At 67.3% G+C, this 112,550-nt stretch carries 109 protein-coding genes, 1 tRNA gene, 2 pseudogenes and 2 riboswitches (2 of these 114 running past the window's edge); of the genes and pseudogenes, 66 read left to right on the top strand and 46 right to left on the bottom strand.

The features are described from left to right. A protein-coding gene (locus tag HWY45_RS15370; protein ID WP_059882187.1) for a hypothetical protein crosses the window boundary here: on the bottom strand, positions 1-858 show its 5' portion. 267 nt of this gene lie to the left of the window's left edge; 858 of the gene's 1,125 nt are visible here — the first part of the coding sequence; it begins with the start codon at positions 856-858; its stop codon lies beyond the left edge, outside the window. Positions 859-1,018: 160 nt separating this feature from the next. Between HWY45_RS15370 and HWY45_RS15365 the strand changes: the two genes are divergently transcribed. From HWY45_RS15365 to HWY45_RS15320, 10 genes are all read left to right on the top strand, one after another. Then, positions 1,019-1,519, top strand: coding sequence for a 2-thiouracil desulfurase family protein (locus HWY45_RS15365; RefSeq protein ID WP_059882189.1), 501 nt, complete (start codon positions 1,019-1,021; stop codon positions 1,517-1,519). A 220-nt stretch (positions 1,520-1,739) separates the two neighbouring features. Continuing rightward, complete coding sequence (gene trpS / locus HWY45_RS15360) at positions 1,740-2,756, top strand: tryptophan--tRNA ligase (protein WP_059882390.1); 1,017 nt, start codon at positions 1,740-1,742, stop codon at positions 2,754-2,756. A gap of 401 nt (positions 2,757-3,157) precedes the next feature. Beyond that, positions 3,158-3,694 carry a PAAR domain-containing protein gene (locus tag HWY45_RS15355; RefSeq protein ID WP_059882191.1) on the top strand — a complete coding sequence of 179 codons (537 nt, stop codon included), beginning with the start codon at positions 3,158-3,160 and terminating at the stop codon, positions 3,692-3,694. Further along, on the top strand, positions 3,691-4,461 hold the full coding sequence (locus HWY45_RS15350; protein WP_059454838.1) for a VRR-NUC domain-containing protein: 771 nt from the start codon (positions 3,691-3,693) through the stop codon (positions 4,459-4,461). The genes HWY45_RS15355 and HWY45_RS15350 overlap by 4 nt, the downstream gene beginning before the upstream one ends. 5 nt (positions 4,462-4,466) lie before the next feature. Beyond that, complete coding sequence (locus tag HWY45_RS15345) at positions 4,467-5,579, top strand: DUF3396 domain-containing protein (RefSeq protein ID WP_059882193.1); 1,113 nt, start codon at positions 4,467-4,469, stop codon at positions 5,577-5,579. Positions 5,580-5,672: 93 nt separating this feature from the next. Next, the gene (locus HWY45_RS15340) at positions 5,673-5,882 is read left to right on the top strand and encodes a ribbon-helix-helix domain-containing protein (RefSeq protein WP_230945868.1); all 210 of its coding nucleotides are present in this window, start codon (positions 5,673-5,675) and stop codon (positions 5,880-5,882) included. Further along, complete coding sequence (locus HWY45_RS15335) at positions 5,882-7,039, top strand: DNA cytosine methyltransferase (protein WP_059882195.1); 1,158 nt, start codon at positions 5,882-5,884, stop codon at positions 7,037-7,039. The genes HWY45_RS15340 and HWY45_RS15335 overlap by 1 nt, the downstream gene beginning before the upstream one ends. Beyond that, positions 7,036-7,893, top strand: coding sequence for a hypothetical protein (locus HWY45_RS15330; protein WP_059454841.1), 858 nt, complete (start codon positions 7,036-7,038; stop codon positions 7,891-7,893). Before HWY45_RS15335 ends, HWY45_RS15330 begins: the two co-directional genes overlap by 4 nt. After that, positions 7,844-8,293: a very short patch repair endonuclease gene (locus HWY45_RS15325; protein WP_081069774.1), complete on the top strand. Its 450-nt coding sequence runs from the start codon at positions 7,844-7,846 to the stop codon at positions 8,291-8,293. The genes HWY45_RS15330 and HWY45_RS15325 overlap by 50 nt, the downstream gene beginning before the upstream one ends. Before the next feature lie 83 nt (positions 8,294-8,376). After that, positions 8,377-9,105 carry a hypothetical protein gene (locus HWY45_RS15320; protein WP_063895642.1) on the top strand — a complete coding sequence of 243 codons (729 nt, stop codon included), beginning with the start codon at positions 8,377-8,379 and terminating at the stop codon, positions 9,103-9,105. Between the two features lie 558 nt (positions 9,106-9,663). Here HWY45_RS15320 and HWY45_RS15315 read toward each other — a convergent pair. Next, complete coding sequence (locus tag HWY45_RS15315) at positions 9,664-10,719, bottom strand: phage portal protein (protein ID WP_059882199.1); 1,056 nt, start codon at positions 10,717-10,719, stop codon at positions 9,664-9,666. Next, a complete protein-coding gene (locus HWY45_RS15310) occupies positions 10,716-12,485 on the bottom strand; it encodes a terminase ATPase subunit family protein (protein ID WP_059882201.1) in 1,770 nt (589 codons plus the stop codon). The genes HWY45_RS15315 and HWY45_RS15310 overlap by 4 nt, the downstream gene beginning before the upstream one ends. A gap of 144 nt (positions 12,486-12,629) precedes the next feature. Here HWY45_RS15310 and HWY45_RS15305 point away from each other — a divergent pair, with 144 nt between their 5' ends. The 12 genes from HWY45_RS15305 to HWY45_RS15255 all read left to right on the top strand — a co-directional run bounded on the left by HWY45_RS15305 (position 12,630) and on the right by HWY45_RS15255 (position 18,812). Next, positions 12,630-13,421, top strand: coding sequence for a GPO family capsid scaffolding protein (locus HWY45_RS15305; RefSeq protein WP_059882203.1), 792 nt, complete (start codon positions 12,630-12,632; stop codon positions 13,419-13,421). Between the two features lie 35 nt (positions 13,422-13,456). Further along, positions 13,457-14,467: a phage major capsid protein, P2 family gene (locus HWY45_RS15300; protein WP_059882205.1), complete on the top strand. Its 1,011-nt coding sequence runs from the start codon at positions 13,457-13,459 to the stop codon at positions 14,465-14,467. Further along, complete coding sequence (locus tag HWY45_RS15295; RefSeq protein ID WP_059882207.1) at positions 14,464-15,153, top strand: phage terminase small subunit; 690 nt, start codon at positions 14,464-14,466, stop codon at positions 15,151-15,153. The genes HWY45_RS15300 and HWY45_RS15295 overlap by 4 nt, the downstream gene beginning before the upstream one ends. A 99-nt stretch (positions 15,154-15,252) precedes the next feature. Beyond that, positions 15,253-15,732 carry a head completion/stabilization protein gene (locus tag HWY45_RS15290; protein ID WP_059882209.1) on the top strand — a complete coding sequence of 160 codons (480 nt, stop codon included), beginning with the start codon at positions 15,253-15,255 and terminating at the stop codon, positions 15,730-15,732. Then, on the top strand, positions 15,732-15,938 hold the full coding sequence (locus HWY45_RS15285) for a tail protein X (protein WP_059882211.1): 207 nt from the start codon (positions 15,732-15,734) through the stop codon (positions 15,936-15,938). Before HWY45_RS15290 ends, HWY45_RS15285 begins: the two co-directional genes overlap by 1 nt. 15 nt (positions 15,939-15,953) lie before the next feature. Next, on the top strand, positions 15,954-16,298 hold the full coding sequence (locus tag HWY45_RS15280; protein ID WP_059882213.1) for a putative holin: 345 nt from the start codon (positions 15,954-15,956) through the stop codon (positions 16,296-16,298). A gap of 1 nt (position 16,299) precedes the next feature. Continuing rightward, complete coding sequence (locus HWY45_RS15275) at positions 16,300-16,572, top strand: phage holin family protein (protein WP_059882215.1); 273 nt, start codon at positions 16,300-16,302, stop codon at positions 16,570-16,572. Next, positions 16,569-17,378 carry an N-acetylmuramidase domain-containing protein gene (locus tag HWY45_RS15270; RefSeq protein WP_059882217.1) on the top strand — a complete coding sequence of 270 codons (810 nt, stop codon included), beginning with the start codon at positions 16,569-16,571 and terminating at the stop codon, positions 17,376-17,378. Before HWY45_RS15275 ends, HWY45_RS15270 begins: the two co-directional genes overlap by 4 nt. Next, positions 17,375-17,815: an Rz-like lysis system protein LysB gene (lysB, locus tag HWY45_RS15265; RefSeq protein ID WP_059882219.1), complete on the top strand. Its 441-nt coding sequence runs from the start codon at positions 17,375-17,377 to the stop codon at positions 17,813-17,815. Before HWY45_RS15270 ends, lysB begins: the two co-directional genes overlap by 4 nt. Further along, on the top strand, positions 17,703-17,936 hold the full coding sequence (gene lysC, locus HWY45_RS36840; protein WP_230946993.1) for an Rz1-like lysis system protein LysC: 234 nt from the start codon (positions 17,703-17,705) through the stop codon (positions 17,934-17,936). The genes lysB and lysC overlap by 113 nt, the downstream gene beginning before the upstream one ends. Beyond that, positions 17,929-18,345: a phage tail protein gene (locus HWY45_RS15260; RefSeq protein ID WP_059882221.1), complete on the top strand. Its 417-nt coding sequence runs from the start codon at positions 17,929-17,931 to the stop codon at positions 18,343-18,345. Before lysC ends, HWY45_RS15260 begins: the two co-directional genes overlap by 8 nt. Beyond that, positions 18,345-18,812: a phage virion morphogenesis protein gene (locus HWY45_RS15255; RefSeq protein ID WP_081069775.1), complete on the top strand. Its 468-nt coding sequence runs from the start codon at positions 18,345-18,347 to the stop codon at positions 18,810-18,812. The genes HWY45_RS15260 and HWY45_RS15255 overlap by 1 nt, the downstream gene beginning before the upstream one ends. On the opposite strand, the gene HWY45_RS15250 is transcribed toward HWY45_RS15255, so the two are convergent. Further along, positions 18,792-19,568 carry a DNA-methyltransferase gene (locus HWY45_RS15250; RefSeq protein WP_059882222.1) on the bottom strand — a complete coding sequence of 259 codons (777 nt, stop codon included), beginning with the start codon at positions 19,566-19,568 and terminating at the stop codon, positions 18,792-18,794. The two genes, HWY45_RS15255 and HWY45_RS15250, sit on opposite strands and share 21 nt — an antisense overlap. 174 nt (positions 19,569-19,742) lie before the next feature. On the opposite strand from HWY45_RS15250, the gene HWY45_RS15245 reads away from it, so the two are divergent. The 13 genes from HWY45_RS15245 (at position 19,743) to HWY45_RS15185 (ending at position 32,653) form a co-directional block, all read left to right on the top strand. Further along, positions 19,743-20,429, top strand: coding sequence for a phage baseplate assembly protein V (locus HWY45_RS15245; RefSeq protein WP_059882394.1), 687 nt, complete (start codon positions 19,743-19,745; stop codon positions 20,427-20,429). Then, entirely contained in the window at positions 20,426-20,788 is a 363-nt protein-coding gene (locus tag HWY45_RS15240; RefSeq protein ID WP_059882224.1) for a GPW/gp25 family protein, read from the top strand. The genes HWY45_RS15245 and HWY45_RS15240 overlap by 4 nt, the downstream gene beginning before the upstream one ends. Continuing rightward, on the top strand, positions 20,785-21,690 hold the full coding sequence (locus HWY45_RS15235) for a baseplate J/gp47 family protein (RefSeq protein WP_059882227.1): 906 nt from the start codon (positions 20,785-20,787) through the stop codon (positions 21,688-21,690). Before HWY45_RS15240 ends, HWY45_RS15235 begins: the two co-directional genes overlap by 4 nt. After that, on the top strand, positions 21,683-22,237 hold the full coding sequence (locus HWY45_RS15230; protein WP_059882228.1) for a phage tail protein I: 555 nt from the start codon (positions 21,683-21,685) through the stop codon (positions 22,235-22,237). Before HWY45_RS15235 ends, HWY45_RS15230 begins: the two co-directional genes overlap by 8 nt. Before the next feature lie 2 nt (positions 22,238-22,239). Next, positions 22,240-24,906: a phage tail fiber protein gene (locus HWY45_RS15225; protein ID WP_059882230.1), complete on the top strand. Its 2,667-nt coding sequence runs from the start codon at positions 22,240-22,242 to the stop codon at positions 24,904-24,906. Positions 24,907-24,923: 17 nt separating this feature from the next. Continuing rightward, entirely contained in the window at positions 24,924-25,547 is a 624-nt protein-coding gene (locus HWY45_RS15220) for a tail fiber assembly protein (RefSeq protein ID WP_059882232.1), read from the top strand. Between the two features lie 52 nt (positions 25,548-25,599). Next, on the top strand, positions 25,600-26,772 hold the full coding sequence (locus HWY45_RS15215) for a phage tail sheath protein (protein ID WP_059882234.1): 1,173 nt from the start codon (positions 25,600-25,602) through the stop codon (positions 26,770-26,772). Positions 26,773-26,787: 15 nt separating this feature from the next. Then, entirely contained in the window at positions 26,788-27,297 is a 510-nt protein-coding gene (locus tag HWY45_RS15210) for a phage major tail tube protein (protein WP_059882236.1), read from the top strand. A 67-nt stretch (positions 27,298-27,364) separates the two neighbouring features. Next, positions 27,365-27,715, top strand: coding sequence for a phage tail assembly protein (locus HWY45_RS15205; RefSeq protein WP_059882238.1), 351 nt, complete (start codon positions 27,365-27,367; stop codon positions 27,713-27,715). A gap of 8 nt (positions 27,716-27,723) precedes the next feature. Next, positions 27,724-27,840 carry a GpE family phage tail protein gene (locus HWY45_RS15200; protein ID WP_081069776.1) on the top strand — a complete coding sequence of 39 codons (117 nt, stop codon included), beginning with the start codon at positions 27,724-27,726 and terminating at the stop codon, positions 27,838-27,840. A 17-nt stretch (positions 27,841-27,857) separates the two neighbouring features. Further along, positions 27,858-31,085, top strand: a complete 3,228-nt coding sequence (locus tag HWY45_RS15195) for a phage tail tape measure protein (protein ID WP_059882239.1) — start codon at positions 27,858-27,860, stop codon at positions 31,083-31,085. 21 nt (positions 31,086-31,106) lie between these two features. Next, positions 31,107-31,565: a phage tail protein gene (locus HWY45_RS15190; protein ID WP_059882241.1), complete on the top strand. Its 459-nt coding sequence runs from the start codon at positions 31,107-31,109 to the stop codon at positions 31,563-31,565. Further along, positions 31,562-32,653, top strand: coding sequence for a phage late control D family protein (locus HWY45_RS15185; protein WP_059882243.1), 1,092 nt, complete (start codon positions 31,562-31,564; stop codon positions 32,651-32,653). The genes HWY45_RS15190 and HWY45_RS15185 overlap by 4 nt, the downstream gene beginning before the upstream one ends. A gap of 46 nt (positions 32,654-32,699) precedes the next feature. On the opposite strand, the gene HWY45_RS15180 is transcribed toward HWY45_RS15185, so the two are convergent. After that, complete coding sequence (locus tag HWY45_RS15180; RefSeq protein ID WP_060080821.1) at positions 32,700-32,996, bottom strand: hypothetical protein; 297 nt, start codon at positions 32,994-32,996, stop codon at positions 32,700-32,702. 171 nt (positions 32,997-33,167) lie between these two features. Further along, positions 33,168-33,698, bottom strand: a complete 531-nt coding sequence (locus tag HWY45_RS15175) for a helix-turn-helix domain-containing protein (RefSeq protein ID WP_081069777.1) — start codon at positions 33,696-33,698, stop codon at positions 33,168-33,170. Positions 33,699-33,747: 49 nt separating this feature from the next. Between HWY45_RS15175 and HWY45_RS15170 the strand changes: the two genes are divergently transcribed. The 12 genes and pseudogenes from HWY45_RS15170 to HWY45_RS15120 all read left to right on the top strand — a co-directional run bounded on the left by HWY45_RS15170 (position 33,748) and on the right by HWY45_RS15120 (position 40,819). Then, positions 33,748-33,957 (top strand): hypothetical protein, encoded by a 210-nt coding sequence (locus HWY45_RS15170; protein ID WP_081069778.1) that lies wholly within the window; start codon positions 33,748-33,750, stop codon positions 33,955-33,957. 14 nt (positions 33,958-33,971) lie between these two features. Beyond that, positions 33,972-34,169: a hypothetical protein gene (locus HWY45_RS15165; RefSeq protein WP_059882247.1), complete on the top strand. Its 198-nt coding sequence runs from the start codon at positions 33,972-33,974 to the stop codon at positions 34,167-34,169. A 39-nt stretch (positions 34,170-34,208) separates the two neighbouring features. Continuing rightward, positions 34,209-34,412: a hypothetical protein gene (locus HWY45_RS15160; RefSeq protein WP_059882249.1), complete on the top strand. Its 204-nt coding sequence runs from the start codon at positions 34,209-34,211 to the stop codon at positions 34,410-34,412. Then, entirely contained in the window at positions 34,400-34,648 is a 249-nt protein-coding gene (locus tag HWY45_RS15155; protein ID WP_059882251.1) for an Ogr/Delta-like zinc finger protein, read from the top strand. Before HWY45_RS15160 ends, HWY45_RS15155 begins: the two co-directional genes overlap by 13 nt. A gap of 86 nt (positions 34,649-34,734) precedes the next feature. After that, complete coding sequence (locus HWY45_RS15150; RefSeq protein ID WP_059882253.1) at positions 34,735-34,947, top strand: hypothetical protein; 213 nt, start codon at positions 34,735-34,737, stop codon at positions 34,945-34,947. A 4-nt stretch (positions 34,948-34,951) separates the two neighbouring features. Continuing rightward, on the top strand, positions 34,952-35,146 hold the full coding sequence (locus HWY45_RS15145; RefSeq protein WP_059882255.1) for a hypothetical protein: 195 nt from the start codon (positions 34,952-34,954) through the stop codon (positions 35,144-35,146). A 43-nt stretch (positions 35,147-35,189) separates the two neighbouring features. After that, entirely contained in the window at positions 35,190-35,384 is a 195-nt protein-coding gene (locus HWY45_RS15140) for a hypothetical protein (RefSeq protein ID WP_059882257.1), read from the top strand. 4 nt (positions 35,385-35,388) lie between these two features. After that, complete coding sequence (locus HWY45_RS15135; protein ID WP_059882258.1) at positions 35,389-35,751, top strand: hypothetical protein; 363 nt, start codon at positions 35,389-35,391, stop codon at positions 35,749-35,751. After that, positions 35,748-36,014, top strand: a complete 267-nt coding sequence (locus HWY45_RS15130) for a hypothetical protein (RefSeq protein ID WP_059882260.1) — start codon at positions 35,748-35,750, stop codon at positions 36,012-36,014. The genes HWY45_RS15135 and HWY45_RS15130 overlap by 4 nt, the downstream gene beginning before the upstream one ends. Positions 36,015-36,016: 2 nt before the next feature. Beyond that, entirely contained in the window at positions 36,017-38,809 is a 2,793-nt protein-coding gene (locus HWY45_RS15125; RefSeq protein ID WP_059882261.1) for a toprim domain-containing protein, read from the top strand. Positions 38,810-39,413: 604 nt separating this feature from the next. Next, positions 39,414-39,632 (top strand): annotated as a pseudogene (locus HWY45_RS36835) (helix-turn-helix domain-containing protein); the annotation flags it as partial. A 65-nt stretch (positions 39,633-39,697) separates the two neighbouring features. Continuing rightward, positions 39,698-40,819 carry a tyrosine-type recombinase/integrase gene (locus HWY45_RS15120; RefSeq protein ID WP_059882263.1) on the top strand — a complete coding sequence of 374 codons (1,122 nt, stop codon included), beginning with the start codon at positions 39,698-39,700 and terminating at the stop codon, positions 40,817-40,819. A gap of 65 nt (positions 40,820-40,884) precedes the next feature. Here HWY45_RS15120 and HWY45_RS15115 read toward each other — a convergent pair. Then, positions 40,885-40,960, bottom strand: a tRNA-Arg gene (locus tag HWY45_RS15115). A gap of 249 nt (positions 40,961-41,209) precedes the next feature. On the opposite strand from HWY45_RS15115, the gene HWY45_RS15110 reads away from it, so the two are divergent. Next, the gene (locus HWY45_RS15110; protein ID WP_059563883.1) at positions 41,210-42,103 is read left to right on the top strand and encodes a c-type cytochrome; all 894 of its coding nucleotides are present in this window, start codon (positions 41,210-41,212) and stop codon (positions 42,101-42,103) included. 84 nt (positions 42,104-42,187) lie between these two features. Here HWY45_RS15110 and HWY45_RS15105 read toward each other — a convergent pair whose 3' ends face one another. Further along, on the bottom strand, positions 42,188-44,278 hold the full coding sequence (locus tag HWY45_RS15105; protein WP_059882274.1) for a UvrD-helicase domain-containing protein: 2,091 nt from the start codon (positions 44,276-44,278) through the stop codon (positions 42,188-42,190). A gap of 388 nt (positions 44,279-44,666) precedes the next feature. Between HWY45_RS15105 and HWY45_RS15100 the strand changes: the two genes are divergently transcribed. The 7 genes from HWY45_RS15100 (at position 44,667) to HWY45_RS15070 (ending at position 54,008) form a co-directional block, all read left to right on the top strand. Beyond that, positions 44,667-45,719, top strand: a complete 1,053-nt coding sequence (locus HWY45_RS15100) for an oxidoreductase (protein WP_059882276.1) — start codon at positions 44,667-44,669, stop codon at positions 45,717-45,719. A gap of 126 nt (positions 45,720-45,845) precedes the next feature. Then, complete coding sequence (locus HWY45_RS15095; protein ID WP_059563880.1) at positions 45,846-46,247, top strand: hypothetical protein; 402 nt, start codon at positions 45,846-45,848, stop codon at positions 46,245-46,247. A 111-nt stretch (positions 46,248-46,358) separates the two neighbouring features. Continuing rightward, a riboswitch (glycine riboswitch) is annotated at positions 46,359-46,460 on the top strand. 32 nt (positions 46,461-46,492) lie between these two features. Then, a riboswitch (glycine riboswitch) is annotated at positions 46,493-46,626 on the top strand. An 85-nt stretch (positions 46,627-46,711) separates the two neighbouring features. Continuing rightward, positions 46,712-47,830, top strand: coding sequence for a glycine cleavage system aminomethyltransferase GcvT (gene gcvT / locus HWY45_RS15090; protein WP_059882278.1), 1,119 nt, complete (start codon positions 46,712-46,714; stop codon positions 47,828-47,830). A 104-nt stretch (positions 47,831-47,934) separates the two neighbouring features. Then, positions 47,935-48,315, top strand: a complete 381-nt coding sequence (gene gcvH / locus HWY45_RS15085; protein ID WP_059563878.1) for a glycine cleavage system protein GcvH — start codon at positions 47,935-47,937, stop codon at positions 48,313-48,315. 61 nt (positions 48,316-48,376) lie between these two features. Further along, positions 48,377-51,304 carry an aminomethyl-transferring glycine dehydrogenase gene (gene gcvP, locus HWY45_RS15080; protein WP_059563877.1) on the top strand — a complete coding sequence of 976 codons (2,928 nt, stop codon included), beginning with the start codon at positions 48,377-48,379 and terminating at the stop codon, positions 51,302-51,304. A 157-nt stretch (positions 51,305-51,461) separates the two neighbouring features. Next, on the top strand, positions 51,462-52,592 hold the full coding sequence (locus HWY45_RS15075; RefSeq protein ID WP_059564017.1) for an alginate lyase family protein: 1,131 nt from the start codon (positions 51,462-51,464) through the stop codon (positions 52,590-52,592). Between the two features lie 27 nt (positions 52,593-52,619). Continuing rightward, the gene (locus HWY45_RS15070; RefSeq protein WP_059563876.1) at positions 52,620-54,008 is read left to right on the top strand and encodes an L-serine ammonia-lyase; all 1,389 of its coding nucleotides are present in this window, start codon (positions 52,620-52,622) and stop codon (positions 54,006-54,008) included. Positions 54,009-54,041: 33 nt separating this feature from the next. Here HWY45_RS15070 and HWY45_RS15065 read toward each other — a convergent pair whose 3' ends face one another. The 3 genes from HWY45_RS15065 to HWY45_RS15055 are packed head-to-tail and all read right to left on the bottom strand — an operon-like array spanning position 54,042 to position 55,036. After that, on the bottom strand, positions 54,042-54,278 hold the full coding sequence (locus HWY45_RS15065) for an AbrB/MazE/SpoVT family DNA-binding domain-containing protein (protein WP_059804188.1): 237 nt from the start codon (positions 54,276-54,278) through the stop codon (positions 54,042-54,044). A gap of 18 nt (positions 54,279-54,296) precedes the next feature. Continuing rightward, positions 54,297-54,581, bottom strand: a complete 285-nt coding sequence (locus tag HWY45_RS15060; RefSeq protein ID WP_059882280.1) for a type II toxin-antitoxin system RelE/ParE family toxin — start codon at positions 54,579-54,581, stop codon at positions 54,297-54,299. Next, positions 54,578-55,036, bottom strand: coding sequence for an antitoxin PaaA2 family protein (locus HWY45_RS15055; protein WP_059882398.1), 459 nt, complete (start codon positions 55,034-55,036; stop codon positions 54,578-54,580). Before HWY45_RS15055 ends, HWY45_RS15060 begins: the two co-directional genes overlap by 4 nt. A 266-nt stretch (positions 55,037-55,302) precedes the next feature. Here HWY45_RS15055 and HWY45_RS15050 point away from each other — a divergent pair, with 266 nt between their 5' ends. Together HWY45_RS15050 and HWY45_RS15045 are read left to right on the top strand one after the other, a co-directional pair. Further along, a complete protein-coding gene (locus tag HWY45_RS15050) occupies positions 55,303-57,006 on the top strand; it encodes a thiamine pyrophosphate-binding protein (protein ID WP_059882282.1) in 1,704 nt (567 codons plus the stop codon). Beyond that, the gene (locus HWY45_RS15045) at positions 57,003-58,091 is read left to right on the top strand and encodes a glycosyltransferase family protein (protein ID WP_059882284.1); all 1,089 of its coding nucleotides are present in this window, start codon (positions 57,003-57,005) and stop codon (positions 58,089-58,091) included. The genes HWY45_RS15050 and HWY45_RS15045 overlap by 4 nt, the downstream gene beginning before the upstream one ends. Positions 58,092-58,115: 24 nt before the next feature. Here the strand turns inward: HWY45_RS15045 and HWY45_RS15040 are convergent, their stop codons facing one another. From HWY45_RS15040 to exaC, 3 genes are all read right to left on the bottom strand, one after another. Then, positions 58,116-59,150 (bottom strand): helix-turn-helix domain-containing protein, encoded by a 1,035-nt coding sequence (locus tag HWY45_RS15040; protein WP_059804173.1) that lies wholly within the window; start codon positions 59,148-59,150, stop codon positions 58,116-58,118. Between the two features lie 199 nt (positions 59,151-59,349). Next, positions 59,350-59,901 carry a hypothetical protein gene (locus HWY45_RS15035; protein ID WP_059882287.1) on the bottom strand — a complete coding sequence of 184 codons (552 nt, stop codon included), beginning with the start codon at positions 59,899-59,901 and terminating at the stop codon, positions 59,350-59,352. 111 nt (positions 59,902-60,012) lie between these two features. Beyond that, positions 60,013-61,539, bottom strand: a complete 1,527-nt coding sequence (exaC, locus tag HWY45_RS15030) for an acetaldehyde dehydrogenase ExaC (RefSeq protein WP_017334821.1) — start codon at positions 61,537-61,539, stop codon at positions 60,013-60,015. A 333-nt stretch (positions 61,540-61,872) separates the two neighbouring features. On the opposite strand from exaC, the gene HWY45_RS15025 reads away from it, so the two are divergent. Continuing rightward, positions 61,873-62,301, top strand: coding sequence for a pyridoxamine 5'-phosphate oxidase family protein (locus HWY45_RS15025; protein ID WP_059882289.1), 429 nt, complete (start codon positions 61,873-61,875; stop codon positions 62,299-62,301). 7 nt (positions 62,302-62,308) lie between these two features. Here HWY45_RS15025 and HWY45_RS15020 read toward each other — a convergent pair whose 3' ends face one another. Continuing rightward, a complete protein-coding gene (locus HWY45_RS15020) occupies positions 62,309-63,862 on the bottom strand; it encodes an MFS transporter (RefSeq protein WP_059882291.1) in 1,554 nt (517 codons plus the stop codon). Between the two features lie 147 nt (positions 63,863-64,009). Here HWY45_RS15020 and HWY45_RS15015 point away from each other — a divergent pair, with 147 nt between their 5' ends. Further along, positions 64,010-64,894, top strand: a complete 885-nt coding sequence (locus HWY45_RS15015) for a LysR family transcriptional regulator (RefSeq protein WP_059564016.1) — start codon at positions 64,010-64,012, stop codon at positions 64,892-64,894. Between the two features lie 16 nt (positions 64,895-64,910). Here HWY45_RS15015 and eutC read toward each other — a convergent pair whose 3' ends face one another. The 4 genes from eutC to HWY45_RS14995 all read right to left on the bottom strand — a co-directional run bounded on the left by eutC (position 64,911) and on the right by HWY45_RS14995 (position 70,247). Beyond that, on the bottom strand, positions 64,911-65,705 hold the full coding sequence (gene eutC / locus HWY45_RS15010; protein WP_059882292.1) for an ethanolamine ammonia-lyase subunit EutC: 795 nt from the start codon (positions 65,703-65,705) through the stop codon (positions 64,911-64,913). Next, positions 65,702-67,099, bottom strand: coding sequence for an ethanolamine ammonia-lyase subunit EutB (locus HWY45_RS15005; protein ID WP_059804159.1), 1,398 nt, complete (start codon positions 67,097-67,099; stop codon positions 65,702-65,704). The genes eutC and HWY45_RS15005 overlap by 4 nt, the downstream gene beginning before the upstream one ends. A 79-nt stretch (positions 67,100-67,178) precedes the next feature. Continuing rightward, on the bottom strand, positions 67,179-68,591 hold the full coding sequence (gene eat, locus HWY45_RS15000; RefSeq protein WP_059804156.1) for an ethanolamine permease: 1,413 nt from the start codon (positions 68,589-68,591) through the stop codon (positions 67,179-67,181). A 189-nt stretch (positions 68,592-68,780) separates the two neighbouring features. Continuing rightward, positions 68,781-70,247: a mechanosensitive ion channel gene (locus HWY45_RS14995; RefSeq protein ID WP_059804153.1), complete on the bottom strand. Its 1,467-nt coding sequence runs from the start codon at positions 70,245-70,247 to the stop codon at positions 68,781-68,783. A 290-nt stretch (positions 70,248-70,537) separates the two neighbouring features. Here HWY45_RS14995 and HWY45_RS14990 point away from each other — a divergent pair, with 290 nt between their 5' ends. After that, positions 70,538-71,407, top strand: a complete 870-nt coding sequence (locus HWY45_RS14990; RefSeq protein ID WP_059882294.1) for an AraC family transcriptional regulator — start codon at positions 70,538-70,540, stop codon at positions 71,405-71,407. A gap of 13 nt (positions 71,408-71,420) precedes the next feature. Here HWY45_RS14990 and HWY45_RS36830 read toward each other — a convergent pair. Next, positions 71,421-71,780, bottom strand: a pseudogene (locus tag HWY45_RS36830) (zinc ribbon domain-containing protein); the annotation flags it as partial. A 211-nt stretch (positions 71,781-71,991) separates the two neighbouring features. Further along, positions 71,992-74,748, bottom strand: coding sequence for a heavy metal translocating P-type ATPase (locus HWY45_RS14980; RefSeq protein WP_059882299.1), 2,757 nt, complete (start codon positions 74,746-74,748; stop codon positions 71,992-71,994). A gap of 81 nt (positions 74,749-74,829) precedes the next feature. Here HWY45_RS14980 and cadR point away from each other — a divergent pair, with 81 nt between their 5' ends. Together cadR and HWY45_RS14970 are read left to right on the top strand one after the other, a co-directional pair. Continuing rightward, a complete protein-coding gene (cadR, locus tag HWY45_RS14975) occupies positions 74,830-75,261 on the top strand; it encodes a Cd(II)/Pb(II)-responsive transcriptional regulator (protein WP_017334808.1) in 432 nt (143 codons plus the stop codon). A 68-nt stretch (positions 75,262-75,329) separates the two neighbouring features. Continuing rightward, a complete protein-coding gene (locus tag HWY45_RS14970) occupies positions 75,330-75,902 on the top strand; it encodes a PadR family transcriptional regulator (RefSeq protein WP_059882302.1) in 573 nt (190 codons plus the stop codon). Between the two features lie 23 nt (positions 75,903-75,925). Here HWY45_RS14970 and HWY45_RS14965 read toward each other — a convergent pair whose 3' ends face one another. From HWY45_RS14965 to HWY45_RS14950, 4 genes are all read right to left on the bottom strand, one after another. Next, positions 75,926-77,335 (bottom strand): FAD-binding oxidoreductase, encoded by a 1,410-nt coding sequence (locus HWY45_RS14965; protein WP_059882400.1) that lies wholly within the window; start codon positions 77,333-77,335, stop codon positions 75,926-75,928. Positions 77,336-77,343: 8 nt separating this feature from the next. Further along, positions 77,344-78,135, bottom strand: a complete 792-nt coding sequence (locus HWY45_RS14960; protein ID WP_059564015.1) for an ABC transporter substrate-binding protein — start codon at positions 78,133-78,135, stop codon at positions 77,344-77,346. A gap of 103 nt (positions 78,136-78,238) precedes the next feature. After that, a complete protein-coding gene (locus HWY45_RS14955; protein ID WP_059882304.1) occupies positions 78,239-79,393 on the bottom strand; it encodes a pyridoxal phosphate-dependent aminotransferase in 1,155 nt (384 codons plus the stop codon). Positions 79,394-79,567: 174 nt separating this feature from the next. Next, positions 79,568-80,284: a TetR/AcrR family transcriptional regulator gene (locus HWY45_RS14950; RefSeq protein WP_059882306.1), complete on the bottom strand. Its 717-nt coding sequence runs from the start codon at positions 80,282-80,284 to the stop codon at positions 79,568-79,570. Between the two features lie 107 nt (positions 80,285-80,391). Here HWY45_RS14950 and HWY45_RS14945 point away from each other — a divergent pair, with 107 nt between their 5' ends. Beyond that, on the top strand, positions 80,392-82,044 hold the full coding sequence (locus HWY45_RS14945) for an acyl-CoA dehydrogenase family protein (protein ID WP_059882308.1): 1,653 nt from the start codon (positions 80,392-80,394) through the stop codon (positions 82,042-82,044). Positions 82,045-82,077: 33 nt separating this feature from the next. Further along, positions 82,078-83,586, top strand: a complete 1,509-nt coding sequence (locus tag HWY45_RS14940; RefSeq protein ID WP_059882311.1) for an AMP-binding protein — start codon at positions 82,078-82,080, stop codon at positions 83,584-83,586. An 85-nt stretch (positions 83,587-83,671) separates the two neighbouring features. On the opposite strand, the gene HWY45_RS14935 is transcribed toward HWY45_RS14940, so the two are convergent. The 4 genes from HWY45_RS14935 to hemE form a co-directional block, all read right to left on the bottom strand. Then, a complete protein-coding gene (locus HWY45_RS14935) occupies positions 83,672-84,811 on the bottom strand; it encodes a branched-chain amino acid ABC transporter substrate-binding protein (protein ID WP_059810939.1) in 1,140 nt (379 codons plus the stop codon). 85 nt (positions 84,812-84,896) lie between these two features. Beyond that, the gene (gene putA, locus HWY45_RS14930; RefSeq protein ID WP_059563853.1) at positions 84,897-88,829 is read right to left on the bottom strand and encodes a trifunctional transcriptional regulator/proline dehydrogenase/L-glutamate gamma-semialdehyde dehydrogenase; all 3,933 of its coding nucleotides are present in this window, start codon (positions 88,827-88,829) and stop codon (positions 84,897-84,899) included. A gap of 348 nt (positions 88,830-89,177) precedes the next feature. Next, positions 89,178-91,466 (bottom strand): primosomal protein N', encoded by a 2,289-nt coding sequence (locus HWY45_RS14925; protein ID WP_059882402.1) that lies wholly within the window; start codon positions 91,464-91,466, stop codon positions 89,178-89,180. Between the two features lie 445 nt (positions 91,467-91,911). Next, complete coding sequence (hemE, locus tag HWY45_RS14920) at positions 91,912-93,006, bottom strand: uroporphyrinogen decarboxylase (protein WP_059810937.1); 1,095 nt, start codon at positions 93,004-93,006, stop codon at positions 91,912-91,914. A 155-nt stretch (positions 93,007-93,161) separates the two neighbouring features. Here hemE and HWY45_RS14915 point away from each other — a divergent pair, with 155 nt between their 5' ends. Further along, positions 93,162-93,959, top strand: a complete 798-nt coding sequence (locus HWY45_RS14915) for a transporter substrate-binding domain-containing protein (protein WP_059882404.1) — start codon at positions 93,162-93,164, stop codon at positions 93,957-93,959. 64 nt (positions 93,960-94,023) lie between these two features. Further along, positions 94,024-94,254: a hypothetical protein gene (locus tag HWY45_RS14910; RefSeq protein WP_059960636.1), complete on the top strand. Its 231-nt coding sequence runs from the start codon at positions 94,024-94,026 to the stop codon at positions 94,252-94,254. Positions 94,255-94,655: 401 nt separating this feature from the next. Here the strand turns inward: HWY45_RS14910 and HWY45_RS14905 are convergent, their stop codons facing one another. The 17 genes from HWY45_RS14905 to HWY45_RS14825 form a co-directional block, all read right to left on the bottom strand. Beyond that, on the bottom strand, positions 94,656-96,383 hold the full coding sequence (locus HWY45_RS14905; protein WP_059882313.1) for an AMP-binding protein: 1,728 nt from the start codon (positions 96,381-96,383) through the stop codon (positions 94,656-94,658). Positions 96,384-96,552: 169 nt separating this feature from the next. Continuing rightward, the gene (locus HWY45_RS14900; RefSeq protein ID WP_017334793.1) at positions 96,553-96,978 is read right to left on the bottom strand and encodes a F0F1 ATP synthase subunit epsilon; all 426 of its coding nucleotides are present in this window, start codon (positions 96,976-96,978) and stop codon (positions 96,553-96,555) included. A gap of 155 nt (positions 96,979-97,133) precedes the next feature. Next, positions 97,134-98,528: a F0F1 ATP synthase subunit beta gene (atpD, locus tag HWY45_RS14895; protein ID WP_031397079.1), complete on the bottom strand. Its 1,395-nt coding sequence runs from the start codon at positions 98,526-98,528 to the stop codon at positions 97,134-97,136. Between the two features lie 71 nt (positions 98,529-98,599). Beyond that, positions 98,600-99,475 carry a F0F1 ATP synthase subunit gamma gene (atpG, locus tag HWY45_RS14890; RefSeq protein WP_059563849.1) on the bottom strand — a complete coding sequence of 292 codons (876 nt, stop codon included), beginning with the start codon at positions 99,473-99,475 and terminating at the stop codon, positions 98,600-98,602. Positions 99,476-99,545: 70 nt separating this feature from the next. Continuing rightward, on the bottom strand, positions 99,546-101,087 hold the full coding sequence (atpA, locus tag HWY45_RS14885) for a F0F1 ATP synthase subunit alpha (protein WP_010093097.1): 1,542 nt from the start codon (positions 101,085-101,087) through the stop codon (positions 99,546-99,548). Between the two features lie 44 nt (positions 101,088-101,131). Further along, positions 101,132-101,671, bottom strand: a complete 540-nt coding sequence (locus HWY45_RS14880; RefSeq protein ID WP_017334789.1) for a F0F1 ATP synthase subunit delta — start codon at positions 101,669-101,671, stop codon at positions 101,132-101,134. A gap of 2 nt (positions 101,672-101,673) precedes the next feature. Further along, entirely contained in the window at positions 101,674-102,144 is a 471-nt protein-coding gene (locus tag HWY45_RS14875; RefSeq protein ID WP_021160443.1) for a F0F1 ATP synthase subunit B, read from the bottom strand. A gap of 129 nt (positions 102,145-102,273) precedes the next feature. After that, a complete protein-coding gene (gene atpE, locus HWY45_RS14870) occupies positions 102,274-102,546 on the bottom strand; it encodes a F0F1 ATP synthase subunit C (RefSeq protein WP_021160442.1) in 273 nt (90 codons plus the stop codon). 75 nt (positions 102,547-102,621) lie between these two features. After that, positions 102,622-103,473 carry a F0F1 ATP synthase subunit A gene (gene atpB, locus HWY45_RS14865; protein WP_059563848.1) on the bottom strand — a complete coding sequence of 284 codons (852 nt, stop codon included), beginning with the start codon at positions 103,471-103,473 and terminating at the stop codon, positions 102,622-102,624. Positions 103,474-103,583: 110 nt separating this feature from the next. After that, a complete protein-coding gene (locus HWY45_RS14860; protein WP_059563847.1) occupies positions 103,584-104,111 on the bottom strand; it encodes an ATP synthase subunit I in 528 nt (175 codons plus the stop codon). A gap of 490 nt (positions 104,112-104,601) precedes the next feature. Beyond that, a complete protein-coding gene (locus HWY45_RS14855; RefSeq protein WP_059882315.1) occupies positions 104,602-105,732 on the bottom strand; it encodes an SLC13 family permease in 1,131 nt (376 codons plus the stop codon). 13 nt (positions 105,733-105,745) lie between these two features. After that, the gene (locus HWY45_RS14850; protein WP_059882406.1) at positions 105,746-106,639 is read right to left on the bottom strand and encodes a ParB/RepB/Spo0J family partition protein; all 894 of its coding nucleotides are present in this window, start codon (positions 106,637-106,639) and stop codon (positions 105,746-105,748) included. A 31-nt stretch (positions 106,640-106,670) separates the two neighbouring features. Further along, positions 106,671-107,447: a ParA family protein gene (locus HWY45_RS14845; protein ID WP_059563845.1), complete on the bottom strand. Its 777-nt coding sequence runs from the start codon at positions 107,445-107,447 to the stop codon at positions 106,671-106,673. A 53-nt stretch (positions 107,448-107,500) separates the two neighbouring features. Continuing rightward, entirely contained in the window at positions 107,501-108,187 is a 687-nt protein-coding gene (gene rsmG / locus HWY45_RS14840; RefSeq protein ID WP_059810934.1) for a 16S rRNA (guanine(527)-N(7))-methyltransferase RsmG, read from the bottom strand. Continuing rightward, on the bottom strand, positions 108,184-110,154 hold the full coding sequence (gene mnmG, locus HWY45_RS14835) for a tRNA uridine-5-carboxymethylaminomethyl(34) synthesis enzyme MnmG (protein ID WP_059882318.1): 1,971 nt from the start codon (positions 110,152-110,154) through the stop codon (positions 108,184-108,186). The genes rsmG and mnmG overlap by 4 nt, the downstream gene beginning before the upstream one ends. A 385-nt stretch (positions 110,155-110,539) precedes the next feature. Next, positions 110,540-111,295 (bottom strand): ABC transporter ATP-binding protein, encoded by a 756-nt coding sequence (locus HWY45_RS14830; RefSeq protein WP_059882408.1) that lies wholly within the window; start codon positions 111,293-111,295, stop codon positions 110,540-110,542. Further along, positions 111,295-112,550, bottom strand: the 3' portion of a protein-coding gene (locus HWY45_RS14825) for a branched-chain amino acid ABC transporter ATP-binding protein/permease (RefSeq protein ID WP_059882320.1). The gene runs 529 nt beyond the window's last position; the window shows 1,256 of its 1,785 coding nt (coding positions 530-1,785); its start codon lies beyond the right edge, outside the window; it ends in the stop codon at positions 111,295-111,297. Before HWY45_RS14825 ends, HWY45_RS14830 begins: the two co-directional genes overlap by 1 nt.

The raw sequence follows: 112,550 nt of genomic DNA, 5'->3' as shown, positions 1-112,550 counted from the left end.
GCCGGCCGGCGAGACGACCGCCACCGACAGCGCCGTCGGCGTGGTCGCGACGTAGTACGCGGCGCCGTCCGCGCTGAACGCCGATGCCTCTACACGCGCGTCGGGCGGCGACACGTAAGTCGACGACTGGTACTTGTGCTGGTCGACGTTGATCCGCGACACCGCGAAGCCCTCGCGGCCGCCCGACGCGCCGCCCGCGTTCGGCATAAACTGTCCGGCGACGCGCAGTTGGTTCGCGGAAAGCGCCGCGGTCGTGCCGGTCCAGAACGCGCCGTTCGGGATCGTCGTCACGCCGGTGCGCACGAGCTGCGTGTCGAAGCGCGTGACGTAATTGCCGAGCTTGCCCTTGCGCTCGAGCGCGTCGCTCGTGCCGCCCGCGACCGTCACAGCGTTGCCGTCGACGTCGAGCAGGTAGGCCCACTCGTCGAACCCGGCGCCGACCGGTTCGCGCTTCAGCAGCTTGCCGTCCGCGCCGAGCTTGTTCAGCACCACCTTGGTCTGGTTGAGGCTTTCCTCGATGTGGGTGCGCTCCTGCGTCAGCACGAAATACGCGCCCTGCCCGGCCGCGCAGCGCACCGCGTCGTTGCCGACGTACGGGCGCTCGAACGGCAGCCGCGTGCGCCATGCGACGCGCTTCGCGCCGGCATCGACCAGCGCGACCCATGCGTCGTGCTTCGTGCCCATCTCGTCCATGACTTCGCCGGTGACGCAGTATTGCCCGTCGGCGACCTTGTCGACCGATGATGCGATGAATCCGTCGGGCATCCCGAGCGGAATGTCCTCGGCGCGCGCAGCGTGCGCGACCGTGCCGAACACGGCGGCCAGCACAACGGAAAGGCTGGCGATCGAATGCTTCATGGCGTCCTTGTCTTCGTCGATCGGTACGCGTCGTGATTGCGGCGCGCCGGATACCGTCTGATGATTCGCGCGAATTGTATCCCGGCGAACGCGGCGCTCCGCCAGTAAGGCTCACGTAAAATTCCCCGTCCGTTCCAAGGTCCCGCACAAGGGGGCGACATTGCAGACGAAGCAGAAGATCCTGGTCAGCGCATGCCTGCTCGGCCAGCCGGTGCGCTACAACGGCGCGGCCAAGACCGCCGCGCATCGCGCGCTCGACGAATGGCGGCAAGACGGGCGCATCGTGCCCGTCTGTCCCGAACTGGCGGCGGGCTTCGGCGTGCCTCGCCCGCCGGCGGAAATCGCGGATGGCGCATCGGGCCAGCAGGTGCTGGCGGGCGGCGCGCGGGTCGTCGAGACAACGGGCAAGGACGTCACCGCGCCTTACATTGCCGGCGCGCAGGTCGCGCTGGGCCTCGCGCGCGCGCATGGCTGCGGTTTCGCGCTGCTGGCCGACGGCAGCCCGTCGTGCGGCAGCCGCTTCATCTACGACGGCAGCTTCGCGGGCCGGAAGCATCCCGGCTCGGGCGTCACGGCCGCGCTGCTGCGGCAGCATGGCATCGAGGTGTTCGCGGAGTCGGAGATCGATGCGCTGCGTGCAAGGCTCGCGCAACTCGATTGAGGCGGCACGCAGCGCCCGGCCCGATGCGGCGGCGGCCGCGCTCCGCTATACTCGCCCGATGGACCTGAAACCGACCTCGTCGAAGCTGCAACGCTGGTGGCGCGCCTGAACCCGGCGGCCCGTTTCTTCCTGTCTTTTCCCAACGCGATGCCGCCAGTCCTGGCGGCATTGTCGTTTCTGCGCTGGCGGCTGGTGGTGTCTGACCATGGAGCCCCAGACCATGACTCAAACGACCCTTCCCGTCGTCCTCACCGGCGACCGCACGACCGGCCCGCTGCACCTCGGCCATTACTTCGGCTCGCTGAGCGCGCGCGTGCGGCTGCAGCACGAGGCGCGGCAATTCCTGCTGCTCGCGGACACGCAGGCGCTGACCGACAACGTCGGCCGGCACCGCAAGGTCACTGACAACGTCGTCGAGGTCGCGCTCGACTATCTCGCGGCGGGCATCGATCCGCAGAAGTCGACGATCCTGATCCAGTCGCAGGTGCCCGAGCTGGCGGAGCTGGCGCAATACCTGCTCAACCTCGTCACCGTCGCGCGGCTCGAACGCAACCCGACCATCAAGGAGGAAATCCGCCTGCGCGGCTTCGAGCGCGACATTCCCGCCGGCTTCCTCACCTACCCCGTCAGCCAGGCGGCCGACATCACCGCGTTCCGCGCGACGCACGTGCCCGTCGGCGACGACCAGTTGCCGATGATCGAGCAGACCAACGAGCTCGTGCGCCGCTTCAACCATACGGTCGACCAGCAGGTGCTGGTCGAATGCGAGGCCGTGCTGTCGTCGGTCACGCGGCTGCCCGGCACGGACGGCAAGGCCAAGATGAGCAAGTCGCTCGGCAACGCGATCGCGCTGGGCGCGTCCCCGGACGAGATCACGAAAGCGGTCAACGACATGTATACCGACCCGAACCACCTGCGCGTGAGCGACCCGGGCCAGGTCGAGGGCAACGTCGTGTTCGCGTTCCTGGATGCGTTCGAACCCGATGTGCAGAAGGTCGATGAACTGAAGGCGCACTATCGCCTCGGCGGGCTCGGCGACAGCGTCGTCAAGCGCATGCTGAACGAGCGACTGCAGGCGCTGCTCGAACCGATTCGCACGCGGCGCCGCGCGTTCGAGAACGAGCGCGGCGAGGTGATGGCCATCCTGCAGCGCGGCACGCTGCGCGCGCGGGAGGTGGCCGCGCAGACGCTCGCGGATGTGAAGCGTGCGATGGGGCTGTGCTACTTCGGGGGCTGATGGTGGTATTGGCCGGAGGCAGGGTGGGCAACCCCTGCCTTCGGAGCTTTACCGGCACACCGGGAGCCTTTAAAAATCAAAGCCTTACACGACTCGCAATCAGCAAAACCAAGGCTAATCAAGGTCAATCAGGGCTGTCCAAGCTCATCCAAACTGTAATTTCACTGTAGTTCGCGCCAGCGCATGCGAAGCGGCTACGATGAAAAATCACCGCGCCAGGTGCCGGAAGAATTCCGCACTGCCCCCCCCGACGAACTGCATGGATCGGAAGCAATCCGCCCCGTTCGCTCGCAGCCCCCTCCTATCACTTGACAATCTCAAAAGCCTGTTAATCCCAACAGGGGAACGGCTCACGCGTCGCGTGCTACAGTCGGCGGCACCGTTTCTTCATAGGGTTCAGCATGGGCTTCGCATTCATTCGGGATGGCGACACGACCTCGCACGGTGGGCGCGTTATTGCCAGTGACATGACCAACACTGTCGACGGGAAGGCGCTCGCTCTGCTCGGCGACATGGTTTCATGTCCGCGCTGCGGCGGCCTCTATCCGATCGTGAAGATCAAGGCCGATTTGAACATGACGTTCCACGGTCGGCCGGTCGTGTCTGAGGGCGACGTAACTGCGTGTGGCGCGAGCCTGATCGCGTCCCAGGGCACCGCAACCGCCTCGCCAACATCGGGCGCAGGCGCGCCGGTCGGCGGCGGCAAGAGCGTAGTGCCGCAGAACGACGGCCCGAATCGCGGCCGCTTCCAGGTCGTCGACGACAACACGCGCCGGCCCATCGCAAACCATCCGTACACCGTGACGTCGACGGACGGCCAGACGATTCACGGCATGACGGATGCGAACGGCCATACGGATTGGCTGAATACACAACAGGCCGCGTCGCTGTCGTTCAGCCAGCCGGGCACGACAGGCACCGCGGACACGAAGGCATGACCGACTATTCGCGCAGTTCGGCCGCCGGCGCGAGCAAGGGCGACGGCAACACGACCCTCGTCGGGCTCGACGGTCGCCTGTCGGGAAAGGATAAGGAAGTGCTCTGCGGCGTGATGTGCCCCTGCGCGCGCATCGGCGTCCAGACAAGAGTGGACAAGCGCGGGAGGTCGCGGACGCTCCGACAAGCATGCGTCGCTCAACGCCTGGACGCCATGAACGAATCGTCGCGAGCGACGTTCGGGGGACCGACCGAGTACCTGCCGGAGGTCAGCTACGACATGAGCCCGACACCGCCAGCGCCTCCGGTCCCGATCATGACCGAAGAGGATCGGCCTCTGCGCCCGGATTCCGTCGTCGACTGGATACGGGATAATTGGCCGGGCGGCATGAAGGGCTACCGCGACGGGAAGAAAACGGGCCTGGATCAAACGCGTCGACCCGACGTCGTGATCGTGCGCGATCCTGCTCTGCCGCCCGAGCAGTCGAATATCAAGACCGTCGTCGAAATGAAGTTCGAGGATTCGTACGGCGATCGTCAACGGGAGGCATACGTGCGAATCGCCGGTAGCGACAAAAAGGTGGCAACGCTGCGCCCCGCCGACTGCGGATGTGGCGATGACAAGCCGGACGAAAAACCGGCACGATCGACGCAAACGCAATCTGACGTCGAGTCGATTTTTGGCGTCAGTCCGGCCGGGCCGAACCGCGCAATGCCTGCCCCGATTCCGCATCTTCCGCCGGGCGTCCCCGGCTTCGCGTTCCCCTGAATACCATGACGAAAGATGAACTGGCTGCGTGGGCTAATGACCCGAAGCGCCGTGATACCCTGCCGTATGGACTGTTCGAGCCGCCCTATCAGAAAGGCATCGTAGGCGCGGCGTTTGTCGTGCGCGGCGTCCTGTACTTCCGCAACGGCTACACGGACGCGACGCGCAAGTCGCTCGTGCGATGTTACGACCGCTATCTCGACGTCATCACGAGGTACGAGACGGCACTGGCAGAGGCTGAAGGTCGCGATCCACCGAAGGCCGGCCCGATGCGATGGTTCTACGCCGAAGGCGAATCGCCCGTCGCGTTCGACAAATCTGCCGGCTTTCCCGACCTAGCGAAGCGCGTTCGGGGCAATGCCGCCCTGGTGTCGACCACGACCAGCGCGGATCACAAGCTCGCGGCCGGCTTCTACGATTTCGCCGTGTTCTGCCTCGAAGACTGGGAAGCGAAGTTTGAGCGCAGCCTCGACGTGATGTCGTTCACGGTGCCGCGCAGCTTTCTGCAGTTCGCGCCTGGCGCGTTCGAGCGGCTGTTCGCAGAGTTCGCGGAATGGTTGCGGCCAGTACACGGTCATGGCGGCTACGCGGTCAACCTGCCGCCGATGGGGCGCGAGCCAAACGAAGCGAGCGAGTATTTTTGGGCGCGGCAGTACGGGGCCGGGGTCGACGTCGGAAGCCCCCGGCGCACGTGCGTGCGTGACCTGACCGACAAGCTCAAGACGGTCGACTGGCTGACCGTGATAGACGCCGATCTCGTCCGCCGCGCCGGCGGAGCAGACGGAATGGTGCTCCCCCCGGACTGGTATCGAAAGGCTGCGTTCGGCGACGGCGGCCTGCTGATTCAGGCAGGGGTGGAACCTCAAACCGGCGTGTCGGTTGGCGCGGGGCACCCGCCCGAGCCTCCGGCCGCATATGTCGTGCTGAACCGGGCCCTGCGCCCCATCGTCGCCGATACGATCGACAGCCTGCAGGATGGCACCGTCAACAGCACCGCTCCCCTTCTCAGTACGACGATCGCGAGCGAAGCGTGGCTCCGGCGCTTCAACGTGCCCGACGACGAGCTCCCCGACTACTGGGTCGAGCTTCACAAGACGGCAAAGCTGCGATCGATTTAATGACGTTTGCCCCGGCCGAGGCATATCACAATTCAGCTGACTTTTACAATATTTCCTTTTGCGGTGCGCCAGAATGGCGCCACAATGGCGCCCATGATGAAAGCCGCCAAAGACTCGTGCGCCCAGACAGAGCGCATCACCGTGCGCCTGCCCGACGACATGCTTGCTGCGATCGACGCCGAGTGTTCCCGGCGCGTTGGCAACGTGTCGCGCAACACCTGGATACTCGAAGCCGTTCAGGAAAAGTTATCACGAGCGAACGGCGGCGCAGACAAACAATCAGATGCCGCGAGGGGAAACTAATGGGTCGCTTCTACGAGTTCTTCGCCGGCGGGGGAATGGCCCGTGCCGGCCTTGGCGAGGGATGGCAATGCCTTTTCGCCAACGATTTCGATCACAAGAAGGGCATCACGTACCGTCAGAACTGGGGAGACGGCGAACTGCTCACCGGCGATGTGCGCCAGGTCAAGCCCGAAAACCTTCCCGACCGCGCGAATCTCATCTGGGGTTCGTTTCCATGCCAGGACCTGTCGCTGGCCGGTGCCGGCGCGGGCCTGAAAGGCGATCGCTCTGGCACGTTCTGGCCGTTCTTCGATGTCGTGAAAGGCTTGATCGCGGACAATCGCGCGCCCGACATCATCGCCTTGGAAAATGTTGTCGGTACGCTGCATTCGCACGAGGGCAAGGACTTTGCTGCGATCTGTACGGCGCTCGACCGCGCCGGCTACCGGTTTGGTGCGATGGTGATCGACGCCGCGCTGTTCGTGCCGCAGTCACGCCCTCGTCTGTTCGTCGTCGGCATCCGCAAGGATTTGCCAATCCCTGATGCGCTCGTGCGACAAGACGCATCGCCGCTGTATCACCCGAAAGCGTTGCTGACGGCGCTGGACAAACTGACGGCCAAGGCGCGGCAGAGCTGGGTGTGGTGGCACCTGCCCACGCCGGATCGTCGCGAAGCGGTCTTCGCCGACTTGATCGAAGAAAGTCCGACGGGGGTCAAGTGGCACACGACGGCGGAAACGCAACGACTGTTGGCAATGATGAGCGACGTGAACCTTGCCAAGGTCGAGAAAGCAAAGAAGGCGTCGAAGTCCACCGGACGTCGTATGGTCGGCGCGATCTACCGGCGCACGCGTCGCGACGAGCAGGGCAACAAGGTCCAACGGGCAGAAGTTCGCTTTGACGACGTGGCCGGTTGCCTGCGAACGCCCTCGGGTGGGTCGAGCCGGCAATTAATCATGGTGATCGACGGCAGCAAGGTCCGCACACGGCTCATTTCCAGCCGTGAAACAGCGCGCCTGATGGGATTGCCGGATGAATACGAGTTGCCCGAGAACTACAACGAGGCGTACCACCTGACCGGCGACGGCGTGGCGGTTCCCGTTGTTCGCCACATCGCCGCGAACCTCTTCGAACCGATCTTGGCCGTTCAACCGCCGCTGGCGAGGGCCGCTGCATGAGCATCGTTCCGTGCGAGCAGAACGGCGAACTGCGCAAGATGATCGAAACGTACGCCGAAAACCTGAAGACCGAAGCGCACAAGATCGGCGATCACGGTCTTTCGGAGGTCGAGTTTTACAACAGCGGTGTGTTTCGTGGGGCGATCGAGCGGGTACGCGGCCAGTTTTCCGCGTCGATGCGGGAAAAGCGTGAGTTCGTGCAGCACATCCTGAACCACATGCAAGACGAAGGGTTCATCACCGAGTGGGAATCGGCCGGCGAGGCCAACCGGCACGATTACATCGTGCGCCTGCCGTCCGGTCGAACGTCCGCGATCGAGTTGAAGGGCTGCCTAGACGGCAACAACACGAACATTTTCGAACGGCCGCCGCAGGCGGAAGAGTTCGTGATTTGGAGCGTTTGCACGAACCCTGGTGCGGACCCTCGGCACAACGCCTGGTCGGGCATTCATACACGGTTGAGCGCCGAAATCATCTTCCGCGAGCAGCGTGTCGACGGCGTGGTGCTGTGGGACATGGTGTGCGGAACGGTTGGCCGTCCGTGTCCGAAAATCATCGCCGATCCAACGCGCGTTACGAAGGCGGGGCCGTTCGCGGTTCCTCCGCCTTGCATCTACGTGTTGCCGGCGACGATCCCGAGCCCGCGTAACAACCCGCATCCGAAGGCACAGCGGTTGGACGACGTACATATCCTGCGGGCGTTTCACGACTGCTTCCAAGGGCGCGTCGAAGAAGTGAACTACGTCGATTTCGAGGTCGGCTACCACGGTACCGACACCGTTCGCAAAACGCGGGTGACACGCAATGGCGAAGTCCAGCGTGAATCGGAAGCAACGGCGATCCGCCGCGCCTGACGAAACACCGGAAGCCCTACGTTCCCGCACCATGCGGGCCGTAAAATCGAAGGACACCGGCCCCGAGATGATCGTGCGCCGGTTCCTGCACGCCGCTGGCCTGCGGTACCGCCTCCATGACGGCCGCTTGCCGGGAAAGCCGGACCTAGTGTTCCCGGGCCGTCGTGTCGCACTGTTCGTTCATGGCTGTTTCTGGCACCAGCATCCGAGCTGCCCGGCAGCCGCCCGACCGAAATCGAGTTCCGACTACTGGACCCGAAAACTCGATGGCAATGTTGCGCGCGACGCTCGCCATCAGGACGAGCTGAAAGCAGCAGGCTGGACCGTCCTAGTCATTTGGGAATGCGACACCCGAAGACCGGAAATGCTTGCCCAATTGCTGATGCGCCTCCGCACCTGAAGGAACTGCGCGCGTAGAATCTTTTCTTCTCACCGGTCTTGGTCTTCGGCAAGGGACGCATTCAGCAGTCTACGGGGACGAAAATGTACGCAATAGATGATTTCACCGATAATCGCAACAAAGCGTGGTGTATTCACTGCGGAAAATGGCTCAATGAACTGAAGACAAATCGTGATCACGTTCCAACCAAAGGGTTTTTGCGAAAACCATATCCAGATGAATTACCACTGATCGAAATTTGTCGCGAATGCAACTCTTCCTTTTCTCTCGACGAAGAGTACTTGATCGCGTTTCTGGGCTCGGTGATTTGCGGAAGCACAGACCCCGAAAAACATTCGAATGAGCGAAGCGCTCGAATATTGCAACGCACGCCGAAACTTAAAGATCGGATTGAACGAGCAAAAATAGAAAGCACGACGGTCACAGGTGAAACGCGACTGCTTTGGAAACCGGAGCAAGAACGGATAAGCCGTGTCGTCGTCAAGAATGCACGCGGACACGTATATTTTGAATATGGGGAGCCAATGCTCAGCGCCCCAACCCATATCGGCGTAGCACCTTTGGAAACCTTGGATAAAATCCAAAGGGAAGAGTTTGAAGGATTGGCGGTCGGGAATGGAGTTGAACTCGCGAACTGGCCTGAAGTCGGCAGCCGTATGATGACACGGTTGCTAACTGGGCAGAATCTCAATGGCCCGTGGGTGGTCGTCCAGGAGGGCGTTTACCGGTACTCGATCCTGCAACAGGGATTCTTTCTCGTACGTATAGTGATCGAAGAATATCTTGCTGCCGAAATATTGTGGGACGAGTAGCTCGCCAATAGCAAGCCTGCATAAAAAAGGCACTTAAAAATGCATAGAAGAATCGATCCGCCGATTGCCTCGCTGCCCGTGCCAGGCGGGTTGGAACGCCCGACGCATGAGTGCATAAAAATCATTCATTTTTGCGGGCAGGTGGGGGCGGCGTCACGCCTGCGCCCATAGGTGCATGAATTCGCATCGTCGCGCATCAAAACGCACGATTTCCGCGCGCCGCGAATCGCCCGGAGCCCCGCACCACAGCGGGTGCCGAGCCTGTCGGCCCGCTGCACTAGAACCGCCCTGCCAAGCGAAGGCCGCAGGCGGGGAGGGGACCGCGCAGCGGCCGGCTCGGCGCGGGCTTCCCTGCCCCCTCCCCACCCCGCCGGACGCCCTGCACGGCCGCACGACAGCCTCCCTGCGGCCCTCGTCGGACGGCGTCCGACCCTACCGCACCCCGCGCAGGCCAACCCGTTGTAGCGCCTCTGATCGCGCCGGCCCCAGACGTAAAAAGGGCCGCGCCCGGTTGCCCGGTGCGCGGCCCTGCCGCATGACTTCGAATCGCCGAGTGCGCTACCCGGCCGCCGGCGCCGGCGGAATCTCGTAATCGTCGAACGACACGACCTCTTCGCCGATCCAGTCGTTCAGCTCGGCGAAGCGCGCCTGCAGCGGCTTGATTTCGTTCCGGCCGAACACGCGCGCCGCGGTGTCCGGCGTGCCGAACCCACCCGAGTTGCTCGGCACGATGCCGAGCAGTTGCGGCGGCACGCGATGCGCAGCGAGCAGGTCGTCGCGCGTCACGTTCTTGATGTTGAAGAACTCGTCCTTCGCCGCGACCTCCGACACGGGAATGAGCTGGATGCCGTCCTTCTTCCCGCCTGGCGCGTACATGAACACGTTGCGGAAATTGCCGGGCCCCTTCGCGTTCTTCAACGCGGTGCGCATGTTATCGACGTCCTCCTGTTTCTGCGCCGCGTCCGTCATGTACAGGATGAAGCCCGCATGGCTGCCGTTTTCGTAGTACTTTCGCCGGAACAGCGTCGACGACTCGTTCAGCCAGGCCGAGTGAAGCGAGCTGAGATATTCGGGCAGGCCGTACACCTCCTGGTTGATGTCCGGTCGCATGAGCTGGAACACGCTGCCCGGCTCGAACTCGTGCTTGTCCTGCCAGCCGTTCACGTACACGAAGCCGCTGAAATCGGCCTTGCGCCGCGTGTACTTCGCCAGGGCGGGTTCCAGCCGCAGCGTGTCGCCGAGCTGATTGCGGCGGCGTTCCAGGTAGCCGTTGCCGAACGTCAGGAAGTCGAGCGCCCATCGCTCGAACGCATGCCGCGACAGCCACCTGTGAGGCCGGAACGTCGACGCAAGCACGTTCGCCTTGAAGTACAGCGCGGAGCTGTGGTGCGTGCTGGCGCGGAACGACTTCGCCAGGCCGGCGAAGCTGACGGGCGGCTCGAACCAATCGCCGTTCGACCAGCATTCGACGTAATCGAGAATCTCGGCCCGGTTCATGACCGGCGTGGGATCGTCGAAGGTGAAGACCTCGGCGCGCGCCGGCGCAGCGCCGGCGGCGCTCGAATCCGACGCGGCCGCGAACGTGCGCGGCGCGCGCGATCGGCGCTTGCTCATGAATAGAACTCCGTGAAAGATGAAGAATTGATGTCGCCGCCGGCGAGCGGCTCGCGGTCGATCGCGTGCAGGCAGGCCCAGGCTAGATCCGCGTGGCCGGTCTCGTCGTTTCGGTCGGCCGTGAATGTCGCCTGTCGACCGCTCGGCGTCATGGTCTGTTTGATCGCCATGAAGGCGGCGGCCAGGTCGGTCCAGCCCGCGTCGAATTGCAGGCGGCCATTGCGGATGACGGATTGCCCCTTCAGCACGAGGCGGGTTTTCACCTCGGGCGAGTAGTTCAAGGCGACTACGGCCGGGTAGAACTTGCGCACGAGCTGATAGACGCCCTGCCCCATGCCTGTCGTGTCGATTGCGATGTAACCGACGTTATAGCGCTGCGTGATCTGCTCGATCGCCGCGGCCTGTTCCTCGAAGTCGTTGCCGCGGAACTGGTGACGCTCGAGTACGCGAAACGCCGCACCCTCGACGCGCGGCGGCGCCACGACGACGAGACCTGCCGAATCGCCGGTCAGCGCCGGATCGTAGCCCACCCATACCTCGCGATAGCCGAACGGGCGCAACAGCAGCGGCGAGAAGTCACCGGCCCATTCCTCCCACGAGTCGACCATGCAGCGCTGCAGGTCGGCCAGCTTGAACACCGACAGCGAATCGTCGATGAACGCGCACATCAGCAGATTCGCGAATTCCTCCGCACTGTATTCGCGGCGCAGCTCGTCGATGTCGAACAGGTCGCAGCCACCCGCCATCGCATCCAGAATCGTCACGATCTGGCGCCACTGCGCGTCCGCGCCCAGCATGCCGCGCACGAGCGCTTCGTGGCTCGTGTCGATCTGGATGCGATCGCCGGCCGCGCGGCCGCGGTTCGCGTGCGCGCCGCTCCAGAACGCGTACGCTTCGTGCGTGATACTCGACGGCGTGCTGAAGTAGGTCTTGCGCCAGCGCTTGTGCATCGCCATACCCGACGCGACCTTGTTCAGCTCGCGAAACTTCGGAACCCAGAAGTATTCGTCGAAATAGAAATTGCCGTGATACGACTGCGCCGTGCGTGCGTTCGTCCCCAGGAAATACAGAATCGCACCGTTCGGCAGAATGATCGGATCGCCTGTCAGCTCCACGTCGGCCGCGTCGCGCGCGAACTGCGCGATGTACTGCTTGAAGACGTGCGCCTGCGCCTTGCTGGCCGACAGGAAAATCTGGTTGCGACCGGTTTCGAGCGCGTCGACGAACGCTTCGCGCGAGAAATACCAGGTCGCGCCGATCTGCCGCGACTTCAGGATGTTGCGCGTACGCTGATCGCCGTTGCGATACCAGACCTTCTGGTAGTCGAACAGCGATTCGCGGAACGCCGCCACGATCCGCTCGTGCTGTTCCTCGCTGATCTCGTTGCGCGGCGGCTTACGCTTCGGCCCGGCATTGCGCGCGGCGATGTTCGGGTTCAGGTCGCCTTCCTTCCCCGTCTCTCCGTATTTCTGCACGCGCGCGAGCCGCTCGATCTGCCGGCCGAGCAGGTCGATTTCCTTGTAGTCCGCGCCGTCCTTCTTGTCCTTCGCAATCAGGACCATCAAGCGCGTTTCGGCCGCCGCCTCGATGCGCTCGATCGGCGTCGCCTCTTTCCATTTGTCGCGACGGCACCACGACGCCACCGTCGCGGGCTTCAGTTCGAGATGCCGTGCGATCGACGAGATGCGCCAGCCTTGCCAGTAGAGCGAACGCGCGATTTGTCGCACGTTCGCTTCGCGTTGAATTGGATCTGTCGTTTCGAGCATGCGGCAAGCGTAGGGCGACGCGCGCGCGCGATCACGCGGAGCACTACGTACCCGTGCGAGCAACACACGCCGCTCGTTGAGCCGTGGCGCGTGAAGGTCGAACATGAGAACCACATTCACTGACCCACGGTTCGACCTCTCTCTATGGCAACCAACAAAACGAAGTTTTTCCGCGTAGCAGTCGAAGGCGCGACTGTCGACGGCCGCGAAATCAAGCGTGAATGGCTCACGCAGATGGCGAAGAACTACAACCGCGAGCTGTACAGCGCACGTCTGAACATTGAACACCTGAAGGGTTGGGCGCCGCTCTCTGCCACCAACCCATTCGGCGCATACGGCGACGTAGTTGCACTGAAAGCAACCGAGATCGAAGATGGCCCGCTGAAAGGCAAGATGGGGCTGTACGCGCAGCTCGATCCGACCGACGAACTGGTCGCGCTGTCGAAGAAGCGGCAGAAGATTTTCACGTCGATCGAAGTCAACCCGGATTTCGCCGACATCGGCGAAGCGTATCTGGTCGGCCTGGCCGCGACCGACGACCCGGCGAGCCTCGGCACCGAAGCCCTGCAATTCGCCGCACGTCGTTCAAACAACCTCTTCTCAGCCGCATGCGAAACGGCGATCGAGTTCGACGGCGAGCCCGAATCGACGAGCCTGCTGTCCATCGTGAAAGGCATGTTCGCGCGCAATCGCACCACCGACGACCAGCGCGACGCCGACGTGCGCCGCGCGGTCGAAGAAGTCGCCGGCTTCGCCAGCCAGCAGGGCCGCGACATCGCTGCGCTGCGCGTCGACCTCACCGCCGCACAGAAGCGCGCCGACGAAGCGGTCGCCGCCGTCGAAGCGCTGACCGCGAAGCTGTCGGCCACCGACAACGGCGCGCCGCGGCGCCAGCCGTCCACCGGCTCGACCGGCGAGCTCGTGACCGACTGCTGACCCCTTCCACGCTCACACCCCGGAGAATCCACCTCATGAAGAAGGAAACGCGCCAGGCGTACCGGAAGTACGCCGCGCAAATCGCCAAGCTGAACGACACCGACGACGTGTCGAATAAGTTCGCCGTCGAACCGTCCGTCCAGCAAACGCTCGAAACCAAAATCCAGGAATCGAGCGCGTTCCTGAAGAGCATCAACATCCTGCCCGTGACCGAGCTGGAAGGCGAAAAGCTCGGTCTGTCGGTATCCGGCCCGATCGCGAGCCGCACCGACACCACGAAGACCGCGCGCCAGCCGGTCGACCCGACGGCGCTCGACAGCAACCGCTACCGTTGCGAGAAAACCGACTACGACACGGCCATCCCGTACCGCAAGCTCGACGCCTGGGCGAAGTTTCCCGACTTCCAACAGCGCATCCGCGATGTGATCGTGAACCAGGCCGCACTCGACCGGATCATGATCGGCTGGAACGGCGTGAAGGCGGCGGCCACCACCGACAAGGCGGCAAACCCGCTGTTGCAGGACGTGAACATCGGCTGGCTGCAGCAGTATCGCGAGCGCGCGGCGCAACGCGTGCTGCACGAAGGCAAGACGCAGGGCAAGGTGGTCGTCGGCAAGGGCGGCGACTACGAGAACATCGACGCGCTCGTGATGGACATCGTGTCGTCGATGATCGACCCGTGGTTCCAGGAAGACACCGGGCTCGTCGTGATCTGCGGCCGCGAGCTGCTGCACGACAAGTATTTTCCGATCGTCAATGCGACGCAGGCACCGACCGAGCGGCTCGCAGCCGACCTGATCGTCAGCCAGAAGCGCATCGGCAACCTGCCCGCCGTGCGTGTGCCATTCGTCCCGAAACGCACCCTGATGGTGACGAAGCTGTCGAATCTGTCGATCTACTACCAGGAAGGTGCACGCCGGCGCACGTTGAAGGAAGTGCCGGAACGCGACCGCATCGAAAACTACGAGTCGTCGAACGACGCGTATGTCGTCGAAGACTTCGGTTGCGGCTGCGTCGCGGAAAACATCGAACTGGTGGCGGCATGACGATCAACACGCCCGCTCGCGCGCACTTCGCGCGCGTGTCGGCCGCTCGCGCTGCGGCCGCGACGGCGCCCGGCCAGACGATGGCCGGCGCGACGCCGTACGAGCTGATGCTCGCGAAGCTCGCGGCCGACCGCCGCGCCCTGAAGGGCGTGCAGTCGGTCGCCCGCAAGGTCGAACTGAAGCGGAAGTTGCTGCCGGAGTATGCCGACTACGTGGCGGGCGTGTTGAACGGCGGCCGCGGCGCCCAGGACGACGTACTCGTGACGGTCATGGTCTGGCGCATCGACGCCGGCGACTATGACGGCGCGCTCGCGATCGCCGCCTACGCGCTCACGCACGGCCTCGCCCTACCCGACCAGTTCGAACGGTCGCTCGCCTCCGTCGTCGCCGAGCAGTTCGCCGATGCCGCACTGACCGCGTTCCTGGAGCGCAGCACATTCGACGCCGCCAGCCTCCAACTGGTCGACGAGCTGACGGCCGACGCGGACATGCACGACCAGGTGCGCGCGAAGCTCTGCAAGGCGCTCGGCTACGCCGTACAGGAAGCCGACCCGCCGCGCGCCCTCGACTATCTGCGCCGCGCGCTGTCGTTGAACGATCGCGTCGGCGTGAAAAAAGACATCGATCGGCTCTCGAAGCTGATCGAAGCCGCGGGCCGTCCGGGCGACGGCACCGAAGGCACGTAAAGAGCCCACCCCGGCATGGCGGCACCGAAGGCACGGCCCAACGCCTGACGGACACAGGCTCTGACCTTCGGTCCACCGCCATCACTCCCCGAATCGACCATGAACAGTTTCGTTGCCACTGCTGCACCTGCCGTCGCGGCGTCGCCGATCGACGGCACGCTGACGAACGACGGATTCTTCCCGGACATCGACCTGTCGGCGCTGCGCGACGCGATGCGCCTGGACGGCACCGTCACGCGCGAGCGCCTGCGCCACGCCGCGCGCGACGCCATGCTGACCGTCAACGACGAGCTGGCCGCGTGGCGCGCCCGGCAACGGGCGGCGGGCGCCGCGTCGCTCGCCGACGTGCCGGCCGAGCGCCTCGACGGCGAATCCGTGCACGTGTTCCGCTACCGGCGCGCCGTCTACCACCTGGCGCACGCGGACGTGACCGAGAAATACCGCGGCTTCGACTCGACGAAGAGCGGCGGCCAGGTCGCGGCCGAGCTGGCCGCCACCGTCGACGAGTCGCGCCGCAACGCGCGGTGGGCCATCAGCGACATCCTGGGCATCGCGCGCTCAACGGTTGAGCTGATCTGATGAAGGTCGCCACGCTTCAGGGCGAAACGCTCGACGCCCTTTGCTGGCACCACTACGCCAGCACGGCCGGCACCGTCGAAGCGGTCCTGGAAGCCAACCCCGGCCTCGCCGAGCTGGGCGTCGTGCTGCCAATGGGAACCGTCGTCGACATGCCGGAGCTGAACACGATCGAGCAGACGAAGCCCCTCCTGCAACTGTTTGACTGACCTGGAATTGTCCGAATGGCTGAACCGAACACCACCACCGCCGCAGCGCTGGCCGCCGCGATCGGCCTAGCCGGCATCGCGCCGGGCATCGACGGCGATGCGCTGATCGGCGCTTTCGCCGGCGCGGCGCTCGTCGTCGTCACCTCGAAAGACCTCGGCATCGGCCGGCGCACGGCGTACATGCTCATCTCACTCGTGATGGGCTATCTCGCCGCGCCTGAAATCACCCACATCGTGCCGGTCCGCTCATCAGGCGTCGCCGCGTTCTTCGCCGCCGCGCTCGTCATCACGGTCACGCTGACGCTGATGGAGCGTGTGAAGGACATCGACTTCGGCGCGCTGATCCGCAGGGGGAAATGACATGCATCTGTCGTTTGCCCTGGTCGCGCTCGCCGCACACCTCGCCGTCACCCTGCGCGTGCTGACCTATCGGAAAAACGGCGCGCGGCACCGTTCGCACGTTGCCTGGACGGCCTGGCTGATCGTCGCGATTTCCGGCGGCTCGGCTATCGAACTGCTTATTCACCCGAAGCCGGTCGGCTTCTTCCAGGCCGTGCAGGCCGTGTTGCTGGCCCTGTTTGTCTACCTCGCGCGTGGCAACGTAGCGCGCCTTCTCCGGAGCACCGAAGCATGAACATCCTCCGTTTCAACGACCGCGGCGCCGAAGTTGGCCTGCTGCAGCAACGTCTTGCGCGCGCCGGCTACGCGCTCGATGTGTCTCACCTGTACGACGAAGCGACCGAGCAGGCCGTGAAGGCGCTCCAGGCCGCCGCCGGGATCGTCGTCGACGGCATCGCCGGCCCGAACACGTATGCCGTGCTGTCGGCCGGCCAGCGCGACCGCAAACACCTGACCGAAATGGACATCACGCGCGCCGCGGACAAACTCGGCGTCTCGCCCGCGTGCGTGCGCGCGGTCAACGAAGTCGAATCGCGCGGCTCGGGCTTCCTGGCGGACGGTCGGCCCGTGATCCTGTTCGAGCGGCATGTCATGTACCGGCAGCTCGTCGACAGCATCGGCGCGGACGACGCCGCCCGATACGCGGCGCAGTTGCCGAACGTCGTCAGCCAGAAGCCGGGCGGCTACCAGGGCGGCGGCGCCGAATACGTGCGGCTCGACACCGCCGCGCGCATCCACGCGGCATCGGCATACGAATCGGCGAGTTGGGGCGCGTTCCAGGTGATGGGCTACCACTGGAAGCGCCTCGGCTACGCGAGCATCGACGAGTTCGTCGCGCGTATGGAGACGAGCGAAGGCGACCAGCTCGATGCGTTCGTGCGCTTCGTCGCGGCCGACTCGTCGCTGCTGTCCGCCCTGAAGAACCGGAAGTGGGCTGCGTTCGCGAAGGGCTACAACGGCCCGGACTATGCCCGCAACCTCTACGACGCGAAGCTAGCCCAGGCGTACGAGCGCTACGCCGGCACGAAGGCGGCCGCGTGAGTATGCCGGGCCTTCGCTTCTGGCTGGCGCTCGCGGCGCTCGTCGTGGCGACCGCCGGCGCGCAGTATGTGCGCGCGCTGCAGGGACGCCTCGCCACGGCACAGGATGCCGCCCGCCAAGCGAAACAGGACGTAGGCGCGCGTGACGCGATCATCGGCCGGCTGCTCACGGATGCCCGCGAGAAAGACCAGCAGCGCGCGCAGCTCGACCGCACGCGCGGCGCGGTCGACACGACGCTCGCCGCGTATCAATCGCAACTCCGGAGACTCATCGATGAGAACGAAGCCGTTCGCGCGTGGGCTGCTACTCGCCTGCCTGACGACGTTGTGCGCCTGCACAGCAGCCCCGCCCTCGCCGGCGCCGACGATTACGCTCAACGCGTGCGCAGCGGTGACGCGCTGCACCCTGCCCGCGACGCATCCGCGGACGAACGGTGATCTGAGCGATGCGCTGACCGTCGCGCGGGCAGCATGGGCGCGCTGTGCGGCCGAAGTCGACATGGTGGCCGCGTGCCAGGCACGCAGTCAGACGAACCCGCGGGCGGCCGCCCATGATTAAGCCGAACAGCCTGCGCGCTGCGCTCGTCGCGACGCTCCCGCAGCTCGCCGCAGCGCCCGACCTGCTCGTCGTCTTCATCAACGACGGCCACATTGTCGCGACCGGCACCCGCACGCCGTCGTTCGAATACCGGTACGAGTGCGAGATTCTCATCCGTGACTTCATCGGCAGCGCCGACGACGTGATGATCGCGGTCGTCGAATGGGCGCGTGCGAACCAGCCCGACCTCGTGACCAACGCCGACCAGCGCCGCGAAGGCATGACGTTCATCGCCGACATCCTCGCGAACGATGCCGTCGACCTCGCAATCAAACTGAAGCTGACGGAAAGCGTTGTGGTCGGTACAGACGAAGGCGGCCGCCGCACAGTCGAACACGTCGACGACGCGGCCGAGCAATGGGTGGCGTGATGGACGACGATCTGCGTGCGCTTGAGAAATGGGCCGGCGGGCTGCTCGCGAAGCTGGCGCCGGCTGCTCGCCGGCGTCTGTTTCGCGAGCTGGGGCGCGATATGCGTCGCGCGCAACAGTCGCGCGTCGCCGCGCAGCAGAACCCGGACGGCAGCGCGTACGTGCCGCGCAAGATCAAAAAGGGCGGCAAGGGCTTGCGCGCCAAGGTCGGCCGCATCAAGCGGCAGGCGATGTTCCGCAAGCTGCGCACCGCCCGCTATCTGCGGATCGATGTCGACGACACGGGGCTTGCGATCGGCTTCGACGACCGCCTGTCGCGCATCGTGCGCGTTCACCAGGAAGGCCAGAAGGCCCCCGTCGAACCGGGCGGCCCGCTCGTACAGTATCCGGTTCGCGTCGTGCTCGGCTTCAGCTCGGCCGATCGCGAACTCGTGCGGGATCGGTTGCTACGCTACCTCAACCGCTGAATCGTTCACAGCAGCCAGACGCGTCGACGCGATCGCGTGATACGCCTGGCTCGTCTCACATCCGACCCACTGCAGGCCGGCTTCGCGCGCGGCGACCAGGAACGTACCGGAACCGGCGAACAGGTCGCACACGACGCCGCCATCGGGCACCAGGCGCACCACGTCGCGCGCCAGCTCGATCGGCTTCTCCGTGACGTGTTGCTTTGGCAGCGTCAGGCGTGTCGGGAACACACCAGGCAGGTAGACGTCGCTTTCGTTCATCGGCCCGCGGCTCGCCCATACGATGAATTCGGCCTGTTGCGCGAAACCGCCTCGGCGCGGCCGCGTACGACCTGGCGTCTTGTCCCATACGGCGATGCCGCGCAGTGTCAGGCCGGCCGCCTGCACCACGTCCGTCAACGTCGCGAGCTGGCGCCAGTCGATGAAGCAAACGAGCAGCGCGCCGGGTTTCATCGCACGGCGGCATTCGGTCAGCCAGGCATGGCACCAGAACGCCCAGGCGCGTTGGTCCATGTTGTCGCCTTCGAAGTCTGTATAGACCGCCTTCGTGTCGCTGTTGATGTACTTCTGGCTCGGCGCACGCGATCGCGCGGACAGGTGCAGGCCGCCCGACGCGTACGGCGGATCGGTGAATACCAGGTCGACGGACTGATCCGGCAGCGTGCACGCCAAGGCAAGCGCGTCGACGCGATGAAGCCGGTTGAGCATTGGGGTAATGTCGGCCGCGGGCGCGGCGTCGGAAATGTGAATCGTCATGGTTCAGAGGCAGCGTGAAAGGGACACCCGCGACGTGTGCGACACACGTCGTTGAGCGTGTAACGCCGATTGTCGACGCACGTTTGCTCGCGCGCGCGACGAGCATGCTGTACCCGCGAGCACGACATTTGCATTCGCTCGCGTCACGCGAGGGCGACCGGCAACATGGTCGGCATGGATGCGAACGAAATTCAACGGCAGGCACGCAACGCCGTGCGCAAGGGCTCGATTCTCGATGTCGACTACGGCACGGGCCTCTGTCGCGTCGCGGTCGGCGAATCCGCCGACGACGGCCTGCAAACCAACTGGATTCCCTGGCTCACGCCGGCGGCCGGCAGCACGCGCGAATGGCTTCCGCCGACGAAGGGCGAACAGGTCGTGCTGCTCGGCCCGATGGGCGACTTCGCGCAGGCCGTCGCACTGCGCGGCCTCTACTCCGACGCCGCGCCGGCGCCGGACAACTCCCCGAACACCCACACCCGCGTCTACGCGGACGGCGCACGCGTCAGCTACGACCATGCGGCGCACGCGCTGACGGCCGAGCTGCCTGCCGGCGCGACCGTACGCGTTATCGCACCAGGCGCGGTCATCGTGCAGACGAAGGACGCGACCGTGCAGGCCGAAAGCATCCTGCTCGATGGGGACGCGACCGTGACGAAATCGCTGACCGTGAAAGGTCCGTTCGCGTTTGAGTCGGGCATGACCGGCAAGGGCGGCAAAGGCGGTTCTGTCATGAAGATCGACGGTCGCGCCGAGTTCACTGACGACGTTGTCGCACGCAACGTCAGCCTGGTCGAACACCCACACGACGCGATGGGCGAATTCGCCCGCACGTCGAAGCCGATCCCGGGGGCAGCATGAAGGGAATGAACGCTGTCACCGGTCGCGCGATTTCGGGCGTCGACCACCTGTCGCAGTCGGTCGGCCGGATTCTGACGACCCCGCTCGGCTCGTGCATCCAGCGCCGTTCGTTCGGCTCTGAATTGCCCGACCTGATCGACGCGCCGACCAATGGCGCGACGCGGATTCGCCTGTACGCGGCCGCCGCGACCGCGCTGATGCGTTGGGAGCCGCGTCTGACCGTCACGCGTGTGCAGCTCGTGGCGGGTGCCGACGAGGCGTTCGCCGGTCACCAGCTCGTCGACATCGAAGGATGGACCGACGAGCGCGACGAACCTGTATCGCTGCGCGTGCCCGTGTCGAACGGAGTCGGCGCATGAGAACGACCCCGATCGACCTGTCGCAACTGCCGGCGCCCGATATCGTCGACCCGCTCGACTTCGAAACGGTCTTTGCTGAACGCAAGGCGCGGCTCATTTCCCTGTACCCGGCCGACCAACGCGCCGAGATCGCCGCGACGCTCGCGCTCGAATCCGAACCGTTGACGCGATCGTTGCAGGAAAACGCCTACCGCGAAGTGCTGCTGCGCCAGCTCATCAACGACAAGGCTCGCGGCATCCTGCTCGCATATGCACGCGGCACGACGCTCGAACACATCGCAGCCCTCTTCGACGTGGAACGCCTGGTCATCTCGGCCGGCGATCCTGAGAACGGAGTCGATCCGGTCTACGAAGACGACGACAGCCTGCGCGAGCGCGTGCAGCTCGCGCCGCGCGGCTTCTCCGTCGCCGGTCCTGAAGAAGCGTACGTGTTCCATGCGCGTTCATCCGATGGCCGCGTTTTGTCTGCCGCCGCGTTCAGCCCGGAGCCGTGCGTGATGGTCGTCACGATCTTGTCGCGCGAAGGCGACGGCACGGCGAGCGACGAGCTGATCGAGATCGTGAAGAAGAGTCTGGAAGGCAAGCGGCCGCAGACCGACGAAGTGATCGTGCAGAGCGCGAAGGTCGTGCGCTACGCGATCCGCTCAACGCTGCGCTTCTTCTCCGGCCCGGATCGCGCGGTCGCGCTCGCGGAAGCGAACAAGCGCACGGCAAAGTTCGCCGCCGACATGCACCGCATCGGCATGGAAGTGACGGTCGACGGCCTGCACGCGGCAATGCGCGTGGCGGGCGTGCAGAAGGTATTGCTGGACTCGCCGGCCGGCGGCGTCACCGTGACGGGCGAGCAGGCGCCGTACTGCACGGGAATCGAGCTGATCGACGGCGGGGTCGCGGATGAATAAGCCGATGCCCTCGTTGCTGCCGCCGAACGCGACCGCGCTCGAGCGGCGCCTCGCCGAGACCAATGCGCGAATTAGCGGCATCCCGGTCGACATCGGCACGCTGATGGACCCGGATGCGATCCCGCTGGCATTCCTGCCGTGGCTGGCCTGGCACGTCGGCGTCGAGACCTGGAAAGACTACTGGCCCGAGCAGGTCAAGCGCGCGCGTGTGAAAACCGCAATCCGGATTGCCCGGATCAAGGGCACGGCCGAAGCCGTGCGCCAGGTCTGCGCGTCGTTCGGCGCGAACGTGGCGATGCGCGAGTGGTTCGAGATGACGCCGCGCGGCAGGCCCGGCACGTTCGAAATCGTGCTGACGGTCGGTAGCCGCGACGGCGTGCCCGCAACTGCCGAGTACGTCGCCGACATCCGCGCGGAAGTCGATCGCGCGAAGCGCGGTACCGCGCACTACACCTTCAAGCAGGGCTTTGGTGCGACCAGCGCACAGCGCGTCGGCGCCGGCGCACGCGCCGCGGTCTATTGCCGCCTGTCCCTCTCGGATACCTGAATATGGCTGGAAACCTGATTCAAATCACTGACGCCGGCCGCGCGGCGCTCGTCGCCGCGGGCAACACCGGCACCACGTCGCGCCGCGTCGCCGAAATCGGCCTCGGCACCGCCGCGTTCGCGTTCGACAAGGGCATGAAGACCTTGCCGAGCGAGCGCAAGCGCGTGACGACGTTCGGCGGCGAAAACGTCGCACCGGACACTGTGCACGTCGTCATCCAGGACGACACGAACGACCAGTACACGTTGTACGCGTACGGCCTGTACCTGGACAACGGCGTGCTGTTCGGCGTCTACGTGCAGAGCACGCCCATTCTTGAAAAGTCGCCGGCGGCCATGTTGCTGCTCGCGAGCGACATCGTGTTCACGTCGATCGACGCGGCGCAGCTTCAGTTCGGCCCGGCCACGTTTCTGAACCCGCCGGCGACGACCGAACGCAAGGGCGTTGTAGAACTCGCCACGCAGGCCGAAGTCGATGCGGGGGCGGACGACTCGCGCGCCATCACTCCGAAGACTGCCGCGACCCGGTACGCCGCGCTGACTGGCGCGAAATTCACCGGCCCCGTGATCGCGGAGTTCGATGCAGGTCCGAATTCATCGCAGGTTTCCATTCTGCCGGCGTCCGGCGCGCTCGCTCGCGAAAGCCGCGTTCGCATGTTCGGTACGTTTGGCGGCAACGTCGCCGACACCGGCGCGCGTCTGGTCGCTACGATTCGGGCCGGTTTCGACAATGGTCCGTGGGGACGCGAATACCTTGACGTCTGGCTCAACAAGACGGGTAACGACGCGACGGCCGACGCGTACCAGGCGCGGGCCGTGCGCATCTCCTACGGCGGCCGCGTTCTCATCGGCGACGTGAAGAGCGACGACGCCGGCTCACGGCTTCTCGTCGGTGGCAATACCGTCACCGATGGCACCAGCTATTCGAAGGCCGTTTCGATCGACGGCGGGGCCGGCAGTTTCTCGACGCTGTTCTTTGCCGATGGGGGGAAGGTTCGCTGGTCTCTGTTCAAGCGAGATGGCGCTGCCACCGGCGGAAATGCCGGCAACAACTTCGGATTGAACGCGTTCGCCGACGATGGCGTCACGCAGTTCCCAGCGTTTCGCGTCGACCGCAGCACGCAGGTCTTTTCGCTCGCGAAGCGCCTGGTCGTCGGCGATATCGACGACGACGGTTTGAATGCCGTGCAGGTCAAAGGTAGGGTCACTGCCTCGGCCGGCGTCAAGAGTGCAGGAACCGACAACGGCGGAGCCCAGTTCAGAGCAAGCGCGTCGAACTACGGCGTGATTCTGCGCAACGACGACGACCGCGCCTGGTTTCTGACGACGGCCAAAGGCAACCCGGACGGATCATGGAATTCACTGCGTCCGTTCTCGTGGGCACTCGATACGGGCAAGGTCAGTATCGACGGCACCGGCGCAGGAGTCGACTTTGGCGGTAATGCCAATGTGGCCGGCAATCTGTGGGTCGGCACCCGCCTGAACCAGGGGGAAATTCGCCTCGGCCCCGTCGATGGCTTCCTCTATTCGAACAAAGACACCTACGGTTGGTGGACACCGACGCAGGGCGCGTTCCAGTATTACATCGCCGATCGCACCTTCCGCATTGACGGTAATCCCGTCTGGCACTCGGGCAACGTGACGCCGCTCGATCGACTGAAGGGCGGAACGATGGCCGCAGACGTGTGGTTCGATCCAGGCAAGCGCATTTTCCTATCGGAAGGTAGTGCCGGTTCTCCTTCGCTCACGTTCCAAAACGACGGAGCGCCGGATACGGGGCTTTATCACATCGGCGATGGATCGTTCGGGATCACGTGCAATTCGCTCCCCCAGGTGGCGTTCACTCCGACCGGTACGAATTTCGAAAGGCCGGTACAAGGGCCGACGCCGCCGCAGGGCGATCGCTCGACGCGCCTGGCGACGACGGAATGGGTACTGTCCGCAATTTCGACCGTGACTGTCGGCCAGATTGTCTTCGAACCCCGCACGCTGGCGCGTGCCGGCTTCCTGAAAGCCAACGGCGTCCTCGTGAATCGCGCCGACTATCCGGCGCTGTGGGCCTACGCCCAGGCGAGCGGCGCACTCGTGTCCGAAGCCGAATGGATGAACGGCCGCTGGGGTTGCTTCTCGACTGGTGACGGCGCGTCGACGTTCCGCCTGCCCGAGATGCGCGGCGAGTTCATCCGATGTTGGGCGGACGGCCGCGACGACATCGATCCGCAGCGCGCCATCGGCTCGTACCAAGGTGACCAGAACCGTTCGCACGCGCACGGTGCAAGCGCATCCGAAGTCGGCGATCACGCGCACTCGGCATGGACGGATTCGCAAGGCTGGCACGGTCATCACGGGTGGACCACCAGTAGTGGTGACCACCAGCACATCGTCCCATTCGGGCAAAACGATCGATCGTTTGTTCCGCCGTGGGGAACTGATGGGGAGAACAACCGATTCGGGGCATCGACGGAAGACTGGGACAACAAATGGTTCCTCACCAGCCCAGCCGGCAATCACAACCACCAATTCGACACGGAAGGTGCAGGCAACCACGGCCACAACGTCGGCATCGGCGGGGCCGGTCGGCACAGCCACGGCATCACCGTCAACGCGGACGGCGGCAGCGAAGCGCGGCCGCGCAACATCGCATTGCTCGCCATGATCCGCGCCTACTAACTTACGGACCTCGAAACATGTTGATTCACCACTACAGCCCGTCGACCGGCGAATACCTGACCAGCAGCCAGCCCGACGCCGATCCGCGCAATGACGGCCGCTGGCTCATTCCGTCGTCCGCGACGATCGATGCGCCGCCGCCGCGCACGCCGACCACCTGGCCGTTCTATCGCGACGGCGCTTGGTTCCTGCTGCCGGACTTCCGCGGACGCGTCTGCTACCGCACCGACACCGGCGAGCCCGTCGAAATCGCGATCGCGGGCAAGACACCCGACGATCTGGAACTGACGACCGAGCCACGACCGTCGCCGCGTCATGCGTGGATCGACGGTGCATGGACGGTGCCGCCCGAGCTGATCGCGCGCGAAAAGCGCGACGCCGCGATGGCCGAGTTCGAACGGCTGATGGAAATCGCACGCCGCGCGAACGCGGGGAAGGCCGACGCGTACGCCGCCGGCCTTCTCGACGACGAAGGCACCTACTACTTCAAAGCCTGGTCCGCGTACCAGATGGCGCTCGTCTCCGCGATCAACGCCGACACGTTTCCGGACGCCGTGGCGTGGCCCGCGACGCCCGCGCCATACGTTGCGCCGGCCGAGCCGATCGAACCGCAAAACCCGGCTTCCGTCGCGTCGACCTGACAACGGGCTCTCCCGTTCCCTCTCACCTGTATACATATAGGAGCTGCACACCATGCCGCAGGATTACCACCACGGCGTACGCGTCATCGAAATCAACGAAGGCGGCCGGCCGATTCGCACGGTCTCCACGGCCGTGCTCGGCGTCGTCTGCACCGGCGCCGACGCCGACCCGGCGACCTTCCCGCTCGACACGCCGGTGCTGCTGACGAACGTCATTGCCGCACTCGGCAAGGCCGGCACGAAGGGCACGCTGCGCCGCACGCTCGACGCGATCGGCAAGCAGACGAAGCCCGTCACCGTCGTCGTGCGCGTCGCGGACGGAAAGGACGAAGCCGAGACGACCACGAACGTCATCGGCACGGTCACGCCGGACGGCAAATACACCGGCATGAAGGCACTGCTTGCCGCGCAGGGGAAGCTCGCCGTGAAGCCGCGCATCCTGGTCGCGCCCGGCCTCGACACGCAGCCCGTCGCCGCGGCATTCGCGACGATCGCGCAATCGCTGCGCGCGATGGTGTACGTCGCCGCACACGGCTGCAAGACGAAGGAAGAGGCGGTCGCGTACCGCAAGCAGTTCGGCCAGCGCGAAATCATGGTGATCTGGCCGGATTGGCTCGGCTGGGACGACGTAACGAACTCGACCGTCACCATCCCGGCACCGGCGATCGCGGCGGGCCTTCGCGCGAAGATCGACAACGACATCGGCTGGCACAAGACGCTGTCGAACGTCGTCGTCAACGGCGTGACCGGCATCAGCGCAGATGTGTCCTGGGATTTGCAAGACCCGGCAACGGACGCCGGCTATCTGAACGAGAACCAGGTCACGACGCTCGTGAACCGGAACGGCTTCCGCTTCTGGGGCTCGCGCACCTGTGACGCGGACGGCAAGTTCTTCTTCGAGAACTACACGCGTTCCGCGCAGGTGATCGCCGACACGATTGCCGAAGCGCAGATGGGCGTCGTCGACGGTCCGCTCAACCCGTCGCTCGCGCGCGACATCATCGAGAACATCAACGCGTGGTTTCGCCGCGAAGTCTCGGTCGGCGAGTTGATCGGCGGCGGCGCCTGGTACGACCCGGAGCCGAACACGACCGACGAGCTGACGTCGGGTGGCACGTGGATCGACTACGACTACACGCCGGTCCCGCCGCTCGAAAACCTGAAGCTGCGCCAGCGCATCACCGATCGCTATCTCGCCGATTTCGCCTCGCGCGTGTCGGCCTAACCAGGAGTCAAACACATGGGCATGCCTCGCAAGCTGAAAGGCTTCAACCTGTTTCACAACGGCACCAACTTCGTCGGCGAGACGAAGGAAATCCAGCTCCCGAAGCTGTCGCGAAAAATGGAGGATTACCAGGGCGGCGGCATGAGCGGCCCGATCCCGATCGACTTCGGCCAGGAGGCTATCCAGCTCGAATGGACGTGCGGCGGCTTCATGGAGGACGTCATTCGCATGTACGGCATCACCACGCACGACGGCGTGCAGCTCCGTTTCTCGGGCGGCTACCAGCGCGAGGACTCGAAGACCTACGATTCGGTCGAAATCGTCGTGCGCGGCCGCCACAAGGAAATCGACATGGGTACGGCTAAGCCGAAGGAAGACACCGATTTCAAGGTCACGACGGCGGCCAGCTACTACAAGCTGTCCATCAACGGCCAAGATCTGATCGAGATGGATTTCATCAACATGATCGAGAAGATCAACGGCAACGACCTGCTCGCCGGCCTGCGCCAGGCGATCGGTCTGTAATCGCTCGTTCCCACCCCGCCCGCGCACGCCGCGGGCATCCCTCTAAATCATCACCAGGACACCCAACATGACGACCCTCGACACCAACAACGCCCCCACCGGCGGCACCGTACTCGACGCGATCGCGGCCAACACGCACACCTTCGACACGCCGATCGTGCGCGGCGAACAGACCATCACGCACGTGACCCTCGCGAAGCCGTCCGCCGGCGCCTTGCGCGGCACGTCGCTCGCGGCGCTCGTGAACCTCGACGTGGACGCGCTGCGCAAGGTGCTGCCGCGCATCAGCACGCCGACGCTGACCGAGATGGACGTCACGCTGATGGACCCGGCTGACCTCGTGGCATTGGGGGGCATCTTCGCCGGTTTTTTGATGCCGAAGGCGCTGAAAGCGAGCATGGAATCCCCGAACGCGTAGAAGACGCGATGGCCGATGTCGCAACGGTGTTCGGCTGGACACCGCGCGACATGGACGATTTCTCCCTTTCTGAGCTGATGGATTGGCGCGAGCGCGCCCGCCTGCGTAGTGGATCAACGAACTGAAGCGGACACGAGACACGATGGACAACGCACTGAAACTGCGCGTCATGTTCGACATGGTCGACAACTGGACGAAGCCCTTGCGAAACATGCTGAACAGCAACAAGGGGCTCACACAGTCGTTGAAGGCGACGCGCGGCGAGCTTGCCGAGCTCGGCAAGCAACAGAAAGCCGTCGCCTCGTTCCGCGAAATGCGCGCCGGGCTCGCCGACACCACGAAGAAGCTCGGTGCGGCGCAGTCGAACGTGAAGGCGCTCGCAGGCTCACTACACGCATTCGGCCCGCCCACGCAGAAAATGGTTGCAGACCTGGCACGCGCGCGTCAGGCCGCGTCGCGCCTGCGCGCCGAACAGAAGAAGCAGACGGCCGCCGTCGACGAGATGCGCGGCCGCCTCACGCAGGCCGGCATCGAGACACGCAACCTCGCGCAGCACGAGCGCACGCTGCGCTCGAACATCGCGTCGACGACGGCGACGATGCAGGCGCAGACGCGCCAGCTCGAAGCACTGACGGAGCGCGATCGACAGCTCGCCGCAGCGCGCGGCAAGATGCAGGCGATGCAGGGCGTCGCCGGCGGGATGGCGATCGGCGGCTACGCCGCCCGCTCGACCGGCATGCGCATGCTCGGCGGCCTCGGCGGCACACTCGACGAAGCCAAGAAGATGACGAACGAGCGTGCGCGCATCACGGCCCTCGGCCTCGGCGACCAGGCGACGCAGGACGCCGAGAAGTACGTGCGCGCGATGAACATGATGGGCGTCAGCACGTCCGACAACATGACGCTGATGCGTGACGCGCTGTCGATCTTCGCGGACGAACATCACGCGCAGATGGTCATGCCGACGCTCGCGAAGATGAAGTTCGCCAACGAAGCACTGTTCGGCGCGGAAGACGCACACGCGAACGAAGAGAAGTTCATGAACATGCTGAAGGTGATCGAACTACGCGGCGGCACGAAAGACGAAGCGACGTTCAAGAACGAAGCGAACATGGTGCAGAAGGTGCTGTCGGCAACCGGCGGCCGCGTCGGCGGCGACGAATGGCGCAACTTCATCCAGACCGGCGGCGTTGCGGCGAAACAGATGCGCCAGGACGCGTTCTATTACCAGATGGAGCCGCTGATTCAGGAAATGGGCGGCCACGGCGTCGGCACCGGCCTCATGTCCGCGTACAGCAACGTCTACCAGGGCAAGACGACCGTGCGCGCGGCGCAGGAGATGATGAATCTCGGCCTGGTCGACAAGAAGAACGTCGAGTACAACAAAATCGGGATGATCAAACGGATCAAACCGGGCGCGCTGCTCGGCGGCGATCTGTTCAAGGCGTCGCCGCTCGAATGGCTGGAAAAGGTGTTGCTGCCGCAGATGGCGAAGAAAGGCATCACGGACCCGGACAAGGTGAAAGACATGATTTCGACGATCTTCACCAACCGGACCGCCGCGAACCTGTTTTCGACCATGTACATGCAGTGGGACCAGATTCACAAAAACGAAAAGCTCAACCGCGGCGCGTACGGCATCGACGACGCGGCGAAGCTCGGCGCGCTGCAAACCCAGGGCAAGGAAAACGACCTGCTCGCGAAGGGCCGCGACCTGCGCCGCGAGATCGGCGAGCGCATCGCCCCGTTGTACAACGCGGCGCTCGACAAGACCCGCGAGATTCTCGGCGGCCTCATCGGCCTGATCCAGCGCCACGGCGCCGCGGCGAAGGTCATTCTGTCCGTGCTCGCCGCGTTCGCCGCGCTGCTCGTCGTCATGGGGACGTTCACGATCGTGCTCGCGGGCTTCCTCGGGCCGCTCGCGATCGTGCGGTTCAGCATGGCGACGCTCGGCATTCAGGGCGGCTTTCTCGCGCGCACGCTCGGCGCGAGCGCGAGCGGCTTCGGCCGGTTGTCGGGTGCGGCTTCCCGGTTCTCTGTTGTCGGCAACGCTGCGCGCGGGACCGCCGCTCGCATGCGCACCGCCCTGGCCGCCGCCTGGTCGGCGTCATCGCCGCGCACGGCCTGGGCGACGTTGCGCGGTTACGCACGAACGCTGCGCGAAGGTATTCCGGCCGCCGGCCGAGCTGCCGTGTCGACCGTCGCGCAGTGGGGCCGCGCGGCCGCCTCGTCGATGAAAAACGGCCTGGTCGCCGCTCGGCAGTACACCGCCCAGGTATGGCGCGCCGTCGCCGCGCAGGCGGCCGCGTCGCGTGCGGCCGTCGTCTCGCGCTGGACGGCCGCGCGGCAGTATGCCGGCCGCCGCGGCGTCGCGGGGATGTCGGTCGACGCGCTCAAGGGTGCGGGTGGTCTCATCAAGGGCGGTGCGGTCGGCGCAATCAACGGCGTCGGCGCCGCGCTCGGCGGGCTCGCGCAAATGCTGATGTTCGTCGGCCGTGTCGCGCTCATGAACCCGGTCGGCCTCGTCATTACCGGGATGGCGCTGGCCGCGCTGCTCATCATCCGATATTGGGAGCCGATCAAGGCGTTCTTCTCTGGCTTCTGGCAGGGCTTGACCGAAGGTCTGCAACCGCTCGCGCCAATTTTCAGCCGCATATTCGGCGTGCTCGGCGCGATGTTCGAGCCGCTCAAACCTGCGTTCAACTGGCTGATGGATGCGGCCAAGGGCGTGTGGGACTGGATTTCCCGTCTCCTGGGGCCGGTCGACGCGAGCAAGGAAAGTCTCGACAAGGCCAGCAACGCAGGCCGTGGCTTCGGCGAATGGCTCGCGAACATCATCGTCGTGGCCGCCAAGGTCGCCGAGAGGATGGCTCAATTCGGGGCGAACCTGATATCCGGCCTGGTCAACGGCATCACGAACGGCCTGGGCGCTGTGAAGGAAGCCATCACGAACGTCGCGAACTCGACCGTGACGTGGTTCAAGGAAAAGCTCGGCATTCACAGCCCGAGCCGCGTGTTCGCCGAGCTGGGCGGATTCGTCGGCGAGGGGGCCGCGCTCGGTATGGCGGGAGAGCAGCGCAGCGTCGCGCGCGCGGCGCTCGGGCTTGCGACGGCCGCCGTAACCGGATTCGGAACGCCCGCGCTGTCGACGGCCGCGCCACTCGTGCCAATCGATCGGCGGCCGCCGATCGCGGCATCGGGTCCGGCTGCAGCATCGTCTGCATCGGCCGCCGCGCCTGCGTCGATCATCATCAACATCTACCCGCAGGCCGGCGACGATCCGCGCGCGATCGCGCGCGCCGTGGCCGCCGAACTGGATCGTCGCGAACGCGCGCAGCGTGCGCGCGCCGGCTCGCGCCTGTCCGACTGACATTCACGGAGGATCTGTCCCATGTTGCTGTCGCTGGATCAATTCGTGTTCAGCCTGACTACCGCCCCCTTCCACGAGCTGAAGCGCCGCCGGAACTGGAAGCATCCGAAGAAGTCGCGTATCGGCGCGCGCGATGCTCGCCAGTACACCGGCCAGGGCGACGATGTCATCACGCTCGACGGCCTCATCGCGCCGGATCAGATCGGCACCAGCGCGTCGCTCGACCAGCTCGTCCAGATGGCAAACGTCGGCGAAGCGTACGTGTTGGTCGATGGGCTCGGGACCGTCTACGGCGCGTACCTCATCGTAGGGCTCGACGAAACGCGACGTTACTTCACCCGCGAAGGCACCGCGCGCAGGATCGAATTCACGTTGACGCTCGAATGCGTCGACGACGATGCGCTGCGCATCGACCAGGATGCAGCGCTTGTCGATGATGCGGAATCCGATGATGCAGCGAACGCGGAGCCGAAGGCATGACGACGCGCGCGACCGAACACTCGAACGCTGCCGTGTATCGGCTCGAACGTGTCGAGCCGATGGCCGACTACCGCATCACGCTCGGCGGCCGCGATATCTCGCGGCGGTTCCGGCCGCGGCTCGAATCGCTGACCCTCACGGAATCGCGCTCTGACGATGCGGATACGATCGACCTGGTGCTCGACGACTCGCGCGGCGATCTGGCGCTGCCCAAGCGCGGCGACGAAATCAAGGTGTCGATCGGCTGGGCCGGCGAGCAGCTCGTCGACAAGGGCACGTTCGTCGTGACCGAGTTCGAACATAGCGGCGCGCCCGACACGCTGACCGTGCGCGCACGCTCGGCGTCGATGTCGAACGGCATGCAGGAGCGTCGTGAGAAGAGCTGGCACAAGCAGACGATCGGCTCGATCGTGCGCGCGATTGCCGGCCGCTACAAGCTGACGCCCGCCGTCGCCGACACGCTGGCGAAGATCGTGATCGCGCATATCGACCAGACGCACGAAAGCGACATGTCGTTTCTGACGCGCCTGGCGAAGCGCTACGACGCCGTGATGAACGTCAAGGATTTGCGGTTGCTGTTCACGCCGATCGGCACCGGAAAGACCGTCAGCGGGAAGTCGTTCCAGGTGTTGAATCTGACGCGCGCGAGCGGCGACCAGCATGCGTACCACGTGTCCGAGCGCGAGAACTATTCGGCCGTGCGCGCGCACTACCATTCGAACGGCAAGGCGAAGCGGAAGTCGGTGATTGTCGGCGGGGAGAACAACAAGAATGTGAAGGTGCTGCCGGAGGACTACGCGACGGAGGCAGAGGCCCGCGCGGCTGCACAGGCCGAGTTCAAGCGTATGCAGCGCAGCCAGGCGACGATGCGCTATTCGCTCGCGCGGGGCCGCGCCGATCTGTTCCCCGAGATGCCTGTCACGCTGTCGGGCTTCAAACCCGAAATCGACGAAACCGCGTGGCTCGTGAAAAAGGCGACGCACACCATCGATAGTGACGGCGGATTCACGACCGGGCTCGACCTCGAAATGCGCGATGATCCGACGACCGACCGGCACCGGTCGCATTTTAAGAAGGGCGGAAAGTAGAAAGCCCGCACACGGCGGGCTTCAGGTTGCTTTCTATGGGAGACGGTCAGCTCGATTTGTAGCGATCGTTCATATTCGCATGGTTTGGCGGCCCGTCGTCGCACCGCCCAAGCGCCGCACGTGCAACACGAAGATTTCCCATCGCCTGAATCGCAACTTCGAGCACATGACTGACCGACTGCATGGCATCGTCGATCGCTGCGCGCGCGGCATCGCGTTCGCTTCCGGTCAGGTCCGAACGGAACCGCATCCCGCCCATCGCTAGGGCGCGTACGTCCGCGTGACGATCGGCCGCCATCGATACGCCGGCAGCGCCGTTGTTGTGTTTCATGTCGATGCTCATTCTTCTGGTCCCTCACAAACACGTTCACGGACCGGCGGCACTCAACACGACGCGGTTGCCTCGGAATCCACCACGTCGCCAGCATCGCCGGCTTTCAGGATGCTAACCCAATACTGTATGGATATACAGTGTTTGTGTGAAGAATGGCCAGCGCGCTACGGCGCGCGCGAGCTATCTCTTTCCGTCCTTGGCGGCACGCTCGGCGCGCAAACGCTCGATTTCCGCCATCGCACGATCAACGTTCTCCGCCATGCGTTCGTCGAGCGCTGCGCGGCGGTTTTCCGGCAGGCGTTTAGCGCGCTGCGGCGTGCCCGGCTTGAGCATGACGGCCTGATTTAGAACGCTACCAATGAACGACTGCAGGATCGCCTTGCCGGTTTCGTTGAGTTGCCGGTATATGGCAACGAGTTCGGCCTCTTCTGCATCAGTTTCTGACGGCTCATCGCTCTGGCGCCCAGTCTCCAATCTCTGGCCGGTTAGCACGTAGACGATGTCGACCCCGATGGAGCGCAGTGACAAAAGAAAGCTGGTATCGGGCGCTCTTTCGTCCGATTCGTAGAACGCCAATGTCTTCCGTCCGAGTTGGCCGATCGCGGCGAACTCGTCCTGGCTCAAACCGATGCGCAGCCGCTCTTCACGCAGGCGCTTACCTACAGTTTCCATTTGTACCCATTTCGTGTTGACGTGTACTTTTGTTGCCATTACACTAGCCTTACCGTAACGCAAGGCTAACTATCAAAGTATACCGACCATGACCACCGCCAAAGGCCCGCGCCGATCACCACGCGGCACCCTGTCGGACAAGCCCGTATACGTCCGGCTGACTTCCACGGAACGCGACGAGCTTGAACAGCTCGCTGTGCAGCGCAATCGCTCGATTTCCAGCATGGCGCGCGAGCTGATTCGCATCGGCGCGAGCCAACTTCGCGTCATCCCCCGTTCCCGTTCCGCCCGCTCGTGAATTGAGGAGCCTGCATGTATCCCGATCCCAAGCGCATCCGCAACAACAAGCACACCGTCCGCTTCGATGACTACGAGCAGGCCGTTCTCACGGCGCTCGCGAATTACCAGGGCGAGCAGCTCGCCGTGCTAATCCGCGACATCGTGATGCGCGAAGCGACCGCTGTACTCGCCGAACGCAACACCTCGATTCTGGACCGCGCCGGCGCCTGAACGAAGGCACCGAACCGCCAACAATGAGTAGCTCCACCGATGCCCGAAACCAGCACGGAAATTGCCCTCTCGGACGCCGACCGCGACGTGCTGGAACGCGTGCGCACCTTGCACGACCTGCCCTCCCTGGAAGCGACTGTCGAGTGGCTCGCCAAGCGCCGCCTTCGCCGCACCGCCAAGCAGATGAACGGCCGCGGTCGCGCCTTGTACCTCGTCCGGAGTAAGCCGACATGCGAATCTTGAACCGCTGCCCGCACTGCCGCACGCGCGCGACCGCGCGCAGCAGTCGCGAAATGTCCCAGACCTTCCGGGAAGTCACCTTCCAGTGCAACAACGTCGAGTGCGGCCACACCTACATCGTGAACATGGAGTTCGCCCGCACCTTGTCGCCGTCCGCGACCCCCAATCTGTCGCTACATCTGCCGCTCTCACCGAACGTGCGCGAGCGTCTTGTCGAGCAGCTCGAACTGCCCGTCTAGCGACCTAACCCCCTTTCCCCTGTTTCCCCTCGCATCGTGCCTATCCGGCGCGAGGGGCTTTTTTTGCCCGAAAAAAGGAGATCAGCATGGCCACCCTCGCTTCTGCCGCCGTCGTTATGCCGTTCGATCCGGCCCGCCTGTCGCTCGATAAGCGCCGCGAATACCTGCGCGCACTTTGGCGCGCCGACATCGATCCGTTCGTGTTCGTCGGCACCGCCCGCCGACTCGGCTACGCATTGGGCTGTCATTGGGACGCCGATGCCGGCATGCCCGTCCTGACGCCCATCGTTCTGCATTGATCCGATGCGTGCGCCCCTCACCGACGTCGACCTGCGCGCGATGTGGCGCCGCCTGCGCATGGTCGGCAATTTCGACGCCCTGTGCCCGGCCGCCCGCCACGCCTTCGAGTGCACGGCGAACGTGTGGCGCGATCGCGAGCCCGCGGCCGAGATGCCGGCCGTCGACGGGAAACGCCGCGCCGCGAACGACTTCGACTGACCCATCCGCGCCGGCCGCCGGCGCACTTGCCTGGAACCACACCATGAAGCCCTACATTTTCAGCATCGGCGTGCTGCTGATGCTTTCGCTCTCCCTCACCGGCGTCTACTACCTGGCCGCCGACGTGCTGCGCCTGTTCGACGTTCGAAACGCCCGTGCGATCGCCTTCGTGTTCGGGGTCGTCGCAATGGTCGTCCTGGTCGCGGCCCTCGCATGGTCCGTTCCGCCGCGGGGCTGACACGATGACGAACGAGCCCACCATCCGCTACGAGCTGCTGACGCCGGCCGGCCTGCGCACCGTCGCCGGCGATCACGTCGTCATCCCGAACGACGCCGGCGCCACGTTCGGCATCCACGTCGAGCCGCACCTTCGCGACGGCCATCCAGAAAAGTGGGTCGTCACCCACCTCGCCTCGGGCATCCGCATCGGCCACGGCGTGACGCACGACGCGGCGCGTGCCAACGCGACGACGAACGTCGATCGCAACCGCGACCGCCTGCGCGCCACGCTCGACCAGGCGATGACCTCGCGCTACGAGCTGCAGCACGCCGTTCAACGCCTGCAGCAGAACCATCACGACATCCTCGGAGGTGCAGCAGCATGACGCGCACGACTACCCCTCACGATGCCGCACTCGCAGCCTCCATCGCGGCGGCCGCCGACGCCCTTCGCTTCGACCATGAACCCGGCGGCCTGCAGCGCGTCGCGGTGCTCGCGCTGTTCGTCAGCGTTCTCGGCGATCGTCTGGCGCTTGCCTTCCCTGCGTCCGCCGGCGCGCTCCGTGCGCTCGTCGACAGCCCCGCGACACCCGGCAACCCTGCCGCCCTCTCCCTGCATCAACAGCAACAGCAACAGCAACAGCAATAACGATGGCCTCGATCGACGAACTGAAACAACGCATCGACCTGCACGACCTCGCCGATCGCCTCGGCTTGAAGCGCGGTCGCGGCGGCGACCGCGCGCTGTACCACTCGCCGCAGCACGACGACAAGAGCCCGTCCCTGTCGATCTACGTGAACCACCCGAAGCACGGCACTGGCTGGCGCGACCACAGCGCCGACGTCGGCGGCTCGTGTATCGACCTGGTCATTCACGCGCGCGGCGGCACGGTCGCCGATGCGGTGCGCTACCTGCACGACGCGTACGGTATTCCGCTCGACCGCCAGGCGCCGGCCGAGCGCCGAGAGAAAACGACCGTCGAATACATCGCCGATCGATGCTTCGCGGAGCGCGACCAGGTGCGCGAATACCTCGCTGGCCGCGGTATTTCCGCAGCCGCGATCGACGCGGCGATCGCCGCGCGCTCGCTCGGCTTCAACACGTGGACCAGCTCGAAGGTCGCGGCCGGCGAAGTGGGTCACGCCGGCCCGGCCGCCGCGTTCATCGTGCGCGCGCCTGGCGACGGCCGCGTCGTTGCCGTCGACATGCGCTATGTCGATCCGGCGCTCAACGGCGGCGTCAAGACGCAGACCCAAGGCGACAAAGCTGGTTACGGCTGGACCGCCGATCCTCGCCGGCTCGACAAGGCGAAGCGCGTGTTCATCGTCGAAAGCGCGATCAACGCGCTGTCGATCGACACCTGCGCGATGCCTGGTGCCGCCGCGCTCGCGCTGCGCGGCCTGGCGAACGTGGACGGCATCGACTTCGCGTTCCTGCGCGGCAAACAGGTTGTGATCTGCCTGGACAACGACGAGCCGTTCGCGGACGGCCACCCGCGCGCCGGCCGCCGCCCTGGGCCGGAAGCTGCCTGGGCGCTCTACGAACGGCTCACGGCGCTGAACATCAGTGCCGTGCTCGTCGACCAGGCGAATTGGTTCGCCGACCTCGCGGACGGCGAGAAGGCCGTCAAGCCGATCAACGACGTGAACGACTATCTGCAACTGCGCGGCCCGGCCGAGCTCGCGCGCGCACTCGACCAGCTCGAGCCGTGGCTCATCGCCGGCCTCGCCGGCGACGCCACGCGTCGCGGCCGGCCGCGCATCTTCCTGCCGTCGCACGACTTCGCGCAGTACTGGCGTTTCCGCGTTCGGCCGGACTTCACCAGCTACATCACGAAGATGGACAAGAACGAGGAAAGCGGCGTCGAGACGCCCGTCATGACTGACCTATGCGGCTTCCGCATCGCCGGCATCAGCCGCGTGTCCGTGGCGAGCGCGACGTCGACGATGACGGGCGACGCCGACCAGGCGCCCACCGTCTATTTCGCCGTGTCGGTCCAGGCGCCGCGCCACGGCGCGCAGCTCGTGCGCCGCGTCATGCTCGACGACCAGCTCCACAACGTCGACCAGTGGGGCAAGTTCGGCCCGATCTGGGCGCCGGCGCCGTTCAAGCGCATGGTAAACATCCTGGAGCGCGGCGCCGACCTCGGCGCGCGCCAGGCGGCGAACTTCGTCGGGCTCGCCTGGCGCGACGGCCGCCTGATCGTCAACGAGGGGCCGGACTGCTATTTCACGGAAGCCGACAAGCAGTGCCCGTATCACAACCTGACCTTCCCGACCGGCCCGGCCAGCGACGCGCGCCGCGTGATCGCCGCGTACCAGGCGACGTTCAAGCAGAACGCGGCGACGATCCCGCTCGTGTGGGCGCTCGGCGGCCACCTGAAGGCACTGCTCGGCTTCTGGCCGCACATCACGATCCAGGCGAACAAGGGCGCCGGTAAGTCGACGCTCATCAAGCGGCTTGAACGCTCGCTCGCGTTCACGATGTTCTCCGGGCAGTCACTGCAGACCGAGTTCCGCCTGCTGACCAGCATCAGCCACACGAGCCACCCGGTCGGATGGGAAGAGCTGTCCGCGCGCCGGCAGGACGTGATCGACAAGGCGGTCGGCCTGCTGCAGGAGAACTACCAATACACCGTGACACGTCGCGGCACCGACATGACCGAATATCTGTTGTGCGCGCCCGTGATGCTGGCCGGCGAAGACGTGCCCGTGCGCAGCCTGCTCGGCAAGCTCGTGCGCACGACGCTGACTGGCAAGCGCGGCCCGCTGATGCCGGACGATCTGCCGCGCTTCCCGGTTCGGCAGTGGCTCGAATTCCTCGCCGGCCTGGACAAGCGCGCCGTGGCCGACCACTACGCGACGCTGCGCGACAAGGCGCTGGCCAACTGCCGCGCGAGTGGCGAGGACGACGGCGCCAAGCGCATGGCCGGCAACTACGCGGCCGTCGCGCTCGCCTGGCGCTACCTGTGCGAGTTCGCCGGCATGGACCCGAGCGAAGGCGACTTCCCACGCGACCTGCTCGCCGAAATGAACGGCCACATCGCCGAGACGAGCGCCGACCGCGAGCCGTGGGTTTGGATCATGGAAACCGCTCTGTCGGAAATGGACTGCGGCAACTACAAGCACCCGTACACCTTCGACACCGTCGACGGCGAGTTCTGCCTGCTCATCAACACCGGGCACGTGATGGACCACATCGCCCACACGAGCGCGCTGCGCGACAAATGGAACGGCCTGCCCGTGAAATCCGACCGAGTGTTCAAGGCGCAGCTCAAGCACGCCGGCGTCATCGTCGGCGACAAGGAGGTGGAGCGCCGGATCTACACGCGCCGCGTGCGCTACCTCACGCCGATCTCGCTCGAACGTCTGGCCGCGTTCGGCCTGCACGTATCCATCCGGGAAGACCTGGCCACCGACGCACTGCAAGGGGCCGCAGCGTGACACCCTCTCAGCCGATGCGGCCGCCGTGCGGCCGTACCCATTCCCTCATTCTTTCCGGCCGCGCAGCGGCCCTGTATTCGGGTTTCCGGTGCGTGCGCCGATGCGCGCAGCAGTCGGCGCACGTCGTCACGCGGCCGCCGTGCTGTCCGCTTCCCCCCGTCCCCCCCGCGAGTCGAAACGGCCGGGCAACTACGCCGCCCTTGAGGGAGAGGGGCCGCGCGGGCCGGTTTTTCCACAGGGAACGGGCATGCAGCGCAGAAAACTCGGGGATTCCGGGCCTCTTCGCGCGTAAGTCATTGATTGTTGAGAAGACACCCGCCCCGTGTGGAGTCGCGTTTGCCCCTAGTCAGGCCGATTTTGCCCCTAGTCCGATTTTTGCGCCGGCCGCCGTCGCCCCTTTCTCTTCTCTCTCTAATTCATTGAAAAAGAAGAAGAAAGAATACGAAGAGAGGCAAGGAATCGACTCGAACGCAATGCCCCGGGTCATGCCTGTTTTGCCCTCAATTGCGGACGCTGCCTATTTTTTGTGCCCCGAGTCAAAACGCGCGCCCCGCTTCATTCGGGGCAAATGGGGGCATGCAATATCCAATAAATTCAATCAGTTATGAGTAGATTCGGCGTTAGCCCCCAATCCCCTAGTTGCGCTGCGTGTGCTCCCCCCACGCGAGACACGGGCGCGGCCTCGGCGAGCACGGTCGACCTGCTCGGCGCGGCGGCGATACTCGGCGCGCATCCCGAGACGGTGCGCCTGAAAGCGAAGGCCGGCGAACTGCCCGGCCGCAAGGTCGGCAAGCGCTGGATGTTTTCGACAGTTGCCCTGCAGCGTTACCTCGCCGGAGAATGGATTCCGCGAGTTGTGCAGGGCGACCCGCAGGAGAAATTTGAATCATGTCGCTCTATAAACGCAGTAACAGTCCCAACTGGTATTACCGGCTCACCCCGCCTGGCGGCGGTCCGGTCGTACAAGGCAGCACTGGCACCAGCAACAAAGCCCAGGCGAAAGAGCTGCACGATCGGCTGAAAGTCGATCTGTGGAACCAGGCGCGGCTCGGCCACAAGCCGCGCTACACCTGGAACGACGCGGTCGTGCGCTACATCAGCGACCGCGAGGGGCTGTCGAGCCTGGAAACGTCGAAAACGCACCTGCGCTGGCTTGACCAACACCTGTCGGGCGTCGCGCTGGCCGACATCGACCGCAACCGCATCGACGCGATCGCCCTCGCCAAACGGAGGGAACCGAAGGTGATCCGCACGAAGCACGGGATCGTGACCACCGGCGAGCGCGTCAGCGCCGGCACCGTGACGCGCGTCATCGGCGTGCTGAAGGCCGTGCTGAACGCAGCCGTCGAGTGGGAATGGTTGGACCGCGTGCCGGTCACGAAGCGCACGAAGGTCGTGCAGAAACGGATTCGCTGGCTCACGCCGGCCGAGGCCGAACGGTTGCTCGCCGAGCTGCCGGATCACCTGGCCGACATGGCGCGCTTCTCGCTCGAGACCGGCTTGCGCCGCTCGAACGTGACTGGGCTGCAGTGGTCGCAGGTCGACATCGTGCGGCGTGTCGCGTGGATTCATCCGGATCAGGCGAAGGCGAAAAAAGCGATCACCGTGCCGCTCTCAGATACGGCGATCGCCGTGCTGCTGCGTCAGCGCGGGAAGAAGCGCGCCCCCGAGTTCGTCGACAGTGTGTTCGTCTACCACGGCCGGCCGGTCTATCAGACCGTGACCGAAGCCTGGCGCAAGGCGTTGAAGCGCGCCAGCATCAGTGATTTTCGCTGGCACGATCTGCGTCACACCTGGGCGAGCTGGCACGTGCAGCGCGGCACGCCGTTACAGGTGTTAAAGGAGCTGGGCGGATGGGAAACACTGGAAATGGTGCAGCGCTACGCGCACCTGTCGGCGGCGCACTTGGCGCAATGGGTGCAGCCGCACTTGCCGGTGGCGCAGGCGATCGAGCTGCCGCGCGAAACAGCGTCAGCGCCGCCGGACACACTGCTGACCGCAGCCGGCTAACTGTAATTTCACTGTAACGGGGGAATACGATGAAGTAACGAAACCGCTAGAAGCCTTGTCAGGCTTGGCGCGCCCGGCTGGGATCGAACCAGCAACCCCTGCCTTCGGAGGGCAGTACTCTATCCATTGAGCTACGGGCGCCTGTGACAGTGGAGCGACCCCGAATAATCGGCCGCCCACGAATGGCAAGACGGCAAGGATACCCGGTTTCCCATGACGCGTCCACCTTGTCGCCGAATCGGCCGCCGGACGGGCTCGGTGCGGGTAAACACGCGCCTTCGCGCCGCTCCCCGTGATGTAAACGTTCCGTCTATAATCGTCCGTGCTTCTTTGGACAGCCATTTTGCCGTTGCACCGCTCACAATTCCTATTCACGGAGACGAGGCAAGCATGAGCGAAGCACCCCACGAATCTCCCGTCAAAACGCCCGGGCAGCTGATTGCCCTGATCATCGCGTCGTTCGCGGTTCCGATCGTCATCATCATCCTGTTCGCCACCTACGCCAACGTTGCGTTCCGTTCCGGAGCGGGCACCGACGCGCTGTCCGACGAACAGGTCGCGAAGCGCATCGCGCCGCTCGCGCAGGTCGACGTGAAGGACGCCAACGCGCCGCGCACCTACAAGACCGGCGAGGCCGTCTACAAGGCGGTCTGCGTGACCTGCCACGGCACGGGCGCCGCCGGCGCGCCGAAGTTCGGCAGCAAGGACGACTGGGCCCCGCGCATCTCGCAGGGCTTCGACACGCTGCTGAAAACGGCGCTGGCCGGCAAGGGCGCGATGCCACCCCGCGGCGGCACGAGCCCCGACGACTACAGCGACTACGAAATTGCCCGCGCGATCGTCTACATGGCGAACAACGACGGCGCGAACTTCCCCGAACCGGCCGCGCCGGCCGCCAACGCGCCGCAGGCCGCGAGTGCCGCCGCGGGCGCATCGGGCGCGGCCGACGCCGCGAACGCGCAGATCGCCGCCGCGCAGGCCGCGCTTGCCGCGATCCCGAAGGCCGGCGAAAAGCCCGCGGCCGCGCCGACGAGCGCCGACGCCGCGTCGGCCGGCAAGGCGCTGTACACGCAGGTCTGCCAGGCCTGCCACGCGGCCGGCGTGCTCGGCGCACCGAAGTTCGGCAGCAAGGAGGACTGGGCGCCGCGCCTGAAGGAATCGATGGACACGGTCTACAACTACGCGCTGCACGGCAAGGGCGCGATGCCGCCGAAGGGCGGATCGACCGCGTCGGACGCCGACGTGAAGGCCGCCGTCGACTACATGGTCAACGCGTCGAAATAAGCGCCGCCGCAACGAAAAACCCCCGCGCTGCGCGAGCATCGCGGGGGTTTTGCTTGACCTTGACCGTCCGTCACGCGGCCGCGATCACTTCTGCAGCAGCGCCTTCAGGCTCGCAAGCCGGTCCTTCGGCGACATCGGCGCTTCCTCGGGCGTCGGCGGCGGCGCATCGTCGAGCCCCATCTCGGGGATGAAGCGCGACGCCTCGCAGACTACCGTCTCCCGCGCCCGCTTGCGCTTCTTGCACCAGTTCAGGTGCAGGCTGCGCTGCGCGCGCGTGATCGCGACGTACATCAGCCGGCGCTCCTCCTCGATCCGCTCGCTGTCGATCGGGCCGTCGTCCTCGCTGCCGCCGCGATGCGGCATGATGCCTTCCTCCACGCCGACCAGGAACACGTGCGGATACTCGAGCCCTTTCGACGCGTGGACCGTCGACAGCCGCACCGCGTCCGGGTCCTCGTCCTTGCCTTCGAGCATCGACATCAGCGCGACGGTCTGGATCAGGCCGAGCAGGTTCTTGCCGGTGTCGGCAAGCCCGTCCGCGTTGTGGAAGCCTTCGGCCTCGCCGTCGACGGCTTCGGCCGCCTCCGGCTTGGTGCCCTTGCGCTTCAGCCATTCGAGGAATTCGAGCACGTTCTGCCACTTCGACTGCGCCTGCCGTTCGTCGAACGCGTCGTACAGGTAGGCCTCGTAGTGGATCGCCTCCATCATGTCGTCGAGCACGACGGTGGCGGGCTCCTTGTCCGCGCGGTCGGTCAGGCGCTGGATGAAGTCGCAGAACATCCGCAGCGGCTCGATCTGGCGCGCGGACAGCCGCGCCTCGATGCCGCCCATGTACACGGCCTCGAACAGCGACACCTTCGCCTGCCCCGCGAACGAGCCGAGCGCTTCCAGCGTGGTGTTGCCGATCCCGCGGCGCGGCGTCGTGACCGCGCGGATGAACGCGGGATCGTCGTCGGCGTTCGCGATCAGCCGCAGGTACGCGCACAGGTCCTTGATCTCGGCCTTGTCGAAGAACGACTGGCCGCCCGACAGCACGTAAGGGATCCGCTCGCGCCGCAGCACCTGCTCGAAGATGCGCGCCTGGAAGTTGCCGCGGTACAGGATCGCGTAGTCGCGGAACTGCGTGCGCCGCTCGAACTTGTGCGCGGACAGCCGGAACACCACCGATTCGGCCTCGTGCTCCTCGTCGTTGCACGGCGTGACGGTGATCGAGTCGCCCATCCCGTGCTCGGACCACAGCTTCTTCTCGAACAGCTTCGGGTTGTTCGCGATCACGTTGTTCGCGGCGGTGAGAATGCGCACCGTCGACCGGTAGTTCTGCTCGAGCTTGACCAGGTGCAGCTTCGGAAAATCCTTGCCGAGCTGCGCGAGGTTCTCGAGCGTCGCGCCGCGCCAGCCGTAGATCGCCTGGTCGTCGTCGCCCACCGCGGTGAACGCCGCGCGCGGGCCCGCGAGCAGCTTCAGCAGCTCGTACTGGCACGCGTTGGTGTCCTGGTACTCGTCGATCAGCAGGTAGCGCAGCTTGTTCTGCCAGCGGTCGCGCACCTGCTCGTTCTTCGCGAACAGCTCGGTCGGCAGCCGGATCAGGTCGTCGAAGTCGACGGCCTGGTATGCATGCAGCGTCGCGACGTAGTTGCGGTACACGAGCGCGGCCTGATGCTCGTCCTCGTTGGCGGCGATCGTCATCGCCTCCTCGGGCGTGACGAGGCCGTTCTTCCACAGCGAGATGATGTTCTGGATCTTGCGGATCAGGCCCTTGTCGGTCGTGCCGATCTGCTCCTGGATCATCCCGAAGCAGTCGTCCGAATCCATGATCGAGAACTGAGGCTTCAGGCCGACGTGCTCGGCCTCCTGGCGCAGGATCTGCACGCCGAGCGAGTGGAACGTGCACACGGTGAGCTGGTTGACGGGCACCTTGCGGCCTTCCTTGCCGGGCGTGGTGAGCGTCTTGCCCTCGAGCAGCTTCGACACGCGCTCGCGCATTTCGGCGGCCGCCTTGTTCGTGAACGTGACGGCGGCGATGTGGCGCGGCTCGAAGCCTTTCGCTTCGATCAGGTGCGCGATCTTCTGCGTGATCACGCGGGTCTTGCCGCTGCCTGCACCGGCGAGCACGAGGCACGGACCGTCGAGATAGCGCACCGCTTCGTTCTGGGCGGGATTGAGGCCTGCGGACATGATTGCGGATGGTGTTGCGGTTGACGGCGGGACGCCGGGAGGATGCCGTGCGCGGGGCGCGAGGTCGAGCATGCGAACGCGCGGGCAGGACGCGCATGTTAACACGCCCGGAGCGGCGAATTCCGGAGCCCCGCCGGACGGGGCCGGGCGGGCGGATCGCGGCGCGCGGCCCCGTCCGTTCAGCCGGTTTTGCGCCGCGAGGGGCGGCGCCGCACGACCATGCAGGCAGCGCGGCGGCCCCGGCCCTTTGCCCGCCCGCCCCGTTCGCCATCCCGTCCCCTTTGACGAAAAGCGACCGACCACGCATCGGCGCCATGCCAAAATAGCCGGTCGTCACCGCGCCGCTTCCGGCGCGCCGCCCTCGTTTCGCTCGTTGCCAAGGATTGCCATGTCGTCATTGCTCAGGATTGGTCTGATGGGTTTCGGTTTCGCCGGCGCGACGTTCCACGCGCCGGTGATCGCGGCGAGCGGCCGCACGCAGGTCGCCGCGATCGCCACCGGGCAGCCGGCGCGCGCGAGCGCCGCGTATCCCGATGCCCGCATCGTGGCCGACCTCGACGCGCTGCTGGCGCTCGACGACATCGAATGCGTGGTGATCGCCACGCCGAACGACACCCACTTCCCGCTCGCGCGCCGGGTGCTCGAAGCCGGCCGCCACGTGGTGGTCGACAAGCCGGTGACGCTCACCTCCGACGAGGCGCTCGCGCTCGCGCGCCTCGCGAACGCCCGCAGCCGCGTGTTCGCGCCGTTCCACAACCGCCGCTGGGACGGCGATTTCCTCACCGTGCGCCGCCTCGTCGATTCCGGCGAGCTCGGCCGCATCACGTATGTCGCGTCGCACTTCGACCGCTTCCGGCCGCAGGTGCGCGTGCGCTGGCGCGAGGAAGCCGCGCGCGGCGGCGGCCTGCTGCTCGATCTCGGCCCGCACCTGATCGACCAGGCGCTCGCGCTGTTCGGCCTGCCCGACACGGTGAGCGCGACCGTCAAGACTCGCCGCGACAACGGCACCGCGCCCGATTTCGTGCACCTGCTGCTCGGCTATCCGGACAAGGACGTCGCGCTGCACGCCAGCGCGCTGTCGGCGATCGAGCCGGCGCGCTTCACGCTGCACGGCACGCGCGGCAGCTACCAGAAGTTCGGGCTCGACACGCAGGAAGACCAGCTGAAGGCGGGGCTCACGCCCGACCACGTCGAATTCGGCGGCGGCAACCCGCCCGGCGTGCTGCGCGTGCTCGACGGCGATATCGAAACCGAGCGCCCGCTGCCGACGCTCGACGGCCAGTACGCGGAGTTCTATCGCGCGCTCGCCGCGTCGGTCCGCGACGGTGCTCCGTTCCCGGTCACGCCGCAGGACGCGGTCGACGTGATGACGATCATCGAGCTCGCCGCGCAAAGCGAGCACGACGGCCGCCGCCTGCCGTTCGTGCGCAAGACGGTCTGAAACCGCGCGCGTCGCCGCCGCCGGAACAATCCGTTACAAATGGTGCGGGAACGAAAGTCAGCGGTGCCCCGGTCTGAAGCGTTTCTCGAAAAAGTCGATCCGACACCAAACCGTCAGGAGAAAGTGATGCAACGGTTGATTCGCGCGGCAGTGTGCTGCGCCCTGGTTTCCGCGCTCGCGGCGTGTATCGTGCAGCCGCAGCAGCGTCGCCCGGCGCCCCAGCCCCGCCCCGCCCCGCAGGTCAATCCGCCGGTGGCCCCGCCGGTCAGCCCGCCGCCGCCGGTCGTCGGCTACGAGCGGATGCAGCAGATCCAGAACCGCATCGACAACCTCGGCCGCCGGATCGACGCGCGCGTCAACGGCGGCTACTACCCGCCGCCGCAGGGCGCCGCGCTGCATCGCCGGCTCGACGTGATCCGCCAGGAATCGACCGACATGGCCACGCAGCACGGCGGCGGCCTGTCGGCCGACGAGCAGCGCGTGCTGAACCAGGAACTCGACACCGCGGCGCGCGCGATCGGCGAGTGAGGCCCGCGCCGGCAGCCGGCCGGAAAGCGGCGGCGCCCGCGCCGCCGCTTGTCGCGAAGCGACAAGGATTTGACCAAATTGACAAGCCTCACCCGCTCGCGTACAGTCGCCCGCACGCGTCGGGAGAGCGCGTGACCGCATCGCTGCAACGCCGGTCGCGCCGCCGAAGGGGCACACCCGCAAACTCTCAGGCAAAAGGACCGGCCGCGTCGAAGCAACCCGCCTGCGCATCGCGCAGGCCGCGAGTTTCGCACTCTGGAGAGCGGCAGTAGCCCGTTGCGCACAAGCAGCGCGGGCAAGCTGCCCACCGAAGGGGCGCGCGTTCGCCGGGCCACGCCCGCGGCGCAATCTCTCAGGTATCGAGGACAGAGGGGCATGTACAGGACCGTCCGCAGGCCATGGGCCGCGGCAGTCGACGACATCGCCGTATTGTCCCGCGCGCAAGCGCCTTGCCTGAGACCCCGATGACCGCACTCAAACATACCCCGCTCAACGCCGCGCACCGTGCGCTCAACGCTCGCATGGTCGATTTCGGCGGCTGGGACATGCCCGTCAACTACGGCTCGCAGATCGACGAACACCAGGCCGTGCGCACCGATGCCGGCATGTTCGACGTGTCGCACATGTGCGTCGTCGATTTCACCGGCAGCCGCGTGCGCGCGTTCTTCGAGCACGCGATCGCGAACCACGTCGGCAGGCTGAAGACGCCCGGCAAGGCGCTCTACTCGTGCCTGCTCAACCCGCAGGGCGGCGTCATCGACGACCTGATCGTCTATTACTTCACCGAGGATTTCTTCCGCGTCGTCGTCAACGCCGGCACCGCCGAGAAGGACATCGCGTGGTTCAACCAGCTCAACGAGCAAGGCGGCTACGGCCTGACGATCGCGCCGCGCCGCGATTTCGCGATCGTCGCCGTGCAGGGCCCGAACGCCCGCGAAAAGGCCTGGGCGACGCTGCCCGCCGCGCGCGCCGCGACGAGCGAGCTGAAGCCGTTCAATGCCGCGCAGGTCGCGGGCACGCCGTTCGGCGATCTCACCATCGCGCGCACCGGCTATACCGGCGAGGACGGCTTCGAGGTGATCGTCCCGGCCCTGCACGTCGAGGCGCTGTGGAACGCGCTGCAGCAGAACGGCGTGCGGCCGTGCGGGCTCGGCGCGCGCGACACGCTGCGCCTCGAGGCCGGCATGAACCTGTACGGCCAGGACATGGACGAAACCGTCTCCCCGCTCGACGCGGGCCTCGCGTGGACGGTCGACCTCAGCGCGCCGCGCGCGTTCGTCGGCCGCGACGCGCTGGAGCGCGACGGCTCGCGCGCCGCGTTCGTCGGCCTGATCCTGCAGAAGGAGAACGGCAAGGCGGGCGGCGTGCTGCGCGCGCACCAGAAAGTCGTCACGCCGCACGGCGAAGGCGAGATCACGAGCGGCACCTTCTCGCCGTCGATGCAGGAATCGATCGCCTTCGCGCGCGTGCCCGCGGCCGTGCAGATCGGCGACACCGTGCACGTGCAGATTCGCGACAAGCAACTTCCCGCGCGCGTGGTAAAACTGCCGTTCGTGCGCAACGGCAAGGTCCTCGCTGCGTAACGACCCCGAGGGCCGGGCGGCATGGCGCCCGGCGACCCACACCCGGCGCACCGTCACGGTGCGCCAGAACGAAGAATCACACCCTTTCTATTCAGGAGCATCCGATGAGCAACGTTCCGGCCGAACTCAAGTACACCGACGAACACGAGTGGATCCGCACCGAAGCCGACGGCACGCTGACGATCGGCATCACCGACCACGCGCAAAGCACGCTCGGCGACATCGTTTTCCTCGAACTGCCGGCAGTCGGCAAGCAGGTGAAGGCAGGCGACGCGATCGGCGTCGTCGAATCGGTGAAAGCCGCGTCGGACATCTATTCGCCCGTGACGGGCGAAGTGGTCGCGATCAACGCGGACGCCGTCGACACGCCGGAAGAAGTGAACAGCGACGCGTACGACACGTGGCTGTTCAAGATCAAGCTCGCCGACGGCGCATCGACCGACAACCTGCTCGACGCCGCTGCCTACAGCAAGCTGATCGACTAATCCCCTCACCCGAAACCGCGCGGGGCCGGCCAGCCGGCCCGCGCGGGACCAGAGTCACGCCATGAAGCTCGAACACCCGGACCGCCTGATGAACCGCACGCCCCTCTCGCTCGCCGCGCTCGAAACGCACGACGCGTTCGCCGAACGCCATATCGGCCCCGACGCCGCCAGCCAGCAGGCCATGCTCGACACGCTCGGCTTCGCGTCGCGCGCCGCCCTGATCGACGCCGTGATTCCCGCGTCGATCCGCCGCGCCGAAACGCTGCCGCTCGGCCCGTTCGTGCAGCCGAAAAGCGAAGCCGAAGCGCTCGCCGCGCTGCGCGAGCTCGCAGGCAAGAACCAGGTGTTCCGCTCCTACATCGGCCAGGGCTACTACGACACGCACACCCCCGCGGTGATCCTGCGCAACGTGCTCGAAAACCCGGCGTGGTACACGGCCTACACGCCGTACCAGCCCGAAATTTCCCAGGGCCGCCTCGAGGCGCTCCTGAACTTCCAGCAGATGGTCGCCGACCTGACGGGCCTCGCGATCTCGAACGCGTCGCTGCTCGACGAAGCAACCGCCGCGGCCGAGGCGATGACGCTGCTGCAGCGCACCGGCAAGCCGAAGTCGAACATCTTCTACGTCGCCGACGACGTGCTGCCGCAAACGCTCGAAGTGGTCCGCACCCGCGCGCTGCCGGTCGGCATCGAAGTCGTCACGGGCCCGGCGGCCGACGCCGCGCAGTCGAACGCGTTCGGCGTGCTGCTGCAATACCCGGGCGTGAACGGCGACGTGCGCGACTACCGCGCGCTCACCGAAGCGATCCACGCGGCCGGCGGCCACGTGGTCGTCGCGGCCGACCTGCTCGCGCTCACCGTGCTGACGCCGCCCGGCGAATGGGGCGCGGACGTCGCGGTCGGCAACACGCAGCGCTTCGGCGTGCCGATGGGCTTCGGCGGCCCGCACGCCGCGTACCTCGCGGTGCGCGACGAATTCAAGCGCCAGATGCCGGGCCGCCTCGTCGGCGTGACCGTCGACGCGCAGGGCAAGCCCGCGCTGCGCCTCGCGCTGCAGACCCGCGAACAGCACATCCGCCGCGAGAAGGCGACCTCGAACGTGTGTACCGCGCAGGCGCTGCTCGCGATCATGGCGAGCATGTACGCGGTCTACCACGGCCCGCACGGCCTGAAGACGATCGCGCTGCGCGTGAACCGCATCGCGGCGCTGCTCGCGGCCGGCGTCAAGCAGCTCGGCTTCGCGACCGTCAACGACACGTTCTTCGACACGCTGACGATCGACACCGGCGCGCGCACCGAACAGGTCCACGCGCTCGCGAACGCGAAGCGCATCAACCTGCGCCGCGTGAGCGCCACGCAGGTCGGCATCTCGGTCGACGAGACGACCACCCGCGACGACCTCGCCGACCTGCTCGCCGTGTTCGCGCAGGCCGCGGGCGGCACCGCGCCCGACGTCGACGCGCTCGACGCCGGCCTCGCCGGCATCGCCGCGCTGCCGGCCGGCCTCGAACGCACGAGCGCGTACCTGACGCACCACGTGTTCAACCGCCACCATTCGGAAACGGAAATGCTGCGCTACCTGCGCAGCCTGTCGGACAAGGATCTCGCACTCGACCGCTCGATGATCCCGCTCGGCTCGTGCACGATGAAGCTGAACGCGACGTCGGAAATGCTGCCCGTCACGTGGCCGGAATTCGGCCAGATCCACCCGTTCGCGCCGGCCGAGCAGACCGTCGGCTACCGCGAGATGATCGACCAGCTCGAGCAGATGCTCGTCGCGGCAACCGGCTACGCGGCCGTGTCGCTGCAGCCGAACGCGGGCTCGCAGGGCGAGTACGCGGGCCTCCTGATCATCCACGCGTACCACGCGTCGCGCGGCGAGAGCCACCGCGACGTGTGCCTGATCCCCGCATCGGCGCACGGCACCAACCCGGCCTCGGCGCACATGGCCGGCATGAAGGTCGTGGTGGTCGCGTGCGACGCGCAGGGCAACGTCGACATCGCCGACCTGAAGGCGAAGGCCGACGAGCATGCGAAGGACCTCGCGGCGATCATGATCACGTATCCGTCGACGCACGGCGTGTTCGAGCAGAACGTCCGCGAGATCTGCGAGATCGTGCATGCGCACGGCGGCCAGGTGTACGTCGACGGCGCGAACATGAACGCGATGGTCGGCCTGACCGCGCCGGGCCAGTTCGGCGGCGACGTGTCGCACCTGAACCTGCACAAGACCTTCTGCATCCCGCACGGCGGCGGCGGCCCGGGCGTCGGCCCGGTCGCGGTGGGCGCGCACCTCGCGAAGTTCCTGCCGAACCAGCGCTCGACCGGCTACGCGCGCGGCGAGGAAGGCATCGGCGCGGTGTCGGCCGCCCCGTACGGCTCGGCGTCGATCCTGCCGATCTCGTGGATGTACATCGCGATGATGGGCGCGAAGAACCTCACCGCCGCGACGGAAACCGCGATCCTCAACGCGAACTACATCGCGAAGCGCCTCGCGCCGCACTACCCGGTGCTGTATTCGGGCCCGGGCGGGCTGGTCGCGCACGAGTGCATTCTCGACCTGCGTCCGATCAAGGAATCGAGCGGCATCAGCGTCGACGACGTCGCCAAGCGCCTGATGGACTACGGCTTCCACGCGCCGACGATGAGCTTCCCGGTGCCGGGCACGCTGATGGTCGAGCCGACCGAATCGGAATCGCAGGAGGAGCTCGACCGCTTCATCGCCGCGATGATCGCGATCCGCGAGGAAATCCGCGCCGTCGAGGAAGGCCGCGCCGACCGCGAGGACAACCCGCTGCGTCACGCGCCGCACACGGCGGCCGTGGTCACCGCGAACGACTGGCCGCACGCGTATTCGCGCGAGCAGGCCGCGTACCCGGTCGCGTCGCTCGGCACGAACAAGTACTGGCCGCCGGTCGGCCGCGCGGACAACGCCTATGGCGACCGCAACCTGTTCTGCTCGTGCGTGCCGATGTCGGAATACGCGTAACGCGCGCGCCGTTCCAGGGTTCGCCCGCACCATGCTGACGGCACACCGCACGCAACCCCGGTTGCGTGCGGTTTTTGCATGCGCAGCCGAAGCGGCTCACGCGCGCGCGTCAATCCGGCTAACATCACACGCGATCCAGCCAATGAAGGAGTTCCGCATGGTGCGTTCGATGTTTCCGGACCACGGCGCGCGGCGCGCGCGCGCCCGCGCGTGGGTGCCGACGCTCGCCGCGTCGCTGTCGATCGCCGCCGCCGGTTTCGGCGCGGCAGGCAGCGCGCGCGCGGCGATGAATTTCTGCGCGGCGCCGGCGTTGCAGTCGAGCGAGACGACGCAGGGCGAGCCGGGCGTGCAGGCGCTGATCCACGGCGTCGACGCGCATCTCGGCGAGCAGCCGAAGGCGCAGCCGCGCGTGCACACCGAAGGCACGCTGCCGCACGAAGGCATCTACGACCAGAGCGCCGCCGCGCTGAAGGACATGGAGCTGATGCGCGACGCCGCGCTCGCGTGGCGCGTGACGAACGACGCGCGCTACCTGCAGTTCGTCGACCGCTTCCTGTCCGCGTGGGTGGCAACCTACCAGCCGGGTTTCAACCCGATCGACGAGACGCGCTTCGACGGCCTGATCCTCGCGTACGACATGACGGCCAGCGCGCTGCCGGTAAAGACCCGCAACGCGGCGTCGGCGTTCATCGCGAAGCTCGGCGCCGGCTACGTCGAGCGGATCGACGCGCAGCCGCGCCCGCTCGCCGGCACCTGGCGCAACAACTGGCAGAGCCACCGGATCAAGCTGATCGCGCTGTCCGCGTTCACGCTCGGCGATCGCAAGATGATGAACGCCGCGCAGCGGCTGTTCGTCGAGCATCTCGCCGACAACATCGGCGCGGACGGCACGACCTACGACTTCACGGAACGCGACGCGCTGCATTACGCCGTCTACGACCTGCAGCCGCTCGCGACCGCCGCGCTGGCCGCGCGCCGCTTCAACCGCAACTGGCTGCGCGAAAAGGGCTCGAACGGCGCGACGCTCGCCGCCGCGCTCGACTGGCTCGTGCCGTATGCGCTCGGCGAGAAGACGCACGAGGAATTCGTGCACTCGCCGGTGCCGTTCGACGCGAAGCGCCGCGAAGCCGGGATTCCGGGCTACACGGGGCAGTGGGACCCGAAAAACGCCACCGAACTGTTTCATCTGGCCGCGCGCCTCGACGGGCGCTACGCCCGCGTCGCGCGGCAGCTCTCCCCGACGCCGCCCGCATGGCTAGCCGCGTGCTTGCCGCTGCAGGCGCGCTAGACTTATTACAGCAATACAGGAAACGAAATGGCAGTCAGCGTGTTTGACCTCTTCAAGATCGGCATCGGCCCGTCCAGCTCGCACACGGTCGGCCCGATGCGCGCCGCGCTGATGTTCGTCCAGGGCCTCGAGCGCGACGGGCAGCTCGACGCCACGGCAAACGTGAAGGTCGAGCTGTACGGCTCGCTCGGCGCGACCGGCAAGGGCCACGGCACCGACCGCGGCGTGATGCTCGGCCTGCTCGGCGACGCGCCCGACACCGTCGATCCCGACACGATTGCCGAGCGCCTCGACGCGGTGCGCGCGTCGAAGACGCTCGCGCTGCTCGGCAAGCATCCGATTCCGTTCGTCCTCAAGGAACACATCGCGTTCTACCGCCAGGCGCTGCCCGAGCACCCGAACGGGATGAAGCTGCGCGCGACCGACGCGAGCGGCGCGGTGCTCGTCGAGCGCACCTACCTGTCGGTCGGCGGCGGCTTCGTCGTGACGGCCGGCGCGCCGAACACCAAGGTGCTGAGCGCGGCCGAGCAGATGACGCACCCGTTCCGCTCGGCGGCTGAGCTGCTCGCGCTGACGGAAGCGACCGGCAAGTCGATCGCGCAGCTGATGTGGGAAAACGAGCGTGCGTGGCACACCGAGGAAGAAACCCGCGACGGCCTGCTGAAGATCTGGAGCGTGATGCAGTCGTGCGTGTCGCGCGGCTGCGGGATCGGCAACCCGGACGCCGAGGGCAACCTGCCCGGCCCGTTCCAGGTGAAGCGCCGCGCGCCGCAGCTGTACCGCGCGCTGACCGGCAGCCCGGAGCGCGCGCTGCAGGATCCGCTGTCGATGATCGACTGGATCAACCTGTACGCGATCGCGGTGAACGAGGAGAACGCGGCCGGCGGGCGCGTCGTGACCGCGCCGACCAACGGCGCGGCCGGCATCATCCCGGCGGTGCTGCACTACTACACGCGCTTCACGCCGGGCGCGAACGAACAGGGCGTGATCGACTTCCTGCTGACGGCCGCCGCGATCGGCGTGCTGTACAAGCTGAACGCGTCGATTTCGGGCGCGGAAGTGGGCTGCCAGGGCGAAGTCGGGGTCGCGTGCTCGATGGCGGCGGGCGCGCTCGCCGCGGTGCTCGGCGGCACGCCGCGCCAGGTCGAGAACGCAGCCGAGATCGGCATGGAGCACAACCTCGGCCTCACCTGCGACCCGGTCGGCGGGATGGTGCAGATCCCGTGCATCGAGCGCAACGCGATGGCGTCGGTGAAGGCCGTCAACGCGGCGCGCATGGCGCTGCGCGGCGACGGCACGCACTACGTGTCGCTCGACTCGGTGATCAAGACGATGCGCGAAACCGGCGCCGACATGAAGACGAAGTACAAGGAAACGTCGCGCGGCGGGCTCGCGGTGAATATCGTCGAGTGCTGATGGCGGCACGGTCGGGCAGGCGCGGGCACGGCATCACCGGCCCTCGCGCCTGGCGTGCTCCTGCCCGCCGCGGCCGTCGGCCATGAAATCCGGCCCGAATGTCGCAAACTTCTCGAGCACGTCCGCCAACGAACGCCGCATCGGTCGAATACGAATTTCATTGCCCACGCGCTCGATTTCGCGTTCGATGTCGCTGCGCTCGCAGGCCAGATCGGCGGGGATGCACACGGCTTGGGCGTTGCCGGATGTGAACATTCGGGTGAGTTTCATTGCCGTCTCCCATTTTTGTTACGGCCACTGCCGTCGCGCATGCAGCACGCGCAGAATCTCGATGGCGCCTTCAGCGCGCCGAATGCGATACACGAGCACGTCGTTCGGCGCAATCACCAACTCGCGAGTGCCCTGCACGCGCCCCGGCCGACACAGCTCGGGATGCGCCGGCAGTGCCTCGACCATTTCATCGATCCGTTCGTCCAGCTCCAGCGCGGCCACCGGGTTGTCCTGGCCGATGAAGTCCATGATGGCGCCACGATCCTCGCATGCGTTCGGATTCCAGTGCAGCGCGAACGTCAAGCCTTGCCCCCTTGCTTCGCGATCCGCTGTCGCAGCGCCTCACGACGCGAAGCAAACTCGGCCTTGACCTCGGCGTCGGGAATGGACGGCCGCGGGTCGTCCAGGGCCTGCTGCACCTGCTCGCGCAACCAGCGATCGTAAGCCGCCGCCTCGTGCGCCGCTTTCAGCGCGACCGCGCGATCGGGCCGGGTGGCTCGACCGGCAGCATCGGGATCGAAATCCGACGCGTCCACGTCGAATCGGCTGATGCCGATCTCGCGCAGAAAACCCACCAGCGTTTCGAATCGGCGAAACACGCGCACGTCGCCGCGTCTGGCCGACAGAAAGCGCTCGGTGGTGCCATAGCAGGCCGCGACGGCCCAGCCGTTGCCGCGGCCCACCACGCGCGCGTTGCGCACGGCGCCCGCCTCGACAAGCTGCGTGAGTGTCTTCTGGTCGATCGTTTCGGTTGCCATGATGATGCTCGACCCCATCGATGATTCAGAGGGACACTTTACTATTGAATGATCGACCATCTTACTGTTAATTGGCAGCATCGTTTCAGCGATCCGGGTCGGCATTCGACTCGGCACCGATGTGACACTTTTGATCGGTCGCAACACGCGCGCAAGCTGGCCTTCCGGCCAATCGCCGATCCTTCTCCATCCGCGTTCCGACACTTTTCACCCTCCCCCGAACCGGCGTAAGCTGTACGTCCCGCTACCCAGGGAGACGGCATCCCATGTCGCATTCCGAGGATCTCGAGCCGCGCGGCGTCAACGGCGCGCGCCTGCTCGTCGATGCGTTGCTCGCCAATCACGTCGAACGCGTGTTCTGCGTGCCGGGCGAGAGTTTTCTCGCCGTGCTCGATGCGCTGGCGGACCACACCGCGCGCATCCAGACGGTGGTCTGCCGCCACGAGGCGGCCGCCGCGAACATGGCGGAGGCGGTCGGCAAGCTGACCGGCCGCCCCGGCATCGCGTTCGTCACGCGCGGGCCAGGCGCGACGCACGCGTCGATCGGCGTGCACACCGCCTTCCAGGATTCGACGCCGATGATCCTGTTCATCGGCCAGTGCGCGCGCGAGCATCTCGATCGCGAGGCGTTCCAGGAAATCGACTACCGCCGCATGTTCGGCGAGATGGCGAAATGGGTCGCGCAGGTCGACGATCCGCGCCGCCTGCCGGAATACCTGAGCCACGCATTCCACGTCGCGACCGCCGGCCGCCCCGGCCCGGTCGTGCTCGCGCTGCCCGAGGACGTGCTGTCCGAGCCGTGCGCGCCGCAGCCGGTCGCGCCGCCCGCGAAGCGCATTGCGGCCGCGCCGTCCGCCGCGCAGATCGACGAGCTGCGCGAGCGGCTCGCGCGCGCGGAACGGCCGTTCGTCGTGGTCGGCGGCAGCGGCTGGACGACCGACGCGTGCGCGAACCTGCGCAGCTTCGTCGAGCGCTGGCAGTTGCCGGTCGCGTGCGCGTTCCGCTATCAGGACACCGTCGACAACGCGCACCCGAACTACGCGGGCGACGTCGGCCTCGGCATCAACCCGGCGCTGGCGCGGCGCATCCGCGAAGCCGACCTGCTGTTCGCACTCGGCCCCCGCCTCGGCGAGGCGACCACCGGCGGCTACACGCTGCTCGAGATCCCGAAGACGCGCCAGACGCTGATCCACGTCCACCAGGGCGCGGACGAGCTCGGCCGGGTCTACGCGGCCGACCTGCCGATCGTGTCGGGCATGCCGGAAATCACGGCGCTGCTCGCCGTGCTCGAGCCGCCGCCCACGCCCGCGTGGGCCGGCAGCGCGGCCGACGCGCATCGCGCCTATCTCGACTGGCACGCGCCGCTGCCGATGCCCGGCGACGTCCAGCTCGGCGACGTGATGACGCAGCTGCGCGAGCGCCTGCCGCACGACGCGATCCTGACCAACGGCGCGGGCAATTACGCGATCTGGCTGCACCGGCACTTCGCGTACCGGCACTTCCGCTCGCAGCTCGCGCCGACCAGCGGCGCGATGGGCTACGGGGTGCCGGCCGCGCTCGCCGCGAAGTCGCTGTACCCGTCGCGAACGGTCGTCGCGCTCGCCGGCGACGGCTGCTTCATGATGGCCGGCAACGAGCTCGCGACCGCGATGCAATACGGGCTGAACATCGTCGTGATCGTCGTCAACAACGGGCATTTCGGCACGATCCGCATGCATCAGGAGCGCAACTATCCGGGCCGCGTGCACGGCACCGGGCTCACGAACCCGGATTTCGCCGCGTATGCGCGCGCGTTCGGCGCGCACGGCGAAACGGTCGAGCGCACCGCCGAGTTCGCGCCCGCGCTCGAGCGCGCGCTGGCCTGCGGGCTGCCGGCGCTGATCGAGATCCGCGTGCCGCAGGACGCGAGCACGCCGGCCGCGACGCTCGAACAGATCCGCGAACAGGGCCGCCGCGCGCGCGGCGCATGACGATGGGCGCGTGCGCGGCGGGCGATGCGCTGTCGGCAGGCGACGCGCTCGTCTGGCCCGGCACGCTGCTCGCGCCGGACCGCACGCTCGTCGCCCCCTACGATCTCGAACATGATCACGGCGCCGCGGCCGGCCACGTGCCGGCCGCGCCCGCGCTGGGCCTGCTGCACGCCGCCACGCAGCCGTTCCGGCTCGCTTACGACGGCACGCTGCACGTGCACGTGATCAACGGGATGGGCGTCGCGCTCGGCGATTCGGTGATCGGCCTGACCGCGCTCGCCGCGCTGCGCGACGCGCACCCGGGGCTGCGCTTCACGCTGTACCGCCCGGCCCGCGCGCCGCGCCATGTCGACGCGCTGTACGCGCTCGCGGCCGGCGTCGTCGCGCCGGCGCACACGCTGCCGTGGCCGGCCGACACGCTGCCGGCCGGCGCGATCCGCATCGATGTCGGCAACCACCTTTACTGGCCGGATTTCGCGCGGCTGCCGATGATCGACTTCTTTCTCGCGGCGCTCGGCGCGGAGCCGGCCGCCGTGCCCGCAGCAGCGAAGCGCAACCGCTGGCTCGCGCGGCTGCCGCTGCCCGCGCTGCCGGAGGTGTGGCGACGGCCGTACGTGCTGTTCTGCCCGAGCGCGAGCACCGCCGTGCGCAGCGTGCCGCCCGCGTTGCGCGCCGCGTGCGTCGAGCGGCTCGCGCGGCGCTACGGGCTGCCCGTCGTCGGCTTCGAGCCGCTCGCGCATCCGGCTTATACCGATGTGAGCCCGTTCGCCCGCGATACCGCGGCCTTCATCGCGTGGGTCAGGGGCGCGAACATGCTGTTCTCGTCGGATACGGCGGCGCTCCATCTCGCCGACGGTTTCGACGTGCCGACGCTCGCCTGCTTCACGACGATCGCGCCGGGCTTGCGCATGCGTGACTATCCGCATTGCGTGCCGGTCGCCCTCGACGTGCCGGACGCGCTGCGCGGGATTCATCGCAGCGAAGCACCGGACGATCTCGCGGCAGTCGACGCGGCGTATCGCGCGCTCGATTGGGATGCGCTCGACTGGCCGGCACCGCGCCGGGCGGCGGTCGATCAGGGGTGACGTTCCGGAGGCAATGCGCCCGACTCACCCCGCCGCGACCATCACCGCGCTGTCGCGCAGCGCTTCCGACGGCCGCTTGCCGAACATCCGCCGGTAGTCGGTCGCGAACTGGCTCAGGTGCCAGAAGCCCCACGCCTCGGCGACGTCCTGCACCGATTCCGCCGCGCGGCCGCACAGGTCGCGCCGCGCGCCGTTCAGGCGCAGCGTGCGCAGATAGGTCGCGGGCGCCATTCCGAGCACGTCCTGGAAGCAGTACTGCAGCGTGCGGCGGCTCACGTGCAGTTGCTCGCACAGCTCCGGCACGCCGACCGGGCGCGTGCGATGCGCGAGCACGTAGTCGCGCGCCTGCTCGACGATCCAGCGCCGGCGGGCGAGCGCCGTGCCGGCCGCGCCGTCGGCGGGCAGCGCGCACACGTCGAACAGCGCGGCGAGCACCTCGGCCTGCAGGTCGTTGCGCTGCGGGTCCGGCAGCGGCGCGACGGCGGCGGCCGCGTCGTCGAGCCGCTGGCCGAGCAGCGTGCACAGCCGCGTGAGCCGCGCCTCGCCGACTTGCACGACGCTTTGCGTCGGCAGCCGCTCGTCGAGCCCGCAGTGCTCGACCTGCTCCGCATAGCGGCGCAGCACGTCGCCGCGCACCACCACGCCATAGATCGCGAACTGCGCGGGCGTCAGCAATTCGAATTCGACGTTGCCGGGGCGGAATGCGAGCGCGCCGGCGTCGATCCGCTGCGCGTCGACGCGCGCGCCGCCGTCGCGCACGAGCGGGATGCCGAACCAGTACGCATCGCCGCGCACTTCGCACGCCTGGCGCAGCGTGTGGCTCGTCGATTCGCGGAACAGCTTCATCGTGTCGAGCGGCAGCTCGGTCAGCGTGCCGACGAAGCGGCCCGCCGCAAGCTGATCGTAAGTTTGCCGCCAGCCGATCAGGTTGCGCGCCTGCTCGTCGGCATCGTGCGCGACGCTGACGACGGCCTGCCCGGCCGGCACGTCGTCGCCTTGCGCGCTGCACCGCGTGTCCTCGGCGGTCGGTTCGCCGGCGCCTGCCACTCGATCGTTCATCGTCCTTCTCCTGTCGCCCCGGAACCCCGCAAACCATGCAAGTCCCGTGCCGAATCGCGCATGTTCGATACGCGATCCGGCGGAATGCCCGTCATTCAACGACGGCGCGCCCGGCCGCGCAATGCGTACTGACCGGGATGGCGCGCCGCGCGCACCCGGCTGGTGCGGCCGCCGGGCGTCGTGCGCGCCGCCGGCCCGGTCACGCGCCGCCGCCGGGCCGCAGCCGCACGACGCGCGTGCCGCAATTGCCGTAGGCCTGCGCGACCGTCAGCTCGACGATCGGGCAATCCGCCGGCCACGGCATCGCGTCACTGTCCGGCAAACCCTCGCGCACGACGGCCCGGCCGTTGATCCGGTAGCGAATCCCGCGCAGGAAATCGACGAACAGCAGCCCGACGCCGTTGTCGTCGCATCGCGCCGCGCAGATCCGCCCTTGCGGCCCGGCCGCGCGCGGCAGCGCGAAGCGCAGCGTCTTCGTGTCAACCACCCGGACGACCGGCAGCCGTTCGCCCTGCGCGTCGCGCATCGATTGCACGATGTCGCAACTCACGCGCGCGTCGCCACCGGCGCCGACGGCGACGAACATGAACGGCTGCGCCTCGATGAATTGCCGCACGCCGATGCTCACCCGCGTGGTGACGACATCGCGCATGCGCTCGGCTTCGTCCGCGACGCCGAAGCGGCGATGCGCGTCGAGTTCGCCGTCGTGAAAAACCGGATGCCGGGAGGCCGGTCGAACGGGTTCCGCCATGTCGGCTCCTTGCGGGTTGCGCCGGCGACACCGCCACCGGCGAGCCACCGACGCCGGGCCGGCCGCAACCTGCATCGCTGCGGCCGGCCCGCGCCCGCCCCCCCGCTCCGATCAGAAGAACCCGAGCGCCTCGGCCTGGTAGCTGACCAGCAGGCACTTCGTCTGCTGGTAGTTCGACAGCGCCGTCTTGTGGGTCTCGCGACCGATGCCCGACTGCTTGTACCCGCCGAACGCCGCATGCGCGGGATACAGGTGATAGCAGTTGGTCCACACGCGGCCGGCCTCGATCTCGCGGCCCATCCGGTACGCACGCGTGCCGTTGCGGGTCCACACGCCCGCGCCGAGGCCGTAGAACGTGTCGTTCGCGAGTTCGATCGCGTCCTGCTCGTCCTTGAACGTCATCACCGACGCGACCGGCCCGAAGATCTCTTCCTGGAACACGCGCATCTTGTTGTTGCCGAGCAGCATCGTCGGCTTCACGTAATAGCCCGTGCCGAGTTCGGCCGCCGGCGCCGTGCGCTCGCCGCCCGTCAGGCATTGCGCGCCTTCGCCGCGGCCGATGTCGATGTAGGACAGGATCTTGTCGAGCTGCTGCTGCGACGCCTGCGCGCCGATCATCGTCTGCAGGTCGAGCGGATGGCCGGCCTTGATGCGCTCGACGCGCGCGACCGCCTTCTCGATGAAGCGCTCGTAGATCGATTCCTGGATCAGCACGCGCGACGGGCACGTGCACACCTCGCCCTGGTTCAGCGCGAACATCGCGAGCCCTTCGAGCGCCTTGTCGAGGAACGCGTCGTCCTGGTCGAGCACGTCGGCGAAGAAGATGTTCGGGCTCTTGCCGCCCAGTTCGACCGTCGACGGGATCAGGTTGTCGGCGGCCGCGTGCAGGATGTGCTTGCCGACCGGCGTCGAGCCCGTGAACGCGATCTTCGCGATGCGCTTGCTGGTCGCGAGCGCTTCGCCGGCTTCCTTGCCGAAACCGTTCACGATGTTGATCACGCCCGGCGGGAACAGGTCGCCGATCAATTCCATCAGCACCAGCACTGAAGCAGGCGTCTGCTCGGCCGGCTTCATCACGATGCAGCAGCCGGCCGCGAGCGCCGGCGCGAGCTTCCATGCGGCCATCAGCAGCGGGAAGTTCCACGGAATGATCTGGCCGACGACGCCCACCGGCTCGTGGAAGTGGTACGCGACCGTGTTGTCGTCGATCTCGGAGATGCCGCCTTCCTGCGCGCGGATGCAGCCCGCGAAATAGCGGAAGTGGTCGACCGCGAGCGGCAGGTCGGCGGCCATCGTCTCGCGCAGCGGCTTGCCGTTGTCGATCGTTTCCGCGACGGCGAGCAGCTTCAGGTTCTTTTCCATCCGGTCGGCTGCGGCGAGCAGCAGGTTCGCGCGCTCCGTCACCGACGTCTTGCCCCACTTGCGGCGCGCGGCGTGCGCGGCATCGAGCGCGACCTCGATGTCGTCCGCGCTCGAGCGCGGAATGCGGCAGAACGGCTGGCCGTTGATCGGCGACACGTTCTCGAAATACTCGCCCTTGACCGGCGGCACCCACTTGCCGCCGATGTAGTTGTCGTACTGCTGGCGGTACGGGTATTCGACGTCGAGGCCCAGTTGTTTCAGGTCAAACGGGTTCATCAGTGTCTCCTGTTCATCATGCTTTGCTTGTCGGAATGCGGCGCCGGTTGGTTGCGCGTGTCCGTTTACGCAACTTGCATGCCAAACACCCCGCATGCGGCCGGCACGGCGTTGCGCCGTGCGCCTCGCGCGCGTGTCGCGGGCGACTGCGCCAAACCTGAACACCCGGCGTGATCCGCGCCGTGCGGAGCGTTCGAAATTCCAACAGTGCCGGCGGGGCGGCGCGCGCCGAAGGCACGCCTGAGGCACGCCGGATGCGCGTCGCTTGCGGGCGCGGCGCGTGGCATGTCGCTTGCGTCTGCGTTCGATGCATCCGGACACGCTCACCGACCCATGACTCGTCACGGCCCCCTTTCCGCCGACGCGATCGCGTTCATCCGCGCGCAGGCGTTCCTGATCGTCGCGACCTCGAATCCGGCGGGCGACAGCGATTGCTCGTACCGCGGCCGCCAGCCGCGCGCCGACGGCACGTTCGAGCCGCTCGTCGACATCCCCGACGCAGGCACGCTCGTGCTGCCCGATTTCGCGGGCAACAACCTGTTCAACACGATCGGCAACCTGCTCGTGAATCCGGCCATCGCGCAGCTGTTCGTCGATCTCCCGCGCGAGACGTCGTGGCTCGTGCAGGGCCGCGCGACGATCGACGAAGACGCGCGCCGCTGGGCGCATCTGTGGCCCGATGCGCAGCGCTATGTCGTCGTCGCGGTCGACGATGCGCACGCGCGGGCGGATGCCGGACTGCCGAATCTCGTTCCAGCCTGAAGATGCGTCACGCGGCCCCTGCGCGCCGCCCGCCGAGAAACGCGAACACCACCGCCGCGCACAGCACCGTCACGCCCGCGAGCCCGATCAGCAGATGATCGAACGCGCGCGTGTAGCTCTGCAGCAGCACCGCGCGCCCCGCATGCGGCAGCGCCGCGGCCGCACCGCCGAGGTCGCCGGTCGCGAGCCGCGCGGCGGCCCGCACGATCGCATCGCTCGTGGCGGTTGCGTCCGGCGCACCGCCCGCCGCACTCTCCGCACCCGCCACGCCCGCCGCGCGCAGCCCCGCCTGCGCAAGTACCGCGAGCACCGCGCCGGCGATCGCGAGCGCGATCCCCTCGCCCGCGACCCGCGTCGTGCTGAAGATGCCGGTCGCCATCCCCGCGCGCTCCTTCGGCACGACGCTCACCGACAGCCCGTCCATCAGCCCCCACGGCATCCCGGCGCCGACGCCGATCGCGACCATCGGCGCGATCGCCGCCGGCCCCGCGCCGCCGCGCAGCGCAACGCTCAGCCACCCGAGCCCCGCCGCCGCGACCAGCAGCCCGACGCCCGAGATCGCGCCGGCCGACAGCCAGCGCGTGAGCGTCGCCGCGACCAGCGGCACCACGAGCATCGGCGCGGAAATCGCGAGCATCAGCCAGCCCGCGTCGATCTCGCTGAAGCCGTCGATGCCGATGAAGCGCAGCGGCAGCACGACCAGCAGCACGATGTAGCAGCAGCAGGTGGACACCGGCAGCACCTGCACGCCGACGAAGCGCGGAATGCGGAACAGCGACAGGTCGAGCATCGGCCGCGCGACACGGGCCTCGATCGCGACGAACGCGGCCGCGAAGAGCGCCGCGCCGGCCAGCAGGCCGACGACGAGCGGGCTCGTCCAGCCGCGCGCCGGCGCCTCGATCACGCCGAACGTGAACAGCGTCAGCGCGGCCGTGAACGCGGCGGTGCCGGGCCAGTCGAGCCCCGTCGCGTGCGGGTCGCGCGACTCGCGCATGCGCGGCAGCCCGAATCCGAGCGACAGCGCGCCGGCCACGGCGCCCGTCAGGAAGATCGCGCGCCAGCCGTAGCGCGCGATCAGGCAGCCGGCCAGCACCGGGCCGAACGCGAGGCCGATGCCGAAGGTCGTGCCGAGCAGGCTGAACGCGCGCGTGCGCGCCGGGCCGTCGAACTCCTGCGCGAGCGCGGCGGTGCCGCCCGCCAGCGCCGCCGCGGCGGCCAGCCCCTGCGCGGCGCGCAGCAGGTCGAGCGCGCGCATCGACGGCGCGAACGCGAGCGCGACCGACAGCAGCGTGAAGCCGCCCACGCCGATCGCGAACACGCGCTTGCGGCCGAACTGGTCCGCGAGCGCGCCGGCGGCCATCAGGAAACTGCCGAACGCGAGCATGAACGCGTTCGTGATCCAGTTCAGCGCGACCGGCCCGCCGTGCAGGTCGCGGCCGATCGCGGGGGTCGCGACCGCGCCGCCGGAAAAGCTCAACGGCAGCGCGACGGCCGCCGCGCACACGGCGGCCAGCACCAGCATGCGACGGTGCGCGGGTGCGGCGGAAAAGGTGGAATCCATCGTTGCTCCTCGAAGACTCGGCGCCGGGGCGCCATCGAAGCGACACACGATAATTCGGATTGAATCGCGGAAAAACCATGCAGGATTCCGGACATAGCGGACTAAAATTCCTTAATCTCAAAAATGAAGGCCGCCGCCGAAACCTCGATGAACAACCTGAACGGCATCGTCGCGTTCGTCCGCACCGCGGAAACGCTGAGCTTCGTCGCGGCCGGCCGCACGCTCGGCATCTCGGCGTCGGCGGTCGGCAAGACGATCGCGAAGCTCGAACAGTCGCTCGGCGTGCGCCTGTTCCACCGCACCACGCGCCGCGTGACGCTCACCGACGAGGGCCGGCATTTCCACGCGCGCTGCCAGCAGATCCTCGAGGATTTCCGCGACGCCGAGGCGATGGTGACCGAATCCGCGCAGCGCCCGCGCGGCAAGCTGCGCGTGAGCCTGCCGGTGATCGGCTACCGGTTCCTGCTGCCGGTGCTGCCCGCATTCAAGCAGCAGTACCCGGACGTCGAGCTGGACCTGGATTTCAACGACAGGATGGTGGACGTCGTCGAAGGCGGCTTCGACGCGGCGATCCGCAGCGGGCAGCTGTCGGATTCGAGCCTGATGTCGCGGCGGCTCGGCCCGTTCGGGTTCGTGCTGTGCGCGACGCCCGCGTATCTCGCGCAGGCCGGCACGCCGCGCGTGCCGCGCGACCTCGCCGCGCACGACTGCGTGCGCTACTGCTTCCCGACGACGGGCAAGCTGCAGGACTGGGCGCTCGCGGCCGACGACGGCGCGCCGCTGAAGCTGCGCGCCGCGATGACCTGCAACAACATGGAAGCGCTGCGCGGCGCGGTGCTCGCGGGCCTCGGCATCGGCTACATGCCCGACTTCCTCGCGCGCGACGCGCTGGAGCGCGGTGCGCTCGTCACCGTGCTCGACGACTACCGGATCGCGCCCGGGCAGTTCTCGATCGTGTGGCCGTCGAGCCGGCAGTTGTCGCCGAAGCTCAGGGTGTTCGTCGATTTCCTGTGCGAGCGGCTGTTCAAGTGACGCAGGCGCGCGGGCCTCACGCCGCGCCGAGCCGCGCCGTTTCCGCGTCCGGCAGCAGCGCGTCGCTGTCGTCCTTGAGCCCGACGCCCGTCAGCTGGAGCCGGCGCGCATGCGTCATCAGGTAGTGCAGCTTGTGCGCGGCCGCCGCGTACGGCAGCCCTTCGGGCCGCACGTTCGAAATGCAGTTGCGCAGCGCGTCGTGGCAGCCGACCTGCGGCGCCCAGGTGAGATACACGCCGAGGCTGTCCGGCGAGCTGAGCCCCGGCCGCTCGCCGATCAGCATCGCGACGAGCTTCGCGCGCAGCAGCTCGCCGATCTCGTCGCCGAGTGCGACGCGCGCCTGCCGCGCGACGATCACCGGCCCGATGCGCCAGCCATCCGCATCGAGCCGCGGCCGCACCGCCTGCAAAAGCGGCAGCGCCTGCTTCGCGGCCGCGAACGCGGACAGCCCGTCGCCAACCACGAACACCACGTCGGGCGCGGCATCGAGCGCCGCGCCGTGCGCGGCGAGCTGCGCACGGCTGTCGTCGGACAGCTTGCGGCCGAGATCGGGCCGGCGCAGATAGTGGTCGCGATCCGGCGCCGCGCTCTGCACGCCGAGCGTCGGCAGCAGGCTGGCCGCCTCGATCTCGCGCCGCAGCGTATCGGCGTCGAGCGGCTGGTGCACCGCGTCGCGCGCCTGCGCGTGCGACAGGTTGAACGCCAGCAGCGGCGCGGTCGGCAGGCTGCTGCCCGCGCGGCCGAGCGCGATCCGCGCGTTCGTGAACGACTTCAGCTGCCCCCACGGGTTCTTTTCGACGGCGTCGCTCATGCTGACAACCCCATCCACTCGTTCGCGCCGGCCAGCAGCGGCACGCGGGCCGACGCGGCGCGCAGCGCGCCGTGCGCGTCGGCGATCTCCATCGTCTCCAGCCACTCCTCGAACTCCGGCGCGCGGCGCAGGCCGAGCACCTCGCGCACGTAGAGCTGGTCGTGGAACGACGTGCTCTGGTAGTTCAGCATCACGTCGTCCGCGCCCGGAATCCCCATGATGAAGTTGATGCCCGCCGCGCCGAGCAGCGTCAGCAGCGTGTCCATGTCGTCCTGGTCGGCCTCCGCGTGATTCGTGTAGCAGATGTCGCAGCCCATCGGCACGCCGAGCAGCTTGCCGCAGAAGTGATCCTCGAGCCCCGCGCGGATGATCTGCTTGCCGTCGTACAGGTATTCGGGCCCGATGAAGCCGACCACCGTGTTGACGAGGAACGGCTCGAACTTGCGCGCGACCGCATACGCGCGCACCTCGCAGGTCTGCTGGTCGACGCCGTGGTGCGCGTTCGCGGACAGCGCGCTGCCCTGGCCCGTTTCGAAATACATCAGGTTGTTGCCGACCGTGCCGCGCTTGAGCGACAGCGCCGCCTCGCGCGCCTCGCCGAGCAGCGCGAGCGAGATGCCGAAGCTCGCGTTCGCCTTCTCGGTGCCCGCGATCGACTGGAACACGAGGTCGACCGGCGCGCCCTTCTCGACCGCCGCGATCGTGTTGGTCACGTGGGTGAGCACGCACGACTGCGTCGGCACCCGGTAGCGCTCGCGAAACGCGTCGATCATCGCGAGCAGCTTGACGATCGCGGCGAGGCTGTCGGTTGCCGGGTTGATGCCGATCATCGCGTCGCCGCAGCCGTACATCAGCCCGTCGAGCATCGACGCGGCGATGCCCTTCACGTCGTCGGTCGGGTGGTTCGGCTGCAGCCGCACCGACATCCGGCCCGGCAGCCCGACCGTGTTGCGAAAGCGCGTGACGACGCGGCGCTTTCTCGCGGCCGCGATCAGGTCCTGGTTGCGCATCAGCTTCGACACGGCCGCGACCATCTCCGGCGTGAGGCCCGGCGCGATGCGCTCGAGCGCCGCGCCGTCGGCCGCGGGCGACAGCAGCCAGTTGCGGAAATCGCCGACCGTCAGGTGCGAGATCTCCGCGAACGCCTGCGCATCGTGATCGTCGACGATGAGGCGCGTGACCTCGTCGTCTTCATAGGGAATCAGCGCTTCGTTCAGGAACGCCTTGAGCGGCACGCCCGCGAGCGCGATCTTCGCGGCGACGCGCTCCTCCTCGCTCGCCGCCGCGACGCCGGCGAGCTGGTCGCCGGAGCGCAGCGGGCTCGCCTTCGCGAGCAGCGTCTTCAGGTCCGCGAAGCGGTAGGTGCGCGAACCGATCGTCTCCGTGTAGGACATCGTGCGAGTCTCCTTGCAAAAACCTTCGGCGCGCCGCTGTCGCGGGCGCGCCGGGTGCCGTTTCAACGGCCCTTCACCTTCATTCCTCGAGCAGCGCGTCGCCCGGCGCATGCGCGCGCTGCGCGCGGGTCGCGAGGAAGTACGCGTAGCCGAGCGCGAGGAACACGACGAACACCATCGCGACCAGCCCGTTGAAGTACACCATCGTGCCGAGGCAGATCAGCGCGGCGATGATGGCGAACGCCGGGAACAGCGGGTACAGCGGCGCGCGGAACGGGCGGGCCATGTTCGGCTGCGTGCGGCGCAGCTTGAACAGCGAGGCCATGCTGACGATATACATCACGATCGCGCCGAACACCGACATCGTGACGATGTTCGCGGTGAGCGTCTGGCCGCCGAACTGGATCAGCTCGTCGCTGTAGATCGCCGCGATGCCGACCACGCCGCCCGCGAGGATCGCGCGATGCGGGGTCTTGAAGCGCGGGTGCACCTTGCCGAGCCACTCCGGCAGGTAGCCTTCGCGGGCCAGCGCGAAGATCTGGCGCGAATAGCCGAGGATGATCCCGTGGAACGACGCGACCAGGCCGAACAGGCCGAGCCACACGAGCATGTGCATCCAGCCGCTGTTCTCGCCGACGATGTACTTCATCGCCTGCGGCAGCGGGTCGTTGATGTTCGCGAGCTTGGTCCAGTCGCCCGCGCCGCCGGCGAACACCATCACGCCGATCGCGAGAATGACGAGCGTCAGGATGCCGGCCACGTACGCGATCGGGATCGAGCGCTTCGGGTTCTTCGCTTCCTCTGCGGCCATCGCGACGCCTTCGATCGCGAGGAAGAACCAGATCGCGAACGGGATCGCCGCGAACATGCCGTGGAACGAACCGACGCTGAAGTGATCGGCGCCGGACCAGCCGCCCTTCACGAAGTTGCTCCATGCGAAGCCCGGCGACACCACGCCCATGAACACCAGCAGCTCGAAGATCGCGAGCAGCGTGACGACGAGCTCGAAGGTCGCGGCGATCTGCACGCCGACGATGTTGAGCGCCATGAACACGAGATACGCGCCCATCGCCGCGTGCTTCGGCTCGAGCCCCGGGAACTGCACGTGCAGGTACGCGCCGATCGCAAGCGCGATCGCAGGGGGTGCGAACACGAATTCGACGAGCGTCGCCGCGCCGGCCAGATAGCCGCCCGTCGGGCCGAACGCGCGGCGCGCGTAGGCAAACGGCCCGCCCGCATGCGGAATCGACGTGGTCAGCTCGGTGAAGCTGAAGATGAAGGTCGTGTACATCGCCGCAATGAACAGCGCGGTGATCACGAAGCCCAGCGTGCCCGCGCTCGCCCAGCCGTAGCTCCAGCCGAAGTACTCGCCGGAAATCACGAGGCCGACCGCGATGCCCCACAGCTGCCAGGTTCCGAGCGTCTGCTGCAGCGCGGGCTGGCCGGACGACTTGCCGCCGGCGGCGGGCCGGCCATTCGACTCTGCTTTCATCGGTTTCTCCTCAAGGGTGGCAGGCCGCCGCCCGTGCGGCGGGCGGTCTGCACTTCTGAGAATCGATGCTAGTGAGTCATTAAACGACGTGTTATCGAAATTCGGCAAAGGTCCATGCCGACATTTCGCTTACGGAAACGCCGGCCGGCGGGCCGCGTCGCCCGCCGCGCCGCTGGCCGGCCTTACCGGCTATTGGCCGCCGCCGTTGCGCTGGTTGAACCAGCGGTCGAGCAGCTTGCCGGCCGCCTCGCGGCCGCCGAGGCCGAACGACAGCGCGACCGCCACCGCGATCGCGCCGAGCACGAGGCCGAACGCGAGCTGGACGATCTCGTTGGCGATGCCCATCGCGCGCAGCCCCATCGCGAACACGAGGCCGAGGATCGCGAACTGCGCGATGCGCGCGAACAGCACGCTGTGCTCGCTGTCGGCCTGCTGGATCACGCGGCGTGCAAGCCCCGCGAGCCACACGCCGATCACGAGGATCACGCCGCCCATCAGCACGTGGCCGCCGAATTCGATGAACAGCGTGACGACGTCGCGCACCTGCGTGAAGCCGAGCCGGTTGGCGGCCTCGACCGCCGCGAACAGCATCGCGAAGAACACGATCAGCCGCGCGGCCAGCACCGACGGCTGCAGCATCCCCGAGAACACGCGCTCGACGCCGAGCACCGCCGGCAGCCCGTCGACGCCGGCCGCGACCAGCAGCTTCTGCGCGAGCGCGGCGACGAAGCGCGCGAAATAGAGCGTGACGAGCACGATCACGAGCGCGGCGACGATGTCCGGCACCGCGGCGAGGAACTGGTTCAGCATGTTGGTCGCGGGGCCGGAGATCGCGTCGATCTTCAGCGCGTCGAGCGCGGAGATCAGCGTCGGCACGAACACGAACACATAGACGACGGTGCCGACGAAGCTCGACACGCGCACCGGCGTCGGGCTGTCGACGCGCTCGGTGAGCCGGTCGGCGCCGGCCGCGATCAGCAGGTTCGTGACGAGCCCGCGCAGCACGCGCGCGACGATCCAGCCGACCACGCCGATCACCGCGGCCGCGAACAGGTTCGGCACGATCGCGAGCAGCTTGTCGACCATTCCCTGCACCGGCGACAGCAGGCCGGACAGCGCGAATGCGGACAGGATCGCCGGCAGGAACATCAGGATCACGAGCCAGAACAGCACGTCGCCGAGGTAGCTGCTCATCGGCCGCATGCCGGCGCTCGCGGCCAGCGCGTCGTCGACCTTGCAGGATCTCAGCGCGCGGTTCGCGAGGCTGCGCAGCAGCGACGCGATCAGCCACGCGATCAGCGCGAGCGCCGCGCCGCCGATCAGGTTCGGCAGGTAGTCGACGATATGGGTGACCAGCAGCGAGAACGGGTTCGACACCGCATACAGGTTGAGCACGTTGAAGATGCCCACCGCGGTGACGAGCAGCACGAGCCAGAACAGGCCGCCGGCGACGATGCGCTCGACGTAGGCGCCCTGGCCGGTGCTTTCGGCGATCCGCTGGTCGACCTTCAGCGCACCGAGCAGCCGCAGCGTGCCGGCCCGCACCGCGACGGCGATCAGCCAGCCGATCACCAGGATGCCGATCGCGCCCGCGATCTTGGGCAGGTACCCGCCTAGCGTGGCCTGCAGCGTTGTGACGAAGCTGGATGCATCCATTTCTTCTTCCTCCCGAAAAACGTGGCGTTGCGATTGAACATCGACGAACTACCTGCGTACTTCGAAATGACGCGCGATCCCGCTGCGGGCAACCGCAGTTGCAACCGCAGTTGCAACTTAGCGCAGAAAAATGACGGCTTCAGCCGATTTCACCGTCTTTAACTTTAGTCATAGATCGATGAGGACGAGACCCCATTTCAAAAAAGAAATGGGGCAGAGTCAGCCAACTCAGCAAGATTTGTCACACCACAGCGTGCTACCGTGACGTCGGTCCTTCCCGCGAGCCTCCGATGACAGCCGACGAGACACCTTGCTGGATGCGCTATGCGAGCCGTCTCGCGCGCGTTCACGACTACATCCACACCCACCTCGACACGCCGCTCGACCTGAACCGGCTCGCCGAGATCGCGTGCCTGTCGCCGTATCACTGGCACCGCGTCTATCGCGCGCTGTATGGCGAATCGATCCTGATGACGGTGCGGCGGATGCGCATCGTGCGCGCGTCGGAGGACCTCGTGTGCACGGCGCTGCCGATTGCACGGATTGCGCGGCGCGCGGGCTACGGCTCGACGCATGCGTTCACTCGGGCGTTCCGCGACGCCTACGGCGTGCCGCCCGTGCAGCACCGGCGGGCCGGCGTGCACCGGGCCATCTACCCTTTACCCACTGGAGATCGAGACATGTTCAAGCACGAAGTGGCGATTCGCCGGATGCCGGAGCTGCACGGCTACGCGATCGGCCATACCGGTTCCTACCTGCAGGTGAACGAAGCGTTCGCGCGGCTCGGCGGCTGGGTCGCGCAGCACGGGCTGTTCGCGCCCGGCGCGAAGATGCTCGGGATCTACTACGACGATCCGGACACCACGCCGAAGGCGCAGCTGCGTTCGAAGGCGTGCTTCGTGCCGGGCAGCGGCGCCGCGGACATCGAGCCGGCCCCGCCCGTCGAGCGGGTCACCGTGGCGGGCGGCGAGTATGCGGTGCTGCTGCACACCGGGCCGTACGCGGACCTGAAGGCCGCCTATCAGTGGCTGTACGGCGACTGGCTGCGCCATTCCGGCCGCGAGGCCGCCGATGCGCCGCCGTTCGAGCTGTACCTGAACACGCCGATGGATACGGCGCCGGCCGACCTGCTGACGGAGCTCTACCTGCCGCTGCGCTGATGCCCGCCCGCGCTCATGCCGCCTGCGTGCCGCATGCCGGGCAGAAGCGCGCGCCGGCGGCCAGCGCCGCATGGCAGCGGCGGCACGCGGCGCTCTGCTGCGCCGCGCCGCATTGGGCGCAGAAACGCGCGCTCGCATCGTTGAGCGCGCCGCAGCCGGCGCAGGCGAGCTGACGCAGCAACGCGGCGCCCCCGGCGGCCGGCGCCTGACGGCCCCAGCCGAGATGGCCGTCGCCGCGGGCGTGGTGGTCGCGGCCATGGCTTCCGGCGTGGTCGTTGCCGAAGCCGCCGCCGTGACTGCCGGCATGTTCGCTGCCGAAGCCACCGCCGTGGCTGCCGGTGTGTTCGTTGCCGAAGCCGCCGCCGTGGCTGCCGGCGCGTTCGCTGCCGAAGCCGCCGCCATAGCTGCCGGCGCGTTCGTTGCCGAAGCCACCGCCGTGGCTGCCGTGGCCACCGCCATAGCTGCCGTGTCCGCCGCCGTGGCCGCTACGCTGCCCGCCGCCGTGATGGCTACGCCCGCCGTGGCCGCCGGTGATCCATTTGAGGAAACCCATCGCTCGCTCCTTCGCGCCGCATGCGCGCCCGTCACGCATGCCTGCTGCGGGACAGCAGGCGCAAACCGTTGCCCACGACGATCAGGCTCGCGCCCGCGTCGGCGAACACCGCCATCCACATCGTGCCGAGCCCTGCGACCGTGAGGCCGAGGAACACCAGCTTCACGCCGAGCGCGAAGCCGATGTTCTGCACCAGCACGCGATGCGTCGCGCGCGACAGCCGCACGAACGCGGGAATCTTGCGCAGGTCGTCGTCCATCAGCGCGACGTCCGCGGTCTCGATCGCGGTGTCGGTGCCCATCGCGCCCATCGCGAAGCCGATGTCGGCGCGTGCGAGCGCCGGCGCGTCGTTGATCCCGTCGCCGACCATCCCGACCGCGCCCGGCCCCGTCGCGAGTTCCTCGACCGCCGCGAGCTTGTCCTCGGGCAGCTGGTTGCCGCGCGCGTCGTCGATGCCGGCTTCCTTCGCGATCGCCTGCGCGGTGTGCGGGTTGTCGCCCGTCAGCATCGCGGTGCGGATGCCGAGCGCGTGCAGCTCGGCGATCGCCGCGCGGCTCGTGTCCTTGATCGTGTCGGCCACCGCGAACACGCCGAGCACGCGCGTGTCGTCGATCAGCATCACGACGCTCTTGCCCTCGCGCTCGAGCGCGTCGAGCTGCGCTTCCAGTTCCGGCGAGCACCGTTCCAGCTCCTCGACGAGCCGGTGGTTGCCGAGCCAGTAGCGCACGCCGTCGATCGCGCCGCGCACGCCGCGCCCGAGCAGCGCTTCGAAGTCCTGCACGTCGGCGAACGGCGCGGCGCCCGCCTCGCGCGCCGCCGCCGCGATCGCCTGCGACACGGGGTGATCGGAGCGCGCGGCGAGGCTTGCGGCGAGATGGCGCACCCGCGCGGCGTCGACGTCGGCCGCGCGCGGCACGAAGTCGGTCTGCACCGGCTTGCCGTGCGTGATCGTGCCGGTCTTGTCGAGTGCGAGCCACACGAGCTTGCGCCCCTCTTCGAGATAGACGCCGCCCTTCACGAGAATCCCGCGCCGTGCGGCGGCCGCGAGGCCCGACACGATCGTCACCGGCGTCGAGATCACCAGCGCGCACGGGCACGCGATCACCAGCAGCACCAGCGCGCGGTAGATCCATTCGTGCCACGCGCCGCCCGTCACGAGCGGCGGGACCATCGCGACCAGCAGCGCGACGGCGAACACGATCGGCGTGTAGACGCGCGCGAACTGGTCGACGAAGCGCTGCGTCGGCGCCTTCGCGCCCTGCGCCTCCTCGACCGCGTGGATGATCCGCGCGAGCGTGGTGTTCGACGCGACCGCGGTCACCCGGTAGTCGAACGAGCCCGCTTCGTTGATCGTGCCGGCGAACACGGTGTCGCCGGCCGTCTTCTCGACGGGCAGGCTCTCGCCGGTGATGGGCGCCTGGTTCACGGTCGAGCGGCCCGCGACGACTTCGCCGTCGAGGCCGATCCGCTCGCCCGGCTTCACGCGCACGATCGCGCCGAGCGCCACCTGGGCGGCCTCGATCGTGCGCCACGACCCGTCCAGGTCGCGCACGGTCGCGGTGTCCGGCGCCAGCCGCATCAGCCCCTGGATCGCATTGCGCGCGCGGTCGAGCGACTTCGCCTCGATCAGCTCGGCGATCGTGAACAGCACCATCACCATCGCGGCTTCCGGCCACTGGCCGATCGCCATCGCGCCGGTCACCGCGATGCTCATCAGCGCGTTGATGTTCAGGTTGCCGTTACGCAGCGCGATCCAGCCCTTCTTGTAAGTGGTGGTCCCGCACGACAGCACGGCCGCGAGCGCAAGCGCCGCGGCGACCCACGACGGCAGGCCGAGCCAACTCGCCGCTTCCGACGCGAGCGCGGCGGCGCCGGCCAGCGCCAGCGGCCACCACGGCTTCGCGGGCTCCGGCTTCGCGGCCGCCGGGGGCGCATCCGCGGACGCGGCCTCCGGCGTCATGCCGAGCGTGCGGATCGCGCCGTCGATTGCCGCCTGCGCGCCGGGCACGTGGTCCACGGTCAGCAGGCGCTGCATCAGGTTGAATTCGAGCGCCGACACCTCGCGCATGCCGCCGAGCTTCTTGCGGATCAGCGTCTCCTCGGTCGGGCAGTCCATCTGCATGATCCGGAACGACGTGCGCACGTGGCCGGACGCAGTCGCCTGCGCGGCGGGCAGCGGCGCGAGCGTCAGCGCCGCCGGCGTGCAGCAGTCGGCGGCAGCGTGGGTGTGGTCGTGGTCTTGAGCGTGCGCATGGTCGTGGCCGTGATCGTGGCTGTGGCCATCGTCATGCGCGTGGTCGTGGCTGCAGGCATGCGCATGTTCTTGATCGTGTGCCCGGGCCTCGCCGGACTTCACGCCATGGTCATGCGCATGCTCGCGATCGTGTGCCCGGGCCTCACCGGACTTCACGCCATGGTCATGCGCATGCTCGCGATCGTGTGCCCGGGCCTCGCCGGACTTCGCGCCATGATCATGCGCATGCTCGCGATCGTGTGCCCGGGCCTCGCCGGACTTCGCGCCATGGTCATGCGCATGCTCGTGATCGTGCACGTGCGCATGGCCGGCAGCGGCCCCGCGACCTTCCGCATGCGCGTGATCATGGTCGTGGGCGCAGGCGTGCGGCTTCGTCGACTGCACTGCGGGCGCGTCGCCATGCGCCGTCCGGCCGGCCTCCGGCACCGCGGCGGCGACACCGGCCGCGTGCATCTCGCGCGCATCGGCGCAACATGCGCCGTCGCCGCTGGCCGCGCGGGGTCGTTCGCCGTGGGTACGCTGGGCGTCGGTCATCAGAACCTCCTCGATAGCTTGACGGTGTAGAGTTAACACCCTGAAGCCACTACAAGGTCAACCCTTCGGCAGGAGAAAAGCATGAAGATCGGCGAACTGGCCAAGGCGGCGCGCTGCACGCCCGAGACGATCCGCTTCTACGAGAAGGAAGGGCTGATGCCCGATGCGGAGCGCACCGACGCGAATTACCGGAACTACACGGAAGTACACGTCGAACGGCTGCGCTTCATCCGCAACTGCCGCGCGCTCGACATGGCGCACGACGAGATCCGCGCGCTGTTGCGGCTCACCGATACGCCCGCCGATCGCTGCGATTCGATCAACGCGCTGCTCGACGAGCACATCGGCCACGTCGACGCGCGGCTTGCGGAGCTCACGCATCTGCGCGACCAGTTGACCGAACTGCGCCGCCAATGTGTGGGCGAGCACTCGGTCGAGGATTGCGGAATCGTGCACGGGCTCGTGACGATGGAGACGGTCGCGCCGGCCGCGAAACGCTCGCACCTCGGCTGAAAGCCTTGCCGGATATGATAGTTGAGATTAGACTAGTCATCATCTAACTAGACATATCCAGACTATTTATCCCCATGAACCGCCCGTCGCCGCTGGCGCTCGCGATCCTCGCGACGCTCACCGAAGCCCCGATGCATCCGTACGGGATGCTGCAGCAACTGAAAGCGCGCGGCCACGACGAAGTCGTCAACGTGCGGCAGCGCACGAGCCTTTACCAGGCGATCGACCGCCTGCTGCGCGACGGCCTGATCGCCGTGCACGACACCGAACGTGACGGCGCGTTTCCGGAACGCACTCTCTACACGCTCACCGATGCCGGGCGCACGGCCGGGGAAACATGGCTGCGCGCACTCCTCTCGGAGCCCGCGCGCGAATTCCCCGCGTTCGGCGCGGGGCTCGCGTTCCTGCCGCTGCTCGACGCCGACGACGCACGCCACCAGCTCGAACACCGCATCGCCGCGCTCGAAGCCGAGCGCGCGCGTCTCGATGCGCTGCGCAACGCCGCACAAGCCAACCAGGTGCCACGCCTGTTCCTGCTGCAGAACGAGCACGCGCTGGTGCTGCTCGACGCCGAGCTCCGCTGGGCGCGCAGCATCGTCGAGCACCTGCGGATCGGCGCGCTGAACTGGGTCGACGGCTGAGCGGCGCGGCGCCGCGCCGCCCGTCAAAGCACCTTGCCGGGGTTCAGGATGTGACGCGGATCGAGCGCGTCCTTCAGCCGGCGCATCACGGCGATTTCCGCGTCGCTGCGCGTATGGCCGAGATAGGGCCGCTTGAGCACGCCGATGCCGTGCTCGGCGGAAATCGAGCCGCCCATCGCCCGCACCACCGCGTAGACGACTTCATCCAGCTCGGCCTCGCTCGCCGCGTCCGGCCCCGCATGCGACACGCCGATATGCACGTTGCCGTCGCCGACGTGACCGAAGAACAGGCACACGATGTCCGGCCAGCGCGCGCGCAGCGCCGCCTCGCAATGCTGCGCGAACGCGCCGAGCTCGCCGGTCGGCAGGCTCACGTCGAAGTTGACGAGATGCGGCAGCGCGTCGATCGCGAGCCCTTCGCGCAGCGTCCACAGGTCGCGCGCCTGCCGCGCCGACGTCGCGAGCGCCGCATCGTCGACGAGCCCCGCGTCGAAGCCATCGGCGAGGCAGGTTTCGAGCGCCTGCCGCGCATCGCCGCCCGGCGCGCTGGTCGCGCATTCGATCAGCACCGCGAAGCCGTCGTCGGCCGCGAACGGCGCGACGACCCCGGGCGTGCGGTTCGCGACGTACCGGTAGAACGCCGGCCACATCGCCTCGAAGCTGACCACGTCCGGCAGCGCGCGCACGCGATCCCACAGCCGGACGACCGCGTCGTAATCGGCGACCCGGCACAGCGCGGTCGCGGGCTCCGCGAGCTTCGGATGGAGCCGCAGCACCGCGCGCGTGATCACGCCGAGCGTGCCTTCGCTGCCGATGAACAACTGCTTCAGGTCGTAGCCCGCGTTGTTCTTCAGCATCCGGTTCATCGACGACACGACGGTGCCGTCCGCCAGCACGGCCTCCAACCCGAGCACCTGCTCGCGCATCATCCCGTAGCGGATCGCGCGCGTGCCGCCCGCGTTGGTCGCGAGCGCGCCGCCGATCTGGCACGAGCCGCGCGCGCCGAGATCGACGCCGAACGTGAAACCGGCCGCGTCCGCCGCCTCCTGCACGGCCTGCAGCGGCGTGCCGGCGCGCACGGTGATGGTGCCCGCCGCCGCGTCGAGCGCGTCGATGCCCGCGAAGCGCTCCATCGACAGCACGACCTCGCCGCCGAGCGCGACCGCGCCGCGCGCGAGCCCCGTCAGGCCGCCCTGCGGCACCACCGGCTGGCCGAGCCGCGTGCAGAGCGCGAGCGTGCGCGACACCTCGTCGACGCTGCGCGGCCGCACGAGCGCGCGCGGCCGTACGCCCGGCAGCTCGTTGTAGGCGGTGAAGAAACGCGGCTCGATGTCGGCCGGCGGCGTGACGGCCGCCGTGCCCAGTTCGGCGGCCAGCACGGCGACGATGTCGCCGCCGGCCGCCGTTCGATCGCTGTCGCCGTCGCTGCGCATCGCCGCCGTCACTGCGGGGAAATGTCGATGTTGCCGAAATACTTCTGGCCCAGCGATTTCACCGTGCCGTCCGCCTTCAGCTTGTCGATCGCCGCGTTCAGCTTCGCCTTCAGCGCGTCGTCGCCCTTGCGCAGGCCGAACGCGATGCCGCTGCCGAGAATCCGGTCGTCGCGCACCGGCTGGCCGACGAACGCGAAATCCTTGCCGTCCGGACGCGACAGGAAGCCGCGCTGGCCGGCCGGGGCCAGCACCAGCGTCGCGTCGAGGCGGCCCGCGACGAGGTCCGCATAGGCCTGGTTCTGATCCTGGTACGCGACCACCGCGACGCCGGCCGGCGCCCAGTGCGCCTTCGCGTACGTTTCCTGGATCGACGCCTGCAGCACGCCGACGCGCTTGCCCTTCAGCGCTTCCGTCGTCGGCAGCAGGCCGCTGCCGTTGCGCGCGATCAGCTGCGTCGGCACCCGATAGATGATCGTCGTGAAGTCGATCGCCTGGCGGCGCTGCTCGGTCGCGTTCATCGCCGAGTTGATCGCGTCGAACTTGCGGCCCTGCAGCGCGGGAATCAACCCGTCGAACGACGTCTCGACCCACTTGCACGACAGCTTCGCGGCCTGGCACACCGCATTGCCGACGTCGATGTCGAAGCCCTGCAGTTCGCCGCTGGGCGCCTTCGATTCGAACGGCGGATATTGCGCCTCGAGGCCGAAGCGCAGCGTCTGCTGCGCATCGGCGAATGCCGCGCCGGAACCGAGCGCGCAGGCGAGCGCGAGCGAGAATTTCAACTGCTTCAGGACCTTCATCGTGATCTCCAGTGTCGGCCGGCGTCGGCGCTTGCGCGCTTGCACCGGCCCCATGCAAAGCCCGGTTCGCGGGGCGGGGTTCGAACGGCTCGCGCCGCGTGCTTCAGATGCTGCGCAGCCGGCGCGCGCCCTCGATCAGCGTCGCGTCGTCCTTCGAGAAGCTGAGCCGGATCACGCCGGCGTCGGTGCCGTCGGTATAGAACGCGGACAGCGGAATCGTCGCGACCTGCGCGTCGCGGATCAGGCGCAGCACGAAATCGCTGTCGCGCTCGTCGGAGAAGTGCCGGAAGCGCGCGAGCATGAAGAACGAGCCTTCGCTCGGCAGCAGCTCGAAGCGCGAATCGGCGAGTTCGCGCGCGAGCAGGTCGCGCTTGGCCTGATAGAACGCCGACAGGCCGAGATAGCTGGCCGGCTGCTCGAGCATCTCCGCGAACGCGACCTGCATCGGCGTGTCGGCCGAGAACACCATGAACTGGTGCACCTTGCGGATCTCGTCCATCAGCTCGGCCGGCGCGACGCAGTAGCCGACCCGCCAGCCGGTCACGTGGAACGACTTGCCGAACGACGACACGATCACGCTGCGCTCGGCCAGCTCGCGATGCCGCGCCATGCTCTGGTGCAGCGCGCCGTCGAACACGACGTGCTCGTAAACCTCGTCGGACAGGATCACGATGCCGGTGTCGCGCGTCAGTTGCGCGAGCCGCGCGAGATCGGCTTCGGAGAACACCGTCGCGGTCGGGTTGTGCGGCGTGTTGACGATGATCATCCGCGTGCGCGGCGTGATCGCCGCGGCCACCTCGTCCCAGTCGACGCGGAAATGCGCGGGCGACAGCTTGATCGCCACCGGCGTCGCGCCCTGCATCCGCACGATCGGCGCGTAGCTGTCGAAGGCCGGCTCGAAGTAGATCACCTCGTCGCCCGGATGCACGAGCGCGCTGATCGCCGCGTACAGGCCCTCGCTCGCGCTCGCGATCACCGTGACCTCGGTCGCCGGGTCGTAGCGCGCGCCGTACAGCGCCCCGGTCTTCTCGGCGAGCCGCTCGCGCAGCCGCGCGAGCCCGGCCATCGGCGCGTACTGGTTGTGCCCGTCGCGCATTGCGCGCGCGACGCCCTCGACGAGCGCCGGATCCGGCGCGAAATTCGGCGCGCCCTGCGACAGGTTCAGCGCGTCGTGCTGCGCGGCAAGCTGGCCGATCACGGTGAAGATCGTCGTCCCGACGTCGGGCAGCTTCGAACGGGGCGCGGTGGCGCTTCGCATGACTCCTCCTGATGATGTTCCGAACCACGGGCGCGCTCGCGCGGCCCGTGCATGCAGGAGGATTTAGCCCGATCCAATATCGGCGAACAACCGAAAGTTCTGCATGGGCGCCATGCATTCAAGTCATGGCTCGCGCCATGCCCGGTGTACCGGCTCATGGCATCTGGCCGGCCCTCATGCGGTGCAGGAATTCCCTGAGATTGGGCGGCAGGACCCGAGCGGCGCCGTCGGCGCGGCCGCCAGGTACGCGTGCAGCACCGCCCGCAGCTCGGTGCGCAGCGCAGCCGCGTCGAGCGCCGGCCCGAGCGTCAGCAGCGATTGCGAGATCCAGCCGTAGCAGGTCGAATGCGCCATCCGCGCGAGCCCGTCGAGCCGCGCGGCCGGCGGCGGGTCGGCCGCCTGCGCGAGCGCATCGCGCCACAGCGCGACGTACGCGTCGTAATGCCGCCGGTAGGCGGCGAGCGGCGACACCTGCCGCTCCAGCGCGAACAGCGCGCTCCACAGCGCCGCATCGGCGCCGATCGCGTCAACCTGCAGGTCGACCAGCGCGGCGGCAAGCGCCGCGCGCGGCGCGCCGCGCAGCGTGCCGGCCGCGGCGCGCAGCCGGTCGGCCATCGCCTGCACGCGCCGGTGGATGCACAGCGCGGCGAGGCTCTGCTTGTCGGCGAAATACTCGTAGAACGTGCCGACGCTCACGCCCGCGACCGCCGCGATCTCGCGGATCGTCGTCTTCGCGTAGCCGCGCTCGAGCCAAAGCTGAACGAACGCCTGCTGCAGCGCGTCGGAGCTCGCCTGCGCGCGCGGCTGGCGCGGCCGGCGGCGCAAGGCGGGCCGGGGTTGCGCCGCCGGCGGGCCGGGCGGCGCCGGAACCTGAACATGTCGCGGCGGCATATTTGCTACTCTGGAATCAGGACAGCACGAGCTTTGCATGGGGCCGGGGCGCGCGCCAGCGCGCCGCCCCGGATCGAGCGCGACGCAGGGAACAGGGAGACACACCGATGGCCGGGCCGACGCACGCCGTTGCAAACCAGTTCGACGAACTGGTCGACTATAACCTCTTCGCCACCGACGCCCCGCTGCGCGAGGCGCTCGCGCGCGCCGGCGCCGGCTGGGCCGCGCCGCAGCTCGACGCGTACGGCGCGCGGCTCGGCAGCGCCGACACCGCCCGGCTCGCGGAAGACGCGAACCGGCATACGCCGGAACTGAACACGTTCGACCGGCGCGGCAGGCGGATCGACCGCGTCGATTTTCATCCGGCGTGGCACGCGCTGCTCGGCATGTACCGCGAGGCCGGCTTCGTGTCGCTCGCGTTCCGCGACACGCGCCCCGGCCGCTGGGCAGCCACCGCGGCCGGCTTCTACCTGCACGGCCAGATCGAGGCCGGCACGCTGTGCCCGGCGACGATGACGCAGGCCGCGATTCCCGTGCTGCAGAAGGAGCCCGCGCTGTGGGAGCTGCTGCGCGAGCGGCTGTACAGCGACGCGTACGACCCGCGCGACGTGCCGGTCGCGCAGAAGCGCTCGATCTGGTTCGGCATGGGCATGACCGAGAAACAGGGCGGCTCCGACGTGCGCGCGAACACGACGCTCGCGACGCCGTTCGGCGCGGGCGGCCGCGGCGGCGAATACCTGCTGCGCGGCCACAAGTGGTTCTTCTCCGCGCCGATGTGCGATGCGCACCTCGTCGTCGCGCGCACCGATGCCGGCGGCCCGTCGTGCTTCTACGTGCCGCGCTGGCGGCCCGACGGCACCAAGAACGCGGTCGAGATCCAGCGCCTGAAGAACAAGGTCGGCAACCGCAGCAACTCGAGCAGCGAGATCGAGCTGAACGACGCGTGGGGCATCATGCTCGGCGACGAAGGCCGCGGCATCCCGACCATCATCGAGATGGCGACCTACACGCGCCTGAACTGCGTGCTCGGCAGCGCGGCGATGCTGCGCCAGGGCGTCGTGCAGGCGATCGCCTACACGCGGCAGCGTCACGCGTTCGGCCGCGCGCTCGCCGAGCAGCCGCTGATGCGCACCGTGCTCGCCGATCTCGCGCTCGAAAGCGAGGCCGCGCTCGCGCTCGCGATGCGGCTCGCCGCCGCATTCGAACGCGACGACTCGCCGCGCGAGCGCGCGTGGAAGCGCATCGTCACGCCCGCCGCGAAATTCTGGGTCTGCAAGCGCGCGGTCGAACTGACCGGCGAAGTGATGGAAGTGTTCGGCGGCAACGGCTACGTCGACGACGGCCCGATCGCGCGGCTGTTCCGCGAGGCGCCCGTCAACTCGATCTGGGAAGGCTCCGGCAACGTGATGTGCCTCGACGTGCTGCGCGCGGTGTCGCGCGAGCCGGACGCGGCCGCCGCGCTGCTCGACGAGCTGAACGAAGCGGCCGCCGGCGAGCCGCGGATCCGCGCGGCGCTCGACACGCTGCGCACGATGCTCGCCGCGCCGGCCGATACGCTCGAGGCATCGGGCCGCCTGTTCGCGCAGCGCCTCGCGCTCGTCGCGCAGGCGTGCCTGCTGCGGCGCGACGCGCCGGCCGCGGTGGCCGATGCGTTCGTCGCGACGCGGCTCGCCGAGCCCGCGTGGGGCCGCATCGCGGGCGGCTTCGATCCGCGCGGCATCGACGTCGCCGCGCTGCTGCAGCGCGCGTATCCCGCCTGACGGCGCCGCCTCGCCACTCGCTCGGGAGTCCGGATGAACCTCCTTTCCGCCCTCGACCGCGCCGCTCGCGCGACACCCGACAAGCCGTTCCTGCGCCACGACGACACGACGATCACGTACGCCGACGCGCGCGAGCGCTCGCACCGCGCGGCGGCCGTGCTGAGCGCGCTCGGCATCGCGGCCGGCGAGCGCGTCGCCGCGATGTGCTTCAACACGCCCGCCTTCGTCGACGCGATGTTCGGCGCGTGGCGGCTCGGCGCGGTGTTCGTGCCGGTCAACCACAAGCTGCAGGCGCCGGAAGTCGACTACGTGCTCGAACACAGCCGCGCCAAGGTGATCCTGTTCGACGCGGCGCTCGCGGGCGTGCTCGAACGCGTCGCGCATCCGGCGCGGCGGCTGTCGACCGAAGGCACGCTCGCGGGCCTGCCGTGCTTCGACACGATGCGCGACGCGATGGACGGCGTCGCCGGCATCGAGCCCGCCGACGACGACATCGCGCAGATCCTCTACACGTCCGGCACCACCGGCCACCCGAAAGGCTGCGTGCACAGCCACCGCACGGTGACGCTCGCGGCGATGCACGCCGCGCTGGCGATCGGCATCGGCCGCCACGAACGCACGCTGATGGCGATGCCGATCTGGCATGCGTCGCCGCTCAACAACTGGTTCGGCGGCACGCTGTACGCGGGCGGCACCGTCGTGCTGCTGCGCGAATACCATCCGCTGCGCTTCCTGCAGGCGGTCGAGCGCGAGCGCGCGACGCTGTATTTCGGCGCGCCGGTGTCGTACACGCTGCCGCTCGACACGATCGACGGCTTCGCCGCGTTCGACCTGTCGAGCGTGCGCGCATGGCTCTACGGCGGCGGCCCGATCGGCGCCGCGCAGGCCGAACGGCTCGCGCACGCGTATCGCGGCGGCGTGTTCTACCAGGTGTACGGGATGACCGAGACGGGCCCCGCCGGCACCACGCTGTACCCCGACGAGCAGCTCGCGAAGGCCGGCTCGATCGGCCGCCACGGCGGCCCGGGCGTCGACCTGCGCGTCGTGCGCGCCGACGGCGGCGACGCGCGGCCGGGCGAAGCCGGCGAGATCTGGCTGAAGGCCGACAGCATGATGATCGGCTATCTCGACGATCCGGCCGCGACGCGCGCCGCGTTCGCGCCGGGCGGCTGGTACCGCACCGGCGACGTCGCGCGCATCGATCAGGATGGCTACCTGTTCCTCGTCGACCGGCTGAAGGACATGATCGTGACGGGCGGCGAGAACGTCTATTCGAAGGAAGTGGAGGACGTGCTGGGCGCGCATCCGGACGTGCTGGAAGCGGCGGTGGTCGGCATCGCGCATCCGGAATGGGGCGAGACGGTGGTCGCGCACGTCGTCGTGCGGGCGGGCGCGGCACGCGATGCGCAGGCGCTGCGCGCGTTCTGCGGCGAGCGGCTCGCCGCGTACAAGATTCCGCGCGAGGTCGTGTACGCGGACGCGCTGCCGCGCACGCCGACCGGCAAGGTACAAAAGTTCCTGCTGCGCCGGCGGCCCGGCTGAGCGCCCGGCAATGAAAAACGCCACCGGACGCTTGCGCGTCGCGGTGGCGTCGGCCGGGGCCGGTGGCCCCGCTACACTCGTCGGCTTACTTGCCGCCGATGCTCTTCAGCGGCTTCCACTCGCCCTTCTCGACCTTGTACATCGTGATGCCGCCGTACTTCAGGTCGCCCTTCGCGTCATACGCGACGTGCGACGACGTGACACCCGCCATGTCGCTCTTCGCGAGCACCGGCAGGTACTTCGCCGGATCGGTCGAATCGGCCTTCTTCATCGCGTTGAACATCGCCATCGCGCCGTCGTACGAATACGGCGAGTAGGTCTGCACGTCTTCGCCGAAGCGCTTCTTGTACTTGTCCGCATAGGACTTGCCGCCCGGCATTTCGGTCAGCGGCAGGCCCGCCAGCGACGCGATCGTGCCTTCCGCCGCGTCGCCCGCGATCTTCAGGAAGGTCGGCGTCTTCACCATTTCGCCGCCCATCAGCGGCGCCTTGAAGCCCAGCGCCTTCATCTGCTTGACCATCGGCGCCGCCTGCGAATCCGCGCCGCCGTAGTAGACGAGATCCGGCTGCGCAGCCTTCAGCTTGGTCAGGATCGCCTTGAAGTCGACGGCCTTGTCGTTCGTGAATTCACGCATCACGATCGTCGCGCCGGCCGCCTTCGCCGACTTCTCGAACTGGTCGGCCAGGCCCTGGCCGTACGCGGTGCGGTCGTCGACGATCGCGATCTTCTTCATGCCGAGATCCTTCGACACGAACGCGCCCGCCACCGAGCCCTGCTGCGTGTCGGACGTCATCATGCGGAAGGTCGTCTTGTAACCCTGCTGCGTGTATTCCGGCGCGGTCGCCATCGCGATCTGCGGAATGCCCGCGTTCGCGTAGATGCGCGAGGCCGGAATCGTCGTGCCCGAGTTGAAGTGGCCGAGCATGCCCTTGATGCCGTCGTCGACGAGCTTCTGTGCCACCGTCGTGCCCGTGCGCGGGTCGGCCTGGTCGTCCTGCGTGTCCAGCACGAACTTGACCGGCTTGCCGCCGATCGTCGGCTTCGTCGCGTTGAAGTCCTCGATCGCGAGCACGATGCCGTTCTGCATATCCTTGCCGTAATGCGCCTGTGCACCGGTCATCGGGCCTGCGTAGCCGACCTTCACGTCATCCGCGTGCGCAGTCCCCGCCAGCGACATGACCGCGACGAACGTCGCGCCTGCCAGCTTTTTCATCGTGTGTTCCATTGCATCTCCTTGGTACCAGGTGTAAATGGAGCGGCTTCGGGATCGCCTTGCCGCTTCCTTTGTTTGATCCGAACGGCAAGGATGGTCAGCCGATCGTCATCAAATTCGCATTGCCGCCCGCCGCCGCGGTGTTCACGCTGACCGAGCGCTCGGTGAGCAGCCGCTCGAGCGCGTAGTCTTCCGCGTCGCCGTGCTCGAACGCACCGGCCGACACGCCCTGCACCGACACGATCGGGCCCGGCCGCTGCGCGACCTCCTTCACGAGCGTCTGCAGTTCGTCGCTGTCGCCTTCGAACAGCACCGCGTCGAACGCCGCGTCCGCCTGCTTGCGCACGCTCGCATGCGCCTTCAGCGCCGCCGGCAGCGCGGCGAACAGCGCCTCGCCCGCGGCACCGGCGAACAGCGCGCGGTTGCCCGTCGCGAGCACTGCCGCGAACTGCGCACGCGCGCCGCCTGGCGTGGCCGCCACGCACAGCACCGTGCCGCGCGGGCCGAGTGTATACGTATTCCGCTCGCCCGTCGGGCCGGTCAGCACCGCGGTGGCGCCGGCCGGCACCTGTGCCAGGTAACCGTCGCAGCGCGCGGCCAGTGCCGGCTCGCGCTGCTCGATCAGCCAGTCGCGCAGCGCCGTCAGCGTGGACGCCGGGTTCTCGCGCGACTCGCCTTCGACGGCAGCGTCGGCCACCAGCATGTCCGCGAGCGAACGCGGCAGGCCGGACGGGCGCGTCGCGAGCAGGCGCTGCAGGTACAGCGCGCCGCCGGCCTTCGGGCCCGTGCCCGACAGCCCTTCGCCGCCGAACGGCTGCACGCCGACCACCGCGCCGATCACGTTGCGGTTCACGTAGATGTTGCCGACGTGCGCGCGTTCGATCACGTGCGCGATCGTCTCGTCGATCCGCGTGTGGATGCCGAGCGTGAGGCCGTAGCCGGTCGCGCGGATCTGCTCGAGCAGCTTGTCCAGCGCGCTGCGGCGATACCGCACCACGTGCAGCACCGGGCCGAACACTTCGCGCTTCAGCTCGTCGATGCTGCCGATCTCGATCAGCGTCGGCGGCACGAAGGTGCCGTGCGCGCACGCGTCCGGCATCGCCAGCTGCGTGACGCCGTGGCCCTTGTCCTTCATCGCGGCGACGTGCGTGTCGATCGTCTGCTTCGCCTCGCCGTCGATCACCGGGCCGACGTCCGTCGACAGGCGGTCGGGGTTGCCGAGCGCGAGTTCCTGCATCGCGCCCTTCAGCATCGTCAGCGTGCGGTCGGCGACGTCGTCCTGCAGACACAGAACGCGCAGCGCCGAACACCGTTGACCGGCCGAGTCGAACGACGACTGCATCACGTCCGCGACGACCTGCTCGGCGAGCGCCGACGAATCGACGATCATCGCGTTCTGGCCGCCCGTTTCGGCGATCAGCGGAATCGGCTTGCCGTCCGGGTCGAGGCGCGCCGACAGCGTCTTGTTGATCAGGCGCGCGACTTCGGTCGAGCCGGTGAACATCACCGCGCGGGTGCGCGCGTCGGCCACCAGCGCCGCGCCGACCGTCTCGCCGGTGCCCGGCAGCAGCTGCACCGCGCCGGCCGGCACGCCGGCCTCGCGCAAGAGGCGCACGGCCTGGGCCGCGATCAGCGGCGTCTGCTCGGCCGGCTTCGCGAGCACCGTGTTGCCGGCGGCCAGCGCCGCGGCCACCTGGCCCATGAAGATCGCGAGCGGGAAGTTCCACGGGCTGATACAGACGACCGGGCCGAGCGGGCGGTGCGTGTCGTTCGAGAATTCGTCGCGGATCTGCGCGGCGTAGTAGCGCAGGAAATCGACCGCCTCGCGGATTTCCGCAATGGCGTTCGGCAGCGACTTGCCCGCTTCGCGCACGATCAGGCCCATCAGCGTATGCATCTGCGCTTCGAGCAGGTCGGCGGCACGCGCGAGACAGTCGGCGCGCGCATCGACCGGCGTCGCCTGCCAGATCGGCGCGGCGGCCACCGCGTGCGCGAGCGCGGCGCTCACGTGCTCGGCCGTCGCTTCGCTGACCGCGCCGACCACGTCGCGCTGGTCGGCCGGGTTGCGCACGTCGCGGGCCGGCGCGTCGGCGAGCGCGTCGTCGGCGAGCATCGGCGCGGCGCGCCACGGGTGGTGCGCGCTCGCGAGCAGCGCGGACGACAGCGACGCGAGGCGATGCTCGTTCGACAGGTCGAGGCCCATCGAGTTGAAGCGCTCGTCGCCGTACAGGTTGCGCGGCAGCGGGATCTTCGCGTGCGGCGCGCCGAGCGGCGTGACCTTCAGCGCTTCCTCCACCGGATCGGCGACCAGTTCCTTCACCGACACGGTCTTGTCCGCGATGCGGTTCACGAACGACGTGTTCGCGCCGTTCTCGAGCAGGCGGCGCACGAGGTACGCGAGCAGCGTCTCGTGCGTGCCGACCGGCGCGTACACGCGGCACGGGCGGTTCAGCTTGTCGCGGCCGGTCACTTCCTCGTACAGCGGCTCGCCCATCCCGTGCAGGCACTGGAATTCATACTGGCCCGGGTAGTAGTTCTGGCCCGCGAGGTGATAGATCGCGGCCAGCGTGTACGCGTTGTGCGTCGCGAACTGCGGGTAGACCGCGTCCGGCGCGGCAAGCAGCTTCTTCGCGCACGCGAGGTACGACACGTCGGTGTAGATCTTGCGCGTGTAGACCGGGTAGCCTTCGAGGCCGTCCACCTGCGCCCGCTTGATCTCGGTATCCCAGTACGCGCCCTTCACGAGGCGGATCATCAGGCGGTGACGGCTGCGGCGCGCGAGGTCGATCAGGTAGTCGATCACGAACGGGCAGCGCTTCTGGTAGCCCTGCACGACGAAGCCGATGCCGTTCCAGCCCGCGAGTTCCGGGTCGAAGCACAGCGCCTCGAGCAGGTCGAGCGACAGCTCGAGACGGTCGGCTTCTTCCGCGTCGATGTTCAGGCCGATGTCGTAGCGGCGCGCAAGCAGCGCGAGCGCGCGCACGCGCGGCAGCAGCTCGCTCATCGTGCGGTCCTGCTGCGAGCGCGAGTAGCGCGCGTGCAGCGCCGACAGCTTGATCGAGATGCCGGGGCCTTCGTAGATGCCGCGGCCGCCGGCCGCCTTGCCGATCGCGTGGATCGCCTGCTCGTACGATGCGTAGTAGCGCTGCGCATCTTCTTCGGTCGTCGCCGCTTCGCCGAGCATGTCGTACGAGTAGCGGAAGCCGCGCGCCTCGAACTTGCGGCTGTTCGCGAGCGCTTCGGAAATCGTCTCGCCGGTGACGAACTGCTCGCCCATCAGGCGCATCGCCATGTCGACGCCCTTGCGGATCAGCGGCTCGCCGCCGCGGCCGATCAGGCGCGTGAGCGCCGACGACAGCCCCGCTTCGCTATTGGTCGTGACGAGCTTGCCGGTGATCATCAGCCCCCAGGTCGCCGCGTTCACGAACAGCGACGGCGCGTGGCCGACGTGCGAGCGCCAGTCGCCCTTGCTGATCTTGTCGCGGATCAGCGCGTCGCGGGTCGCGCGGTCGGGAATGCGCAGCAGCGCCTCGGCGAGACACATCAGCGCGACGCCTTCCTGGCTCGACAGCGAGAATTCGTGGATCAGCCCTTCGACGCCGCCGCCCGAGCTCTTCTCGCGCAGCGCCTCGACCAGCTGCCCGGCGAGCGCCTGCACGTCCGCCGACAGGTTCGCGGGCAGCCGCGCCTGGCCGATCAGGAACGGCACGCACTCCGGCTCGGGGCGGCGGTACGCGGCCGTGATCGCCGCGCGCAGCACCGATTGCGGTTGCACGTTCTGCGCGAACTCGAGGAACGGGTGCGGGGAGTTGTCGTCGTCGCCCTCGCCGGCCTGGCCGTCGGCGAGATCGGTCACGCCGCTGTGGCCGGACAGCTCCGGCGGCAGCTGGCCGTGCTCGATGCGTTCGAGATACGCGAAGATCGCCTGCTTGATGAGCCAGTGGGGGGTGCGTTCGAGCCGCGTGGCTGCGTCTTTCAGGCGCGAGCGGAGCAGGTCGTCGACTTTGACGCCAAGGGTGGTGCTTGCCATGGTGGGTTCGTGCGCCGGCGGGAAGCCGGCCAGTGACGTGAGAGGATGCGCGAAATCCTACGGCACACAATAAAAAGGTGCAACCCAATTTCGTATATGGTTGCACCTCAATTTTATTGAATATAATCAGTTACTTATGAGATCGCAACCTAGGAGTTGCCCGTGGTCGGGGGATCGGGATTTTCCCTGATCCGCCGCGTGCGGACACGCGCGGGCAACCCGGGCCCGGTATGGCGCCGGACGGAACCCGGTTGCACACGCGCCGGAACCGCCGCGCGAAGCGGGATGACAAGGGGAATGGGAATAGCGGGAAAACCAGCCGGTGCGCGCGCGTGGCGCCGGGCGCCGTCAGACGTCCAGCGGATCGACCTCGACGTTCCACCGCAGCACGCCCTTCAGCGCGCGCAGCTCGAAGTGCCACGCGTGCAGCGCGTGCTGCAGCGCCGCCCGCGACGCGCTTTCGAGCAGCAACTGCGCGCGATGGACGTTCGCGACCTTCACGATCGTCATCGGCACCGCGTCGTACACGGTGACGCGGTCCGCGCCGGGCAGCCCCGGCAGCGCCGCCGCGGCCTGCTGCAGGAAGCCGAGCGCCGCGTCGAGCGTGCGCCCCTCGGCGCGCAGCAGCGCCTGGTAGACGAACGGCGGCAGATGCGCATCGCGCCGCTCGCCGAGCGTCGAATTCGCGAAGCCGACGTAATCGTGCCGCGCGAGCGCGTGATACAGCGCGTGGCGCGGGTAGCGCGTCTGCACGAGCACCTCGCCCGGCAGCCCGGCGCGGCCCGCGCGGCCGCTCACCTGCATCAGCTGCGCGAACAGCCGCTCGCTCGCGCGGAAATCGTGCGAGAACAGCGCGGTATCGGCGTTGAGCACGCCGACCAGCGACACGCGCTGGAAGTCGTGCCCCTTCGCGATCATCTGCGTGCCGACCAGGATGTCGACCTCGCCCGCGTGCACGTCCGAGAACAGCGCCTGCGCGCTGCCCTTGCGGCGCGTGCTGTCGGCATCGATCCGCAGGATGCGCGCGCCGGGCACCGCCTCGGCGAGCGCTTCCTCGACGCGCTGCGTGCCGCGGCCGAGCGGAGCGATATCGACGTTGCCGCACTCGGGGCACGACCGCGGAATGCGGGCTTCCCAGCCGCAGTGGTGGCAGCGCAGCGCGTGCTCGGGCTTGTGCAGCACGACGTACGCGCTGCAGCGCGGGCAGCCGGCCACCCAGCCGCACGCGTCGCATGCGAGCTGCGGCGCGTAGCCGCGCCGGTTCAGGAACACGAGGCTCTGCTCGCCGCGCTCGAGCCGCGCCTTCAGCGCCGCGACGAGCGGCCCGGACAGCCCGCCCATCGACGCGCGCCCGCGCCGCCGCTCCTCCTCGAGGTCGATCAGCCGCACGCTCGGCAGCACCGCGTCGGCCACCGCGCGCCGCGACAGCGTGAGCTTCCTGTAGCGCCCCTGCTCGGCCTGCCACCAGCTTTCGAGCGACGGCGTCGCCGAGCCGAGCACGACCGGGATGCCGAGCTGCTTCGCGCGCCACACCGCGAGGTCGCGCGCCGAATAGCGCAGCCCTTCCTGCTGCTTGTACGCGGGTTCGTGCTCCTCGTCGACGACGATCAGCGCGAGCGTCGGCAGCGACGCGAGCACCGCGAGGCGCGTGCCGAGCACGATCCGCGCGCGGCCCGTATGCGCGGCCAGCCAGTTGCGCGCGCGCTCGCCCTCGGCCAGCCCGCTGTGCAGCGTGACGATCGCGTCCGGCGCGAGCGTGCCGGCGAAGCGCGCGCGGAATGCGGCCTCGAACTGCGGCGTCAGGTTGATTTCGGGGACGAGCACGAGCGCCTGCGCATCGGGCCGCGCGCCCAGCAGCGACGCGAGCGCATGCAGATAGACCTCGGTCTTGCCGCTGCCGGTCACGCCGTGCAGCAGGAACGGCGCGAAGCCCTGCGCGGCGCGAATCGCGTCGAGCGCCTCGGCCTGCTGGTCGGTCAGCGGCGGCGGCTCGGTTCGTCCGCCGTTTTGCCCGCTACTTTGCCCACCGCTTGTCGACAGGTTATCCACAGGCTTGGGCACAGGGTTATCCGCCCAGCCGATCGTCTCGACGTCGACCCAGCCCTGCGCGGCCCAGTCGTCGAGCGTCGCCGCCGCCTTCGGGTGCAGCGCGCGCGCATCGGGCAGGCTCAGCGAATCGGCGTCGGCCAGCGCCTGCGCGAGCCGCCGCAGTGCCGCCGCGCGCGCGGGCAGCGCGTCGGGCAGCGCCGCGCGGCCGGCCTCGGACGCGCGATAGCGGACTTCCGGCGCCAGCAGCCGCCCCCAGCGCCCGGCATCGCGCAGCGCCTGCGGCAGCGCGGGCAGCGCGACCTCGCCGCGGCCGCGCTGGTAGTAATCGGCGGCGAACCCGACGAGCGCCAGCCAGTCGGCCGACAGCGGCGGCAGCTCCGTGCAGATCGCGTCGACCGCGCGCAGCCGCGACGGCGGCACGTCAGTGTGAGTCGTCACTTCGCAGACGAGCCCGACCGCCTGCCGCCTGCCGAACGGCACCTGCACGAGCGTGCCGGGCCCGGGCGCCGGCTGCGCATCGCAGCGGTAATCGAACAGGGTCGCGAGCGGATGGTCGAGCGCAACCCGCAGATAGGTGCCGTCCGTCACGGGCACCCCGCGCCGGCGCGCGCCGTTCGGGTTCCGCCCCCCAATGCATGGGTGGGGCCGGCGAACTTAAAGTAAAACTTCAGATTCGGCGCTAAGTTTTGGATTCGCATTAGGAATCGCCGTATACCCTGACCGGCCTGTGGATAACTTTGTTGAGAACTCGCCGCCCACCACCCGGAAAGCGCGTCGGGTCGTGCCTTCCACTGCTTTTTCCGGTATACGGCCGGTCGCCGCGAAGCCTTATTCCATAAGGCTGCTATTCAAATTACCCGACAATAGCGAGGTAATTTGACCGATACGGGGCTCTACCGCGCTGCAACGTGGAAAATGTGTATAAGTCAAGTCTTGACAAGCGGCGGATCGGCCGTCCGGGCGGGGTTGCGCCCTGTTTAGCCCGGATCGCGAAACATCGCCGCTCCGCACCGCAGCATGGCCCCGCTTGCAATCAGCGCGCGGCCGAGCTACGGATCGCGCGGCTGTGGTTGTGCACCTCGTCGACCAGCTCGGCGACGTGCTCCGGCGGCGTGAACTGCGAGATGCCGTGCCCGAGGTTGAACACGTGGCCGGGGTGGTTGCCGTAGCTGTCGAGCACCGCGCGCGCCTGCTCGCGAATCGCGGCCGGCGGCGCAAACAGGATCGTCGGGTCGAGGTTGCCCTGCAGCGCGACCTGCCCCGCCACGCGCTCGCGCGCGGCGCCGACGTTGACCGTCCAGTCGAGCCCGACCGCGTCGACGCCCGTCGCCGCGATCTCCTCGAGCCACAGCCCGCCGCCCTTCGTGAAGGTGATGACCGGCACGCGCGCGCCGTCGTGCTCGCGCTTGAGCTGCGCGACCACGCGCCGGATGTAGTCGAGCGAGTAGCGCTGGTATGCGCCGTCCGCCAAGGCGCCGCCCCACGTGTCGAAGATCATCACGGCCTGCGCGCCGGCTTCGATCTGCGCGTTCAGGTATGCGGCCACCGCCTGCGCGTTGATGTCGAGGATCCGGTGCATCAGGTCCGGCCGCGCATACGCCATCGTCTTCACGGTGCGGAAATCGTCCGAGCCGCCGCCCTCGACCATGTAGCACGCGAGCGTCCACGGGCTGCCCGAGAAGCCGATCAGCGGCACCCGCTGGCGGCCCTGGCCGTCGGTCAGCGCGCGGCGGATCTCGCGCACCGCGTCGGTCACGTAGCCGAGCGTCGCGCCGATGTCCGGCACCGCGAGCTTCGCGACGTCCGCCTCGGTGCGCACCGGATGCGCGAACTTCGGCCCTTCGCCCACCTGGAAGTCGAGGCCGAGGCCCATCGCGTCGGGAATCGTCAGGATGTCCGAGAACAGGATCGCGGCGTCGAGCGGGAAGCGCTCGAGCGGCTGCAGCGTCACTTCGGTCGCGTAGTCGGGGTTCTTCGCGAGGCCCAGGAAGCTGCCGGCCCGGGCGCGCGTCGCGTTGTACTCGGGCAGGTAGCGGCCCGCCTGGCGCATCAGCCAGATCGGCGTGTAGTCGGTCGGCTCGCGCAGGAGCGCACGCAGGAAGGTGTCGTTGAGCAGGGTATGGGCCACGGTGGAAGCGACGATGCGAGAGGCAAAAGCGCATTTTACCGGACCGGGGCGCTTGCGCCGCGCGCGGCGGCCGATGGCGGCCATATGACGCGCGCGATGGCTCCGTTATGATCGTCGCTCATATCGAACCAGAGGAAGGAGGAGACACGATGACGATGCCGAAGCTTGCCGCGTTCGCCGCGGCCGCACTACTGCTGACGAGCGCCGCGGGCACTGCTTGCGCGGCCGACGCGGGCGCGGCCCCCGCCGCCGGCTCGCGGCTCGACGAGGTGCTCGCGCGCGGCGCGCTGCGCGTGTGCACGACCGGCGACTACAAGCCGTATTCGTACTACCGCACCGACGGCCGGTTCGAGGGCATCGACATCGACATGGCGGACGCGCTCGCGAAATCGCTCGGCGTGAAGGCCGACTACGTGAAGACGAGCTGGCCGACCCTGACCGCCGATTTCGTCGCGAAATGCGACATCGCGGTGGGCGGCGTATCGACCTCGCTCGAGCGCCAGAAGCGCGCGTTCTTCACGCAGCCGTACATGACCGACGGCAAGACGCCGATCGCGCGCTGCGCGGATGCCGACAAATACCAGAGCGTCGCGCAGATCGACCGGCCCGAGACGCGCGTGATCGTGAATCCCGGCGGCACCAACGAGCGTTTTGCGAAGCAGCATTTCACGCACGCGAACGTCACCGTCTACCCGGACAACGTGACGATCTTCAAGCAGATCCTCGCGGGCAAGGCGGACGTGATGGTCACCGACGCGTCCGAGACGCTGCTGCAGCAAAAGCTGAATCCGGGCCTGTGCTCGGTGCACCCGGACAAGCCGCTCCAGTTCGGCGAGAAGGCGTACATGGTGCCGCGCGGCGACGTCGTGTTCCAGCAATACGTCGATCAATGGCTGCACCTGGCGCTGTCGAACGGCGAATTCCAGGCGATCTCGGACAAGTGGCTGAAGTGATGCGCACGCGGCACCGCGCGTGCCGGGAAGGCGGCGGCCGACGCGCGGCCCGTGGAGCACCGGGTTGACCGTCGCGATCCGGGCCGGCCTGCTGCCTGGTTTCGGCGACGCCATGGTTCGGATGATCAGGTTTATCCGAAAGGCCGACTACTCGATCACCCGATCACGTTTCAAAATCTTTCTGATGATTGAATCGTTCTCGACCGAGGCCCCGGCGCGATGCATTTTTTCGCGTGTGATTGTGAACTTCGTCGAGCCTAACACGCATGAAAAACGCATCACGCGCACGCCATGAAAACAGTTGCGGAAATATTGGTAAAAATGACCTTTTCAGGATCACGTAAAACAGCAAAAAATCCCGGAAAGCCTTATCTGGCGGGCGTTACAACCTGAAACACTTTGTTACCGCGAGGGCACATCAATTCGCCCACAATGGCCTTCAACGGTTTCAACACGGATGCGGTCTCGTGTGCCAAGTGTGAGCGGACGCGAAGCGCTGCGAGCCCGTCGGTCATGTACCGAAGCCCTACCCAGGGGCATCCTTGTTGGAGTCGTTTCCGGTCTTCCCTCCGGACGCGTTCCATCTTTGGTCTCCTCGCGCTAACCCCGTAGCGTGTGGTTTTTAGCGGGCTAATAAGCCCGCTTTTTTTCGTCCATCGAAAACGTAACGGCCCGCAGGCCGTCACGTTGCGCGCGTCACGCGGTCTTCTGCACGTCGAGCTTCAGCTCGTCGATCATGCGCTGGCGCATGATGAACTTCTGCACCTTCCCCGTCACCGTCATCGGCAGCTCGTCGACGAAGCGGATGTAGCGCGGGATCTTGTAGTGCGCGATCTGCCCGTTGCAGAAGGCACGCACGTCGTCCTCGCTCATCTGCTCGCCCGCGCGCAGCACGATCCACGCGCACACTTCCTCGCCGTACTTCGCGTCCGGCACGCCGAACACCTGCGCGCTCTGAATCTTCGGATGCCGAAACAGGAACTCCTCGATCTCGCGCGGGTAGATGTTCTCGCCGCCGCGGATCAGCATGTCCTTCAGGCGGCCGACGATGTTGCAGTAGCCGTCCGCGTCGATCGTCGCGAGGTCGCCCGTGTGCATCCAGCCGTCCACCAGCACGTCGCGCGTCTTCTCGTCGTCGTCCCAGTAGCCGAGCATCACCGAGTAGCCCTTCGTGCACAGCTCGCCCGTCTCCCCGACCGGCACGGTGCCGCCGCTCGGATCGATGACCTTCACTTCCAGGTGCGGCTGGATGCGGCCGACCGTCGTCGTGCGCTTCTCGAGCGGATCGTCGGTCGAGCTGTGGAACGACACGGGGCTCGTCTCCGTCATCCCGTACGCGATCGTCACCTCGGACATGTGCATCTGCGACACGACGCGCTTCATCGTCTCGATCGGGCACGGCGAGCCGGCCATGATGCCGGTGCGCAGCGTCGACAGGTCGTACTTCGCGAAATCCGGATGGTCGAGCTCCGCGATGAACATCGTCGGCACGCCGTGCAGCGCGGTGCAGCGCTCCTCCGCGACCGCGGCGAGCGTCGCGGCCGGGTCGAACGCCTCGCCGGGAAACACCATCGCGGCGCCCGTCGACACGCAGGCGAGCACCGACAGCACCATCCCGAAGCAGTGATACAGCGGCACCGGGATGCAGAGCGCATCCTGCTCGCTGAAGCGCATCGCCATCGCGATCGAGCGCGCGTTGTTGACGACGTTGCGGTGCGTGAGCGTCGCGCCCTTCGGGCTGCCGGTCGTGCCGCTCGTGAACTGGATGTTGATCGGGTCGGTCGACGCGAGCGTCGCGCCGAGCGCGTCGAGCGCCGCGGGGTCGAGCGCGTCGCGGCCGCGCGCGATCACGTCGGTGAAACGGAACATGCCGGCCGGCGCGACGTCGCCCATCGACACGATGGTGCGCAGGCTCGGCACGCGCGCGGCATGCAGCGCGCCCGGCGCCGCGCTCGCCAGCTCCGGCGCGATCGTCTGCAGCATCTCGACGTAGCCGGACGACTTGAAGCGCTCCGCGGTGATCACCGCCGTGCAGCGGACCTTGTTCAGCGCATACTCGAGTTCCGCGAGCCGGTAGGCCGGGTTGAGGTTGACGAGAATCGCGCCGATGCGCGCGGTCGCGAACTGGGTCAGCAGCCATTCGCTGCGGTTCGGCGACCAGATGCCGACGCGGTCGCCCTTGCCGATGCCGAGCGCGGCGAGGCCCGCGGCCAGCGCGTCGACCTCGTCCGCGAACGCACGCCAGGTCCAGCGCACGCGCTGCTCGCGAAACACCACGGCCGGCCGGTCGGGAAAGCGTTCGGCGGTCTCCCGCAGGAACTGTCCGATCGTCGCTTCGGATAGCGGCACGTCGGTCGCGCCGCGCACGTACGACAAGCCGTTTTCGGGCGCGATCAGCGCCCCCACGCGTGAGTCTGCAGCCATGATGTCTCCGTCTCTTGTGTCAGCCTGATCCAGCGGACGATAACGCGCTCCGCTGACGACACTCTGACATCGATCCCCGGCGACCGGACGGAAAAGCACACTCGGCCTGAAATCGGACGAAAAAAAAGCAGCCCGGAGGCTGCTTTCTTTCGCGTGATGCGCGGCTGGCTCAGTGCCGGCTGCGGATCTTCGCCAGACGCTGGATCGCTTCGAGCTGCGCCATCGCGGTCGCGAGCTCGGATTGCGCCTTCGCGAGGTCGATGTCCGACTTCGCGTTCTGCAGCGTCTCCTCGGCGCGCTTGCGCGCTTCCTCGGCCTTCGCCGAGTCGAGATCCTTGCCGCGGATCGCGGTGTCGGCGAGCACCGTCACGGCGCCCGGCTGCACTTCGAGAATGCCGCCCGCGACGAACACGAATTCGTCGTTGCCGTTTTCGGCTTCGATGCGCACCGCACCCGGACGAATCCGCGTGATCAGCGGCGTGTGGCCCGGCAGAATGCCCAGCTCACCCGATTCGCCAGGCAGCGCGACGAATTTCGCCTCGCCCGAGAAGATCTGCTCTTCCGCGCTGACGACGTCTACTTTGATGGTTGCCATATCGACTCCTGTCGGCGGGAGTGAGCGCTTCAGCGCTTACCCCCGTCCCATGCAAGGCACGGTTGAGCGTATTACGTGGGTGCCGAAGCGGCGCACCGATACATCACGCGTATCGATACGCCGCGGGCCGGCACCCGCTGCGTTACACCCGACCTTTACTGGATCTTCTTGGCCTTCTCGAAGGCTTCGTCGATCGTGCCGACCATGTAGAACGCCTGTTCCGGCAGGTGGTCGCACTCGCCGTCGACGATCATCTTGAAGCCGCGGATCGTTTCCTTCAGCGGCACGTACTTGCCCGGCGAGCCCGTGAACACTTCAGCGACGTGGAACGGCTGCGACAGGAAACGCTGGATCTTACGTGCGCGCGCGACCGACAGCTTGTCTTCCGGCGACAGTTCGTCCATGCCCAGAATCGCGATGATGTCGCGCAGTTCCTTGTAGCGCTGCAGCGTCTGCTGAACGCGACGGGTGATCGAGTAGTGCTCTTCACCGATCACGTTCGGGTCGATCTGGCGCGACGTCGAGTCGAGCGGGTCGACCGCCGGGTAGATACCCAGCGAAGCGATGTCACGCGACAGAACGACGGTTGCGTCAAGGTGGCCGAAGGTGGTTGCCGGCGACGGGTCGGTCAAGTCGTCCGCAGGGACGTACACGGCCTGGACCGACGTAATCGAGCCCTTCTTGGTCGACGTGATGCGCTCTTGCAGCTTGCCCATTTCTTCAGCCAGCGTCGGCTGGTAGCCCACTGCCGACGGCATACGGCCGAGCAGTGCCGACACTTCGGTACCGGCCAGCGTGAAACGGTAGATGTTGTCGACGAAGAACAGCACGTCGAGGCCTTCGTCACGGAAGTGCTCGGCCATCGTCAGGCCGGTCAGCGCAACGCGCAGACGGTTGCCCGGCGGCTCGTTCATCTGGCCGTACACGAGCGCGACCTTGTCGAGAACGTTCGAGTCCTTCATTTCGTGGTAGAAGTCGTTCCCTTCACGGGTACGCTCGCCCACGCCCGCGAACACGGAGTAACCGCCGTGCTCCTTCGCGATGTTGTTGATGAGCTCCATCATGTTGACGGTCTTGCCCACGCCTGCACCGCCGAACAGACCGACCTTGCCGCCCTTTGCGAACGGGCAGATCAGGTCGATGACCTTGATGCCCGTTTCGAGCAGTTCGGTCGACGGCGACAGTTCGTCGAACGCCGGCGCCTTCTGGTGGATCGAACGCGTCGTTTCGCTTTCGATCGGGCCAGCCTCGTCGATCGGACGGCCGAGCACGTCCATGATCCGGCCGAGGGTCGGCTTGCCGACCGGCACCGAGATCGGCTTTGCCGTGTTCTTCACGGTCAGGCCGCGGCGCAGGCCGTCGGATGCACCCAGACAAATGGTGCGGACCACGCCGTCGCCCAGCTGCTGCTGGACTTCGAGCGTCAGTTCCGAGCCATCGAGAATGAGCGCGTCGTAGATCTTCGGCATGCTGTCGCGCGGGAATTCCACGTCGATAACGGCGCCGATGCACTGTACGATCTTGCCTTCTACCAAAGCAGCAGTACTCATCGCTTTTCCTTTAAATACCTGATTCTTTACTCGCGCAAAGGCGCAGTTTCGGGTGGTCTCGCGGCTCGCGCTTAAACAGCTGCGGCGCCGCCGACGATCTCCGACAGTTCCTTCGTGATCGCGGCCTGACGGCTCTTGTTGTAGACCAGTTGCAGCTCGCTGATCACGGTCTTCGCGTTGTCCGACGCAGCCTTCATCGCGACCATCCGCGCCGATTGCTCCGACGCCATGTTTTCCGCGACGGCCTGGTACACCAGCGCCTCGACGTAACGCACGAGCAGCTCGTCGACCACTGCCTGCGCATCCGGCTCGTAGATGTAATCCCACGACGTGGCCGGCGTGCCGTCATTCGCCTCGAAGTGCTCCGACGACAGCGGCAGCAGCTGTTCGATCACCGCTTCCTGCTTCATCGTGTTGACGAAGCGCGTGTACGCGAGATAAACCGCCGACAGCTTGCCTTCCGAGTACAGGTCGAGCTGCGTCTTCACCGCGCCGATCAGCTTGTCGAGGTGCGGGGTGTCGCCGAGGTGCACGACCTGCGACATCACCTTCGCGCCGAAGCGATTCAGGAACCCGAGGCCCTTGCCGCCGATTGCGGTGGCTTCGACCTTCTGGCCCTTCTCTTCCAGCTCCTTGAACTTCTGAACCGTCGCGCGCAGCACGTTCGTGTTCAGACCGCCGCACAGACCCTTGTCCGTCGTGACGAGGATGATGCCGGCCGTCTTCGCGCCTTCGTTCGCCACCATGAACGGGTGACGGTACTCGGGGTTCGCGCGGCTCATGTGCGAGGCGATGGCACGGACCTTGTCCGCATACGGACGAGCGGCGCGCATGCGTTCCTGCGCGCGGCGCATCTTCGATGCAGCCACCATCTCCATCGCCTTCGTGATCTTGCGCGTGTTCTGCACGCTCTTGATCTTGCCGCGAATTTCCTTCATTCCAGCCATAGCTTGCTCCTTGACCGAAGCAGCGCGGGCGCGTCAAGCGGCCCGCGCGGCCTCAGTGTTCACGCGCGGATCAATAGGCACCCGACTTCTTGAAGGATTCGATCGCCGCGCGCAGCGCGCCTTCGTCGTCCTTCGAGAGATCCTTGGTGTCTTCGATGCGCTTGATGAGGTCAGCGTGGCTGGTCTTCAGGAATTCGCGCAGGCCCTTCTCGAACGGCAGCACTTGCTTGACGTCGAGGTCGTCGAAGTAGCCGTTGTTCGCGGCGTACAGCGACACGGCCAGTTCCCACACCTGCAGCGGCTGGTACTGCGGCTGCTTCAGCAGTTCCGTCACGCGGCGGCCGCGCTCGAGCTGCTTGCGGGTCGCTTCGTCGAGGTCCGACGCGAACTGCGCGAACGCTGCGAGTTCACGATACTGCGCGAGGTCGGTACGGATACCGCCCGACAGCTTCTTCACGACCTTCGTCTGCGCGGCGCCACCGACGCGCGACACCGACACGCCGGCGTTGATTGCCGGGCGGATGCCTGCGTTGAACAGGTCGGTTTCCAGGAAGATCTGGCCGTCGGTGATCGAGATCACGTTCGTCGGAACGAACGCGGTCACGTCGCCCGCTTGCGTTTCGATGACCGGCAGTGCCGTCAGCGAGCCGCTCTTGCCCTTCACTTCGCCGTTCGTGAACTTCTCGACGTACTCTTCCGACACGCGAGCCGCGCGCTCGAGCAGACGCGAGTGCAGATAGAACACGTCGCCCGGGTATGCTTCACGGCCCGGCGGGCGGCGCAGCAGCAGCGAGATCTGACGGTATGCCCAAGCCTGCTTGGTCAAGTCGTCATAGATGATCAGCGCGTCCTGGCCGCGGTCGCGGAAGTATTCGCCCATCGTGCAGCCCGCATACGGTGCGAGGTACTGCATCGCGGCGGAATCCGATGCCGAAGCGGCGACGACGATCGTGTATTCCATCGCGCCGGTTTCTTCCAGCTTGCGAACCACGTTCATGATCGACGAAGCCTTCTGGCCGATCGCGACGTAGATACAGATCAGGTCCTTGCCCTTCTGGTTGATGATCGTGTCGAGCGCCACCGCGGTCTTGCCGCACTGACGGTCGCCGATGATCAGCTCACGCTGGCCACGGCCGATCGGCACCATCGAGTCGATCGACTTCAGGCCGGTCTGCACCGGCTGCGACACCGACTTGCGCCAGATCACGCCCGGGGCGATCTTTTCGATCGCATCGGTCAGCTTCGCGTTGACCGGGCCCTTGCCGTCGATCGGGTTGCCGAGCGCATCGACCACGCGGCCGACGAGTTCCGGGCCAACCGGGACTTCGAGAATGCGGCCCGTCGTCTTGACGATGTCGCCTTCCGAGATGTGTTCGTATTCGCCGAGAATCACCGCGCCGACCGAGTCGCGCTCGAGGTTCAGCGCGAGGCCGAACGTGTTGCCCGGGAACTCGAGCATTTCGCCCTGCATCACGTCCGACAGGCCGTGGATACGCACGATACCGTCGGTCACGGAGATCACGGTGCCCTGGTTGCGAACGTCCGCGCTCGCTTCAAGGCCCTGGATCCGGCTCTTGATCAGCTCGCTGATCTCAGAGGGATTGAGTTGCATTATTCGCTCCTGATAGTCAATTCTGTTGCGTGCCGGCGCGGCGCTCAGGCGGTCAAGGCAGCCTGCATCGAAGCAAGGCGCGCGCGAACCGAAGAGTCGAGCACTTCGTCGCCGACCGTCACGCGCACGCCGCCGATCAGCGACGAATCGACTTCGACCGTCGGCTTCAGCTTGCGCTTGAACTTGCGCTCGAGGCTCGCGACGAGACCTTCGAGGTCAGCGCCGTTCAGCGGGAACGCGCTGACGATCGATGCGTCGGCGGCGCCTTCACGCTCGTTCTTGAGCGCTTCGAACTGCTCGGCGATTTCCGGCAGCAGCGCGATGCGATGATTGTCGACCAGCATCTGCACGAAATTCTTCGCCTCGGCGGCCGTCGCGAGCGGCGACTTTGCCGCGGCAAGCAGCAGCTCGGCCACTTGCGCGCGGGTCACCTTCGGGCTCGACGCCACGGAGAGCACTTCGGGCAGACGCGCAACCTGGGCCAGCTCTTGCACGAGCGTGGACCAGGCGGCGATGTCACCTCCCTCGGCCACGCGGAACAGCGCTTCTGCGTAAGGGCGGGCGATGGTTGCAAGTTCGGCCATGATCAGAGCTCGGCTTTCAGTTGATTCAGCAGTTGGGCGTGGGCCGTTTGATCGACTTCGCGCTTCAGGATCTGCTCGGCGCCCTTCACGGCCAGCGTAGCGACTTCGCCACGCAGCGCTTCGCGCGCCTTCACGATTTGCTGTTCTGCTTCCGCCTTCGCCTGGGCGACGATGCGGGCGGCTTCAGCCTGGGCGTTGGCCTTGATTTCCTCGGCGACCGCCTGGGCACGCTTTTCGGCGTCGGCGATGCGCTGCTGGCCGTCGTTGCGGGCCTGCGCGAGTTCCTGGTCCACGCGCTTGTGCGCTGCGTCGAGTTCCGCCTTGCCCTTTTCCGCGGCGGCGAGGCCGTCGGCGATCTTCTTCGAGCGTTCGTCGAGGGCGTTGATCAACGGCGGCCACACGAACTTCATCGTGAACCACGCGAGGACCAGGAACACGACCATTTGCGCAAACAGGGTTGCGTTGAGATTCACGGTGTTTCCTTATCTGCTATTCCGGAAAAATGAAACGGTAAGGCGCTCATCGAGTTGCATTCGATCAGCGCCCCAAGTCTCCGTTCCGCCCTGCGCCGGCTCGCGCCGGTCGCATGTTTCCGAGGAAGCTTAGCCGGCGACGAGCTTCGACAGGAGCGGGTTCGCGAATGCGAACAGCATTGCAACGCCCACGCCGATCAGGAATGCCGCGTCGATCAGGCCAGCCAGCAGGAACATCTTCGTTTGCAGCGGGTTGATGAGTTCCGGCTGACGTGCGCAGGCTTCGATGTACTTGCCGCCCATCAGCGCGATACCGATACAGGCGCCAATTGCACCCAGGCCGATGATGATGCCGATACCGATGGCGGTCAGACCCTGGATGTTGGCGATGTAAGCTTGCATGATCACTCCTTTGTGAAAAGACTTGGAACTGAGATTTAAAAAACTAAAACGAAGACTCTTTTTTGCACGCCGCGCTTAGTGCTTGTCGTGCGCCTGGCCGAGATACACCAGCGTCAGCATCATGAAGATGAATGCCTGCAACAGAACAATCAGGATGTGGAAGATTGCCCAGACGCTGCCCGCGATCACGTGGCCAATGAAGCCGAGGAACGTTGCATCGCCGCCGAAGCTCCACATACTGCCGAGCAAGGCGATCAGCAGGAACACCAGCTCACCCGCGTACATGTTGCCGAACAACCGCATGCCGAGCGAGACGGTTTTCGCGACGAATTCGACGATGTTGAGCGCGAGGTTCGGGATCCACAGTGCCGGGTGGCCGCCGAACGGCGCCGACAGCAGTTCATGCACGAAGCCGCCCGCGCCCTTGATCTTGATGCTGTAGTAGATCATCAGGACGAACACGCCGAGCGCGATGCCGAGCGTACCGTTCAGGTCCGCCGTCGGCACGATGCGATGGTGGGAGACGATGCCCGACAGACCGATCAGGTCGATCACGCGGCCCGGCAGGTCGACGGGGAGGAAGTCGAGGGCGTTCATCAGCGCGACCCACACGAACACGGTGAGCGCGAGCGGTGCGATGAACGTGCGATTGCCGTGGACGATGGCCTTCGACTGGTCTTCGACCATTTCGACGAGCATCTCGATGGCGCACTGGAAACGGCCCGGCACGCCGGACGTCGCCTTGCGGGCGGCCAGGCGCAGCAGCAGGATGGTGATCACGCCACACACGATCGACCAGAACAGCGTGTCGAGATTCCAGACATGAATGTCGAAAATCGACGTCTGATGCGAGGTGGAGAAGTTCTGCAAGTGGTGCGCAATGTACTCGGACGGATCCGGACCGCGCGTGCCTTCGCTAGCTGCCATATCGTTAATGCCACCCAAATTGTCGAAAATCGTTTTGCCCGATTCCGCAACACGCTATTGCGGGAACGGACCGGCGCGGCTTCGTGTCGAAATCGCGCACTGCTTGTTCCTTACCGCCAGGCCAGTGCAATCCAGTACGTCTTCAGCACGACGAGGTACGTGACGAGGAGCGGCACCCAGTGCACGCCGGCATAGCCGTACGCCACCGCGGCGAACATCCCGATCGTCACGCCGAGCTTGAGGGCTTCGCCCGCCACCCAGCTCATCACGGTGGCCGAGCCACCTGCCTTCAGTCGTGCCACGAACAGCGCACTTGGCACCCAGCCGATCGCTCCGCCCAGAAACGCGGATTGCGCAGCGGCGCCCGGCGACTTCGAAAACAGCCACCACGCCAGCGTTGCAACCAGGGACAAGGCCACTTGCGCGATCACCACCTTGTAGGGGGTGATACGCGAGGGCCGGCTCACGTTCGGGCCGAACAGCCTCTCGGCGTCTGCCCGCGTCAGCGGAACGATGTTGTCTTCTTGCTGCTCGGCATCCCAGTCGTCGCCGTCGGACTCGCGCCGCTCGCCGGCCGCTGAAGCGGTGCGTCGCGTGCGTTGATCATCGTGCCTATCGTTCGGCGCCTGACCCGCCATCGCAGCCTTCCGCAAAATCCTGAACCCGGCCCCATGCTTTCCGAAAGCTTTCAGGGGTGCCTAGCTAACAAATCCGGGCGATTGTAAGCGATAGTTGCAGGTGATTCAAGGCTTTAGACGCGACAAAAACCTGCGTAAAACGACCGCTCATGATGTGAAAAATGCACGATTCGGCGACGTACGATGACAGTTGTAAGGACAATTTTTTGCACAGGCATTTCGCCCCCGGAGAAGATCGCGGGCTGACTGCGACGGGAGTCGCGAACTGTGCAAGATGGGTCGCCGCAGACGGCTCGGTGCGGGCGAGTCATCGCGGCGCGAGTCGCAACGATCACCCCACTGCGAGCCGGCCGTGATGTCTTGATCGCTGTGGGGGACTCACCACAGACACGTCGCTGTGAACGCATCGCCGACGACGAGACGCCACGCAAGCGCCATCCACAGTCAGGCGCTGTGGATGACGCGTTCGCGAATGCACGGGGCGCACCACTCAGCCGTGGGTGAGCAGCCATGCACCGAGCGCGGCACTTGCGATCGCAAACGGAATCGACACGAGGTGAAACGGCAGCCACATGCGCGGCTCCTTCGCGAGCCGCACCGCGATCAGGTTCGCCAGCGAGCCGATCGCGATGCCGAAGCCGCCGACCGATACGCCGAACGCAAGCGCGCGCCAGTCGCGCGTGAACTCCGACAGCAGGATCGCGGCCGGCACGTTGCTGATGCCCTGCGACAATGCCGCGCCCGCCGCGAACACGCGCAGCGGCGTATCGAGGCGCGCATGCGCGATCGCGTCGTGCACCGCGGGCAGCGCGGCCGCACTGCGCAGCACGACGAACATCAACACGAAGATCAGCAGCAGCAGCCAGTCGATCCGCAACACGGCATCGCGCCGCACCGCGAACAGCACGACGGCAACCGCGATCAGCCCGGGCAGCGCGCGATGCGCGTCGGCGAGCAGCACGAAGGCGACGAACAGCACCGCCGCGACGAGCGCATGCATGCGCTGCATCGGCAGCGCGATGGCATCGCCGGACAGGTCGAGCGGCTTCGCGCGGAACGCACACGCGGTGACCGCCAGCAGCAGCGCCATCAGCGCGATCGCGAGCGGCCCGAGCGTGAGCACGAAGCGGCCGAACGACACGCCGCTCAATTGCCACAGGAACAGGTTCTGCGGATTGCCGAGCGGCGTCGCGACCGAGCCCGCATTGACGGCCAGCGCGACGACGATCACGAGCCGCCGGAACGGCAGCGGCGCCAGCGCGCGCAGCGATATCATCAGCGGCACGACGACGAACAGCGCGACATCGTTGGTGAGCCACATCGACAGCACCGCCGCGAACACGACGAGCAGCATCGCGAGCGCGCGCTCGGAATGCACGTGGTGCACGATGCGGTGCGCGAGCCACATCAGGCACCCGGACAGCTCGAGCGCCTTCGTCAGCATCAGCAGGCCGGCGAGCGTCGCGACCGTCTGCCAGTCGACCCGATTCGCCAGTACTGCGAATGGTTGCGGATGCATCCATTGCAGCAAGATGAGGCCGATGGCCAGCGCGGACAACACGGGTTCCTGCGCCAGCCAGCCCAACCACCGGCGCACCGCCGGCGCCCCCGCATTGTCCATCGATGATGCCCCGTTACTCTTCCGCCGCCACGTTGCCGCGCAGGCGCGCGAGAATGCCCTCGAGCGCGTCGAGATTGCCGAAATCGATCGTCACCTGCCCTCGCCCGCGCCGGCCCATCTTGATCTTCACCGTCGACGCCAACAGGTCGGACAACGCCTCTTCGAGGCGACGCGTGTCGCGGCCGCCGTCGTCCTTCGCGCGCGCCTTCACCGCAGGCGCTTCCTTCGTCGTCTGCGCGACGAGCTTCTCGGTTTCGCGCACCGACATCCGCTTGTTGACGACCTGGTGCGCGAGCGTGATCTGCGTGGCCGCATCGACCGCCAGCAGCGCACGCGCATGCCCCATGTCGAGATCGCCGGCGAGCAGCATCGTCTGCACCGGCGCCGCGAGATTCAGCAGGCGCAGCAGGTTCGACACCGCGCTGCGCGAGCGGCCGACCGATTCGGCCGCCTGCTCGTGCGTGAAGTGAAACTCGTCGAGCAGGCGCTGGATGCCATGCGCCTCTTCCAGCGGATTCAGATCCTCGCGCTGGATGTTCTCGATCAGCGCCATCGCAGCGGCGGCCTGGTCGGACACATCCTTCACCAGCACCGGCACTTCCTCGAGGCCCGCCAGGCGCGCCGCACGGAAACGCCGCTCGCCCGCGATGATCTCGTATTTGTCTGATGAAATGGGGCGAACCAGGATCGGCTGCATCACGCCCTGGGCGCGAATGCTGGCCGCCAGTTCCTGCAGGCTGCCCTCGTCCATCCGCGTGCGCGGCTGATACTTGCCGGCCTGCAGCTTCGCCAGCGCGAGCGTGTTCGGCGCGCCTTCGATCTTCACCGCTTCGGTGATGTCGGCGCTGCCGCCGAGCAGCGCTTCGAGGCCACGCCCCAACCCTTTCTTCTTTGGCACCGCGTTCATGTCTTTCTTCCTCGCTTCGCTCGTGTCCGGATCACGCATCGAATGCGCGCACGCGCTCGATCATCTCGGCGCCGAACTGGAGATACGCTTGCGCACCGCGCGAGCTGCGATCGAACACGACGCCCGGCAACCCGTAGCTCGGCGCTTCCGCCAGACGCACGTTGCGCGGAATCACCACGTCGAACACCTTGTCGCCGAAGTGCGCCTTCAGTTGATCGGAAACCTGCTGCTGCAGCGTGATGCGCGGATCGAACATCACCCGCAGTAGCCCGATGATCTTCAGGTCGCGGTTCATGTTCGCGTGCACCTGCTTGATCGTGTTGACGAGATCCGACAGGCCTTCCAGCGCGAAGTACTCGCACTGCATCGGGATCACGACGCCATGGGCGGCACACAGGCCGTTCAGGGTCAGCAGCGACAGCGTCGGCGGGCAGTCGATCAGCACGAAATCGTAATCGTCGGCCACGCGCTCGAGCGCCGCCTTCAGCTGGCGCTCGCGGTTCTCGATGCCGATCAGCTCGATTTCCGCGCCGGACAGCTCGCGGTTCGCCGGCAGCACGTCGTACGTCACGGCTTCGGGGCGAATGCGCGCATCCGCAACCGACACGCCGTCGACCAGCACTTCGTACACGGTCGCCTCGACACCGGCCTTGTCGATCCCGCTGCCCATCGTCGCATTGCCCTGCGGGTCGAGGTCGATCAGCAGGACACGTTGCTCCTGCGCTGCAAGGCTTGCGGCGAGATTGACCGTTGTCGTCGTCTTGCCGACGCCCCCCTTCTGGTTCGCAACGCAGAAGATCTTTGCCATCGTTGGTGTGTTCCTCGTACCTTCAAACAATCGGCGCGCCGCACCGCGCGCCGTCAAATCGCTTCGTCGACAGCGACTTCGATCAGATGCCGTTCGGCATCCAGCATCGGTACCGCCAGCCGAATGGTCTGCTTCACGTGGCTGCCGTCCGGCAGCCGCGCAATCTCGTCGCCCGGGTGAACGCCCTTCATTGCCCAGATCGCTCCGCCCGGCGCAACGAGATGTCGAGCAAGTTTAACGAAGTCGGAGAGGTCCGCGAAAGCGCGCGACACGATTACGTCGAATTTTTCCGGCACCTCGACGCCCGGCTGCAACGTTTCCACGCGCCCGGTCACGACCGACAGGTTCGCGAGCTTCAGCTCCGCACGCGTCTGTGTCTGGAATGCGGACTTCTTCTGGACGATGTCGTTCAGCGTGACCTGCCAGTCCGGCCGCACGATCGCGAGCACGATGCCCGGCAACCCGCCGCCCGACCCGACGTCGAGCACCCGCGTGGATGCACGGTCACCGAGATGGGGAACGATCGATAGCGAATCAAGGATGTGCTGGATCAGCATCTGCTGCGGGTCGCGGATCGCGGTCAGGTTGTAGACCGCGTTCCACTTCGCGAGCAGCGCGACATAGTCGAGCAGTTGGTTCCGCTGGGTATCCGTCAGCGCGACGCCGAGTGCGTTCGCGCCGTCGACGAGCATCTTCTCCAGGCCGTCCCGATTAACCGCCGGCGCGCGACGCGCCGTCATTGTTGCGTCGGGACGGTGCCGTCCCCCTGCTCCATTGCCGCGTCGGCGTTACCGTTGCGACGGCCGAGGCCGCGGCGCTTCAGGTGCACCATCAGCAGCGAGATCGCTGCCGGCGTCACGCCCGAGATCCGCGATGCCTGGCCGATCGTTTCCGGCCGGAACTGATTCAGCTTCTGGCTCACTTCGAACGACAGGCCGCGCACTTCACGGTAGTCGATGCCATCCGGCAAACGCGTGTTCTCGTTCGCGTCGTTGCGCTCGATCTCGCTCGCCTGACGCTCGATATAGCCCTGATACTTGATGCCGATCTCGACCTGCTCCTTGATCTGCGCGAGCAGCACCGGATCGTCGGTCAACGGTTCCGCCGGGCCGCACTCGCCGCCCTTCAGGCCGCACACACCGTCGTAGGCGACGCCCGGGCGGCGCAGCAGCTCGGCCAGGCTGTATTCGTGATCGATCGCCTTGCCCAGCAGCGCGGTGGCTTCTTCGGGCGGCAGCGTCTTCGGCGTGACCCACGTCGATTTCAGGCGCTCGGTTTCACGTGAAACAGCGTCGCGCTTCCGGCAGAACGCATCCCAGCGCACGTCGTCGACCAGCCCCAGCTCGCGGCCGATCTCGGTCAGACGCATGTCCGCATTGTCTTCACGCAGGCTCAGCCGGTATTCGGCCCGGCTCGTGAACATCCGGTACGGCTCGGCGACGCCACGCGTCACCAGATCGTCGACCAGCACGCCCAGGTAGGCCTGGTCGCGACGCGGGCACCACGCATCCTTCTCCTGCACGTACAGGCCGGCATTGACGCCGGCCAGCAGGCCCTGCGCCGCCGCTTCCTCATAGCCGGTCGTCCCGTTGATCTGGCCCGCGAAGAACAGGCCGTTGATCGCCTTGGTTTCCAGCGACGCCTTCAGCGCGCGCGGGTCGAAGTAGTCGTACTCGATCGCGTAGCCGGGGCGCAGGATATGCGCCTGCTCGAGGCCGCGCATCGAATGCACGAGCTCGAGCTGTACGTCGAACGGCAAACTCGTCGAAATCCCGTTCGGGTAGAACTCGTTGGTCGTCAGCCCTTCCGGTTCGAGGAAGATCTGGTGGGATTCCTTCGACGCGAAACGGTGAATCTTGTCCTCGATCGACGGGCAGTAACGCGGACCGACGCCTTCGATCACGCCGGTGTACATCGGCGAGCGGTCGAGGCCGCCGCGGATGATGTCGTGCGTGCGCTCGTTCGTATGCGTGACCCAGCACGGCATCTGCTGCGGATGTTGCTCCGCGCGGCCCAGGAACGAGAACACCGGAATCGGGTCCAGATCGCCGGGCTGCTCGTCAAGCTTCGAGAAGTCGATCGAGCGGCCGTCGATACGCGGCGGCGTACCCGTCTTCAGCCGCCCTTGCGGCAGCTTCAGCTCCTTCAGGCGCGCCGACAGCGACACGGCCGCCGGATCGCCTGCCCGGCCGCCCGTGTAGTTGTTCAGGCCGACGTGGATCTTGCCGTCGAGGAAGGTTCCAGCGGTCAGCACCACGGCGCGCGCGCGGAAACGCAGGCCGATTTGCGTCACGGCGCCCACCACACGATCCCCTTCCACCATCAGGTCGTCGACCGCCTGCTGGAACAGCCACAGATTGGGCTGATTCTCGAGGCGGTGACGGATCGCAGCCTTGTACAGGATACGGTCGGCCTGTGCGCGCGTCGCCCGCACGGCCGGCCCCTTCGACGAATTGAGGATCCGGAACTGGATCCCGCTCTCATCCGTCGCGGCAGCCATTACGCCGCCCAATGCATCGACTTCCTTGACCAGGTGGCCCTTGCCAATGCCGCCGATCGACGGATTGCAGCTCATCTGCCCGAGGGTTTCGATGTTGTGCGTCAGCAGCAGCGTCTTCACGCCCATGCGGGCCGACGCCAGCGCGGCTTCCGTGCCGGCATGACCGCCACCAACGACGATCACGTCAAATTCTGTGGGATAAAGCATGGTGGATTCCGTACGCAGGACAGCGCACGAACCTATCTGAGAAATGTATGGGCCGAATTATAGCGGGTTCGCTTTTCGCCCGAATGCCGTCCGAATGGTAGGGCCCGTTCATTTCGCCGGTTTTTTTTGGCCAATCGGCGAAGCTGTGCGGCCAAACCCGCGCCGGTGGCGCATCTGCGGGCGCGTGGAACGCAGTTGGTACTGTGCGACGGCAGGCTCGGGAAGCGGCCAGCCTGTGAACCGCCCTCTCCGCCTCACAGCGTGATCGACTGATCATCCGGCACTTATCCACGCCCGACCATTCACCATCCTCACGTCCAACCTCAAACAAAAACGGCGTGTTTCACGTGAAACACGCCGTCCGATTTCCGCCGCCTCCTGCGCGTCAGGCGGTTTTCTTGGCCAACCCGAGGTACGTTTCGATCACCTGCGGGTTCTGCGCCAATTCGGCCGCCGGGCCTTCCAGCGCGAACTCCCCTGTCTCGAGCACGTACCCGTAGTCGGATATCTGCAGTGCCGCCCGCGCGTTCTGCTCGATCAGCAGGGTTGCGACGCCCGTGCCGCGCAGCGCGCTGATGATATGAAAAATCTCCTTCACGATCAGCGGCGCCAGGCCGAGGCTCGGCTCGTCCAGCATCAGCAGGTCGGGCTTGCCCATCAGCGCGCGCCCCACCGCCAGCATCTGCCGTTCGCCGCCGGACAGCGTGCCGGCCGCCTGGTTGCGCCGCTCCTTGAGCCGCGGAAACAGCGCGAATACGTGGTCGAGCTGATCGAGGAAGTTCGCTTCGCCGGCCTGCTTGCGCCGATACGCGCCGAGCACGAGGTTGTCCTCCACCGACATCGTGCCGAACAGCTCGCGCTTTTCCGGCACGAGGCACATCCCGCGCGCGACCCGCTGCTCGATCGGCAGCGCGCCGACGTCGGTTCCGCGGTACACGACCGCGCCCGATGCATGCCCGGTCGACGGCAGCGCGCCCATGATCGCGTTCAGCAGCGTCGATTTGCCGGCGCCGTTGGGCCCGATCACGCTGACGATCTGGCCGGCGCCGACCTTGATCGCGGCGCCATGCAGCGCCTCCACCTTGCCGTACCGCACCGCCAGCCCATGCACGTCGAGAATCGGCATCGTCGTGTCCACCATCATTCCACCCCGCCCAGGTACGCTTCGAGCACCGCCGGATCCTGCTGCACGTCCTGCGGCAGCCCTTCCGCGATCCGCGTGCCGAACTCCATCACCACCAGCCGATCGGTGAGATTCATCACGAAATCCATGTCGTGTTCGACGAGCAGCACACTCATCCCTTCCGATTTCAGCCGCCGCAGCAGGTCCGCGAGCTGCTGCTTTTCCTTGTAGCGCAGGCCGGCGGCCGGCTCGTCGAGCAGCAGCAGCGTCGGGTCGCAGCACAGCGCGCGGGCAATCTCGAGGATCCGCTGCTGGCCGAGCGCGAGGCTGCCCGCTTCGTCGTACATGTGGCTTTCGAGGCCGACGCGGCGGATCTGGCGCGCCGCTTCGGCCAGCAGCTGCGCCTCCTCGTGCGCGTTGAGCCGCGCGATGCTGCGCCACACACCGGTCGTGCCGCGCAAATGCGCGCCGAGCGCGACGTTCTCGAGCACCGTCATGCCGGGCAGCAGCTTCACATGCTGGAACGTGCGGCCGATACCGCGCCGGACGATCTCGCGCGACGTCAGGCCGTCGATCCGCTCGCCGCGGAACGTGATCGCGCCGCGCGTCGGCCGCAGCACGCCCGTCACGAGGTTGAACGTGGTCGACTTGCCGGCGCCGTTCGGGCCGATCAGGCCGATGATCTGCCCTGCCTTGACCTCGAAGCTGACGTCGTTGACGGCCACCAGCCCGCCGAACTGCTTGCGCGCGTTGTCGACCACGAGCAGCGCTTCGCCCGTCGCGGGCCTGGTGCGCTGCGGCAAAGGATCGGCCTGGCGCGGCGCATGCGCACGCGGGCCACGTGGAAACAGCCGGGCGACGAACGGCCAGACGCCCTGCCGCGCGTATTGCAGCAGCAGCACCATCAGCACGCCGAATACGATGATCTCGAAGTTGCCTTCCGAGCCGAGCAGCTTCGGCAGCAGCGTCTGCAGGTAATCCAGCAGCACGGTGAGGATCGCCGCGCCGAGCACCGCGCCCCACACGTGCGCGACGCCGCCCACCACCGCCATGAACAGGAACTCGATCCCGTGGTTCAAGCCGAACGGCGTCGGGTTCACCGCACGCTGCAGGTGCGCGTACAGGAAGCCGGAAATCGCCGCGAGCACCGCCGCATAGACGAAGATCACCACGCGCATCCATGCGGTGTTCACGCCCATCGCCTCGGCCATCACGCCGCCGCCGCGCAGTGCGCGGATCGCTCGGCCGGGCCGGCTGTTCAGCAGGTTCTGCA

Source organism: Burkholderia stagnalis, assembly GCF_902830275.1.
GTDB classification, from domain to species: domain Bacteria; phylum Pseudomonadota; class Gammaproteobacteria; order Burkholderiales; family Burkholderiaceae; genus Burkholderia; species Burkholderia stagnalis.
Note: the sequence above shows the minus strand (reverse complement) of the source record. Positions and strands in the feature narration are given on the sequence as shown.

Excerpts from the sequence above, each read along its gene's own strand:
- trpS (WP_059882390.1), top strand. The coding sequence starts at position 1,740 with ATGACTCAAACGACCCTTCCCGTCGTCCTCACCGGCGACCGCACGACC.
- HWY45_RS15355 (WP_059882191.1), top strand. The coding sequence starts at position 3,158 with ATGGGCTTCGCATTCATTCGGGATGGCGACACGACCTCGCACGGTGGG.
- HWY45_RS15350 (WP_059454838.1), top strand. The coding sequence starts at position 3,691 with ATGACCGACTATTCGCGCAGTTCGGCCGCCGGCGCGAGCAAGGGCGAC.
- HWY45_RS15345 (WP_059882193.1), top strand. The coding sequence starts at position 4,467 with ATGACGAAAGATGAACTGGCTGCGTGGGCTAATGACCCGAAGCGCCGT.
- HWY45_RS15340 (WP_230945868.1), top strand. The coding sequence starts at position 5,673 with ATGATGAAAGCCGCCAAAGACTCGTGCGCCCAGACAGAGCGCATCACC.
- HWY45_RS15335 (WP_059882195.1), top strand. The coding sequence starts at position 5,882 with ATGGGTCGCTTCTACGAGTTCTTCGCCGGCGGGGGAATGGCCCGTGCC.
- HWY45_RS15330 (WP_059454841.1), top strand. The coding sequence starts at position 7,036 with ATGAGCATCGTTCCGTGCGAGCAGAACGGCGAACTGCGCAAGATGATC.
- HWY45_RS15325 (WP_081069774.1), top strand. The coding sequence starts at position 7,844 with ATGGCGAAGTCCAGCGTGAATCGGAAGCAACGGCGATCCGCCGCGCCT.
- HWY45_RS15320 (WP_063895642.1), top strand. The coding sequence starts at position 8,377 with ATGTACGCAATAGATGATTTCACCGATAATCGCAACAAAGCGTGGTGT.
- HWY45_RS15315 (WP_059882199.1), bottom strand. The coding sequence starts at position 10,719 with ATGAGCAAGCGCCGATCGCGCGCGCCGCGCACGTTCGCGGCCGCGTCG.
- HWY45_RS15310 (WP_059882201.1), bottom strand. The coding sequence starts at position 12,485 with ATGCTCGAAACGACAGATCCAATTCAACGCGAAGCGAACGTGCGACAA.
- HWY45_RS15305 (WP_059882203.1), top strand. The coding sequence starts at position 12,630 with ATGGCAACCAACAAAACGAAGTTTTTCCGCGTAGCAGTCGAAGGCGCG.
- HWY45_RS15300 (WP_059882205.1), top strand. The coding sequence starts at position 13,457 with ATGAAGAAGGAAACGCGCCAGGCGTACCGGAAGTACGCCGCGCAAATC.
- HWY45_RS15295 (WP_059882207.1), top strand. The coding sequence starts at position 14,464 with ATGACGATCAACACGCCCGCTCGCGCGCACTTCGCGCGCGTGTCGGCC.
- HWY45_RS15290 (WP_059882209.1), top strand. The coding sequence starts at position 15,253 with ATGAACAGTTTCGTTGCCACTGCTGCACCTGCCGTCGCGGCGTCGCCG.
- HWY45_RS15285 (WP_059882211.1), top strand. The coding sequence starts at position 15,732 with ATGAAGGTCGCCACGCTTCAGGGCGAAACGCTCGACGCCCTTTGCTGG.
- HWY45_RS15280 (WP_059882213.1), top strand. The coding sequence starts at position 15,954 with ATGGCTGAACCGAACACCACCACCGCCGCAGCGCTGGCCGCCGCGATC.
- HWY45_RS15275 (WP_059882215.1), top strand. The coding sequence starts at position 16,300 with ATGCATCTGTCGTTTGCCCTGGTCGCGCTCGCCGCACACCTCGCCGTC.
- HWY45_RS15270 (WP_059882217.1), top strand. The coding sequence starts at position 16,569 with ATGAACATCCTCCGTTTCAACGACCGCGGCGCCGAAGTTGGCCTGCTG.
- HWY45_RS15260 (WP_059882221.1), top strand. The coding sequence starts at position 17,929 with ATGATTAAGCCGAACAGCCTGCGCGCTGCGCTCGTCGCGACGCTCCCG.
- HWY45_RS15255 (WP_081069775.1), top strand. The coding sequence starts at position 18,345 with ATGGACGACGATCTGCGTGCGCTTGAGAAATGGGCCGGCGGGCTGCTC.
- HWY45_RS15250 (WP_059882222.1), bottom strand. The coding sequence starts at position 19,568 with ATGACGATTCACATTTCCGACGCCGCGCCCGCGGCCGACATTACCCCA.
- HWY45_RS15245 (WP_059882394.1), top strand. The coding sequence starts at position 19,743 with ATGGATGCGAACGAAATTCAACGGCAGGCACGCAACGCCGTGCGCAAG.
- HWY45_RS15240 (WP_059882224.1), top strand. The coding sequence starts at position 20,426 with ATGAAGGGAATGAACGCTGTCACCGGTCGCGCGATTTCGGGCGTCGAC.
- HWY45_RS15235 (WP_059882227.1), top strand. The coding sequence starts at position 20,785 with ATGAGAACGACCCCGATCGACCTGTCGCAACTGCCGGCGCCCGATATC.
- HWY45_RS15230 (WP_059882228.1), top strand. The coding sequence starts at position 21,683 with ATGAATAAGCCGATGCCCTCGTTGCTGCCGCCGAACGCGACCGCGCTC.
- HWY45_RS15225 (WP_059882230.1), top strand. The coding sequence starts at position 22,240 with ATGGCTGGAAACCTGATTCAAATCACTGACGCCGGCCGCGCGGCGCTC.
- HWY45_RS15220 (WP_059882232.1), top strand. The coding sequence starts at position 24,924 with ATGTTGATTCACCACTACAGCCCGTCGACCGGCGAATACCTGACCAGC.
- HWY45_RS15215 (WP_059882234.1), top strand. The coding sequence starts at position 25,600 with ATGCCGCAGGATTACCACCACGGCGTACGCGTCATCGAAATCAACGAA.
- HWY45_RS15210 (WP_059882236.1), top strand. The coding sequence starts at position 26,788 with ATGGGCATGCCTCGCAAGCTGAAAGGCTTCAACCTGTTTCACAACGGC.
- HWY45_RS15205 (WP_059882238.1), top strand. The coding sequence starts at position 27,365 with ATGACGACCCTCGACACCAACAACGCCCCCACCGGCGGCACCGTACTC.
- HWY45_RS15200 (WP_081069776.1), top strand. The coding sequence starts at position 27,724 with ATGGCCGATGTCGCAACGGTGTTCGGCTGGACACCGCGCGACATGGAC.
- HWY45_RS15195 (WP_059882239.1), top strand. The coding sequence starts at position 27,858 with ATGGACAACGCACTGAAACTGCGCGTCATGTTCGACATGGTCGACAAC.
- HWY45_RS15190 (WP_059882241.1), top strand. The coding sequence starts at position 31,107 with ATGTTGCTGTCGCTGGATCAATTCGTGTTCAGCCTGACTACCGCCCCC.
- HWY45_RS15185 (WP_059882243.1), top strand. The coding sequence starts at position 31,562 with ATGACGACGCGCGCGACCGAACACTCGAACGCTGCCGTGTATCGGCTC.
- HWY45_RS15180 (WP_060080821.1), bottom strand. The coding sequence starts at position 32,996 with ATGAGCATCGACATGAAACACAACAACGGCGCTGCCGGCGTATCGATG.
- HWY45_RS15175 (WP_081069777.1), bottom strand. The coding sequence starts at position 33,698 with ATGGCAACAAAAGTACACGTCAACACGAAATGGGTACAAATGGAAACT.
- HWY45_RS15170 (WP_081069778.1), top strand. The coding sequence starts at position 33,748 with ATGACCACCGCCAAAGGCCCGCGCCGATCACCACGCGGCACCCTGTCG.
- HWY45_RS15165 (WP_059882247.1), top strand. The coding sequence starts at position 33,972 with ATGTATCCCGATCCCAAGCGCATCCGCAACAACAAGCACACCGTCCGC.
- HWY45_RS15160 (WP_059882249.1), top strand. The coding sequence starts at position 34,209 with ATGCCCGAAACCAGCACGGAAATTGCCCTCTCGGACGCCGACCGCGAC.
- HWY45_RS15155 (WP_059882251.1), top strand. The coding sequence starts at position 34,400 with ATGCGAATCTTGAACCGCTGCCCGCACTGCCGCACGCGCGCGACCGCG.
- HWY45_RS15150 (WP_059882253.1), top strand. The coding sequence starts at position 34,735 with ATGGCCACCCTCGCTTCTGCCGCCGTCGTTATGCCGTTCGATCCGGCC.
- HWY45_RS15145 (WP_059882255.1), top strand. The coding sequence starts at position 34,952 with ATGCGTGCGCCCCTCACCGACGTCGACCTGCGCGCGATGTGGCGCCGC.
- HWY45_RS15140 (WP_059882257.1), top strand. The coding sequence starts at position 35,190 with ATGAAGCCCTACATTTTCAGCATCGGCGTGCTGCTGATGCTTTCGCTC.
- HWY45_RS15135 (WP_059882258.1), top strand. The coding sequence starts at position 35,389 with ATGACGAACGAGCCCACCATCCGCTACGAGCTGCTGACGCCGGCCGGC.
- HWY45_RS15130 (WP_059882260.1), top strand. The coding sequence starts at position 35,748 with ATGACGCGCACGACTACCCCTCACGATGCCGCACTCGCAGCCTCCATC.
- HWY45_RS15125 (WP_059882261.1), top strand. The coding sequence starts at position 36,017 with ATGGCCTCGATCGACGAACTGAAACAACGCATCGACCTGCACGACCTC.
- HWY45_RS15120 (WP_059882263.1), top strand. The coding sequence starts at position 39,698 with ATGTCGCTCTATAAACGCAGTAACAGTCCCAACTGGTATTACCGGCTC.
- HWY45_RS15110 (WP_059563883.1), top strand. The coding sequence starts at position 41,210 with ATGAGCGAAGCACCCCACGAATCTCCCGTCAAAACGCCCGGGCAGCTG.
- HWY45_RS15105 (WP_059882274.1), bottom strand. The coding sequence starts at position 44,278 with ATGTCCGCAGGCCTCAATCCCGCCCAGAACGAAGCGGTGCGCTATCTC.
- HWY45_RS15100 (WP_059882276.1), top strand. The coding sequence starts at position 44,667 with ATGTCGTCATTGCTCAGGATTGGTCTGATGGGTTTCGGTTTCGCCGGC.
- HWY45_RS15095 (WP_059563880.1), top strand. The coding sequence starts at position 45,846 with ATGCAACGGTTGATTCGCGCGGCAGTGTGCTGCGCCCTGGTTTCCGCG.
- gcvT (WP_059882278.1), top strand. The coding sequence starts at position 46,712 with ATGACCGCACTCAAACATACCCCGCTCAACGCCGCGCACCGTGCGCTC.
- gcvH (WP_059563878.1), top strand. The coding sequence starts at position 47,935 with ATGAGCAACGTTCCGGCCGAACTCAAGTACACCGACGAACACGAGTGG.
- gcvP (WP_059563877.1), top strand. The coding sequence starts at position 48,377 with ATGAAGCTCGAACACCCGGACCGCCTGATGAACCGCACGCCCCTCTCG.
- HWY45_RS15075 (WP_059564017.1), top strand. The coding sequence starts at position 51,462 with ATGGTGCGTTCGATGTTTCCGGACCACGGCGCGCGGCGCGCGCGCGCC.
- HWY45_RS15070 (WP_059563876.1), top strand. The coding sequence starts at position 52,620 with ATGGCAGTCAGCGTGTTTGACCTCTTCAAGATCGGCATCGGCCCGTCC.
- HWY45_RS15065 (WP_059804188.1), bottom strand. The coding sequence starts at position 54,278 with ATGAAACTCACCCGAATGTTCACATCCGGCAACGCCCAAGCCGTGTGC.
- HWY45_RS15055 (WP_059882398.1), bottom strand. The coding sequence starts at position 55,036 with ATGGCAACCGAAACGATCGACCAGAAGACACTCACGCAGCTTGTCGAG.
- HWY45_RS15050 (WP_059882282.1), top strand. The coding sequence starts at position 55,303 with ATGTCGCATTCCGAGGATCTCGAGCCGCGCGGCGTCAACGGCGCGCGC.
- HWY45_RS15045 (WP_059882284.1), top strand. The coding sequence starts at position 57,003 with ATGACGATGGGCGCGTGCGCGGCGGGCGATGCGCTGTCGGCAGGCGAC.
- HWY45_RS15040 (WP_059804173.1), bottom strand. The coding sequence starts at position 59,150 with ATGAACGATCGAGTGGCAGGCGCCGGCGAACCGACCGCCGAGGACACG.
- HWY45_RS15035 (WP_059882287.1), bottom strand. The coding sequence starts at position 59,901 with ATGGCGGAACCCGTTCGACCGGCCTCCCGGCATCCGGTTTTTCACGAC.
- exaC (WP_017334821.1), bottom strand. The coding sequence starts at position 61,539 with ATGAACCCGTTTGACCTGAAACAACTGGGCCTCGACGTCGAATACCCG.
- HWY45_RS15025 (WP_059882289.1), top strand. The coding sequence starts at position 61,873 with ATGACTCGTCACGGCCCCCTTTCCGCCGACGCGATCGCGTTCATCCGC.
- HWY45_RS15020 (WP_059882291.1), bottom strand. The coding sequence starts at position 63,862 with ATGGATTCCACCTTTTCCGCCGCACCCGCGCACCGTCGCATGCTGGTG.
- HWY45_RS15015 (WP_059564016.1), top strand. The coding sequence starts at position 64,010 with ATGAACAACCTGAACGGCATCGTCGCGTTCGTCCGCACCGCGGAAACG.
- eutC (WP_059882292.1), bottom strand. The coding sequence starts at position 65,705 with ATGAGCGACGCCGTCGAAAAGAACCCGTGGGGGCAGCTGAAGTCGTTC.
- HWY45_RS15005 (WP_059804159.1), bottom strand. The coding sequence starts at position 67,099 with ATGTCCTACACGGAGACGATCGGTTCGCGCACCTACCGCTTCGCGGAC.
- eat (WP_059804156.1), bottom strand. The coding sequence starts at position 68,591 with ATGAAAGCAGAGTCGAATGGCCGGCCCGCCGCCGGCGGCAAGTCGTCC.
- HWY45_RS14995 (WP_059804153.1), bottom strand. The coding sequence starts at position 70,247 with ATGGATGCATCCAGCTTCGTCACAACGCTGCAGGCCACGCTAGGCGGG.
- HWY45_RS14990 (WP_059882294.1), top strand. The coding sequence starts at position 70,538 with ATGACAGCCGACGAGACACCTTGCTGGATGCGCTATGCGAGCCGTCTC.
- HWY45_RS14980 (WP_059882299.1), bottom strand. The coding sequence starts at position 74,748 with ATGACCGACGCCCAGCGTACCCACGGCGAACGACCCCGCGCGGCCAGC.
- cadR (WP_017334808.1), top strand. The coding sequence starts at position 74,830 with ATGAAGATCGGCGAACTGGCCAAGGCGGCGCGCTGCACGCCCGAGACG.
- HWY45_RS14965 (WP_059882400.1), bottom strand. The coding sequence starts at position 77,335 with ATGCGCAGCGACGGCGACAGCGATCGAACGGCGGCCGGCGGCGACATC.
- HWY45_RS14960 (WP_059564015.1), bottom strand. The coding sequence starts at position 78,135 with ATGAAGGTCCTGAAGCAGTTGAAATTCTCGCTCGCGCTCGCCTGCGCG.
- HWY45_RS14955 (WP_059882304.1), bottom strand. The coding sequence starts at position 79,393 with ATGCGAAGCGCCACCGCGCCCCGTTCGAAGCTGCCCGACGTCGGGACG.
- HWY45_RS14950 (WP_059882306.1), bottom strand. The coding sequence starts at position 80,284 with ATGCCGCCGCGACATGTTCAGGTTCCGGCGCCGCCCGGCCCGCCGGCG.
- HWY45_RS14945 (WP_059882308.1), top strand. The coding sequence starts at position 80,392 with ATGGCCGGGCCGACGCACGCCGTTGCAAACCAGTTCGACGAACTGGTC.
- HWY45_RS14940 (WP_059882311.1), top strand. The coding sequence starts at position 82,078 with ATGAACCTCCTTTCCGCCCTCGACCGCGCCGCTCGCGCGACACCCGAC.
- HWY45_RS14935 (WP_059810939.1), bottom strand. The coding sequence starts at position 84,811 with ATGGAACACACGATGAAAAAGCTGGCAGGCGCGACGTTCGTCGCGGTC.
- putA (WP_059563853.1), bottom strand. The coding sequence starts at position 88,829 with ATGGCAAGCACCACCCTTGGCGTCAAAGTCGACGACCTGCTCCGCTCG.
- HWY45_RS14915 (WP_059882404.1), top strand. The coding sequence starts at position 93,162 with ATGCCGAAGCTTGCCGCGTTCGCCGCGGCCGCACTACTGCTGACGAGC.
- HWY45_RS14905 (WP_059882313.1), bottom strand. The coding sequence starts at position 96,383 with ATGGCTGCAGACTCACGCGTGGGGGCGCTGATCGCGCCCGAAAACGGC.
- HWY45_RS14900 (WP_017334793.1), bottom strand. The coding sequence starts at position 96,978 with ATGGCAACCATCAAAGTAGACGTCGTCAGCGCGGAAGAGCAGATCTTC.
- atpD (WP_031397079.1), bottom strand. The coding sequence starts at position 98,528 with ATGAGTACTGCTGCTTTGGTAGAAGGCAAGATCGTACAGTGCATCGGC.
- atpG (WP_059563849.1), bottom strand. The coding sequence starts at position 99,475 with ATGGCTGGAATGAAGGAAATTCGCGGCAAGATCAAGAGCGTGCAGAAC.
- atpA (WP_010093097.1), bottom strand. The coding sequence starts at position 101,087 with ATGCAACTCAATCCCTCTGAGATCAGCGAGCTGATCAAGAGCCGGATC.
- HWY45_RS14880 (WP_017334789.1), bottom strand. The coding sequence starts at position 101,671 with ATGGCCGAACTTGCAACCATCGCCCGCCCTTACGCAGAAGCGCTGTTC.
- atpE (WP_021160442.1), bottom strand. The coding sequence starts at position 102,546 with ATGCAAGCTTACATCGCCAACATCCAGGGTCTGACCGCCATCGGTATC.
- atpB (WP_059563848.1), bottom strand. The coding sequence starts at position 103,473 with ATGGCAGCTAGCGAAGGCACGCGCGGTCCGGATCCGTCCGAGTACATT.
- HWY45_RS14860 (WP_059563847.1), bottom strand. The coding sequence starts at position 104,111 with ATGGCGGGTCAGGCGCCGAACGATAGGCACGATGATCAACGCACGCGA.
- HWY45_RS14855 (WP_059882315.1), bottom strand. The coding sequence starts at position 105,732 with ATGGACAATGCGGGGGCGCCGGCGGTGCGCCGGTGGTTGGGCTGGCTG.
- HWY45_RS14850 (WP_059882406.1), bottom strand. The coding sequence starts at position 106,639 with ATGAACGCGGTGCCAAAGAAGAAAGGGTTGGGGCGTGGCCTCGAAGCG.
- HWY45_RS14845 (WP_059563845.1), bottom strand. The coding sequence starts at position 107,447 with ATGGCAAAGATCTTCTGCGTTGCGAACCAGAAGGGGGGCGTCGGCAAG.
- rsmG (WP_059810934.1), bottom strand. The coding sequence starts at position 108,187 with ATGACGGCGCGTCGCGCGCCGGCGGTTAATCGGGACGGCCTGGAGAAG.
- mnmG (WP_059882318.1), bottom strand. The coding sequence starts at position 110,154 with ATGCTTTATCCCACAGAATTTGACGTGATCGTCGTTGGTGGCGGTCAT.
- HWY45_RS14830 (WP_059882408.1), bottom strand. The coding sequence starts at position 111,295 with ATGGTGGACACGACGATGCCGATTCTCGACGTGCATGGGCTGGCGGTG.